The 111,453-nt window shown below is 70.3% G+C and carries 104 protein-coding genes and 1 tRNA gene (2 of these 105 only partly in view); 38 read left to right on the top strand and 67 right to left on the bottom strand.

The window, feature by feature from the left end; genetic code table 11:
• A protein-coding gene (locus WDZ95_RS18435) for an ABC transporter transmembrane domain-containing protein (protein ID WP_166224496.1) crosses the window boundary here: on the top strand, positions 1 to 11 show its final stretch. Its footprint begins 1,771 nt before the window's first position; the window shows 11 of its 1,782 coding nt (coding positions 1,772–1,782); its start codon lies off the left edge, out of view; its stop codon occupies positions 9 to 11.
• On the opposite strand, the gene WDZ95_RS18430 is transcribed toward WDZ95_RS18435, so the two are convergent.
• On the bottom strand, positions 1 to 1,053 hold the full coding sequence (locus tag WDZ95_RS18430; protein WP_425780587.1) for a M48 family metallopeptidase: 1,053 nt from the start codon (positions 1,051 to 1,053) through the stop codon (positions 1 to 3). The two genes, WDZ95_RS18435 and WDZ95_RS18430, sit on opposite strands and share 11 nt — an antisense overlap.
• The gene (locus tag WDZ95_RS18425; protein ID WP_425780585.1) at positions 1,053 to 2,234 is read right to left on the bottom strand and encodes a YjgN family protein; all 1,182 of its coding nucleotides are present in this window, start codon (positions 2,232 to 2,234) and stop codon (positions 1,053 to 1,055) included. The genes WDZ95_RS18430 and WDZ95_RS18425 overlap by 1 nt, the downstream gene beginning before the upstream one ends.
• Before the next feature lie 207 nt (positions 2,235 to 2,441).
• On the opposite strand from WDZ95_RS18425, the gene WDZ95_RS18420 reads away from it, so the two are divergent.
• Entirely contained in the window at positions 2,442 to 3,746 is a 1,305-nt protein-coding gene (locus tag WDZ95_RS18420) for a Glu/Leu/Phe/Val family dehydrogenase (protein WP_425780583.1), read from the top strand.
• A 91-nt stretch (positions 3,747 to 3,837) separates the two neighbouring features.
• On the opposite strand, the gene WDZ95_RS18415 is transcribed toward WDZ95_RS18420, so the two are convergent.
• From WDZ95_RS18415 to tsaD, 26 genes are all read right to left on the bottom strand, one after another.
• Positions 3,838 to 4,305 carry a DUF1178 family protein gene (locus WDZ95_RS18415; protein WP_166224484.1) on the bottom strand — a complete coding sequence of 156 codons (468 nt, stop codon included), beginning with the start codon at positions 4,303 to 4,305 and terminating at the stop codon, positions 3,838 to 3,840.
• Positions 4,302 to 4,883 (bottom strand): NUDIX domain-containing protein, encoded by a 582-nt coding sequence (locus WDZ95_RS18410; RefSeq protein ID WP_166224481.1) that lies wholly within the window; start codon positions 4,881 to 4,883, stop codon positions 4,302 to 4,304. The genes WDZ95_RS18415 and WDZ95_RS18410 overlap by 4 nt, the downstream gene beginning before the upstream one ends.
• Positions 4,876 to 5,181: a DUF2818 family protein gene (locus tag WDZ95_RS18405; protein WP_425780580.1), complete on the bottom strand. Its 306-nt coding sequence runs from the start codon at positions 5,179 to 5,181 to the stop codon at positions 4,876 to 4,878. Before WDZ95_RS18405 ends, WDZ95_RS18410 begins: the two co-directional genes overlap by 8 nt.
• Positions 5,182 to 5,228: 47 nt before the next feature.
• Positions 5,229 to 6,725: an NADH-quinone oxidoreductase subunit NuoN gene (nuoN, locus tag WDZ95_RS18400; RefSeq protein WP_425780578.1), complete on the bottom strand. Its 1,497-nt coding sequence runs from the start codon at positions 6,723 to 6,725 to the stop codon at positions 5,229 to 5,231.
• Positions 6,726 to 6,738: 13 nt separating this feature from the next.
• Positions 6,739 to 8,220 carry an NADH-quinone oxidoreductase subunit M gene (locus WDZ95_RS18395; RefSeq protein WP_166224472.1) on the bottom strand — a complete coding sequence of 494 codons (1,482 nt, stop codon included), beginning with the start codon at positions 8,218 to 8,220 and terminating at the stop codon, positions 6,739 to 6,741.
• Positions 8,221 to 8,241: 21 nt separating this feature from the next.
• Positions 8,242 to 10,263 (bottom strand): NADH-quinone oxidoreductase subunit L, encoded by a 2,022-nt coding sequence (gene nuoL, locus WDZ95_RS18390; protein WP_425780576.1) that lies wholly within the window; start codon positions 10,261 to 10,263, stop codon positions 8,242 to 8,244.
• A gap of 6 nt (positions 10,264 to 10,269) precedes the next feature.
• A complete protein-coding gene (gene nuoK, locus WDZ95_RS18385; protein ID WP_166230909.1) occupies positions 10,270 to 10,581 on the bottom strand; it encodes an NADH-quinone oxidoreductase subunit NuoK in 312 nt (103 codons plus the stop codon).
• A 5-nt stretch (positions 10,582 to 10,586) separates the two neighbouring features.
• Positions 10,587 to 11,231, bottom strand: a complete 645-nt coding sequence (locus tag WDZ95_RS18380; protein WP_166224466.1) for an NADH-quinone oxidoreductase subunit J — start codon at positions 11,229 to 11,231, stop codon at positions 10,587 to 10,589.
• A gap of 16 nt (positions 11,232 to 11,247) precedes the next feature.
• Positions 11,248 to 11,763 (bottom strand): NADH-quinone oxidoreductase subunit NuoI, encoded by a 516-nt coding sequence (nuoI, locus tag WDZ95_RS18375; protein ID WP_166224463.1) that lies wholly within the window; start codon positions 11,761 to 11,763, stop codon positions 11,248 to 11,250.
• Positions 11,764 to 11,779: 16 nt separating this feature from the next.
• A complete protein-coding gene (gene nuoH, locus WDZ95_RS18370; RefSeq protein WP_166224460.1) occupies positions 11,780 to 12,862 on the bottom strand; it encodes an NADH-quinone oxidoreductase subunit NuoH in 1,083 nt (360 codons plus the stop codon).
• A complete protein-coding gene (nuoG, locus tag WDZ95_RS18365) occupies positions 12,859 to 14,988 on the bottom strand; it encodes an NADH-quinone oxidoreductase subunit NuoG (protein ID WP_425780573.1) in 2,130 nt (709 codons plus the stop codon). The genes nuoH and nuoG overlap by 4 nt, the downstream gene beginning before the upstream one ends.
• A 22-nt stretch (positions 14,989 to 15,010) precedes the next feature.
• Entirely contained in the window at positions 15,011 to 16,369 is a 1,359-nt protein-coding gene (gene nuoF, locus WDZ95_RS18360; protein ID WP_425780571.1) for an NADH-quinone oxidoreductase subunit NuoF, read from the bottom strand.
• Positions 16,369 to 16,887 carry an NADH-quinone oxidoreductase subunit NuoE gene (gene nuoE, locus WDZ95_RS18355; RefSeq protein ID WP_166224451.1) on the bottom strand — a complete coding sequence of 173 codons (519 nt, stop codon included), beginning with the start codon at positions 16,885 to 16,887 and terminating at the stop codon, positions 16,369 to 16,371. The genes nuoF and nuoE overlap by 1 nt, the downstream gene beginning before the upstream one ends.
• Positions 16,884 to 18,137 (bottom strand): NADH-quinone oxidoreductase subunit D, encoded by a 1,254-nt coding sequence (locus WDZ95_RS18350; RefSeq protein ID WP_425780568.1) that lies wholly within the window; start codon positions 18,135 to 18,137, stop codon positions 16,884 to 16,886. The genes nuoE and WDZ95_RS18350 overlap by 4 nt, the downstream gene beginning before the upstream one ends.
• A gap of 19 nt (positions 18,138 to 18,156) precedes the next feature.
• Positions 18,157 to 18,780, bottom strand: a complete 624-nt coding sequence (locus tag WDZ95_RS18345; protein WP_425780566.1) for an NADH-quinone oxidoreductase subunit C — start codon at positions 18,778 to 18,780, stop codon at positions 18,157 to 18,159.
• 28 nt (positions 18,781 to 18,808) lie between these two features.
• The gene (locus WDZ95_RS18340; RefSeq protein ID WP_009520160.1) at positions 18,809 to 19,288 is read right to left on the bottom strand and encodes a NuoB/complex I 20 kDa subunit family protein; all 480 of its coding nucleotides are present in this window, start codon (positions 19,286 to 19,288) and stop codon (positions 18,809 to 18,811) included.
• Positions 19,289 to 19,324: 36 nt separating this feature from the next.
• Positions 19,325 to 19,684, bottom strand: coding sequence for an NADH-quinone oxidoreductase subunit A (locus WDZ95_RS18335; protein WP_166224442.1), 360 nt, complete (start codon positions 19,682 to 19,684; stop codon positions 19,325 to 19,327).
• A 50-nt stretch (positions 19,685 to 19,734) separates the two neighbouring features.
• Positions 19,735 to 19,819: transfer RNA gene (locus WDZ95_RS18330), tRNA-Leu, on the bottom strand.
• Positions 19,820 to 19,944: 125 nt separating this feature from the next.
• Complete coding sequence (gene secG, locus WDZ95_RS18325) at positions 19,945 to 20,367, bottom strand: preprotein translocase subunit SecG (protein ID WP_425780564.1); 423 nt, start codon at positions 20,365 to 20,367, stop codon at positions 19,945 to 19,947.
• Positions 20,368 to 20,425: 58 nt separating this feature from the next.
• Entirely contained in the window at positions 20,426 to 21,166 is a 741-nt protein-coding gene (gene tpiA, locus WDZ95_RS18320; protein WP_425780562.1) for a triose-phosphate isomerase, read from the bottom strand.
• A gap of 91 nt (positions 21,167 to 21,257) precedes the next feature.
• Positions 21,258 to 22,247: an NAD(P)H-quinone oxidoreductase gene (locus WDZ95_RS18315; protein WP_425780757.1), complete on the bottom strand. Its 990-nt coding sequence runs from the start codon at positions 22,245 to 22,247 to the stop codon at positions 21,258 to 21,260.
• A 22-nt stretch (positions 22,248 to 22,269) separates the two neighbouring features.
• Positions 22,270 to 24,444: a polyribonucleotide nucleotidyltransferase gene (pnp, locus tag WDZ95_RS18310; protein ID WP_425780560.1), complete on the bottom strand. Its 2,175-nt coding sequence runs from the start codon at positions 24,442 to 24,444 to the stop codon at positions 22,270 to 22,272.
• Between the two features lie 247 nt (positions 24,445 to 24,691).
• Positions 24,692 to 24,958, bottom strand: a complete 267-nt coding sequence (gene rpsO, locus WDZ95_RS18305; RefSeq protein ID WP_425780558.1) for a 30S ribosomal protein S15 — start codon at positions 24,956 to 24,958, stop codon at positions 24,692 to 24,694.
• Positions 24,959 to 25,091: 133 nt separating this feature from the next.
• Positions 25,092 to 26,273, bottom strand: coding sequence for a pyridoxal phosphate-dependent aminotransferase (locus WDZ95_RS18300; protein WP_425780556.1), 1,182 nt, complete (start codon positions 26,271 to 26,273; stop codon positions 25,092 to 25,094).
• A gap of 22 nt (positions 26,274 to 26,295) precedes the next feature.
• Positions 26,296 to 27,591 (bottom strand): branched-chain amino acid ABC transporter substrate-binding protein, encoded by a 1,296-nt coding sequence (locus WDZ95_RS18295; protein WP_425780554.1) that lies wholly within the window; start codon positions 27,589 to 27,591, stop codon positions 26,296 to 26,298.
• 72 nt (positions 27,592 to 27,663) lie between these two features.
• The gene (tsaD, locus tag WDZ95_RS18290) at positions 27,664 to 28,740 is read right to left on the bottom strand and encodes a tRNA (adenosine(37)-N6)-threonylcarbamoyltransferase complex transferase subunit TsaD (RefSeq protein WP_425780552.1); all 1,077 of its coding nucleotides are present in this window, start codon (positions 28,738 to 28,740) and stop codon (positions 27,664 to 27,666) included.
• A gap of 47 nt (positions 28,741 to 28,787) precedes the next feature.
• On the opposite strand from tsaD, the gene WDZ95_RS18285 reads away from it, so the two are divergent.
• From WDZ95_RS18285 to WDZ95_RS18215, 15 genes are all read left to right on the top strand, one after another.
• Positions 28,788 to 30,044 carry a nitrate- and nitrite sensing domain-containing protein gene (locus WDZ95_RS18285; RefSeq protein ID WP_425780550.1) on the top strand — a complete coding sequence of 419 codons (1,257 nt, stop codon included), beginning with the start codon at positions 28,788 to 28,790 and terminating at the stop codon, positions 30,042 to 30,044.
• A 279-nt stretch (positions 30,045 to 30,323) separates the two neighbouring features.
• Positions 30,324 to 31,601: a CmpA/NrtA family ABC transporter substrate-binding protein gene (locus WDZ95_RS18280; protein WP_425780548.1), complete on the top strand. Its 1,278-nt coding sequence runs from the start codon at positions 30,324 to 30,326 to the stop codon at positions 31,599 to 31,601.
• Positions 31,602 to 31,611: 10 nt separating this feature from the next.
• A complete protein-coding gene (gene ntrB, locus WDZ95_RS18275; protein ID WP_425780546.1) occupies positions 31,612 to 32,532 on the top strand; it encodes a nitrate ABC transporter permease in 921 nt (306 codons plus the stop codon).
• Positions 32,529 to 33,338 (top strand): ABC transporter ATP-binding protein, encoded by an 810-nt coding sequence (locus tag WDZ95_RS18270; protein WP_166224409.1) that lies wholly within the window; start codon positions 32,529 to 32,531, stop codon positions 33,336 to 33,338. Before ntrB ends, WDZ95_RS18270 begins: the two co-directional genes overlap by 4 nt.
• 10 nt (positions 33,339 to 33,348) lie before the next feature.
• Entirely contained in the window at positions 33,349 to 35,838 is a 2,490-nt protein-coding gene (gene nirB, locus WDZ95_RS18265; RefSeq protein WP_425780544.1) for a nitrite reductase large subunit NirB, read from the top strand.
• Entirely contained in the window at positions 35,835 to 36,230 is a 396-nt protein-coding gene (nirD, locus tag WDZ95_RS18260) for a nitrite reductase small subunit NirD (RefSeq protein WP_425780542.1), read from the top strand. The genes nirB and nirD overlap by 4 nt, the downstream gene beginning before the upstream one ends.
• Positions 36,227 to 39,007 carry a molybdopterin-dependent oxidoreductase gene (locus tag WDZ95_RS18255; protein WP_425780540.1) on the top strand — a complete coding sequence of 927 codons (2,781 nt, stop codon included), beginning with the start codon at positions 36,227 to 36,229 and terminating at the stop codon, positions 39,005 to 39,007. The genes nirD and WDZ95_RS18255 overlap by 4 nt, the downstream gene beginning before the upstream one ends.
• 66 nt (positions 39,008 to 39,073) lie before the next feature.
• The gene (ybiB, locus tag WDZ95_RS18250; protein WP_425780755.1) at positions 39,074 to 40,003 is read left to right on the top strand and encodes a DNA-binding protein YbiB; all 930 of its coding nucleotides are present in this window, start codon (positions 39,074 to 39,076) and stop codon (positions 40,001 to 40,003) included.
• Positions 39,984 to 40,787, top strand: coding sequence for a uroporphyrinogen-III C-methyltransferase (gene cobA, locus WDZ95_RS18245; RefSeq protein ID WP_425780538.1), 804 nt, complete (start codon positions 39,984 to 39,986; stop codon positions 40,785 to 40,787). The genes ybiB and cobA overlap by 20 nt, the downstream gene beginning before the upstream one ends.
• A 99-nt stretch (positions 40,788 to 40,886) precedes the next feature.
• Entirely contained in the window at positions 40,887 to 41,570 is a 684-nt protein-coding gene (locus WDZ95_RS18240; RefSeq protein ID WP_166224390.1) for a methyl-accepting chemotaxis protein, read from the top strand.
• A 31-nt stretch (positions 41,571 to 41,601) separates the two neighbouring features.
• Positions 41,602 to 42,804 carry an NAD(P)/FAD-dependent oxidoreductase gene (locus WDZ95_RS18235; protein ID WP_425780535.1) on the top strand — a complete coding sequence of 401 codons (1,203 nt, stop codon included), beginning with the start codon at positions 41,602 to 41,604 and terminating at the stop codon, positions 42,802 to 42,804.
• 157 nt (positions 42,805 to 42,961) lie between these two features.
• Complete coding sequence (gene rpsU, locus WDZ95_RS18230) at positions 42,962 to 43,174, top strand: 30S ribosomal protein S21 (protein ID WP_009520186.1); 213 nt, start codon at positions 42,962 to 42,964, stop codon at positions 43,172 to 43,174.
• Between the two features lie 117 nt (positions 43,175 to 43,291).
• A complete protein-coding gene (locus WDZ95_RS18225) occupies positions 43,292 to 43,738 on the top strand; it encodes a GatB/YqeY domain-containing protein (protein ID WP_166224384.1) in 447 nt (148 codons plus the stop codon).
• Positions 43,739 to 43,840: 102 nt separating this feature from the next.
• Entirely contained in the window at positions 43,841 to 44,425 is a 585-nt protein-coding gene (locus WDZ95_RS18220; protein WP_425780532.1) for a hypothetical protein, read from the top strand.
• 142 nt (positions 44,426 to 44,567) lie between these two features.
• Entirely contained in the window at positions 44,568 to 45,806 is a 1,239-nt protein-coding gene (locus tag WDZ95_RS18215) for an ABC transporter substrate-binding protein (RefSeq protein WP_425780530.1), read from the top strand.
• 16 nt (positions 45,807 to 45,822) lie between these two features.
• On the opposite strand, the gene WDZ95_RS18210 is transcribed toward WDZ95_RS18215, so the two are convergent.
• Positions 45,823 to 46,716, bottom strand: coding sequence for a DMT family transporter (locus tag WDZ95_RS18210; RefSeq protein ID WP_425780528.1), 894 nt, complete (start codon positions 46,714 to 46,716; stop codon positions 45,823 to 45,825).
• A 4-nt stretch (positions 46,717 to 46,720) separates the two neighbouring features.
• Complete coding sequence (pmbA, locus tag WDZ95_RS18205) at positions 46,721 to 48,118, bottom strand: metalloprotease PmbA (protein ID WP_425780526.1); 1,398 nt, start codon at positions 48,116 to 48,118, stop codon at positions 46,721 to 46,723.
• 76 nt (positions 48,119 to 48,194) lie between these two features.
• On the opposite strand from pmbA, the gene yjgA reads away from it, so the two are divergent.
• From yjgA to WDZ95_RS18190, 3 genes are read left to right on the top strand one after another with little or no spacing between them, the layout of a single operon-like run.
• On the top strand, positions 48,195 to 48,836 hold the full coding sequence (gene yjgA / locus WDZ95_RS18200; protein WP_166224375.1) for a ribosome biogenesis factor YjgA: 642 nt from the start codon (positions 48,195 to 48,197) through the stop codon (positions 48,834 to 48,836).
• Positions 48,833 to 49,438 (top strand): molybdopterin adenylyltransferase, encoded by a 606-nt coding sequence (gene mog / locus WDZ95_RS18195; RefSeq protein ID WP_425780524.1) that lies wholly within the window; start codon positions 48,833 to 48,835, stop codon positions 49,436 to 49,438. The genes yjgA and mog overlap by 4 nt, the downstream gene beginning before the upstream one ends.
• Positions 49,439 to 49,457: 19 nt before the next feature.
• Positions 49,458 to 49,934 (top strand): FKBP-type peptidyl-prolyl cis-trans isomerase, encoded by a 477-nt coding sequence (locus WDZ95_RS18190; protein WP_166224369.1) that lies wholly within the window; start codon positions 49,458 to 49,460, stop codon positions 49,932 to 49,934.
• A gap of 42 nt (positions 49,935 to 49,976) precedes the next feature.
• Here WDZ95_RS18190 and cysE read toward each other — a convergent pair whose 3' ends face one another.
• Together cysE and WDZ95_RS18180 are read right to left on the bottom strand one after the other, a co-directional pair.
• Entirely contained in the window at positions 49,977 to 50,747 is a 771-nt protein-coding gene (cysE, locus tag WDZ95_RS18185; protein ID WP_166224366.1) for a serine O-acetyltransferase, read from the bottom strand.
• 28 nt (positions 50,748 to 50,775) lie between these two features.
• The gene (locus WDZ95_RS18180; RefSeq protein WP_166224363.1) at positions 50,776 to 51,510 is read right to left on the bottom strand and encodes an RNA methyltransferase; all 735 of its coding nucleotides are present in this window, start codon (positions 51,508 to 51,510) and stop codon (positions 50,776 to 50,778) included.
• Positions 51,511 to 51,619: 109 nt separating this feature from the next.
• Between WDZ95_RS18180 and WDZ95_RS18175 the strand changes: the two genes are divergently transcribed.
• A complete protein-coding gene (locus WDZ95_RS18175) occupies positions 51,620 to 52,576 on the top strand; it encodes an inositol monophosphatase family protein (RefSeq protein ID WP_425780521.1) in 957 nt (318 codons plus the stop codon).
• 413 nt (positions 52,577 to 52,989) lie between these two features.
• Here the strand turns inward: WDZ95_RS18175 and WDZ95_RS18170 are convergent, their stop codons facing one another.
• The 10 genes from WDZ95_RS18170 to WDZ95_RS18125 all read right to left on the bottom strand — a co-directional run bounded on the left by WDZ95_RS18170 (position 52,990) and on the right by WDZ95_RS18125 (position 67,547).
• Positions 52,990 to 55,869 carry a PAS domain-containing protein gene (locus tag WDZ95_RS18170; protein ID WP_425780519.1) on the bottom strand — a complete coding sequence of 960 codons (2,880 nt, stop codon included), beginning with the start codon at positions 55,867 to 55,869 and terminating at the stop codon, positions 52,990 to 52,992.
• Positions 55,870 to 55,873: 4 nt separating this feature from the next.
• The gene (locus WDZ95_RS18165; RefSeq protein ID WP_425780517.1) at positions 55,874 to 56,674 is read right to left on the bottom strand and encodes a phosphodiesterase; all 801 of its coding nucleotides are present in this window, start codon (positions 56,672 to 56,674) and stop codon (positions 55,874 to 55,876) included.
• A 188-nt stretch (positions 56,675 to 56,862) separates the two neighbouring features.
• Entirely contained in the window at positions 56,863 to 57,309 is a 447-nt protein-coding gene (locus tag WDZ95_RS18160; protein WP_287467874.1) for a type IV pilin protein, read from the bottom strand.
• Positions 57,310 to 57,335: 26 nt separating this feature from the next.
• Positions 57,336 to 61,901, bottom strand: a complete 4,566-nt coding sequence (locus WDZ95_RS18155) for a pilus assembly protein (protein ID WP_425780515.1) — start codon at positions 61,899 to 61,901, stop codon at positions 57,336 to 57,338.
• Between the two features lie 19 nt (positions 61,902 to 61,920).
• Positions 61,921 to 62,445, bottom strand: coding sequence for a pilus assembly PilX family protein (locus WDZ95_RS18150; protein WP_287467872.1), 525 nt, complete (start codon positions 62,443 to 62,445; stop codon positions 61,921 to 61,923).
• A gap of 2 nt (positions 62,446 to 62,447) precedes the next feature.
• Positions 62,448 to 63,473 (bottom strand): PilW family protein, encoded by a 1,026-nt coding sequence (locus tag WDZ95_RS18145; RefSeq protein ID WP_287467871.1) that lies wholly within the window; start codon positions 63,471 to 63,473, stop codon positions 62,448 to 62,450.
• Positions 63,470 to 63,961, bottom strand: a complete 492-nt coding sequence (gene pilV, locus WDZ95_RS18140; RefSeq protein ID WP_425780512.1) for a type IV pilus modification protein PilV — start codon at positions 63,959 to 63,961, stop codon at positions 63,470 to 63,472. Before pilV ends, WDZ95_RS18145 begins: the two co-directional genes overlap by 4 nt.
• Before the next feature lie 2 nt (positions 63,962 to 63,963).
• On the bottom strand, positions 63,964 to 64,557 hold the full coding sequence (locus tag WDZ95_RS18135; protein WP_425780753.1) for a GspH/FimT family pseudopilin: 594 nt from the start codon (positions 64,555 to 64,557) through the stop codon (positions 63,964 to 63,966).
• Positions 64,558 to 64,860: 303 nt separating this feature from the next.
• On the bottom strand, positions 64,861 to 66,063 hold the full coding sequence (locus WDZ95_RS18130; protein WP_425780751.1) for an NAD(P)/FAD-dependent oxidoreductase: 1,203 nt from the start codon (positions 66,061 to 66,063) through the stop codon (positions 64,861 to 64,863).
• A gap of 29 nt (positions 66,064 to 66,092) precedes the next feature.
• Positions 66,093 to 67,547, bottom strand: a complete 1,455-nt coding sequence (locus WDZ95_RS18125; protein ID WP_425780510.1) for a PLP-dependent aminotransferase family protein — start codon at positions 67,545 to 67,547, stop codon at positions 66,093 to 66,095.
• A gap of 76 nt (positions 67,548 to 67,623) precedes the next feature.
• Between WDZ95_RS18125 and WDZ95_RS18120 the strand changes: the two genes are divergently transcribed.
• The 3 genes from WDZ95_RS18120 to WDZ95_RS18110 are packed head-to-tail and all read left to right on the top strand — an operon-like array spanning position 67,624 to position 69,824.
• Complete coding sequence (locus WDZ95_RS18120; RefSeq protein ID WP_425780508.1) at positions 67,624 to 68,361, top strand: c-type cytochrome; 738 nt, start codon at positions 67,624 to 67,626, stop codon at positions 68,359 to 68,361.
• Positions 68,358 to 69,635, top strand: coding sequence for a c-type cytochrome (locus WDZ95_RS18115; RefSeq protein ID WP_425780506.1), 1,278 nt, complete (start codon positions 68,358 to 68,360; stop codon positions 69,633 to 69,635). Before WDZ95_RS18120 ends, WDZ95_RS18115 begins: the two co-directional genes overlap by 4 nt.
• Positions 69,636 to 69,644: 9 nt before the next feature.
• Positions 69,645 to 69,824 carry a DUF2970 domain-containing protein gene (locus WDZ95_RS18110; RefSeq protein ID WP_425780504.1) on the top strand — a complete coding sequence of 60 codons (180 nt, stop codon included), beginning with the start codon at positions 69,645 to 69,647 and terminating at the stop codon, positions 69,822 to 69,824.
• Here the strand turns inward: WDZ95_RS18110 and WDZ95_RS18105 are convergent.
• From WDZ95_RS18105 to WDZ95_RS18065, 9 genes are read right to left on the bottom strand one after another with little or no spacing between them, the layout of a single operon-like run.
• The gene (locus WDZ95_RS18105) at positions 69,775 to 71,478 is read right to left on the bottom strand and encodes an AMP-binding protein (protein ID WP_425780502.1); all 1,704 of its coding nucleotides are present in this window, start codon (positions 71,476 to 71,478) and stop codon (positions 69,775 to 69,777) included. The genes WDZ95_RS18110 and WDZ95_RS18105 overlap by 50 nt on opposite strands.
• Entirely contained in the window at positions 71,475 to 72,179 is a 705-nt protein-coding gene (locus WDZ95_RS18100; RefSeq protein ID WP_425780501.1) for an ABC transporter ATP-binding protein, read from the bottom strand. Before WDZ95_RS18100 ends, WDZ95_RS18105 begins: the two co-directional genes overlap by 4 nt.
• The gene (locus tag WDZ95_RS18095) at positions 72,172 to 72,936 is read right to left on the bottom strand and encodes an ABC transporter ATP-binding protein (RefSeq protein WP_166224336.1); all 765 of its coding nucleotides are present in this window, start codon (positions 72,934 to 72,936) and stop codon (positions 72,172 to 72,174) included. Before WDZ95_RS18095 ends, WDZ95_RS18100 begins: the two co-directional genes overlap by 8 nt.
• On the bottom strand, positions 72,933 to 73,943 hold the full coding sequence (locus WDZ95_RS18090) for a branched-chain amino acid ABC transporter permease (RefSeq protein ID WP_425780498.1): 1,011 nt from the start codon (positions 73,941 to 73,943) through the stop codon (positions 72,933 to 72,935). The genes WDZ95_RS18095 and WDZ95_RS18090 overlap by 4 nt, the downstream gene beginning before the upstream one ends.
• Positions 73,940 to 74,821, bottom strand: a complete 882-nt coding sequence (locus WDZ95_RS18085) for a branched-chain amino acid ABC transporter permease (RefSeq protein WP_166224330.1) — start codon at positions 74,819 to 74,821, stop codon at positions 73,940 to 73,942. Before WDZ95_RS18085 ends, WDZ95_RS18090 begins: the two co-directional genes overlap by 4 nt.
• A gap of 7 nt (positions 74,822 to 74,828) precedes the next feature.
• On the bottom strand, positions 74,829 to 76,082 hold the full coding sequence (locus WDZ95_RS18080; protein WP_166224327.1) for an ABC transporter substrate-binding protein: 1,254 nt from the start codon (positions 76,080 to 76,082) through the stop codon (positions 74,829 to 74,831).
• Between the two features lie 45 nt (positions 76,083 to 76,127).
• Positions 76,128 to 76,922, bottom strand: a complete 795-nt coding sequence (locus WDZ95_RS18075; protein ID WP_425780495.1) for an enoyl-CoA hydratase/isomerase family protein — start codon at positions 76,920 to 76,922, stop codon at positions 76,128 to 76,130.
• A 4-nt stretch (positions 76,923 to 76,926) separates the two neighbouring features.
• Entirely contained in the window at positions 76,927 to 77,976 is a 1,050-nt protein-coding gene (locus tag WDZ95_RS18070) for an acyl-CoA dehydrogenase family protein (protein WP_425780493.1), read from the bottom strand.
• On the bottom strand, positions 77,973 to 79,190 hold the full coding sequence (locus tag WDZ95_RS18065; protein ID WP_425780491.1) for an acyl-CoA dehydrogenase family protein: 1,218 nt from the start codon (positions 79,188 to 79,190) through the stop codon (positions 77,973 to 77,975). The genes WDZ95_RS18070 and WDZ95_RS18065 overlap by 4 nt, the downstream gene beginning before the upstream one ends.
• A 124-nt stretch (positions 79,191 to 79,314) precedes the next feature.
• On the opposite strand from WDZ95_RS18065, the gene WDZ95_RS18060 reads away from it, so the two are divergent.
• On the top strand, positions 79,315 to 80,016 hold the full coding sequence (locus tag WDZ95_RS18060) for a TetR/AcrR family transcriptional regulator (protein WP_425780489.1): 702 nt from the start codon (positions 79,315 to 79,317) through the stop codon (positions 80,014 to 80,016).
• An 83-nt stretch (positions 80,017 to 80,099) separates the two neighbouring features.
• Here the strand turns inward: WDZ95_RS18060 and WDZ95_RS18055 are convergent, their stop codons facing one another.
• Positions 80,100 to 80,444 carry a KGG domain-containing protein gene (locus WDZ95_RS18055; protein ID WP_425780487.1) on the bottom strand — a complete coding sequence of 115 codons (345 nt, stop codon included), beginning with the start codon at positions 80,442 to 80,444 and terminating at the stop codon, positions 80,100 to 80,102.
• A gap of 135 nt (positions 80,445 to 80,579) precedes the next feature.
• On the opposite strand from WDZ95_RS18055, the gene WDZ95_RS18050 reads away from it, so the two are divergent.
• Positions 80,580 to 81,452: a YihY/virulence factor BrkB family protein gene (locus tag WDZ95_RS18050; protein ID WP_425780485.1), complete on the top strand. Its 873-nt coding sequence runs from the start codon at positions 80,580 to 80,582 to the stop codon at positions 81,450 to 81,452.
• A gap of 9 nt (positions 81,453 to 81,461) precedes the next feature.
• Here WDZ95_RS18050 and WDZ95_RS18045 read toward each other — a convergent pair whose 3' ends face one another.
• On the bottom strand, positions 81,462 to 82,451 hold the full coding sequence (locus WDZ95_RS18045; RefSeq protein ID WP_425780483.1) for a response regulator transcription factor: 990 nt from the start codon (positions 82,449 to 82,451) through the stop codon (positions 81,462 to 81,464).
• Between the two features lie 173 nt (positions 82,452 to 82,624).
• Here WDZ95_RS18045 and WDZ95_RS18040 point away from each other — a divergent pair, with 173 nt between their 5' ends.
• A complete protein-coding gene (locus tag WDZ95_RS18040; protein ID WP_425780481.1) occupies positions 82,625 to 83,386 on the top strand; it encodes a sensor histidine kinase in 762 nt (253 codons plus the stop codon).
• Between the two features lie 12 nt (positions 83,387 to 83,398).
• Here WDZ95_RS18040 and WDZ95_RS18035 read toward each other — a convergent pair whose 3' ends face one another.
• The 5 genes from WDZ95_RS18035 to WDZ95_RS18015 are packed head-to-tail and all read right to left on the bottom strand — an operon-like array spanning position 83,399 to position 87,553.
• Complete coding sequence (locus WDZ95_RS18035; protein ID WP_425780479.1) at positions 83,399 to 84,088, bottom strand: nucleotidyl transferase AbiEii/AbiGii toxin family protein; 690 nt, start codon at positions 84,086 to 84,088, stop codon at positions 83,399 to 83,401.
• A complete protein-coding gene (locus WDZ95_RS18030; protein WP_425780477.1) occupies positions 84,081 to 84,599 on the bottom strand; it encodes a helix-turn-helix domain-containing protein in 519 nt (172 codons plus the stop codon). The genes WDZ95_RS18035 and WDZ95_RS18030 overlap by 8 nt, the downstream gene beginning before the upstream one ends.
• 10 nt (positions 84,600 to 84,609) lie before the next feature.
• Positions 84,610 to 85,584 (bottom strand): lysylphosphatidylglycerol synthase domain-containing protein, encoded by a 975-nt coding sequence (locus tag WDZ95_RS18025; RefSeq protein WP_425780475.1) that lies wholly within the window; start codon positions 85,582 to 85,584, stop codon positions 84,610 to 84,612.
• Entirely contained in the window at positions 85,581 to 86,786 is a 1,206-nt protein-coding gene (clsB, locus tag WDZ95_RS18020; RefSeq protein ID WP_425780473.1) for a cardiolipin synthase ClsB, read from the bottom strand. Before clsB ends, WDZ95_RS18025 begins: the two co-directional genes overlap by 4 nt.
• Positions 86,783 to 87,553 carry an endonuclease/exonuclease/phosphatase family protein gene (locus WDZ95_RS18015; protein WP_425780471.1) on the bottom strand — a complete coding sequence of 257 codons (771 nt, stop codon included), beginning with the start codon at positions 87,551 to 87,553 and terminating at the stop codon, positions 86,783 to 86,785. Before WDZ95_RS18015 ends, clsB begins: the two co-directional genes overlap by 4 nt.
• A 242-nt stretch (positions 87,554 to 87,795) precedes the next feature.
• Here WDZ95_RS18015 and mutS point away from each other — a divergent pair, with 242 nt between their 5' ends.
• Genes mutS through WDZ95_RS17995 form a run of 4 tightly spaced genes read left to right on the top strand, consistent with a single transcriptional unit; the run spans position 87,796 to position 94,044 of the window.
• Positions 87,796 to 90,396: a DNA mismatch repair protein MutS gene (gene mutS / locus WDZ95_RS18010; protein ID WP_425780749.1), complete on the top strand. Its 2,601-nt coding sequence runs from the start codon at positions 87,796 to 87,798 to the stop codon at positions 90,394 to 90,396.
• Positions 90,393 to 91,220: a proteasome-type protease gene (locus WDZ95_RS18005; protein ID WP_166224285.1), complete on the top strand. Its 828-nt coding sequence runs from the start codon at positions 90,393 to 90,395 to the stop codon at positions 91,218 to 91,220. Before mutS ends, WDZ95_RS18005 begins: the two co-directional genes overlap by 4 nt.
• Before the next feature lie 13 nt (positions 91,221 to 91,233).
• Positions 91,234 to 92,112, top strand: coding sequence for an alpha/beta hydrolase (locus tag WDZ95_RS18000; protein WP_425780468.1), 879 nt, complete (start codon positions 91,234 to 91,236; stop codon positions 92,110 to 92,112).
• Positions 92,113 to 92,121: 9 nt separating this feature from the next.
• The gene (locus WDZ95_RS17995) at positions 92,122 to 94,044 is read left to right on the top strand and encodes a PAS domain S-box protein (protein WP_425780466.1); all 1,923 of its coding nucleotides are present in this window, start codon (positions 92,122 to 92,124) and stop codon (positions 94,042 to 94,044) included.
• Here the strand turns inward: WDZ95_RS17995 and WDZ95_RS17990 are convergent.
• Positions 94,028 to 94,861, bottom strand: a complete 834-nt coding sequence (locus tag WDZ95_RS17990) for an undecaprenyl-diphosphate phosphatase (RefSeq protein WP_425780464.1) — start codon at positions 94,859 to 94,861, stop codon at positions 94,028 to 94,030. The two genes, WDZ95_RS17995 and WDZ95_RS17990, sit on opposite strands and share 17 nt — an antisense overlap.
• 169 nt (positions 94,862 to 95,030) lie before the next feature.
• Here WDZ95_RS17990 and WDZ95_RS17985 point away from each other — a divergent pair, with 169 nt between their 5' ends.
• The 3 genes from WDZ95_RS17985 to WDZ95_RS17975 are packed head-to-tail and all read left to right on the top strand — an operon-like array spanning position 95,031 to position 97,185.
• Positions 95,031 to 95,312, top strand: coding sequence for a 2TM domain-containing protein (locus WDZ95_RS17985; RefSeq protein ID WP_425780462.1), 282 nt, complete (start codon positions 95,031 to 95,033; stop codon positions 95,310 to 95,312).
• Between the two features lie 23 nt (positions 95,313 to 95,335).
• Positions 95,336 to 96,379, top strand: coding sequence for a sensor histidine kinase (locus WDZ95_RS17980; protein WP_425780460.1), 1,044 nt, complete (start codon positions 95,336 to 95,338; stop codon positions 96,377 to 96,379).
• The gene (locus WDZ95_RS17975; protein ID WP_425780458.1) at positions 96,376 to 97,185 is read left to right on the top strand and encodes a LytR/AlgR family response regulator transcription factor; all 810 of its coding nucleotides are present in this window, start codon (positions 96,376 to 96,378) and stop codon (positions 97,183 to 97,185) included. Before WDZ95_RS17980 ends, WDZ95_RS17975 begins: the two co-directional genes overlap by 4 nt.
• A 15-nt stretch (positions 97,186 to 97,200) precedes the next feature.
• Here WDZ95_RS17975 and WDZ95_RS17970 read toward each other — a convergent pair whose 3' ends face one another.
• Complete coding sequence (locus tag WDZ95_RS17970) at positions 97,201 to 97,584, bottom strand: hypothetical protein (protein WP_240936490.1); 384 nt, start codon at positions 97,582 to 97,584, stop codon at positions 97,201 to 97,203.
• Positions 97,585 to 97,696: 112 nt separating this feature from the next.
• Between WDZ95_RS17970 and WDZ95_RS17965 the strand changes: the two genes are divergently transcribed.
• Both WDZ95_RS17965 and WDZ95_RS17960 read left to right on the top strand, forming a co-directional pair.
• On the top strand, positions 97,697 to 98,311 hold the full coding sequence (locus WDZ95_RS17965) for a DUF924 family protein (RefSeq protein ID WP_425780456.1): 615 nt from the start codon (positions 97,697 to 97,699) through the stop codon (positions 98,309 to 98,311).
• Positions 98,312 to 98,435: 124 nt separating this feature from the next.
• Positions 98,436 to 100,319 (top strand): choice-of-anchor I family protein, encoded by a 1,884-nt coding sequence (locus WDZ95_RS17960; protein WP_425780454.1) that lies wholly within the window; start codon positions 98,436 to 98,438, stop codon positions 100,317 to 100,319.
• Between the two features lie 3 nt (positions 100,320 to 100,322).
• Here WDZ95_RS17960 and WDZ95_RS17955 read toward each other — a convergent pair whose 3' ends face one another.
• On the bottom strand, positions 100,323 to 101,420 hold the full coding sequence (locus WDZ95_RS17955; protein WP_425780452.1) for a DUF2157 domain-containing protein: 1,098 nt from the start codon (positions 101,418 to 101,420) through the stop codon (positions 100,323 to 100,325).
• Positions 101,421 to 101,494: 74 nt separating this feature from the next.
• On the opposite strand from WDZ95_RS17955, the gene WDZ95_RS17950 reads away from it, so the two are divergent.
• Positions 101,495 to 103,312 carry a glutamine--tRNA ligase/YqeY domain fusion protein gene (locus tag WDZ95_RS17950; RefSeq protein ID WP_425780450.1) on the top strand — a complete coding sequence of 606 codons (1,818 nt, stop codon included), beginning with the start codon at positions 101,495 to 101,497 and terminating at the stop codon, positions 103,310 to 103,312.
• Positions 103,313 to 103,318: 6 nt separating this feature from the next.
• Here WDZ95_RS17950 and WDZ95_RS17945 read toward each other — a convergent pair whose 3' ends face one another.
• Positions 103,319 to 104,329, bottom strand: coding sequence for a phosphotransferase enzyme family protein (locus WDZ95_RS17945; RefSeq protein WP_425780448.1), 1,011 nt, complete (start codon positions 104,327 to 104,329; stop codon positions 103,319 to 103,321).
• A gap of 75 nt (positions 104,330 to 104,404) precedes the next feature.
• Here WDZ95_RS17945 and WDZ95_RS17940 point away from each other — a divergent pair, with 75 nt between their 5' ends.
• Positions 104,405 to 104,731 (top strand): hypothetical protein, encoded by a 327-nt coding sequence (locus WDZ95_RS17940; protein ID WP_287467848.1) that lies wholly within the window; start codon positions 104,405 to 104,407, stop codon positions 104,729 to 104,731.
• A gap of 9 nt (positions 104,732 to 104,740) precedes the next feature.
• On the opposite strand, the gene pcp is transcribed toward WDZ95_RS17940, so the two are convergent.
• The 5 genes from pcp to WDZ95_RS17915 form a co-directional block, all read right to left on the bottom strand.
• Entirely contained in the window at positions 104,741 to 105,412 is a 672-nt protein-coding gene (gene pcp / locus WDZ95_RS17935) for a pyroglutamyl-peptidase I (RefSeq protein WP_425780446.1), read from the bottom strand.
• 40 nt (positions 105,413 to 105,452) lie between these two features.
• Positions 105,453 to 106,208 (bottom strand): tRNA-uridine aminocarboxypropyltransferase, encoded by a 756-nt coding sequence (locus WDZ95_RS17930; RefSeq protein WP_425780444.1) that lies wholly within the window; start codon positions 106,206 to 106,208, stop codon positions 105,453 to 105,455.
• Between the two features lie 45 nt (positions 106,209 to 106,253).
• Positions 106,254 to 109,235: an Ig-like domain-containing protein gene (locus tag WDZ95_RS17925; protein WP_425780442.1), complete on the bottom strand. Its 2,982-nt coding sequence runs from the start codon at positions 109,233 to 109,235 to the stop codon at positions 106,254 to 106,256.
• Positions 109,232 to 110,698: a hypothetical protein gene (locus WDZ95_RS17920; protein ID WP_425780440.1), complete on the bottom strand. Its 1,467-nt coding sequence runs from the start codon at positions 110,696 to 110,698 to the stop codon at positions 109,232 to 109,234. Before WDZ95_RS17920 ends, WDZ95_RS17925 begins: the two co-directional genes overlap by 4 nt.
• Before the next feature lie 195 nt (positions 110,699 to 110,893).
• Positions 110,894 to 111,453, bottom strand: partial view of an Ig-like domain-containing protein gene (locus WDZ95_RS17915; RefSeq protein WP_425780438.1) — the 3' end only. Its footprint extends 1,558 nt past the window's final position; 560 of the gene's 2,118 nt are visible here — the last part of the coding sequence; the start codon falls outside the window, past its right edge — the gene reads right to left on this strand; it ends in the stop codon at positions 110,894 to 110,896.

Raw genomic sequence — 111,453 nt, 5'->3', positions numbered from 1 at the left:
TCAACGGCTAGGGTTGGCGGCCCACTCGCGGAAGAAGCGCACGCGCTCGGCGTCGGCCGGGTGGCTCGCGATGGCGATGGGCAGCGCCTCGTCCTCGCCGGCCTGGTGCTGCGCGCGCAGGCGCTCGAACAGCGTGGCCATGACCGCGGGCGACACGCCGTTGGCGTGCAGCAGTTCGGCCGCGCGCTGGTCGGCGCGGCGTTCGGCGTCGCGCGAGTACGACTGCGTGAGCAGCGCCGCAGGCACGGCCGCGACGAAACCGCCCATGTCGCCGAACACCACGCCCACGAGCGCACTGATGAAGGTCGAGCGCACCAGCATGTCCATGCCGTCGCGGTGCTGCACGTGGCCGAGTTCGTGGCCGAGCACGCCCATGAGCACGTCGGGCTGGTCGTGCAGCAGCCGCACCAGCTCGTCGGTGACCACGATCTGCCCGCCCGGCAGGGCCAAGGCGTTGGGCCCGAGGCGTGGCGAGGCGCGAAACGCCAGGGTGTGCGGGGGCGCTTCGCCGGCCGTGTGGGCGCGCTGCACCATGGCCTGCCAGCGCGCCTGCAGCGCCTGCTGCTGCGCCGCGGGCAGGGCACTGGGTTGGAAGAACACCCGCTCGAGCTGTTCCATGCTCTCGCGGCCGATGCGCGCCTCGAGCGCGGGCGGCACGTGTTGCGCCATCCGCGCGCTGGCCCAGGGCACGCCCCAGACCCAGGTGAGGCCCAGGACCGCCACCGTGGTGAGCAGCGCGACGAGCACGCCGCGCCAGCTCTGCTGCCAGCCCACCACGAAGGACTCGCCGATCGATTGATCGGCACACCAGGCGTCCCACTCGCGCGCGTCTGCGTGCTGCAGCAGGCCGCCATCGGGCAGCTCGGTCTGGCGCTGGCCATGGGTGCGGCGCTCGGGCCAGCGCACGCCGCGCAAGGGGTGGCGCTGTGGCGCCAGGCCCGGCTCGCGCGGCTCGATCACGAGCGTGTCGCCGTCGAGCCGCACGAACACCGCATGCGCGCGCGGGCTGGTGCCGTCGTACCAGCGCGTGAGCAGGGGCGCGCCGCGCGGCATCACAGGCCCACGTCGATGCCGAAGAAATCGCCCGCGGCGTCGCCGAGCACGCCGCCCTGGCGCGCCTGCGCGCGGGCCATCCAGCTGTCCACGTCGCCCTTGACCTGCAGCGCCATGCACTCGAGCCGCGCGCGCGCCGTGCGCACCTGCGCGAACGGCCAGTACAGGCCCAGCGTGCACACGATCAGCAGCCAGTTGACCAGCGTGAGCCGAAACAGCGTGCCGAAGCGCAGTTCGCTGCGAAAGCGCGTGTGGCGCGTGCGGGTGTTCGCCCAGACCAGGTTCTGCAGCGCCACCGTGGCATAGGGCACCACGATCAGCGGCATCAGCAGGTACAACACGCCGATGGCGGCGAAGAAGCCCAGCATGCGCGCGCCCGGCCCGCCGCTGTAGGCGATCAGGGCCACCACGCCGATGACCAGCGCCACCACCAGCAGCAGCAGCCCGATCACGCGCGCGAGCAGGCCGTAGAAGCGGCCGTTGCCGGCCCGCAGCTCGGTGCGTTCGCCCGCGAACAGGTAGCTGCCGTGCTGGTAGCGCTTGAGGCGCGCGAAACACCAGGGCAGCACCGCGAGCGTGTACACCGCCACCGCACCCAGCACCCACAGCACGCGGCGCGAGGCCTCGGGCGAGGGCTTTTCGTCGCTGGCCACGTCGGGCAGGAACAGCACCAGCACCAGCGCAGGCACGAAGAACGGCAGCAGCGCGCCGTAGGCGCCCTTGAGGTCGCCCACGAAGGCCATGCGCACGCCGCGCCAGCTGGTGTTGCGCAGGCGGAACTGCAGCGAGGCGCGCCACAGCGCGGGCCACACCAGCGCGAACAGCAAGAGCAGCACCGCGGCCACGGCGGGCACGGTCTCCGACAAGGCGCCGTAGGCGATGGCCAGCACCATCACCACGATGTAGCCACGGAACATCTTCCAGGGGTCGCCGTGAAAACCCAGCGGGTCGTCGCCCACCAGCGTGTTGTTCTGGAAGTAGGCAATGCGCCGCGCGCGGGCGAAAGGCCAGTACAGCGAGAAGGTCACCAGCGTGAGCAGCAGGTTGACGATCCAGATGCGGAAGTACTCGCTGCCCGAGCCGGTGAAGCGGATCGGCAGTGTCTGCACGCGCGGCGGTGTGTCCTGCTGCGGCGCAACAGGCGCGGGGCCGGGCACGGTGGCGGCCTCGATCGGTGTCATGGTTTCTCCTCCCTCGTGGGAGCGGGTCTGTGCGCCCGCCCGCGCGCGATGCTAGCAGCGGCGCGGCCATGTCCCATGCAGGGCCGGCATGGAACCATCGAGACCCGGCCTTGGACACAGCGCAGGCGCCTGCTTACAGTGCCCTGCAGACCGGTCACCGCACCCCACAAGACCGCACCAGACCGCCCGATCCCGGAGTCCACCACCATGTCACCTGCCCACGCCCCGGCCGCCTTCACCCAGGCCCTGCCCTCCTACCTCGACCCCCACCACCTCGGCCCCTGGGGCATCTACCTGCAACAGGTCGACCGCGTCACGCCCTACCTGGGCCGGCTCGCGCGCTGGGTCGAAACGCTCAAGCGCCCCAAGCGCACGCTGATCGTCGACGTGCCCATTCAACTCGACAACGGCACCGTCGCGCACTTCGAAGGCTACCGCGTGCAGCACAACACCAGCCGCGGCCCAGGCAAGGGCGGCGTGCGCTTCCACCAGGACGTCACGCTGTCCGAAGTGATGGCGCTGGCGGCCTGGATGTCGATCAAGAACGCCGCGGTGAACGTGCCCTATGGCGGCGCCAAGGGCGGCATCCGGGTCGACCCGCGCCAGCTCTCGCGCGGCGAGCTCGAGCGCGTGACGCGCCGCTACACGAGCGAGATCGGCATCATCATCGGCCCGAGCAAGGACATCCCCGCGCCCGACGTCAACACCAACGAGCAGGTGATGGCCTGGATGATGGACACCTACTCGATGAACGAAGGCGCCACGGCCACGGGCGTGGTCACGGGCAAGCCGGTCGACCTCGGCGGTTCGCTGGGCCGGCGCGAGGCCACGGGCCGCGGCGTGTTCACGGTGGGGGCCGAGGCCGCGCGCCGCACCGGGCTCGACGTGGCCGCGGCGCGCGTGGCCGTGCAGGGTTTCGGCAACGTGGGCGGCGTGGCCGCCAAGCTGTTCGCCGAGGCCGGCGCGCGCATCGTCGCGGTGCAGGACCACGGCGGCACGCTCTACCGCGACAGCGGCATCGATGTGCCCGCGCTGCTCGACCACGTGGGCCGTCACGGTTCGGTGGCCGGCTTCGCGGGGGCCGACACCGTGGCCAGCGAAGACTTCTGGGGCCTGCCCTGCGACATCCTGATCCCCGCGGCGCTCGAAGGCCAGATCACCGAGAAGAACGCGGGCCGCATCCAGGCGCGCATGGTGATCGAAGGCGCGAACGGCCCCACCACGCCGCAGGCCGACGACATCCTGCACGACCGCGGCGTGCTGGTGCTGCCCGACGTGATCGCCAACGCGGGCGGCGTCACCGTGAGCTACTTCGAGTGGGTGCAGGATTTCTCGAGCTTCTTCTGGACCGAAGACGAAATCAACGCGCGGCTCGTGAAGATCATGAAAGACGCGTTCGCCTCCGTGTGGCAGGTGGCCGAAGACCACCAGGTGAGCCTGCGCACGGCCACCTTCATCATCGCGTGCCAGCGCATCCTGCACGCGCGGGATCTGCGTGGGTTGTACCCCTGATTTCTTCTTGCAAACCTTGCCTCAGGGCCGCTGGAGCGGGCGCCCGTGCTCCGGCCCCGCGAGGTGGTCGTACGAAACCCCGAAGAACCAGCTACTGCAGCGTTTCCTTCGCCGGCGGCAGCAAGGGCAGCGGCATCACGTCCACGCCCTCTTCGATGAGTTCGAGCGCCACCTCGGGGGTGGCGCTGCCGCGGATGTTGCGGCGCTCGATCTCGCCGTGGTGCATGGCGCGCGCCTGTTCGGCGAAGCGCTCGCCCACGTCTTCGGTGTTGGCCACGATCTCGCGCATGGCGCGCAGCATGCGGGCCTGCAGCTCGGCCAGTTCGGCGTGCGCGGGGTGGTTGCTCATGGCCACGCCGGACGCGGGGGCCGGCGTCGCGTCCTGCTTGCCGGCGCGCAGGTTCAGCCGCGGCGCCGACAGCTTCTTCTCGATGTGCTGATCACCGCACAGCGGGCAACTCACCAGCCCGCGCGCGAGCTGGCTGTTGAAATCGTCTTCGGACGCGAACCAGCCTTCGAACACGTGCTGGTGCGCGCATTGCAGATCGAGGACCTTCATGGCCCCGGATTCTCCTGCCAATCGAGAACCCAGGCGCCGCTCAGGACGTTTTGCAGCCAGAGGGCGCCCACCAGGGTCTTGCAGTCGATGACGCGGCCGTCGCGGCACATGGCCTGCAACTCGGCGGGCGTGGCGGCGAACACGTCGAGCGCCTCGCCGTCGTCGAGCGCGCGCTCGCCCAGGCGCAGGCCGCGAGCGAACCAGATGTCGATGACCTCGTCGGAGTACGCGATGGTGGGTGCGAGCCGGCCCGCGAAGGCCCATTCGCGCGCGGTGTAGCCGGTTTCCTCGCGCAGCTCGCGCCGGCCGCAGGCCAGGCTGCCCTCGCCCGGGTCGAGCTTGCCGGCGGGGAATTCCACCATCACGGCCTGCATGGGGTGGCGGTACTGGCGCTCGAGCACCACGCGGCCGTCGTCGAGCAGGCCGATCACCATCACCGCGCCCGGGTGCAGGACAAATTCGCGCGTGGCCTCGGCGCCCGTGGGCAGGCGCACGGTGTCGCGCACCACGTGCAGGAAGTGGCCGCGCAGCAGCTCGGTGCGCGCCAGCGGCACTTCCTTCAGGTGGGCGTCAGGCATGCCGCTTTTTGTAGAGGTAGCGGTAGACGAAGCCGGGGAAGGCCAGGGTTACGAACAGCGAGGCCGTGGTGGCGTAGAACTCCCAGCCCTGGGGGTAGATCTGGCCCGCGTGCTGTTCGAGCCCGAGGCCGATCGCGCCGACCACGAAGTACAGCACCACGAGTTCGAGCAGGCGAAAGCCCAACGACTTGGGCGCCCGGGCCGGTCCCGCCACGAACAGGCGGTCGTTCACGAACGGCAGGTTGGCGGCGACGAGGGCGGCGGTGAGCACCAGCCAGACGGCAGCGGTTTGGTCCATGGGGCGTCAGAGCACGGCGCGGGCCACGGGTTCCGTGGCCCTTCCGATCACGCGAACAGCGCCGCGATGGATTGCGCGCACAGGGCCATGAGCCCGCCCGGCACGATGCCCAGCACCAGCACCAGCAGGCCGTTGAGCGACAGCACCGAGCGCACCTCGAGGCCGGCCTCGATCGGCGCGGTCTGCACCGGCGCGTCGAAGTACATGACCTTGACCAGACGCAGGTAATAGAACGCGCCCACCAGCGACATGACCACGGCGAACACCGCGAGGCCCACGTGGAAGGCCGAGGGCGAGGCCAGCAGGGCTTGCAGCACCGAGAGCTTGGCGTAGAAACCCACCAGCGGGGGGATGCCCGCGAGCGAGAACATGCAGGTGGCCATCACGCCGGCGTACAGCGGACTGCGCTGGTTCAGGCCCGCGAGGTCCTCGATGTTCTCGGACTCGAAGCCGCTGCGCGAGAGCAGCAGGATCACGCCGAAGGTGCCCAGGGTGGTGAGCACGTAGGTGATCACGTAGAACATGGACGAGCTGTAGGCGTTGGCCATGTTGGCCGTGCTGCCGCCCGACACGCCGGCCAGCAGGCCCAGCAGCAGGAAGCCCATTTGCGCGATGGTGGAGAAGGCCAGCATGCGCTTGAGGTTGGTCTGCGCGATGGCGGCCAGGTTGCCCACCAGCAGCGACACCACCGCGAGCACGCCCAGCATCTGCTGCCAGTCGACCGCGAGCGGGGCCATGCCTTCGACGAGCAGGCGGATCACGATGGCGAAGGCCGCGAGCTTGGGCGCACCGCCGATCAGCAGCGTGACGGCCGTGGGCGCGCCGTGATAGACGTCGGGCACCCACATGTGGAACGGGGCCACACCGAGCTTGAAGGCCAGGCCGGCCACCACGAACACCAGACCCAGCGTGAGCACCTGGGGCGAGCCCTTGAGCGTGGCCGCACCGCCGGAGATGGCAGCCAGCACCTGGGCCAGGTCGAGCGAGCCGGTGGCGCCGTAGACCATGGACAGGCCATAGAGCAGGAAGCCGCTGGCCAGCGCGCCGAGCACGAAGTACTTCATGGCGGCTTCGGTGGCGGCGATGTTGTCGCGGCGCAGGGCCACCAGGGCATAGCTCGAGAGCGTGAGCAGCTCCAGGCCCAGGTAGATCACCAGGAAGTTGTGGCCCGAGATCATCACGAACATGCCCAGCAGCGCGAGCAGGCTCATGGAGAAGAGCTCACCGCCGCGCAGCATGTCGCGCTGGCTGGCGTAGCCGCGGCCGTAGACCAGCGTGACCATGAGCGCGAGTGCACCAAAGCACTTGAGCCAGTTGCCCATGGGGTCGCTCACGATCATGCCGCCGAAGCCGACGATGGTCTGACCGCCGGATGCGGCCACGCCCAGCAGCAGCGCCACCACGGCGAGCGTGAGCAGGGTGAGCACGTGGGTGGCGCCGCGCTTGGGCGACTTGACGCCGAGGTCGACCAGCGCGATCACGCAGGCCATCACCGCGAGCAGGATTTCCGGGTAAGCCGCGACCCAGCTGAGTTTGTCGATCATGGGAGGGCTCTCTTCAGTTCAGCGGGAGCTTGGATTGGGCCACGTGGCGCAGCAGCTCGGCCACCGAGGGGTCCATCACATCGGTGAAGGGCTTGGGGTACACGCCCATGGCGAGCACCGCGATCGCGAGCAGCGCCATCACGAGGAATTCGCGGGCGTTGATGTCGGTGAGCGCGCGCACGTCGTCGTTGCCCGGCTCACCGAGGTAGACGCGCTTGAACATCCACAGCGAGTAGGCGGCGCCGAAGATCAGGGCCGAGGCCGCCAGCAGGCCGATCCAGAAGTTGGCCTTGACCGCCGCGATGATCACCATCCACTCGCCCACGAAGCCCGCGGTGCCGGGCAGGCCGGCGTTGGCCATGGTGAACAGCAGCGCAAAGGCGGCAAAGCGCGGCATGGTGTTGACCACACCGCCGTAGGACGCGATCTCGCGCGAATGCACGCGGTCGTAGAGCACGCCGATGGCCAGGAACATGGCGGCCGACACGAAGCCGTGAGACACCATCTGCACCAGGGCGCCGCTGACGCCGAGGTCGCTGAAGACGAAGAAGCCCAGCGTGACGAAGCCCATGTGCGCGACCGACGAATAGGCCACGAGCTTCTTCATGTCCTGCTGCACCATGGCCACCAGGCCCACGTAGATCACCGCCACCAGCGACAGGCCGATCATGAGGCCGGCCCACTGGTGCGAGGCGTCGGGCAGGATGGGCAGCGAAAAGCGCAGGAAGCCGTAGGCGCCGAGCTTGAGCATGATGGCCGCCAGCACGGCAGAGCCGCCTGTGGGCGCTTCCACGTGCACGTCGGGCAGCCAGGTGTGCACCGGCCACATCGGCACCTTCACCGCGAAGGCCGCGAAGAAGGCGAAGAACAGCAGGGTCTGCGCGGTCTTGCCCAGCGGCAGCGCGTACCAGTCGGTGAGCGCGAAGCTGCCCTTGGACTGCACGTAGAGGTAGATCAGCGCGATCAGCAGCAGCAGCGAACCCAGCAGCGTGTAGAGGAAGAACTTGAACGCGGCGTAGATCTTGTTCGGGCCGCCCCAGATGCCGATGATCAGGTACATCGGGATCAGCGTGGCCTCGAAGAACACGTAGAACAGCATGCCGTCCTGCGCGGCGAACACGCCGATCATCAGGCCCGACAGGATCAGGAACGCGCCCATGTACTGGTTCACGCGCTCGGTGATCACCTCCCAGCCCGCGATCACCACGATCACGGTGATGAAGGCCGTGAGCAGCACCAGCCACAGCGAAATGCCGTCCACACCCAGGTGGTAGTGGATGTTGAAGCGCTCGATCCAGAGCATCTTCTCGGTGAACTGCATGGCCGCGCTGCCGACCTCGAAGCCGGTGTAGAGCGGCAGGGTGACGACCAGACCGGCGATGGCGCCGATCAGCGCGACCCAGCGGACCATGCCCGCGTGCTCGTCACGGCCCAGCGCCAGCAGCACGATGCCGAAGGCGATGGGCGTCCAGATGGCAAGGCTCAGCAAACCCATGGTGGCTTTCTTTCTGTTGTCTTATTTCGCGAGCCAGACGAAGTACGTCATGAACAGCATGATCCCCACCAGCATCATGAGCGCGTAGTGGTAGAGGTAGCCGGTCTGGAAGCGACGCACCACGGACGAGATCAGGCCCACGAGCTTCCAGCTCGCGTTGACCACGCCGCCTTCGATGACGCCCCGATCGCCGCCCTTCCACAGGCCCACGCCGAGGGCGCGCGCGCCCCGGGCGAGCACGTTCTCGTTGAACCAGTCGAGGTAGTACTTGTTCTCGAGGATGGTGATGAGGGGCTTGAGCGCGCGGCCGATGGCGGCCGGCACCGCGGGGTTCACGAGGTAGCAGTACCAGGCGCTCACCGCACCGGCCAGGGCCAGGTACAGCGGCGGCGTGCTCAGCGCGTGCGCGGCCATGGCCAGCGGACCGTGGAAGATCTTGGCGAACTCGGTGAGCGCGGGGTGGGCCGCGGCGTTCACCGTGATGGCGTCGCGGAAGAAGTCGCCGAACACCAGCGGGGTGATGGTGAAGAAGCCGATGAACACCGAGGGCACGGCCAGCAGCACCAGCGGCAGCGTCACGACCCAGGGCGACTCGTGCGGCTTGCCGTCGCCATGGCCGTGGTCGTCGTGGTGGTGGTCATCGTGGTGCGCGTCGGGGTTCTGGTCGTAGCGCTCCTGGCCATGGAAGACCAGGAAGTACAGGCGGAACGAGTAGAACGAGGTCACGAACACACCGGCGAGCACCGCGAAGTGCGCGAAGCCGGCGCCGGGGAGGTTGCTGAAGTGCACCGCCTCGATGATCGAGTCCTTCGAGTAGAAGCCCGAGAACAGCGGCGTGCCGATCAGCGCGAGCGTGCCCAGCAGCGAGGTGATCCAGGTGATGGGCATGTACTTGCGCACGCCACCCATCCAGCGGATGTCCTGGTTGTGGTGCAGGCCCATGATCACAGAGCCCGCGGCCAGGAACAGCAGCGCCTTGAAGAAGGCGTGCGTCATCAGGTGGAACACCGCGACCGAGTAGGCCGACGCGCCGAGCGCCACGGTCATGTAGCCCAGCTGCGAGAGCGTGGAATACGCGACCACGCGCTTGATGTCGTTCTGGATGATGCCCAGGAAGCCCATGAACAGCGCGGTGATGGCGCCGATCACCATGACGAAGTTGAGCGCGGTGTCCGAGAGCTCGAACAGCGGACTCATGCGCGCGACCATGAAGATGCCGGCCGTCACCATGGTGGCGGCGTGGATCAGCGCCGAGATGGGGGTCGGGCCTTCCATGGAGTCGGGCAGCCACACGTGCAGCGGGAACTGCGCGCTCTTGCCCATGGCGCCGATGAACAGGCAGATGCAGATCACGGTGACCAGCATCCAGCTGGTACCGGGGAAGCCCAGGGCGCCGAGTTCGCCGGCCTTGGCGAAGATCTCGGTGTAGTTCATGGTGCCGGCGTAGGCCACGATCAGGCCGATGCCGAGGATGAAGCCGAAGTCGCCCACGCGGTTGACCAGGAAGGCCTTCATGTTGGCGAAGATGGCCGAGGGCTTGTTGAACCAGAAGCCGATCAGCAGGTACGACACCAGACCCACCGCTTCCCAGCCGAAGAACAGCTGCAGCAGGTTGTTGCTCATGACCAGCATGAGCATGGAGAAGGTGAACAGCGAGATGTAGGCGAAGAAGCGGTTGTAGCCCTCGTCCTCTGCCATGTAGCCGATGGTGTAGAGGTGCACCATGAGCGACACGAAGGTGACCACCACCATCATCATCGCGGTGAGCCCGTCGACCAGGAAGCCGATCTCCATCTTGAGACCGCCGATCACCATCCACTCGTAGATGGTCTGGTTGAAGCGCGCGCCGCCGATCACGTCGGACAGCGTCATGGCCGACAGGATGAAGGCCACGAGCACACCGAGGATGGTGGCCCCGTGCGAGGCGCGGCGGCCGATGACGTTACCGCCGAAGGCCGTGCCCAGGATGCCGGCCACGGCCGAGCCCACCAGGGGCGCGAGCGGCACGGCCAGCAGCGTGGAAGCGGAAAGCGTGTTGCTCATGTCCGGTCAGCCCTTGAGCGTATTGAGTTCTTCGACGCTGATCGACGACTTGTTGCGGAACAGCAGCACGAGGATGGCGAGGCCGATGGCCGATTCGGCCGCTGCCACGGTGAGGATGAAGAACACGAACACCTGGCCGTGCAGATCGCCCAGGAAGTGGGAGAAGGCCACGAAGTTCATGTTGACCGCGAGCAGCATGAGCTCGATGGCCATGAGCAGCACGATCAGGTTCTTGCGGTTGAGGAAGATGCCGACGACGGAGATCGCGAACAGGATCGCGCCGACCGCGAGGAAGTGGCCCAGGCCCAGGTGGTTCATGGCGTTCATGCCTTCTTGCCCTCTTCGGCGGTGGCGGCGGGAGCGGTCGGGGCGGCGGTTTTCACGGCCGCCATGGGCACCACCACCAGGCGGTCGCTGGCGCGCACGTGCACCTGGTCACCCGGGTTGATGGCCTTGCTGTCCTTGCGCTGGCGCAGGGTGAGCGCAATGGCCGCGACCATGGCCACGAGCAGGATGAAGCCCGCGACCTGGATGGGATAGAGGTAGGCGCTGTAGAGCAGCTTGCCGAGCTCGCGCGTGTTGGACACCGTGGGCGAGACCGCGGGCGCGTTGTTCGCGATGCTCGGGAAGCCCACCCACAGCACGGCGATGAGTTCGCCCGCCACCACGGCGCCGATCAGGGCCGCCAGCGGGAAGTGGCTCCAGAAGCCGCGGCGCAGCGCGTCGATGTTGATGTCGAGCATCATCACGACGAACAGGAACAGCACCATGACCGCGCCCAGGTACACGAGCACCAGGGTGATGCCCAGGAACTCGGCCTTGAGCAGCAGCCAGAGCGCCGCGGCCTGCGAGAACGCGAGCATGAGGTAGAGCACGGCGTGCACCGCGTTGCGCGCGGTGACCACGCGAAAGCCCGCGAACAGCAAGGCCGCCGCGAACAGGTAGAAGAAACCGGTCGTGAAGTCCATGGGATCTCTGATGGGCTCAGCGGTACGGGGCGTCGGCCGCCTTCGCCGCGGCGATCTGCGGTTCGTAGCGGTCACCCACGGCCAGCAGCATCTCTTTGGTGAAGTAGAGATCGCCGCGCTTTTCGCCGTGGTATTCGAAGATGTGCGTCTCCACGATGGAGTCGACCGGGCAGCTCTCCTCGCAGAAGCCGCAGAAGATGCACTTGGTGAGGTCGATGTCGTAGCGCGTGGTGCGGCGCGTGCCGTCGTCGCGCACATCGCTCTCGATGGTGATGGCCATGGCCGGGCACACGGCTTCGCAGAGCTTGCAGGCGATGCAGCGCTCTTCGCCGTTGTCGTAGCGGCGCAGCGCGTGCAGGCCGCGGAAGCGCGGCGACAGCGGCGTCTTCTCTTCGGGGAACTGCACGGTGACCTTGCGGCGCAGCGCGTAGCGGCCCGTCAGGGCCATGCCCTTGAAGAGCTCGACGAGCATGAAGCTCTTGAAAAAGTCGCGGAAGCTGAACGGCGCGACGGCGGTCGTGGAGGTGGACATGTTGGTTCCCCTGTCCTCAGTGCCAGATGTTCCAGGGCGACTTCATGAGCGCACCCACGAGCAGCAGCCACACCAGCGTGACGGGAATGAAGATCTTCCAGCCCAGACGCATGATCTGGTCGTAGCGGAAGCGCGGGAAGGTGGCGCGGATCCAGATGAACAGCGAGACCACGAAGAAGGTCTTGATGCCGAGCCAGATCCAGCCCGGGATCCAGTTGAAGAGATCGCTGTCGAGCGGGGGCAGCCAGCCACCCAGGAACATCAGCACGGCCAGGATGGACACCAGCCACATGCTCGCGTACTCGGCGAGGAAGAAGATGGCGAAGCCCATGCCCGAGTACTCGACCATGTGACCGGCCACGATCTCGGCCTCGCCTTCGACCACGTCAAAGGGGTGGCGGTTGGTTTCGGCCACGCCCGAGATCAGGTAGACGATGAAGATGGGCAGCAGCGGCAGCCAGTTCCACGACAGGAAGTTCAGGCCCATGCCCGCGCCCGTGCCGCGGTTCTGCGAGGCCACGATCTCGGCCAGGTTCAGGCTGCCCGCGGTCATCACGACCACCAGGAAGCAGAAGCCGATGGCGATCTCGTAGCTCACCATCTGCGCCGAGGCGCGCAGCGCGCCCAGGAAGGCGTACTTCGAGTTCGAGGCCCAGCCCGCGATGATCACGCCGTAGACCTCGATCGAGGTGATGGCGAGGATGACGAGCAGGCCCGCGTTGACGTTGGCGAGCACGGCCTCGGGGCCGAAGGGAATCGCCACCCAGGCGGCCAGCGCCGGCATGATGGCCATGATGGGCCCGAGGCGGAACAGGCCATTGGCGGCCGCGCTCGGGCGGATCAGTTCCTTGGTGAGCAGCTTGAGCGCATCGGCGATGGGCTGCAGCAGGCCGAAGGGGCCCACGCGGTTGGGACCGTGGCGCACCTGCATCCAGCCGAGCAGCTTGCGCTCCCACAGCGTGAGGTAGGCCACCGCGCCCATGAGCGGCGCGAGCACGGCCACGATCTTGATCAGGGCCCAGAGAACGGGCCAGGCGGCGCCTGTCCACCAGGGCGCATTGATCAGGCCCAGGCCACCGTTGTACATGGCGTCGATCACGCTGCGGCTCCTTCTTCGGCACGCGCCCGACGGGCATCGGCCGTGAGCTGCAGCGCAGGCGCGCGGCGCACGAGCGCGTCGAGCTGGTAGATGCTGGCCACGACCGGCTCGGTTTGCGCGGGCGTGGTGTCGATGGCGCCCTGGCTGCGGTTGTCCAGGCGCGCGGCGGGCACCAGGGCGCCCTGCTCCACGCCCGGCAGCGCCTTGGCGAGCACGGCCTGCGAGGAATCGGCGTCGAAGCCGGGCAGGCGCATGAGGTTGCCCAGCACGCGCAGCACCTTCCAGCCCGGCCGGGTGTCGCCGAGCGGGCGCACAACGGCGTGGAAGCTCTGCAGACGGCCTTCGGCGTTGACGAAGCTGCCCGAGGTTTCGGTGAAGGGCGCGATCGGCAGCAGCACGTCGCTCACCTCGAGGTTGGTCTTGAACGGGCTCAGCGTGACGACCATCTCGGCCTTCTGCAGGCCGTCGAGGCCCAGCGCGGTGTCTTGCGCTTCGACGTTGAGCAGCAGCGCGCCCTTGACGGCGCCACCGAGCATCTGCGCGGCGTTGAGGCCACCCTCACCGGGCAGCGCACCCGCGAGCTGCGCGCCGACGGTGTTGGCGGCCTCGCCGAGGTAGCCCACGGTGGCACCGGTGTGTTCGGCGATGAAGTTCGCGAGCGCGAGCAGGCTGGAAGCCTTCTCGTGGTGTGCGGCGGCGTTGCCCAGCAGCACCGCCTTGCGCTCGCCGCCCAGCAGCGAGGCCGCGATGGCGCGGTGCGTGTCGTTCACCTCGGCGGCCACGGGCGCGCTCACACCCTTCTCGGCGGCCACGGCGGCGGCGATGCCGGCCAGCGCGCCCACCCATTGGCGGCTGTCGGCCAGCAGGGTGTGGCGGCGCTTGATGGCCCAGTCGGCCTCGGCGGCGATCAGTGCGCTCAGTTGCGCGCCATGGCGCACGGCCTGGCGCAGGCGCTGTGCGAACAGCGGGTGGTCCTTGCGCAGGTTGGAGCCGACCACGAGCACACGCTGCAGCGTGGACAGTTCGGCAATGGGCAGACCCAGCCAGCGCGCGCTGTGGGCGGGCGCGGCGTTGCCGAAGTCGGCCGCGCGCAGGCGGCTGTCGATGTTGGCACTGCCCAGGCCGCGCACCAGGGCGCCGGCCAGGGCCAGTTCCTCGAGCGTGCTGTGCGGGCTGGCCAGCAGGCCGATGGCGTTCGCGCCGTGCTCGGCCTGGATCTGGCGCAGGCCTTCGCCCACGTACTCGAGCGCGGTCTGCCAGTCGACGGTCTTCCATTCACCACCCTGCTTGAGCATGGGCTGGGTGAGGCGGTCGGGGCCGTTGAGCGCTTCGTACGAGAAACGGTCGCGGTCGGCGATCCAGCATTCGTTGACTGCTTCGTTCTCGAGCGGCACCACGCGCATGACCTGGTGGTTCTTGACCTGCACCACGAGATTGGCGCCGGTGGAGTCGTGCGGGCTCACGCTCTTGCGGCGCGAGAGCTCCCAGGTGCGGGCCTGGTAGCGGAAGGGCTTGCTGGTGAGCGCGCCCACCGGGCAGATGTCGATCATGTTGCCCGAGAGTTCGGAGTCGACCGACTGGCCCACGAAGGTCTCGATCTCGGCGTGCTCGCCGCGATGGCTCATGCCGAGCTCCATCACGCCGGCGATTTCCTGGCCGAAGCGCACGCAGCGCGTGCAGTGGATGCAGCGGCTCATCTCCTGCATGGAGATCAGCGGGCCCACGTTCTTGTGGAAGACGACGCGCTTTTCTTCCTGGTAGCGCGAGCCCGAGCCGCCGTAGCCCACGGCCAGGTCCTGCAGCTGGCATTCGCCGCCCTGGTCGCAGATCGGGCAGTCGAGCGGGTGGTTGATGAGCAGGAACTCCATCACCGACTTCTGGGCCTTGACGGCCTTGTCGCTCTGCGTGCGCACGATCATGCCCTGCGTCACCGGCGTGGCGCAGGCGGGCATGGGCTTGGGCGCCTTCTCCACCTCGACCAGGCACATGCGGCAGTTGGCCGCGATCGAGAGCTTCTTGTGGTAGCAGAAGTGGGGGATGTAGGTGCCCGCCTTCTCGGCCGCATGCATGACCATGCTGCCCGGGGGCACTTCGACCTTCTGGCCGTCGAGTTCGATTTCAACCATGGGGATGTCCGTGTTCCTCGGTTCAGGCCGTGGCCGCGTTGTTGCCTGCGGCTTGCGCGGCGGCGATCTTGGCCTCGAACTCGTGGCGGAAGTGCTTGATCATGGCGCGCACCGGCATGGCCGCCGCGTCGCCGAGCGCGCAGATGGTGCGGCCCATGATGTTCTCGGCCACGTTGTCGAGCAGCACCATGTCTTCGGGCTTGCCGAGGCCGCGGTCGATGCGGTCGACCATGCGCCAGAGCCAGCCCGTGCCTTCGCGGCAGGGCGTGCACTGGCCGCAGCTCTCGTGCATGTAGAAGTACGACAGGCGCTTGAGCGAAGCCACCATGTCGCGCGAGTCGTCCATCACGATGACGGCGCCCGAGCCCAGCATGGAGCCGGCCTTGGCGATGGAGTCGTAGTCCATCGTGCACTCCATCATGATGTGCGCGGGCAGCACCGGCGCGGACGAGCCGCCGGGGATCACGGCCTTGAGCTGGCGGCCCTTGCGCACGCCGCCCGCGAGTTCGAGCAGTTTGCTGAACGGGGTGCCGAGCGGGATCTCGAAGTTGCCGGGCATCTCGACGTCGCCGCTGACCGAGAAGATCTTGGTGCCGCCGTTGTTGGGCTTGCCGATCTCGAGGTAGGCCTGGCCGCCGTTGCGGATGATCCAGGGCACGGCCGCGAAGGTCTCGGTGTTGTTGATCGTGGTGGGCTTGCCGTAGAGGCCGAAGCTGGCCGGGAACGGCGGCTTGAAGCGCGGCTGGCCCTTCTTGCCCTCGAGTGATTCGAGCAGTGCGGTTTCCTCGCCACAGATGTAGGCGCCGAAGCCGTGGTGGGCATGCAGCTGGAACGAGAAGCCCGAACCCAGGATGTTGTCGCCCAGCAGGCCGGCCGCCCTCGCCTCTTCGAGCGCGGCCTCGAAGCGCTCGTACACCTCGAAGATCTCGCCGTGGATGTAGTTGTAGCCCACGGTGATGCCCATGGCGTACGCCGCGATCGCCATGCCTTCGATGACGATGTGCGGGTTGTACATGAGGATGTCGCGGTCCTTGCAGGTGCCCGGTTCGCCCTCGTCGGAGTTGCACACCAGGTACTTCTGCCCCGGGAACTGGCGCGGCATGAAGCTCCATTTGAGGCCGCTCGGGAAGCCCGCGCCGCCACGCCCGCGCAGGGCCGATTCCTTCACGGTGGCGATCACCTGGTCCTGCGTGAGGCCTTCACCGCCGTCCTTGCCCAGGATCTTGCGCAGCGCCTGGTAGCCGCCGCGCGCTTCGTAGTCCTTGAGCGACCAGTTCTTGCCGTTCAGATCGGCGTAGATCTGCGGGCTGATGTGGCGGCCATGGAAGCAGGTCTGCACGCCGGTGGCGGCGAACTGGCCAATGATCTGTTCGGCATTCATCAGGCTTTGCCCTCCGCGGCACGCAGGCCGTCGACCAGCTGGTCGAGCTTGTCGTGGCTCATGAAGCTGCACATGTGGCGGTCGTTGACCAGCATCACGGGCGCGTCGGCACATGCGCCCAGGCACTCGCTCTGCTGCAGCGTGAACAGGCCGTCCGGCGTGGTCTCGCCCATCGCGATGCCCAGCTTGTGCTCGAGGTGGTGCAGCGCCTTCTGGCCATCGCGCAGCTGGCACGGCAGGTTGGTGCAGACGTTGAGCTTGAACTTGCCCACCGGCCGCTGGTTGTACATGTTGTAGAAGGTCGTGACCTCGTGCACCGCGATCGGCTCGACGCCGATGTAGGCGGCCAGCGCGGCCTCGGCCTCGGTGCTCACCCAGCCCTGCTCCTGCTGGATGATGGACAGGCAGGCCATCACCGCGGAGATGCGTTGCTCGGGCGGGTACTTGGCCACCTCGCGGTCGAAACGCGCGATGGTGGCGGCAGAGAATTGCACAGGAGCGCTCACGGCGGCATTCATCGGTCGATCTCTCCGAAAACGATGTCCATGGTGCCGATGATGGCGACCGCGTCGGCCAGCATGTGGCCACGCGCCATCTCGTCGAGCGTGGCCAGGTGCGCGAAGCCGGGGGCGCGGATCTTCAAGCGGTAGGGCTTGTTGGCGCCATCGCTCACGAGGTAGATGCCGAACTCGCCCTTGGGGTGCTCGACGGCGGCATAGGCCTCGCCCTCGGGCACGTGGAAGCCTTCGGTGAAGAGCTTGAAGTGGTGGATCAGCTCTTCCATGTTGGTCTTCATCGCCTCACGGGAAGGCGGCGCGACCTTGTGGTTGTCGGTGATGACCGGGCCGGGGTTGGCGCGCAGCCAGTCCACGCACTGCTTGATGATGCGGTTGGACTGCTTGAGCTCCTCCATGCGCACCAGGTAGCGGTCGTAGGTGTCGCCGGTCTTGCCCACGGGGATGTCGAAATCGAGGCGGTCGTAGACCTCGTAGGGCTGCTTCTTGCGCAGGTCCCAGGCGATGCCGGAGCCGCGCAGCATGGGGCCGGTCATGCCGAGGTTGAGCGCGCGCTCGGGCGGCACCACGCCGATGCCCACGGTGCGCTGCTTCCAGATGCGGTTGTCGGTGAGCAGCGTGTGGTACTCGTCGAGGTAGGTCGGGAAGCGCTGGGTGAAGTCGTCGATGAAATCGAGCAAGGAACCCTGGCGGTTCTGGTTCATCTCGTCGATCACGCGCTGGTTGCGCACCTTGCTCGCCTGGTACTGCGGCATGCTGTCGGGCAGGTCGCGGTAGACGCCGCCGGGGCGGAAGTAGGCCGCGTGCATGCGCGCGCCCGACACCGCCTCGTACATGTCGAACAGGTCTTCGCGCTCACGGAACGCGTAGATCAGGATGGTGGAGCTGCCGCAGTCGTTGCCGTGCGAGCCCAGCCACATCAGGTGGTTGAGCATGCGGGTGATCTCGCTGAACATCACGCGGATGTACTGCGCGCGGATCGGCACCTCGATGCCGAGCAGCTTCTCGATCGCCAGGCAGTAGGCGTGCTCGTTGCTCATCATGGACACGTAGTCGAGACGGTCCATGTAGGGCAGCGACTGGATGAAGGTCTTGTGCTCGGCGAGCTTTTCGGTCGCGCGGTGCAGCAGGCCGATGTGCGGGTCGGCGCGTTGCACGACCTCGCCGTCGAGTTCGAGCACCAGGCGCAGCACGCCGTGCGCGGCCGGGTGCTGCGGGCCGAAGTTCAGGGTGTAGTTCTTGATCTCTGCCATGTCGGTGTGCCTCGCGCCTTCAGTGCAGGCCGCCGTAGTTGTCTTCGCGGATCACGCGCGGCGTGATCTCGCGCGGCTCGATCGTCACGGGCTCGTAGATCACGCGCTGGCGCTCGGCGTCGTAGCGCATCTCGACGTGGCCCGAGAGCGGGAAGTCCTTGCGGAAGGGGTGGCCAATGAAACCGTAGTCGGTGAGGATGCGACGCAGGTCGGTGTGGCCTTCGAAGACGATGCCGTACAGGTCGAAGGCCTCGCGCTCGTACCAGTTGGCGCTGTTCCAGATGGCTGTGACCGAGGGCAGCACGGGGAAGTCGTCTTCGGGGCAGAACACGCGCACGCGCACGCGCTGGTTCAGGCTCACCGACAGCAGGTGCGACACGGCCGCGAAGCGCGCGCCTTCCCAGCGTCCATCGCCGTAGGTGGAGTAGTCGATGCCGCAGAGATCGATCAGTTGCTCGAAGCGCGCCTCGGGCGCGTCGCGCAGCGCGAGCATCACGCCCAGGTAGTCGGCAGCGGCCACGGTGACCGTGACCTCACCGCGGGACAGCTCGACCGAGCGCACACGCCCGTCGAGCAAGGCCGCGAGACGCTCGCGCAGGTCTTCGGGCGCGATGGCGTGGGAAGGGGTGGCGTGATCGGTCATGGCGTGGGGCCGTCGGCTGTGCGGCGCCTCAGGCGCGCGCGATCGTTTGGGTGCGGCGGATCTTCTGCTGCAGCTGGATGATTCCGTACAGCAGGGCTTCGGCCGTGGGCGGGCAGCCGGGCACGTAGACGTCGACCGGCACGATGCGGTCGCAGCCGCGCACGACGGAGTAGCTGTAGTGGTAGTAGCCGCCGCCGTTGGCGCACGAGCCCATGGAGAGCACCCAGCGCGGCTCGGCCATCTGGTCGTAGACCTTGCGCAGGGCGGGCGCCATCTTGTTGCACAGCGTGCCGGCCACGATCATCAGATCGGACTGGCGCGGGCTGGCGCGGAAGACCTCGGAGCCGAAACGGCCGATGTCGTAGCGCGCGGCCGCGGCATGCATCATCTCAACCGCGCAGCAGGCCAGACCGAAGGTCATGGGCCAGAGCGAGCCGGTCTTGGCCCAGTTCACCACCGCGTCGTAGCTGGTGGTGACGAAACCTTCCTTGAAGACACCTTCAATCATGCGAAGCTCCGGTATGCCCGCGGCGCGGGCACGGGTTCATTCCCAGTCGAGCGCGCCCTTTTTCCACTCGTAGGCGAAGCCCACGGTGAGGATGGCCAGGAACACCACACCGGCCACGAAACCCGTGAGCCCGATGTCGGTGAAGGCCACCGCCCAGGGAATGAGGAAGGCGATCTCGAGATCGAACAGGATGAAGAGGATGGCCACCAGGTAGTAGCGCACATCGAACTTCATGCGGGCGTCTTCGAAGGCCTCGAAGCCGCATTCGTAGGGGGAGTTCTTTTCGGCGTCCGGCAGGTTGGGGCCGAGGATGTACCCGAGCACCTGGGGGATGACGCCTACCGCAATACCCACGAGGATGAACAGAAGCACGGGAAGGTACTGATCTAGGCTCATCGTGGGTCGGGTTCCATAAGCCGGGCCTGCTGGCCGGGCTTTCAACGATCTGGTGCCGACGGCGAGACTCGAACTCGCACAGCTTTCGCCACTACCCCCTCAAGATAGCGTGTCTACCAATTTCACCACGTCGGCTGGGTCTGCGTTGCCTGGCTCACGAGGGATGGGTGAGCCATCGCGACAACTCATAGAGTTTACCCTGAAACGACCCCTGTTTCAGGAGGGGCGCACCCTTTTTTGAAGCGCGCGCCCTTATCGCATCACTTGGCCGGGATCTGGCCCGCGCCCGTGGGGGCGGGCGCCGGCGCGGGCGCGCTCGATGCGGGCGCGCTCTGTGCGGGCGCACTGCCCGCGGGCGGCGTGGTGCTGCCCGGAATCTGCTGCACCGGCGTGACGGGCACCGACTCGAGCACGCTGCCCGACGAGGCCGGCGCCTGGCGCAGGTTGCCGAAGTACGCGAGGCCCAGCGTGCACGCGAGGAACACGCCCGCGAGCACGGCCGTGGTGCGCGACAGGAAGTTCGCGCCGCCCGAGGCGCCGAACAGGCTCGCGGAGCCCGCGCCGCCGCCGCCGAACGCGGCGCCGGCATCGGCGCCTTTGCCGTGCTGCATGAGGATCAGGCCGATCATGCCCAGGGCCGCGAGGATCTGCACCACGAGCAGAAGGGTCAGCAAAACGTTCATGGAATTCTCCGGGGTTCTCTCAGTCGGGTCGGATCACACGATCGACCCGGGGTTCATCTCATCGGGCCGCGGCCACGATCTGCAGGAAATCGGGCGCCTTGAGCGACGCACCACCGATGAGCCCGCCATCGATGTCGGGCTGCGCCAGCAGGCTCGCGGCATTGGCCGCGTTCATGCTGCCGCCGTAGAGGATGCGCACGCGCTCGGGGTGCGTGGTGGCCGCGGCGAGCTGGGCGCGCAGCACGGCATGCACCTGCTGGGCCTGCTCGGGCGTGGCGGTCTTGCCGGTGCCGATGGCCCACACGGGCTCATAGGCCACGACGATCTCACTCGTGCAATGGGCCACGGCGTGGATCACGGCCGCGAGCTGGCGCTTGACCACGGCCTCGGTCTGGCCGGCTTCGCGCTCGGCCAGCGTTTCGCCCACGCACACGATGGGCGTGACACCACCGGCCAGCGCGCGCTGGGCCTTGGCGGCCACCACGGCGTCGGTCTCGCCTTGGTACTGGCGGCGCTCGGAGTGACCCACGATGGCGTAGCGGCAGCCGAAGTCGTGCAGCATGGCCACCGAGATCTCGCCCGTGTAGGCGCCCTGCTCGTGCGCCGACACGTCTTGCGAACCCCAGGCGATCGGGCTGCCGTTGAGCAGCGACTGCAGTTGCGCGAGGTAAGGCGCAGGCGCGCACACGGCCACTTCGGCCGCGGGCGTGCCGATCTGCGCGAGCAGCGCGCGCAGCAGCGCTTCGTTGGCGGCCAGGCCGCCGTTCATCTTCCAGTTGCCGGCAATCAGTTTTTTCATGCTTGTGCTTCCCGCCGGGCCGCCCCAAGGGAGGCACGCGCCCCCTCGGGGGGCAGCGACGACACGAAGTGCGGAGCGTGGGGGTTCATGTTCAGGACCAGCGCAACACCAGCTTGCCGATGTGGCGATTCGATTCCATGAGCGTGTGGGCGTCGCGGGCTTGCGCGGGCTCGAACACCTGGTGGATCACGGGCTTGATGGCACCCGACGCGAGCAGCGGCCAGACGTGCTCGCGCAACGAACGCGCGATCGCGGCCTTGAACGCCACGGGGCGCGGACGCAGCGTGGAGCCCGTGACCGTGAGGCGGCGGCGCAGCACCAGGCCGGCATTGATCTCGGCCTTGATGCCGCCCTGCACCGCGATGATCACGAGCCGGCCGTCTTCGGCCAGGCAGTCGATCTCGCGCGCGACGTAGGCGCCCGCGACCATGTCGAGGATCACGTCGACCCCGCGGCCGCCGGTGATGTCGGCCACCGCGGCCACGAAGTCCTGCGTGCGGTAGTTGATGGCGTGGTCGGCGCCGAGCGCCTTGCAGGCGGTGCACTTCTCGTCGCTGCCCGCGGTGGCGATCACCACGGCGCCGCGCGCCTTGGCCATCTGGATCGCGGTGACGCCGATGCCGCTGGTGCCGCCCTGCACGAGCAGGGTTTCACCGGCCTGCAGGCGGCCGCGATCGAAGACGTTGCTCCAGACCGTGAAGAAGGTTTCGGGCAGCGCGGCCGCGGCCACGTCGTCCAGGCCCTCGGGCACGGGCAGGCACTGGCCCACGGGCGCCACGCACCACTGCGCGTAGCCGCCACCGGCCACGAGCGCGCACACGCGATCGCCGATCTTCAGGCCGGCCTCGGCCAGCGCCGCGGCATCGCCCGACTCGATCACACCGGCCACTTCGAGGCCGGGGATGTCGGACGCGCCGGGCGGCACGGGGTAGTTGCCGGTGCGCTGCAGCACGTCGGGGCGGTTCACGCCCGACGCGGTGACGCGGATCAGCAGCTCGCCCGCGCCCGCCACGGGGCGCTCGCGTTCGGCCAGGCGCAGCACCTCGGGTGCACCGAAGGCGCTGATCTCGACGACCTGCATGCTCGGCATGGCTGCGCCCGCCTTACTGCTGTTGCTGCTGCTGTTGCTGGGCAGCGGCCTCGGCGCTCGCGCGATCGCCACGATCGCCGCGTTCGCCGCCGCCGTTGCGCTCGAGCAGCGCCTTCATGGACAGCTTGATGCGGCCCTTCTCGTCGGTCTCGAGCACCTTGACCTTCACGATCTGGCCTTCCTGCAGGTAGTCGGTGACCTTCTCGACGCGCTCGTGCGCGATCTGGCTGATGTGCAGCAGGCCGTCCTTGCCGGGCAGCAGGTTCACCAGGGCGCCGAAGTCGAGGATCTTGGTGACCGGGCCTTCGTAGACCTTGCCCACTTCCACCTCGGCCGTGATCTCGGCGATGCGGCGCTTGGCCTCTTCGGCCTTGGCGCTGTCGTTGGACGCGATGGTGATGGTGCCGTCTTCGCCGATGTCGATCTGGGTGCCGGTTTCTTCGGTCAGCGCGCGGATGGTGGCGCCGCCCTTGCCGATCACGTCGCGGATCTTCTCGGGGTTGATCTTCATGGTGTAGAGGCGCGGCGCGAAATCGCTGATCTCGGTCTTGGCCTCGCCCATGGCTTCCTGCATCTTGCCCAGGATGTGCATGCGCGCTTCTTTGGCCTGGGCCAGCGCGACCTGCATGATTTCCTTGGTGATGCCCTGGATCTTGATGTCCATCTGCAGGGCGGTGATGCCGTTGGTGGTGCCGGCCACCTTGAAGTCCATGTCGCCGAGGTGGTCCTCGTCACCGAGGATGTCGGTCAGCACGGCGAAGCGGTTGCCGTCCTTGATCAGGCCCATGGCGATGCCGGCCACGTGCGCCTTCATCGGCACACCGGCGTCCATCAGCGCGAGGCAGCCGCCGCACACCGAGGCCATCGACGACGAACCGTTCGACTCGGTGATCTCGGAGACCACGCGGATGGTGTAGGGGAACTCTTCCTTGCTCGGCAGGCAGGCCACCAGGGCGCGCTTGGCGAGGCGGCCGTGGCCGATCTCGCGGCGCTTGGGGCTGCCCACGCGGCCGGTTTCGCCGGTGGCGAAGGGCGGCATGTTGTAGTGCAGCATGAAGCGGTCTTCGAACTCGCCGGCCAGCGCGTCGATCTTCTGCGCGTCGCGGTCGGTGCCGAGCGTGGAGACCACCAGGGCCTGGGTTTCACCGCGGGTGAACAGCGCCGAGCCGTGGGTGCGGGGCAGCACGCCGGTGCGGATCTCGATGCCGCGCACGGTGCGCGTGTCGCGGCCGTCGATGCGGGGCTCGCCGGCCAGGATCTGGCCGCGCACGATGCGCGCTTCGATGTCGAACAGCAGGCCTTCGACCTTCACGCTGTCGAACTCGATGCCGGCTTCCTTGAGGCCGCTCATGACGGCGGCATAGGCCTCGCGGCAGGCCTGGGTGCGGGCCTGCTTGTTGCGGATCTGGTAAGCCGCGCGCAGCGCGCCTTCGCCCAGCTCGCTCACCTTGGCGATCAGCGCTTCGTCGCGCGCCGGCGCTTCCCACTGCCACTCGGGTTTGCCGGCGTCGCGCACCAGCTCGTTGATGGCGTTGATCGCGATGTTGCCCTGCTCGTGGCCGAACACCACGGCGCCCAGCATGATCTCTTCAGAGAGCTGCTCGGCTTCGGACTCGACCATCAGCACGGCGGCCTGCGTGCCGGCGACCACCAGGTCCATCTGCGAGTTCTGGCGCTCGGTCTGGCCCGGGTTGAGCACGTACTGGCCGTTGATGTAGCCCACGCGGGCGGCGCCGATCGGGCCGTTGAACGGGATGCCCGAGACGGACAGCGCGGCCGAGGTCGCGATCATGGCGGCGATGTCGGCGTCGACCTCGGGGTTGAGCGACAGCGTGTGGATCACCACCTGCACTTCGTTGAAGAAGCCTTCGGGGAACAGGGGGCGGATCGGGCGGTCGATCAGGCGGCTGGTGAGCGTCTCGAGTTCGCTCGGACGGCCTTCGCGCTTGAAGAAGCTACCGGGGATCTTGCCGGCGGCGTAGGTTTTCTCGATGTAGTCGACGGTCAGCGGGAAGAAGTCCTGGCCGGCCTTGGCTTCCTTGCGGGCCACGACGGTGGCCAGCACCACGGTGCCGTCCATGTCGAGCAGCACGGCGCCGGTGGACTGGCGGGCGATCTCGCCGGTTTCCATGGTGACCGTGTGCTGGCCCCACTGGAAGGTCTTGGTGACTTTGTTGAACATGCTCATGGGTTCATCTCCTGTGCGCCGCCCTTTCCTGCGGACGGCATGGCGTGCAGCGGACTGCACCTTCCCGGAGAACGCACCCAGAACACGATGCCATTCCAGAGCGGCTGCGCGGGGGCGCAACGGCGTTGGAATGACACAGCTTCGGACGGTGTGTGAACTCCGGACTCAAGAAGCCGGTGTGCAGAACGCAAAAAGCCCGAGCCAGCGAACCAACTCAGGCTTTCCGTGTGGGCACACCCGGCTCAAATTACTTGCGCAGGCCCAGTTTCTGGATCAGGGCCAGGTAGCGGTCGGCGTCCTTGGCCTTGAGGTAGTCGAGCAGCTTGCGGCGGCGGCTCACCATGCGCAGCAGACCGCGACGGCCGTGGTGGTCCTTGGCGTGGGTCTTGAAGTGGGGGGTGAGCTCGTTGATGCGAGCGGTCAGCAGAGCGACCTGAACTTCGGGGCTGCCGGTGTCGGCAGCGGCGCGGGCGTTGGCGGCAATCACCTCGGCCTTGGCTTGATGGCTGATCATGTGGAGTACTTCCTGTTGACGTGCGTCCCGCTGCAGCACGGGCCTCGATGGCCGGGCCGCGGCGGGCGTGAAATGCCATTCCGACCGGAACGGCAACCGCGCATTCTAGCTGAAACCGCGCGGACGGCGCTTTTTACCCCAGACCAGCGCTGTCCAGCCAGCCGCGCAGCCGCTGCACACCGGCTTGCAGGCGGGCGGTGTCGCGGCTGGCGAAGCACCAGCGCAGCCAGCCCGTGGCCTCGGGCGCGAAGGCGCTGCCCGGGGCCAGGCCCAGGCCGGCCTCGCGCACCAGGCGCTTGGCCACGTCCAGGCAGTCGGCCTGGCCGGGCAGGCGGAAGAAGGCGTACATGCCGCCGCGCGGCGTGGCCAGTTCCAGGCCGGGCACGGCCTGCAGCAGCGGCACCAGGGTGTCGCGGCAATGCCGCAGGTGGGCCACCAGGGCCGGGGTCACGGCGTCGCCGTGGGCGATGGCGGCCACCGCGCCGCGCTGCACGAACACCGGTGCGCACGAGGTGTTGAACTCGATGAGCTTGCCCACGGGCTCGGTGAGCGCGGGCGGCAGCACCAGCCAGCCCAGGCGCCAGCCGGTCATGAGGAAGCTCTTGGAGAAGCTGTGCGCCACGATCAGGCGGTCGTCGGGCTCGGCCACGTCGAGGAAGCTGGGCGCGGCGCCGTTGGCGGTGTCGTCGCCGTAGTACAGGCGCTCGTAGACCTCGTCGGCCACGATCCAGGTGCCGGTGGCGCGGCAGTGCGCGAGGATGGCGCGCTGCTCGTCGGCCGTGAGCGTGAAGCCCGTGGGGTTGGCGGGCGCGTTCACGATCAGCAGCCGCGTGGCCGGCGTGACCGCCGCGCGCAGCGCGTCGAGGTCCAGCGTCCAGGCGCCGGCCTGCGGGCGCAGCGACACGGTCTTCACGCGCGCGCCCAGGATCGCGGGCTGCGCCGCGAGGTTGGGCCAGGCCGGCGTGAGCACGGCCACCTCGTCGCCCGCGTCCACCAGGGTCTGGGCTGCGAGCATGAGGCCGTTGACCCCGCCCGAGGTGACGGCGATGCGCCCGAACCAGTGCGCCGCGCCGCGGCCAGGGTGCAGGCGGTCGGTGTAGCCCGCAATGGCCTCGCGCAGCTCGGGCAGGCCGAGGTTGTGGGCGTAGAAGGTTTCGCCGGCCTGCAGCGAGGCGACGGCGGCCGCGCGGATGGGCTCGGGCGTGACCTCGTCGCTCTCGCCGAACCAGAAGGCCAGCACGCCCTCGCGCCCCAGGCCTTCGTTGGCCACTTCCCGAATGCGCGAGCCCTGCAGGCCCGCCACCACGTCACGCATCGCGATCACTCCATTGCCTTGTTCAAGGGCGTTGCATGGTACAGGTGTGGGGCATCTCGGCCTGCTGCGGCGTGAGGTTGCGGATCACGCGGAAACCATAGCCCGAGCCTTCGACGTCGAACTTCACACCGGGCACGCCCTGGCGGTCCATGACGGCCACGGCCAGGTTCTGCTGGAACTGGTGATCGCCCTCGCGCATGCGGCCGCGCTGGCCGGCCAGACCCACGTCGGCGTGTTCCAGCGCCGCAGCGATGGCGCCGGCCTCGACCTTGCCCGCGCGTTCGATGGCCTGCGCGAGCGCCTCGATCATGAGCTGCTGGCGCATGTGCACGTAGTCGTCCTCGGGCTTGGGGAAGCGCTCGCGGAAGCGGCGGTAGAAGGCTTCGCTCTCGGGCGTGGGCGTGTTGGGGAACCAGTCGGCCACGGCCACCACCTTGCCGATGCCCGCGTCGCCGATGGCCGCGGGCGCGCCCAGGGCGTTGCCATAGAAGGTGTAGAAGCGGCCGTCGAAACCGACCTCGCGGGCGGCCTTCACCAGCAGCGTGAGGTCGTTGCCCCAGTTGCCCGTGAGCACCGCCTGCGCGCCGCTGGCCTTGATCTTGTTGGCGTAGGGCAGGAAGTCCTTGATGCGCGCCATCGGGTGCAGCTCGTCGCCCACGATCTGCACGTCGGGCCGCTGCGCGCCGAGCTGGCGCCGCGCCTCGCGCAGCACCGACTGGCCGAAGCTGTAGTCCTGGCCGATCAGGTAGACGCGCTTCAAGTCCTTGTCCTCGCGCAGCACGCCCATGAGCGCTGTCATGCGCATGTCGGCATGGGCGTCGAAGCGGAAGTGCCAGAAGCTGCACTTCTCGTTGGTGAGCACCGGGTCGACGGCCGAGTAGTTGAGGAAGACCTGGCGGCGCTGCGGCTCGCGCTCGTTGTGCTTGTTGATGGCCTCGATGATGGCCGCGGCGGCCGACGAGGAATTGCCCTGCGTCACGATGACGATGCCGCGGTCCACCGACAGGCGCAGCGACGACAGCGCCTCTTCGGTCTGGCCCTTGCTGTCGAAGCGCTCGATCAGCAGCGGGCGCGCGCCGCCGGGCAGCTTCACGCCGCCGCGCGCGTTCACGCGCTCGGTGGCCCACACCAGGTTGCGAAACACCGCTTCGCCGGTGTTGGCAAACGGGCCCGACAGGGTTTCGATCATGGCGATGCGGATCGGCTCGCCCCGCGGGGCGGCGGGCGCGGCTTGGGCCAGGGCCAGGGGCGCGGCGGGCAGACACAGACAGGCAGCGGCCATCGCGGCCAGGCCGCGGCGGCGGGAGATCGGGTTCATGGGGTTCAACTCCGTGGTGAAACTGCGGGCCGGCGGGGCCGGCCCGTGCACTGTCGCTTGCGCGACAGCGCGCTACTCTACTAGCGCCAGCGGCCAGCGCGGGGCGACGTCGAAGCGCCCGGTGGCCTCGGCCCCGTCGAGCAGGCCGGCCTGGGCGCGCAGCCCGGCGGCCAGCGCGATCATGGCGCCGTTGTCGGTGCACAGCGCAAGCTCGGGGTAGTGCACGCGCAGGCCCTGGCGCGCGGCCTGCGCGTTCAGTTGCTCGCGCAGCCGCGCGTTCGCGCCCACGCCGCCGGCCACCACCAGGCGGCGCAGGCCGGTGGCCTGCAGGGCCGCGAGCGATTTCTTCACCAGCACGTCCACGATCGCGGCCTGCGCGCCCGCGGCGACGTCGGCCTTTTCCTGCGGGCTCAGCGGGTCGGCCAGGTGGCTCGTGGCCGGGCCTTCGGGCGCGGCGCGCGCCAGCCGTTTCACCTGGGTGAGCACCGCGGTCTTGAGGCCGGCGAAGGAAAAGTCGAGGTCGCCGCTGTGCAGCAGCGGGCGCGGAAACTTGTAGGCCGCCGGGTCGCCGTGCTCGGCCAGGCGCGACAGCGCGGGCCCGCCCGGGTAACCGAGGCCGAGCAGCTTGGCCGATTTGTCGAAGGCCTCGCCGGCCGCGTCGTCGATGGTCTCGCCGAGCAGGGCGTAGCGCCCCACGCCGTCCACCCGCATGAGCTGGGTGTGACCGCCCGACACCAGCAGCGCCACGAAGGGAAAGCTCGGCGGATCGGCGCTCAGGAAGGGCGACAGCAAATGCCCTTCGAGGTGGTGCACGCCGTGCACCGGCCGGCCCAGCGCCACGCCCAGCGCGTGCGCCACGCCCGTGCCCACCAGCAGCGCGCCGGCCAGGCCCGGGCCGCGCGTGCAGGCGATGGCGTCGATGGCGTCCAGCCCCAGGCCGGCCTGGGCCAGCACCGCGTCGGTCAGCGGCAGCACGCGGCGGATGTGGTCGCGGCTCGCGAGCTCGGGCACCACGCCGCCGTAGGCCTGGTGCATCTCGATCTGGCTGTGCAGCGCGTGGCCGAGCAGGCGCGGCACGCCGCTGCCGCTGGCGTCCACCAGGGCCACGCCGGTTTCGTCGCAGGAAGATTCGATGCCGAGGATGCGCATGAGGGGCGCGAGTTTACGTGCGGCACGCTTGTTGCTGGTCCGCCCCCATGAAAACCAGCCTCGACTTCCTGCTGGCCGCCAAGCGCTGCGAGATCGACGGCCTGCAGCGCCTGGCGTTCACCGCCCACCTGGTGGACGTGACCGCGCGCCTGGTGCATGGCCTGCAGCGCGAGCGCGGGCTCACCAACCTCTACCTGGGCTCGCAGGGCAAGCGCTTCGCCGAGGCGCGGCTGGAGCAGCTCGTGGCCTCGCGCCAGGTCGAGGCCGAGTGGCGCGCCCAGTTCGAGCGGCTCGACGCCGGCGCCGCCCAGGCCGGTCACGGCGCGCGCCTGTTCAGCCGCATCGCCTGCGTGCTGCAGGGTCTGGACGGCCTGGAGCCGCTGCGCCGCCAGCTTTGCGAAGGCGGCTGGGACACCGCGCGCGCCACCGAGGCCTACGTGCGCCTGATCGCCGCGCTGCTGGCCGTGGTGTTCGAAGCGGCCGACAGCGCCACCGACCCCGAGGTCTCGCGCCAGCTCGTGGCGCTGTTCAACCTGATGCAGGGCAAGGAGTTCGCGGGCCAGGAACGCGCCGCGGGCGCGGCGCTGTTCGCGCGCGGCCAGGCCGATGCGGGCGAGCAGCAGCGGCTGCTGCACCTGATCGAGTCGCAGGAGCGCTGCCTCGAGGTGTTCGACGCCTTCGCACCCCCCGAAACGCGCGCCCTGCTGAGCGCGCCCCACGCGAGCAACACCCTGGCCGAGCTCGAGCGCCTGCGCCGCGTGGTCTGCACCGCCGCGCACGGCGCGCCGCTGCAGCCCGAGCGCAGCCAGACCTGGTTCGACGTCTGCAGCGCGCGCATGGACGCCATGAAGACCGTGGAGGACCGCCTCACGGCCGATCTGCGCGGCACCTGCGAGCACAAGATCGAACACGCCCAGGCCGAGCTCGAACGCTTCGGCGCCTTCGCGGAACAGGCCACGCCCGATCCGCTGGTGTTCTACCTCGCGCCCTCGCACGCGCCCGCCAGTGCGCCGCCGGGCGCGGCGCAGGGCTTCGGCCTGCCCATCGAGCGCTCGGTGCTCGAACTCGTGCACGACCAGGCGCGCCGCCTGCAGGCCATGGGCGACGAGCTCGAGGCCGCGCGCGCCAGCCTCAACGAGCGCCGACTGATCGAGCGCGCCAAGGGCCTGCTGATGGCGCACCGCCAGCTCAGCGAGGCCGAGGCGCACAAGACGCTGCGGCAGATGGCCATGAACCAGAACCGGCGCATCGTCGACGTGGCCGAGGCCCTGCTTGCCATGGCCGCGGTGCTGCCGCCGCGCTGAGCGCACTGCTGCGGTGCACAAAGCCGGGGCCGGCGCACCAACAGCGCACCGCGCGCGGGGGCGTGCCACGGCAAATCAAGCACTTGCAGCGCCGCTTGGGCCTGGCACGGTCCCTGCATGAGGGCCATGAACGGGGACCGGCCAACGGCGGTCGGCACCCGGCACGTCTTCCCGGACACAGGACAACGGCGTCCATTTCCGCCCGCGCTTTGCGTGGGCCTGGAAATGGGCGCCGTTGTGCTTTGGGACCTTCGATTTCTTCATCACCGGAGCTGGACCATGACCGCCGCGCACCAGAAGCCCACGATCCCCGCCCCCACCGACGCCGCTGCCCCGACCCGGCGCCAGCTGATCCAGCGAGGCGCCGCGGGCGCCGCGCTGTTCGCCGGCCTCGGCCACCTGCCCGTGTGGGCCGCGGGCTCGGACGCGCCCGAGAAAAAGGAAGTGAAGATCGGCTTCATCCCGCTGACCGACTGCGCGAGCGTGGTCATGGCCTCGGTGCTCGGCATCGACCAGAAGTACGGCGTGAAGATCATCCCCACCAAGGAGGCGAGCTGGCCCGGCGTACGCGACAAGCTGGTCAACGGCGAGCTCGACATGGCGCACGTGCTCTGGGGCCTGATCTACGGCGTGCACCTGGGCACGGCCGGCCCCAAGAAGGACATGGCCGTGCTCATGAACCTCAACCACAACGGCCAGGCCATCACGCTGTCGAAGAAGGTGGCCGACAAGGGCGCGGTGGACGCGGCCAGCCTGGCCAAACTAATGGCCAGCGACAAGCGCGAATACACCTTCGCGCAGACCTTCCCCACCGGCACCCACGCCATGTGGCTCTACTACTGGCTGGCCTCGGTGGGCGTGCAGCCGCTCAAGGACACCAAGGTCATCACCGTGCCGCCGCCGCAGATGGTGGCCAACATGCGCGTGGGCAACATGGACGGCTACTGCGTGGGCGAGCCCTGGGGCCACCGCGCCATCGCCGACGGCATCGGCATCACGGCCGCCACCACGCAGGACATCTGGAAGGACCACCCCGAGAAGGCGCTGGGCACCTCGGCCGAGTTCGCGCAGAAGTACCCCAATACCTGCCGCGCGGTGATCGCGGCCATTCTCGAGGCCAGCAAGTGGATCGACGCCGGCCTGCAGAACAAGCTCAAGATGGCCGAGACCGTGGCCGACCGGGCCTACGTGAACACCAGCGTGGACGTGATCAACCAGCGCATCCTGGGCCGCTACCAGAACGGCCTGGGCAAGACCTGGGACGACCCCAACCACATGAAGTTCTTCAACGACGGCTACGTGAACATGCCCTACCTGTCCGACGGCATGTGGTTCCTCACGCAGCACAAGCGCTGGGGCCTCATCAAGGACCACCCCGACTACCTCGCGGTCGCGCAGCAGATCAACAAGATCGACCTCTACAGGCAGGGCGCGGCCGCCGCCAAGGTGAACGTGCCCAAGGACGTGATGCGCAGCAGCAAGCTCATCGACGGCGTGGTGTGGGACGGCAAGAACCCCAAGGCCTACGCCGAGGGCTTCAAGGTCCAGGCGGCCTGAGGAGCACGACATGGTCAGCGCCGTTTTCCATGCCCCCAACGCCGCCGCCAGCGCGCTCACGGCCGAGCCCGCGGCCGCGCCGCGCAAGCCGGCGGTCCAGCCCGCGGCCGCCGCGGCGCCGGCCCCTGCGCCCCGGCGCCTGCCCTTCGACTGGCGCGGCCTCTGGCTGCGCGTGATCCCGCCCGTGCTGGGCCTGGGCCTGCTCGTGCTGCTCTGGGAAGTCATCGCCAAGACCGCCAACAGCGGCATCCCTTCGCCCGCCCTCACCTGGGACGCGGCGGTCAAGCTGTTCAGCGACCCGTTCTACGCCAACGGCCCGAACGACCAGGGCATCGGCTGGAACGTGCTGTCCTCGCTCCAGCGCGTGGGCATGGGCTTCGGCATGGCCGCGCTGGTGGGCATCCCGGTGGGCTTCGCCATCGGCCGCTTCAACTTCCTCTCGCGCATGTTCAATCCCCTCATCAGCCTGCTGCGCCCGGTCTCGCCGCTGGCCTGGCTGCCCATCGGCCTGCTGGTGTTCAAGGGCGCCAACCCGGCCGCCATCTGGACCATCTTCATCTGCTCCATCTGGCCCATGATCATCAACACCGCGGTGGGCGTGCAGCGCGTTCCGCAGGACTACATGAACGTGGCGCGCGTGCTCAACCTGAGCGAGTGGAAGATCGTCACGAAGATCCTGCTGCCGGCCGTGCTGCCCTACATGCTCACCGGCGTGCGCCTGGCCGTCGGCACCGCCTGGCTGGTGATCGTGGCGGCCGAGATGCTCACCGGCGGCGTGGGCATCGGCTTCTGGGTGTGGGACGAGTGGAACAACCTCAACGTCGCCCACATCATCATCGCGATCTTCACCATCGGCCTCGTGGGCCTGTTGCTGGAGTTCGCGCTCATCCGGCTGGCCACCGCCTTCACCTACGAGGACGTGAAATCATGAGCAGCGATCCCGGCAAGTACATCGAGATCCAGGGCGTCGCCCAGACCTTCAAGACCGCCAAGGGCCTGTTCCCCGCGCTGCGCGACGTGAACCTCACGGTGGGCATGGGCGAGTTCGTGGCGCTCATCGGGCACTCGGGCTGCGGCAAGTCCACGCTGCTCAACCTGATCGCGGGCCTCACCACGCCCACGGCCGGCACGCTGCTGTGCGCCAACCGCGAGATCGCCGGCCCCGGGCCCGAGCGCGCGGTGGTGTTCCAGAACCACTCGCTGCTGCCCTGGCTCACCTGCTTCGAGAACGTGTACCTGGCCGTCGAGCGGGTGTTCGGCGGCCACGAGAAGCGCGCCCAGCTCAAGGCCCGCACCGACGCCGCGCTGGCCCTGGTGGGCCTGTCGCACGCGGCGCAGAAGCGGCCCGGCGAGATCTCGGGCGGCATGAAGCAGCGCGTGGGCATCGCGCGCGCGCTGTCCATGGAGCCCAAGGTGCTGCTCATGGACGAGCCCTTCGGCGCGCTCGACGCGCTCACGCGCGCCAAGCTGCAGGACGAGCTGCTCGACATCGTGGCCACCACCCAGGCCACGGTGGTGATGGTGACGCACGACGTGGACGAGGCCGTGCTGCTGTCCGACCGCATCGTGATGATGACCAACGGCCCCGCCGCCACCATCGGCGAGGTGCTGCGTGTCGACCTGCCGCGCCCGCGCAGCCGCGTGGCCCTGGCCGACGACCCGCGCTACCAGCAGTGCCGCAAGGCGGTGATCGACTTCCTGTACACGCGCCAGGCGCACGTGGAAAAAGCGGCCTGAGGAGACTGCCATGGACATGCGCGTCAAGCCCCCGCAGAAGATGAAGCTCGTGATGATCGGCAACGGCATGGCCGGGGTGCGCACGCTCGAAGAGCTGCTCAGGATCGCCCCCGACCTCTACGACATCACGGTGTTCGGCGCCGAGCCGCACCCCAACTACAACCGCATCCTGCTGTCGCCGGTGCTCGCGGGCGAACAGACGCTCGAGGAGATCGTGCTCAACGACTGGGCCTGGTACACCGACCACGGCATCGCGCTGCACGCGGGCTTCACGGTGCACACGGTGGACCGCGTGAAGCGCACGGTGCACGCCACCAACGCCGCGGGCGAGGCCATCAGCGCGCCCTACGACCGGCTCATCATGGCCACGGGCTCCACGCCCTTCATGCTGCCCATCCCGGGCAAGGACCTGCAGGGTGTGCTGGCCTACCGCGACATCGCCGACACGCAGGCCATGATCGACGCCGCGGCCCGGTACACCCACGCGGTCGTCATCGGCGGCGGCCTGCTGGGCCTGGAAGCGGCCAACGGCCTCATGAAGCGCGGCATGCAGGTGAGCGTGGTGCACGTCGCGCCCTGGCTCATGGAGCGCCAGCTCGACGACGTGGCAGGCCGGCTGCTGCAGCGCTCGCTCGAGGCGCGCGGCATGCGCTTTCTCGTGGGCGCGCAGACCAAGGAACTGGTCGGCGGCGAGCATGGGCGGGTGACGTCCGTGCGCTTCCAGGACGGCACCGAAGTGCCCGCCGACCTCGTGGTGATGGCCGTGGGCATCCGCCCCAACACCGCGCTCGCCGAAGCCATGAAGCTGCACGTGAACCGCGGCATCGTGGTCAGCGACACGCTGCAGACGGTGACCGATCCGCGCATCTATGCCGTGGGCGAATGCGCGGCCCACCGCGGCATCGCGTACGGCCTGGTGGCGCCGCTGTTCGAGCAGGGCAAGGTGCTGGCCACGCACCTGGCCGAATTCGGCATCGGCCGCTACAGCGGCTCGCTCACCTCGACCAAGCTCAAGGTCACGGGCATCGACCTGTTTTCGGCCGGCGACTTCATGGGCGGCGAGCACACCGAAGAGATCGTGATGAGCGATCCCGCGGGCGGGGTCTACAAGAAGCTCGTGATCCGCGACGACAAGCTCGTGGGCGCCTGCCTCTACGGCGACACCGTGGACGGCAGCTGGTACTTCAAGCTGCTGCGCGAAGGCCGCAGCGTGGCCGACATCCGCGACCGGCTGATGTTCGGCGAATCCAACATCGGCGACACCGGCCACGAAGGCCACAGCAAGGCCGCCGCCATGCCCGACGAGGCCGAGGTCTGCGGCTGCAACGGCGTGAGCAAGGGTAGCATCTGCAAGGCCATCAAGGACAAAGGCCTGTTCACGCTCGACGAGGTGCGCAGGCACACCAAGGCCAGCGCCTCGTGCGGCTCGTGCACCGGCCTGGTGGAACAGATCCTGATGTTCACCGCGGGCGGCGACTACTCGGCCACGCCCAAGCTCAAACCCGTCTGCGGCTGCACCGAGCACGGTCACCAGGCGGTGCGCGACGCGATCCGCGAGCGCCACTACCTGAGCACCGCCGAGGTGTTCGCGGGCCTGGGCTGGCGCACGCCCAACGGCTGCGCCACCTGCCGCCCCGCGGTCAACTACTACCTCATCAGCACCTGGCCCAAAGAGGCGAAGGACGACCCGCAGAGCCGCTTCATCAACGAGCGCAGCCACGCCAACATCCAGAAGGACGGCACCTACAGCGTGATCCCGCGCATGTGGGGCGGTGAGACCACCGCGGCCGAGCTGCGCCGCATCGCCGACGTGGTCGACAAGTACCGCATCCCCACGGTCAAGGTCACGGGCGGCCAGCGCATCGACCTGCTGGGCGTGAAGAAGGAAGACCTGCAGGCGGTGTGGAACGACCTGGCCATGCCCAGCGGCCACGCCTACGCCAAGGCGCTGCGCACGGTGAAGACCTGCGTGGGCAGCGAGTGGTGCCGCATGGGCACGCAGGACAGCACGCAGATGGGCAAAGACCTGGAGCGCGCGATGTGGCGCATGTACGCGCCGCACAAGGTGAAGTTCGCGGTGAGCGGCTGCCCGCGCAACTGCGCCGAGGCCGGCATCAAGGACGTGGGCATCATCGGCGTGGACTCGGGCTGGGAGATGTACATCGCGGGCAATGGCGGCATCAAGACCGAGGTGGCCGAGTTCCTCGTGAAGCTCAAGACCGCCGAAGAGGTACTCGAACACACCGGCGCCTTCATGCAGCTCTACCGCCTCGAAGGCTGGTACCTGGAGCGCACGGTGCACTACGTGGCGCGCGTGGGCCTGGACCACGTGAAGCGGCGCATCGTCGACGACGCCGAGGGCCGCAAGGCCTTGTGGGCGCAGTTGCAGGCCGCGCTCGACGGCGAGCCCGACCCCTGGTTCGAGCACCAGAAGGCCGCGCTCGACACGCGCCAGTTCATCCCCATCCAGCCTGCTGCCCTGGAAAGGAGCCCGGCATGAGCGCCGCCCATCGAGCCTGGACGCCGATCTGCCGCGTCGACGACATCCCCGTGCTGGGCGCGCGCACCGTGCGCCGCCCCGCGGGTCTGGACGTGGCGGTGTTCCGCAACGCCGACGGCGGCGTGTTCGCGCTGCTCGACCGCTGCCCGCACAAGGGCGGCCCGCTGAGCCAGGGCATCGTGTTCGACAACCGCGTCGCCTGCCCGCTGCACAACTGGACCATCGGCCTCGACAGCGGCTGCGCGCAGGCGCCCGACGAAGGCTGCACGCCGCGCTTCGCGGTGCAGGTGGTCGACGGCGTGGTGCACCTGGACGCGCACGAACTCGCCAGCCTGGCCACCGACCTCACGCGCCCGCTGGCCGGCCCGCAGACGCGGCGCGTCGCGGCATGACCGAGACCCGCTCCACCTGCCCCTACTGCGGCGTGGGCTGCGGGGTGGTCATCGAAGCCGAGGGCGCGCGCATCACCGGCGTGCGCGGCGACCCCGAGCACCCCGCGAACTTCGGCCGCCTGTGCAGCAAGGGCCAGACGCTGCACCTCACGGCCGCGCCGCTGGTGCAGCAGCAGACCCGCCTGCTGCACCCCATGCGCCGCGCCACGCGCGGTGCCGCGCCCGAACGCACCGACTGGGACAGCGCGCTCGGCCTCGCGGCGCAGCGCTTCAGCGACACCATCGCCGCGCACGGCCCCGACGCCGTGGGCTTCTACGTGAGCGGCCAGCTGCTCACCGAGGACTACTACGTCTTCAACAAGCTCGCCAAGGGCCTGATCGGCACCAACAACATCGACACCAACTCGCGCCTGTGCATGAGCAGCGCGGTGGCCGGCTACAAGCTCACGCTGGGCGCCGACGCACCGCCCGCCTGCTACGACGACGTGAACCACGCCGACTGCCTGTTCATCGTGGGCAGCAACGCGGCCTGGGCCCACCCGGTGCTGTTCCGCCGCATCGAAGACGCGCGCCGCGCGCGCCCGGGCATGAAGCTGATCGTGGCCGACCCGCGCCGCACCGACACCGCCGACCTCGCCGACCTCTACCTGCCGCTGCAGCCCGGCACCGACGTGATGCTGTTCCACGGCCTGCTGCACATCATGCTGCGGGAAGGCTGGACCGACGCCGGCTACATCGAACGCCACACCACGGGCTTCGATGCGCTCGAGGCCCTGGTGCGCGAGCACACGCCCGACCGTGTCGCGCAGGTCTGCGGCCTCAAGCCCGAAGACCTCGTGACCGCCGCGCGCTGGTTCGCGCACGGCGCCAGCGGCGACCCGGGGGAACGCGCCGCCACGCTCAGCCTGTACTGCCAGGGCCTGAACCAGAGCAGCAGCGGCACCGCCAAGAATGCGGGCCTCATCAACCTGCACCTGGCCACGGGCCAGATCGGCAAACCCGGCGCGGGCCCGTTCAGCCTTACGGGCCAGCCCAACGCCATGGGCGGGCGCGAGGTGGGCGGCCTGGCCAACCTGCTCTCGGCCCACCGCGACCTCGCCAACCCGCAGCACCGCGCCGAGGTGGCCGCGCTCTGGGGCCTGCCCTCGGTGCCCGACAAGCCCGGTCTCACCGCGGTGGAGCTGTTCGAGGCCGCGGCCGACGGCGCCGTGAAGGCGCTGTGGATCGCCTGCACCAACCCCGCGCAGTCCATGCCCGACCAACGCACCGTGCGCCGCGCGCTGCAACGCGCGGAATTCGTGGTGGTGCAGGAAGCCTTTGCCACGCCCGCCACCTGCGACTTCGCCGACCTGCTGCTGCCCGCCACCACCTGGGGCGAGAAAGAAGGCACGGTCACCAACAGCGAGCGCCGCATCAGCCGCGTGCGCGCGGCCGTGCCCGCGCCGGGCGAGGCGCGGCACGACTGGCGCATCGCGGTCGACTTCGCGAACCGCCTGCGACCCGGCAACGCGCTGTTCCCCTACACCACGCCCGAGGCGGTCTGGCTCGAACACCGCGCCAGCACACGCGGGCGCGACCTGGACATCAGCGGCCTGAGCTACGCGCTGCTCGAGCAACAAGGTCCACAACAATGGCCCCTGCCCGCGGGCGAAGCCACAGGGCGCGCGCGGCTCTACGAAGACGGCCGCTTCCCCACGCCCGATGGCCGGGCCCGCTTCGCGGCCCTGCCCCACCGCCCGCCCGCCGAGCCGCGCGAATCGCGCTTCCCGTTCGCGCTCACCACCGGCCGCCTGCGCGACCAGTGGCACGGCATGAGCCGCACCGGCACGCTGGGCCGCCTGTTCGGCCACGTGGCCGAACCCGCGGTGCAGCTGCACCCGCAGGACATGACGCGCCTGGCGCTCGCCGACGGCGAGCTGGTGCACGTGACCAGCAAGCGCGGCAGCATCGTGCTGCCCGCGCAGGCCAGCGAACAGATCGCGCCCGCGCAGGCCTTCATCGCCATGCACTGGGGCGCCGAGGTCCTGAGCGGGCGCAGCAGCAGCGGCGAGCCGCTGGCCGGCGTGAACGCGCTCACCACCTCCGCCTTCTGCCCGGGCTCCAAACAGCCCGAACTCAAGCACGCGGCGGTGCAGGTGCTCAAGGCGGAGCTGCCCTGGTCGCTGCTGGCCCTGGCCTGGTTGCCCGACGGGCACGCGCTCGCGGTGCAGCGCGAACTGCGCGCGCTCATGGCCGACTTCCCGTTCGCCAGCTGCGTGCCCTTCGGCCGCGAGCGCACCGGCGTGCTGTTTCGCGCCGCGGCGCACGGGCCGCCCGATCCCGCCCTGCTCGACCGCCTCGAGGCCCTGATGGGGCTGGACACGCCCGACACCCAGCGCTACGCCGACCGCCGCCAGGGCCAGCGCCGCGCCGCACGCCTGCAACGCACGCCCGGCCAGGCCGCGCGGCTCGACGCCCTGCTGCTCGCGGGCGACACGCGCGCGCAAGCCTGGCTCAAGCCCCTGCTGCAGGACGGCCTGCCTGCCGAGGCCTACGCCCGGCGCCTCTTCATGCCCGGCGCGCGCGCGCCGGTGGACGAAGCCCCGCGCGGCAAACAGGTGTGCACCTGCCTCAACGTGAGCGACACCGCCATCCGCGAATGCCTCGCGCGCTGCGAGGGCAGCGACGAACAGCGGCTGGCGCAGTTGCAGGGCGCGTTGCGCTGCGGCACCCAGTGCGGCTCCTGCGTGCCCGAGCTGCGCCGCCTGCTGCGCGAGGCCGCGCCGGTGCCGGCCTGAGGCGGCCGCGGGCGCGCGTTTGCATATAACAACAAGTCATCAAGCTTGCCGGACAATCCGCCGACCATGGGCATCAGCAGCTACATCAAGGAGATCGGCCGCGGCAAGGACGGCGCACGCGCCCTCACGCGCGCGCAGGCGGCCGATCTGATGGGCCAGGTGCTCGACGGCGCGGTGAGCGAGCTCGAACTCGGCGCCTTCTGCCTGGCCATGCGCATCAAGGGCGAAACGCCCGAGGAGATGGCGGGCTTTCTCGACGCCACCCACGCGCGGCTGCAGCGCGTGCCCGCCAACCCCGCGCCCATCGTGGTGCTGCCCAGCTACAACGGCGCGCGCAAGTTGCCCCTGCTCACGCCGCTGCTGGCGCTGTGGCTGGCGCGCCAGGGCGCGGCCGTGCTGGTGCACGGCACGGCCACCGAAGACAAGCGCGTCACCGCCGAGGCGGTGTTCGGCGCGCTCGGCACCGCGCCCGCCGCGCGCGTGGCGGCCATCGCCCCGGGCGAATGCGCCTTCGTGCCCACCGAGGCGCTGCTGCCCGGCCTCAAGCGCCTGCTCGACGTGCGCCGCGTGGTGGGCCTGCGCAACCCGGGCCACAGCCTGGTCAAGCTCATGAACCCGGTGGCCGGCCCCGCGCTCATCGTGGGCAGCTACACCCACCCCGAATACGCGGTGAGCATGGCCAACACCTTTGCGCTCACCGGCGCGCACGCGCTGCTGCTGCGCGGCACCGAGGGCGAAGCGGTGGCCGATGCGCGCCGCCTGCCGCGCATCGAGGCCTTCCGCGACGGCCAGCGCATCGAGCGCGTGCCCGCCCAGGACGGCCCGCTCACCCAGTTGCCCGATCTGCCCGGCCCCGATGCCGCGGCCACCGCCGCCTACACCCGCGCCGTGCTCGACGGCCGCCAGCCCCTGCCCGCGCCGCTCGCGCGCCAGGCGCAGACCATCCTCGACGAACTCCGATTGCCGCTGCCCCGCCATGAACACCTCGCTGCCTGATTTCCGTCCCGGCACCGTCACGCTCGTGGGCGCCGGCCCCGGCGACCCGGAGCTGCTCACGCTCAAGGCGGTGCGCGCCATCGGCGCGGCCACGGTGCTGCTGGTCGACGACCTCGTGAACGACGCCGTGCTCGCGCACGCGAACCCGGCCGCGCGCGTGGTGCACGTGGGCAAGCGCGGCGGCTGCAAGAGCACGCCCCAGGCCTTCATCGACAAGCTCATGGTCATGGCCGCACGCGAAGGCGAGGTGGTGGTGCGCGTGAAAGGCGGCGACCCTTTCATCTTCGGCCGCGGCGGCGAAGAGGTGGAACACCTGCGCGCCGAGGGCATCGCCGTGCAGGTGGTCAACGGCATCACCGCGGGCCTGGCGGGCCTGAGCACGCTGGGCGTGCCGCTCACGCACCGCGACCACGCGCACGGCGTGGTCTTCGTCACCGGCCATGCCAAGCCCGGCGACGCCGGCACCGACTGGCCCGCGCTCGCGGCCAGCGCGCGCCGCGCCAAGCTCACGCTCGTGATCTACATGGGCGTGAGCGGCGCCGCGCAGATCGAGCAAGGTCTGCTCGAAGGCCTGCCGGCCGAGACGCCGCTGGCCGTGATCCAGCACGCCACGCTGCCGCAGCAGCGCCATTGCCTGAGCACCCTGGGTGACCTGAGCGGCTGCATCGCGCGCGAAGGCCTGGGCAGCCCGGCCGTGATCGTGGTGGGCGACGTGCTGCAGGGCCTGCAGGTGCTGAGCGGCAGCGCGCCACAGGGCCTGCCCGGCCTGGCCCACGCGGCCTGAACGCGGTCTGAACGCGGCCCGGGCGCCGGCATGGCGCGTTGATTGCTAGCGCGGGTGGGCAGGGGCCGCACCGGCCCGCCATGCACCAACCCCGCGCCCATGAGCACCCTCACCGCCCCGAGCCCCGTCACCGCACCCCGCCACACGCCGGCCCACATCCAGGGCCTGTCGCTCGTGAACCTGGCCGCGCGCCAGCGCATGCTGTCGCAGCGCATGATCCTGCAGACCGTGCTCGCGGCCCAGGGCGACGCCGAGCGCCTGGCCGCGGCGCAGCGCAGCCTGGCCATGTTCAGCGAGAGCCAGCAGCACCTGCAGAACACCGGGGCGCAGCTCGAGCCCGCGGGCGCGCGCAAGATCCGCGACACCTACGAAGGCCCGCAGGGCGTGGGCCCGGTGGTGCAGGCCTTCATGGGCCTGATGCAGACCGCGCTGCGCCAGATCGAGAGCGGCAGCGCGCGCATGGCCGATACCCTGGCCGAGCTCGTGGCCCACACCGACCGCATCCTCGAAGCCCTGAACACCGCCACCACCGCCTTCGACGAGGTGGCCCGCGCGCGCGGCGACGCGATGATGAAGGAGCTCACCGGCATCGTGGGCGATATCCAGAACGTGGCCAAGGAGGCCAAGGTGGTGAGCTTCAACGCCCAGGTCGTGGCCGCGCGGGCCGGCACGCACGGGCGCGAGTTCGCGGTGGTGGCCAACGTGCTGTCGGACATCACGGGCGAGATCGACGCGCTCACGCGCAAGGCGGCCGTGCTGGCCGACCGCAGCCGCGCTACCTGAACGCCCCGGCGCGCTCGCTACACTGCGCGCCGTGCAAAGTTTTGATGCCGTCATCGTGGGCGCCGGTGCCGCCGGCCTGTTTTGTGCCGGCATCGCGGGCCAGCGCGGCCGGCGCGTGCTGCTGATCGACCACAGCGCCAAGGTGGCCGAGAAGATCCGCATCTCGGGCGGCGGCCGCGCCAACTTCACCAACCGCGACCTCGATCCGCGCGCGCCGCAAAAGCACTTCGTGGGCGAGAACCCGCACTTCTGCCGCTCGGCGCTGTCGCGCTACACCCCGGCCGATTTCATCGCCCTCGTCGACCGCCACCGCATCGCCTGGCACGAGAAGCACAAGGGCCAGCTGTTCTGCGACCGCTCGGCCGACGACCTGATCCAGATGCTGCTGCGCGAATGCGAGGCCGGCGGCGTGACCCGCTGGCAGCCCTGCGCGGTGCAGGCGCTGCGCCAGGGCGGCGACGGCGGCTACGAGCTCGACACCGTTCGCGGCACCGTGCGCGCGCCGCGCGTGGTGATCGCCACCGGCGGCCTGCCCGTGTCGCAGATCGGCGCCAGCGATTTCGGCCTGCGCATCGCCGCGCAGTTCGGCCTCAAGGTGGTCGAGCCGCGCCCCGCGCTGGTGCCGCTCACCTTCGACGCTGGCCAGTGGGCCCCGTTCGCCGAGCTCGCGGGGCTGGCGCTGCCGGTGCGCATCGAGACCGGCGACAAGAAGCACCGCATGGCCTTCGACGAAGACCTGCTGTTCACCCATCGCGGCCTGTCGGGCCCGGCGGTGCTGCAGATCTCGAGCTACTGGCACGGCGGCACGCCGCTGCAGGTGGACCTGGCCCCGGGCGCGGCACTGGCCGACGCCCTGGCCGAGGCCAAGCGCCGCTCGCGCCGGCTGCTGGCCAACGAACTCGCGGCCTGGGTGCCCGCGCGCCTGGCCGCCACCTGGACCGCGCGCGACCCCGACTGGCAGCGCCCGGTCATGGAAACCGCCGACAAGGCCCTGGCGCGCCTGGCCCATGGCCTGCACCGCTGGTCGCTGGTGCCCACCGGCACCGAAGGCTGGCGCAAGGCCGAGGTGATGCGCGGCGGCGTGGACACGCGCGAGCTGTCGCAGCAGACGCTGGAATCGCGCCAGCCCGGGCTGCACTTCATCGGCGAGGTGGTGGACGTGACCGGCTGGCTCGGCGGCTACAACTTCCAGTGGGCCTGGGCCTCGGCCCACGCCTGCGCCCAGGCGCTCTGACGGGTAGCCAACCGCCCCGAAATGGCTATAATCGCGGGCTTTGCTGGCAAACTCCCGTCGGCCAATACTAGTTTTTGACGGGACATACCGCAGTCAAGAAGCCCGGGCCTGATCTACCCGTCTTCCTCTGGCCGCACATTCAGGAATCGACCGATACATGACCACCATCCGTGTCAAGGACAACGAGCCGTTCGACGTGGCTCTGCGTCGCTTCAAGCGCACCATTGAAAAACTCGGCCTGCTGACCGACCTCCGCGCCCGCGAGTTCTACGAAAAGCCCACCGCCGAGCGCAAGCGCAAGAAGGCCGCCGCCGTCAAGCGCCACTTCAAGCGTGTGCGCTCGATGCAGCTGCCCAAGAAGCTGTACTGAACGCCGACGGCCCCACCGGCCGCCGCAAAGCCCGCCCAAGGACGCTTGCGCGGGCTTTTTCTTTGCCGCCGGTTTTCGTCGCCCCTTCCTTCTGCCCCTCCCGTCCGGAGACCTCCCATGAGCCTCAAAGCCCGCATCACCGACGACATGAAGAACGCCATGCGCGCCAAGGAAACCGAGCGCCTGGCCACCATCCGCCTGCTCACGGCCGCGATCAAGCAGAAGGAGGTCGACGAGCGCATCGAGCTCGACGACGCCGCCGTGGTGGGTGTGATTGACAAGATGGTCAAGCAGCGCAAGGACTCGATCGCCGCCTTCGAGCAGGGCGGCCGCGCCGACCTGGCCGCCAAGGAAGCCGCCGAAATGGCCGTGCTGCAGGCCTATCTGCCCGAGCGGCTGTCGGCCGAGGCGGTGGCCGCCGAGGTGAAGGCCATCGTGGCCGAGCTCGGCGCCAGCGGCCCCGGCGACATGGGCAAGGTCATGGGTGCGGCCAAGGCCCGCCTGGCCGGCAAGGCGGACATGGGCCAGGTGTCGGCGGCCGTCAAGTCTGCATTGGCGGGTTGACGCAACACCCGAGGCCAAATGGCTTAGGCCATTGCTACCATCGCGCCCATACACAGGGGGTGGGGTATGCGCTTCGGATCGGCGCTCTTGGGCGCTTCGTGGATGGCGACCGTGTTCTGCGGGCTGGTGGGGGCACCGGCCCCGGCCGCGGCCCAGGTCACCTACAACTGCCTGAATGCCTCGGGCCAACGCTATCTGTCGTACTCGCCCTGCCCGGCAAGCCGGCCGCCGGGGCTGATCTACTACGGTCCGCAGGCACCCGCCCCACGCCCTTCGGTGCCCGTGCCCGTGGCGCGCGCCGATGAAGAGCTGACCTACATGAGCCCACGCTGCGCCTCCATGCGCGAGGGCATCCGCACCGCGCCAGCGCGCGGCGTCGACCACCGCACACAGAGCGAGTTGCTGCGCAACTACCAGGCGGAGTGCGCCCAGGAACAGGCCGAGGCCCGTTCGCAGCTCCGTGCGGAACAGCAGGCCAAGCGGCGCGAGCAACAGGATGCGAAGCGCCAGGCGAATGCCGACAAGCAGCTGGCCGCCGCCGACCAAGAGAAGCTCATGAGCCAGTGCGCGGAGATGCGCGGCGCGATCCGGCAGCGTCGGGCGCGCACCGGCATGACGGAAGGCGAACTGCGCGACCTGGTGCTGTTCGAGCAGCGCTACGAGGCGCGCTGCAACGCGCCGCGCTGACCGGCCCCCCACAGCTCTACTGCTTCGGCATCAGTTCGCAGCCTCCGGGTGCGGTTTCGATGACTGCCATCGGCGCGGCATCGCACCCGTGCGCACGGGCGTTCCACTCCGACGCTTTCTGCGACCGGACCGAGGAGCCCCCATGCCCAAGCCCACCCACCTCCCTTCACGGCCGACGCGCCGCCTGGCGCGCGCCGTGCGGGCCGCCCTGCTCGCCGGCATCGCCGGCCTGAGCCTGGCCGCCGCCGCCCAATCCGCCGGCCCGCCCATCAGGCTCGGCGTGATCGGCCCGTTCAGCGGCCCATCGTCGGACTTCGGCACGCCCATGCTCAACGGCGTCCGCCTGGCCGTCGAGGAAATCAACCGCGTGGGCGGCTACCTGGGCCGGCCCATCGAAACGGTGGTCGAGGACGACCGCGCCGACCCCGACACCGGCCTGCAGGGCGCACAGGCGCTGGTGCAGGCCGGCGTGGTGGCCACCATCGGCTTTTGCAACACCGGCGTGGCGCTCAAGGCCCTGCCGGTGTTTCAGCAGGCCCGCTCCCCACTGCTGGTGCCCTGCGCCACGGGCACGCCGGTCACGGCCCAGGTGCCGGCGGCCGAAAGCTACGTCTTCCGCACCTCGGCGCGCGACGCGATCCAGGCGCCTTTCGTGGTCAACGACATCGTGCAGCGCGGCTGGAAGCGCGTGGCGGTGTTCGCCGACACCAGCGGCTACGGCGAGGCCGGACTGGTCGACGTGCAGAAGGCCCTGGCCGCACACGGCCTGGCGCCTGCGTACGTGGCGCGCTTTGCGATCGGCGTGAAAGACCTCAAGGACGAACTGCAGGCGGCCCGCGCCGCGGGCGCCAACGTCATCTTCAGCTACACCGTGGGCCCCGAGAACGCCAAGATCGCCAACGACCGGCGCACGCTCGGCTGGGACGTGCCCATGGTCGGCGGCTGGCCGCTGTCGTTCCCCTTCTTCATCGACGGCGCCGCGCAGGCCGCCGAAGGCGCGCTGATGGCCCAGACCTTCATCGCCGAGCCCAGCAACGAGCGCCGCGCGGCCTTTCTGGCCAACTACGCGCGCGCCTTCAAGACCCGGCTCACCGTGCCCATGGCCGCGGCCCAGGCCTACGACACCACCTACCTTCTGCTCTACGCGATGTTCGGTGTGCCCGGCGGCCGCTTCACGGGGCCCGCGCTCAAGGCCTCGCTCGAGAACCTGCAGCGCACCTACTACGGCGTGGTCGCCACCTACGACCACCCGTTCACGGCCGACGACAAGGACGCCGTGACCGACAACATGCTGGTGATGGGCAAGGTGCACCAGGGCGCGGTGACCTTCGCCTACCCCGAGGACGCGCGGCGCAACCTGTTCGTGCAACGCAAGCGCTGAGGCCGCGCCGGGCCGCTCAGCGGCCCAGGATCAGCGCCGTGCCCGCCACCGCGAGCACCGCGCCGGCCCAGGCGCCCCAGGCCGGGCGGCGCCGGTACACCAGCCACAGCAGCGGCAGCACCACGATCGGCGTCACCGACGACAGGATGGCCACCACACCGGCCTGCCCGAGCTTCATGGCCTGCAGGATCAGCGTCATGCCCACGGCCATGGCGATCACCGCGCTGCCGAACACCTGGGCCGCTTCGCGCCAGCGCAGCGGCTCGCGCGCGCGGGCCATGCGCCAGCCGCTGGCCCACAGCAGCGCGTGCGCCGCGAAGGCCGTGCTCATGCGCATCGCCGAGCCGGCGATGGCGTCGATGCCCGAGGCCATGAGCGGCTTGAGCATGAGCGTGGCCACCGACTGGCACAGCGCCGCCAGCAGGCCCAGCGCCACCCCCACCGCGAGCGTGCCGCGCGTCTGCTCCCAGGCGTGGGATTCGTCTTCGCGCCGGCCGCGCAGGATGGCCAGCATCACGCCGCCCACCAGCAGGCTCGCGCCCACGAGCGCCCAGCCCCAGAGCGTTTCGCCGAGGAACAGCCACGCCAGCACGGCCGAGAACAGCGCGTGGATGGCGAACAGCACGCCCGAGCGGCGCGGCCCGAGGCGGTTCATGCAGGCGAACAGCGCGGTGTCGCCGATGAAGATGCCGATCAGGCCCGAGACCGCGAGCAGGCCGAAGGCCGCGGCGTCGAGGCTGTGCCAGCCGCCGCTGGCGAGCGCGATGCCCCAGAGCAGCAGCGCCGCGAACAGCATGCGCCAGCGGCTGAAGGCGAAGGCCCCCAGGCGTTGCGCCGCGGGCGCCGAAAACAGGGCCGCCACGGCCCAGCAGGCGGCGGCGAGCAGCGCCAGGGCCTCGGGCCGCAACACGAAGTCAGCTCCCGGCGACCTTCATGCGGTTGACCAGCACCGAACCGACCGTCTTCGCGCCGTAGTTGTACGCGTCCGCGCCCACGGCCTCGATGCCCATGAGCATGTCCTTCATGTTGCCGGCGATGGTGATCTCCTGCACCGGGTAGGCGATCACGCCGTTCTCGACCCAGTAGCCCGCCGCGCCGCGCGAGTAGTCGCCCGTGACCGGGTTGACCCCCTGGCCCATGAGCTCGGTGACGAACAGGCCACGGCCGAGTTTTTTCAGCATGGCGTCGAGGTCGTCGCCCGCGCGCGTGCGCCGGCTGGAGAGCGTGAGGTTGTGCGAGCCGCCCGCATTGCCCGTGGTGCGCATGCCGAGCTTGCGCGCCGAGTAGGTCGACAGGAAATAGCCCTGCACCACGCCGCCCTGCACCACGGCGCGCTCGGCCGTGCGCACGCCTTCGTCGTCGAAGGGCGCGCTGCCCTTGCCGCCGCGCAGGTGCGGCTGCTCGACGATGTCGAGGTGGTCGGCCATGGCGGCCTTGCCCAGGCTGTCGGCGAGGAAGCTGGTCTTGCGGTAGAGGGCGCCCCCGCTGGTGGCCTGCACGTAGGCGCCGAGCAGGCCCGCGGCCAGCGGCGACTCGAACAGCACCGGGCATTCGGTGGTCTTGATCTTGCGCGAGCCCAGGCGCGAGAGAGCGCGCTCGGCCGCGTAACGGCCCACGGCCTCGGGCGAGGCGAGATCGCGCTCGGCCCGCATGGAGCTGTACCAGTAGTCGCGCTGCATGGCGTCGCCCTTGCCCGCGATCGGCGCCACCGACAGGCTGTGGCGCGAGCTCGCGTAGCCGCCGCTGAAGATGCCGGGCTTGCCGCGTTCGCCGCCGCGCATGTGGGCCACAAAGAAGTGCGATTGCTGGGCCGACACCCCCGCGCCTTCGCTGTTGCTGATCTTCTTGCTGGTGGCGAAGGCCGCGGCCTCGCAGGCCAGCGCGATCTCGGCCGCGCGCTCGGCGCTCAGATCCCAGGGGTGGAAGAGGTCGAGGTCGGGGTACTCGTTGGCCACGTCCTGCGGGTCGGGCAGGCCGGCCACCGGGTCTTCGGCGGTGAAGCGCGCAATGTCGTAGGCGGCCTGCACCGTCTGGCGAACCGCGGCGGGCGAGAAGTCGGACGTGCTCGCGTTGCCGCGGCGCTGGCCCAGGTACACGGTGACGCCGAGCGATTTGTCGCGGTTGCGCTCGACGTTCTCGAGCTCGCCTTTGCGCACCGACACACTCAGGCCCGAGCCTTCGGAGGCTTCGGCGGCGGCGTCGGAGGCGCCCAGGCGCTTCGCGTGCGAGAGCGCGAGGTCGACCAGTTCCTCGAACTGGTGGCGGCTGTGGTGGAAACCGGGGAGCGGGGTGTTCGAGGCGGTCTTGGACATGGCGGCCGCTATGATACGGGCCCGTTTTCCGCGGCGCTGCGCCCTGCGCAGAAGCCCATCCACCCCTCCCCCTCCCATGGCGCGCAAACCCACCCGAGGCTATTTCGTTCGCGGCCAGTTCGTGGCCGAGGGCAGCGAGCTCGACCAGGAGCTCAAGCGCGAAGCCAAGGGCACCGACGGCCTGAGCCGCACCGACCTCAAGAAGCTCAGCGACAAGCTGCAGGACCTGGGCGAACAGCTGCTCACGCTGCGCGGCGACCTGCTCGCGCGGCTCGAACTGAGCGATGCCCTGCTCGACGCGCTCGACGAACTGCGCCGCATCACCAACTTCGAGGGCCGCCGCCGCCAGAGCCAGTACGTGGGCAAGCTCATGCGCAAGCTGCCCGAGGAAAGCATCGCCGCGATCGAGGCCGCGATCGAGGAGCAGCGCAAGCCCTCGGCCGCCGCCACGCTGCAGCTGCACCTGGCCGAACAGTGGCGCGACCGCCTGATCGCCGACGACGGCGCGCTCACCGAGTGGCTGGCGCTCGACACCGGGGCCGACGTGCAGCACCTGCGCACGCTGATCCGCCAGGCCCGCAAGGACGCGCAGGCCAGCCCCGACAAGCCCGGCGAGGCGCAGCGCCACGGCCGCGCCTACCGCGACATCTTCCAACTCGTGAAGGCCGCGCTGGCCCGCGACAGCGGCGACAGCGAACCCACCGCCGACCCGTCATGACCGCAGCCACCTCCCACCCCCACGACCCGGTGCGCATCGGCATCGTGTCCATCAGCGACCGCGCCAGCAGCGGCGTGTACGAAGACAAGGGCCTGCCCGCGCTGCAGGACTGGCTCACGCGCGCGCTCAAGAACCCCATCACCTTCGAGCCGCGGCTGATTCCCGACGAGCAGGACCGCATCAGCGCCACGCTGATCGAGCTCGTGGACGCGGGCTGCGCCCTGGTGCTCACCACCGGCGGCACCGGCCCCGCCCGACGCGATGTGACGCCCGAGGCCACCCTGGCCGTGGCGCACAAGGAAATGCCGGGCTTCGGCGAGCAGATGCGCCAGATCAGCCTGGCCTTCGTGCCCACGGCCATCCTGTCGCGCCAGGTCGCGGTGATCCGCGACAACAGCCTCATCATCAACCTCCCCGGCCAGCCCAAGGCCATCGCCGAAACGCTCGAAGGCGCGAAGAACGCCGACGGCTCGGTGAAGGTCAACGGCATCTTCGCGGCCGTGCCTTATTGCATCGACCTCATCGGCGGCCCCTACCTCGAAACCAACGACGAGGTGATCAAGGGCTGGCGACCCAAGAACGCGGTGCGCCCCGCGCGCTGACCCCCCCGGAGACCCTGACATGAAGATCGAAAAAGACACCGTCGTCACCGTGAGCGCGCGCATCCTCGATGGCAAGGGCAAGCTGCTCGACGATGGCAAGACCGCGCGCGCCTACCTGCACGGCGGCTACGGCAACACGCTCCAGGGCATCGAGGTGGCGCTGGAAAACCAGGAAAAGGGCTTCAGCACCACCCTCACGCTGCAGCCCTCGCTGGCCTTCGGCGAACGCGACGAGTCGCTGGTCACCAGCATCCCCAAATCGCAGTTTCCGCCCGGTGTGAAGGTGGGTGGCCAGCTCGAAGGCCACGACGACCAGGGCCGCCGCCAGCTCTTCACCGTGGTGAAGATCAAGGGCGACAAAGTGCTGCTCGATGGCAATCACCCGCTCGCGGGCGAAGACCTGAACATCACGCTCAAGGTGCTCGACGTGCGCGCGGCCACGGCCGAAGAGATCCAGCACGGCCACGCGCACGGCGCGCACGGCCACCACCACTGAGCCTGCGGGCTTGGTCTGGCGCGGCCGGGCCGCGCCGCGCGCTCACTTGCCGACGAGCTGGTTGAGCTTGTCGGCCTCGAAGCACTCACGGCGCTGCGCCTCGGCGGGCACGCAGTCGCCCTGGCGCGCCTCGGCGAGTTTTTCGATCGCCTGCCACAGCAGCGCGATCTGGTGCTCCTGACTCGCCGTGCTGTCGATCAGGCCGCGCATGGCCTGCGACAGCGGATCGTCTTCCTGCGTGACGCCGTAGGCCGAGAACTTGCGCGGCCCCTCGGTCACGTCGGCGCTTTCGCCCGACTTGCTCGGGATGATGCGCGCCGGAATGCCCACGGCCGTGGCGCCCGCGGGCACGGGCTTGATCACCACGGCATTGCTGCCGATCTTGGCGCCGTCGCCCACCTCGAAGCCGCCGAGCACCTTGGCGCCCGCGCTCACCACCACGTCGCGCCCCAGCGTGGGGTGGCGCTTGGTGCCCTTGTAGAGCGAGGTGCCGCCCAGCGTCACGCCCTGGTAGATGGTGCAGCCATCGCCGATCACCGCGGTCTCGCCCACCACCGTGCCCATGGCGTGGTCGAAGAACACGCGCTCGCCGATGACCGCGCCGGGGTGGATCTCGATGCCGGTGAGGAAGCGGCCGATGTGCGAGACGAAACGGCCCAGCCACTTGAAGCCGCGCGTCCAGCAGCCGTGCGCCAGGCGGTGCAGCACCACCGCGTGCAGACCCGGGTAACACGTGAGCACCTCGAACGCACTGCGCGCGGCGGGGTCGCGCTCGAGGATGCACTGGATGTCGGAACGGAGGCGCTTGAACATGGAGCGGGGAGGCAAAGGGCTGGGCAGTCTAGCGTTTCGCGCGCTCGGCCGTCTGCAGCATGGCCCGGGCGACACCGCGCAGGATGTGGACTTCTTCCTCGCTCGGTTGCGCGCGGTTGAACAACTGCTGTAGGCGCGGCATGAGCTTCTTCGGCGCGGCCGGGTCGAGGAAGTCCACCGCCACCAGCGCCCGCTGCAGGTGCTCGAGCATGCCCGCCACCGCGGCGGCGTCGGCCACCGGGCGTTCGGCCACGGGCGAGGCCACGGCAAAGCCGCCCAGGGCCTGGCGCCAGTCGTAGGCCACGAGCTGCACCGCGGCCGCGAGGTTGAGCGAGCCGTAGCCGGGCGCCGTGGGAATGGACAGCGCCACGTGGCAGCGGTAGACGTCGTCGTTGGCCATGCCGAAGCGCTCGCTGCCGAACAGAAAGGCCACGCCCGCCGGCCGCTCGGGCGCCGCCAGCAGTTGCGTGAAATGCTCACGCGGGGCGCGCGTGGGCGGGCCGAAGTCGCGCGGGGTCATGGCGGTGGCGCACAGGTGGGTCATGCCGTCCAGGGCCTCGTCGAGCGTGTCCACGATGCGGGCGTTCGCCAGCACGTCGTTGGCGCCGCTCGCGCGCTGGATGGTTTCTTCCTTGCGCAGCACGTTGGGCCAGCGCGGGCGCACCAGCACGAGTTCGTCGAAACCCATGACCTTGAGCGCGCGCGCGGCGCCGCCCACATTGCCGGCGTGGCTGGTTTCGATCAGGACGAATCGGGTTTTCATGGGGGCACGGGTAAAATCGCCGCCATTGTCGCCGCCCCGCATCGCCGGGCCCCGGTGACGCCCCCTCCCCGCTCTTCACCGTTGCGCCGCGGCGCGAAGGTCACAATCCATGTCGTCCAGCTCACACCCCATGCTCAACGTGGCCGTCAAGGCCGCCCGCGCCGCCGGCGCCCTCATCAACCGCGCCGCGCTCGACGTCGAGACCGTGCGGGTGTCGGTCAAGCAGACCAACGACTTCGTGACCGAGGTCGATCACGCGGCCGAAGCCGCGATCATCGAAACCCTCAAGACCGCCTACCCCGACCACGGCATCTGGGCCGAAGAGTCGGGCCGCACGCCCGGCAAGGGCCGTGACAAGAACCACGTGTGGATCATCGATCCGCTGGACGGCACCACCAACTTCATCCACGGCTTCCCCGTCTACTGCGTGAGCATCGCGCTCATGGTCGACGGCCGCATCGAGCAGGCCGTGGTCTACGACCCCACGCGCAACGACCTGTTCTGCGCCACGCGCGGGCGCGGCGCCTACCTCAACGAGCGCCGCATCCGCGTGGCCAAGCGCACCACGCTGCGCGACTGCCTGATTTCCACGGGCTTTCCCTTCCGCCCGGGCGACGCCTTCCAGACCTACATGCAGATGCTCGGCGAGGTGATGCCCAAGGTGGCCGGCGTGCGCCGCCCGGGCTCGGCCGCGCTCGACCTGGCCTACGTGGCCGCGGGTTTCAGCGACGGCTTCTTCGAGATGGGCCTGTCGCCCTGGGACGTGGCCGCGGGTTCGCTGCTGGTCACCGAGGCCGGCGGCCTGATCGGCAATTTCACGGGCGAGCCCGATTTCCTCGAACAGAAGGAATGCCTGGCCGCCAACCCCAAGATCTACGGCCAGCTCGTGGGCCTCACGGGCAAATACAGCAAGTTCGCGAGCGCGGGCGACAAGGCCGCGGTGCGCCAGGCGCGCGCGGCGGCGCGCAAGACGGGGCTTGCTTCCAAGCCTTCGCCGGCTGTGGAAGGGGCCTCTGCTGACGAGGGGCCCGACGTGGCGCCCAAGGACGACAGCGCGCCGTTCTGAGGTGTCTCTACCCTGAGGTTTCGCTCGACTGCTTCGCGGAGTCGGGTGGCGGGGTTCGTGTGCTCCGGCGTGCTCGCGGGCGGCGGCTTCTGGTGTGCTGAGCTTGCTTCGTCAACGACGTTGTTGGGGCGCTGACTCTGTGGCAACCGCGAATGGCTCCTGCGCACACGAACCCCGCCACCCGACCCGAGGAGACCTGTGCGCACCAACGTTGGCGCGCCTGTGTGTCGCTGGGGCCGATGGAGCGGGTGTCCGTGCGCAGGCGCCATTCGCGGTTGCCACAGAAGCCGCGCACCCATCACGGTGTTGACGAAACGGTGCCCGCTCCCCAAACACCGCCGCCCGCGAGCACGCCGGTGCACGGGCACCCGCTCCATCGGCCCTGAAGAAGCGCGACAAAAGGAAACCGATCCTCAAGCCAGCGGCAACCGGAACCAGAACGTGGCGCCCTGCCCCGGCGCGGCCTCGGCCCAGACCCGCCCGCCGTGACGCTCGACGATGCGCTGCACGATCGCCAGCCCCACGCCCATGCCGGGCACGTCGCTGTGGGCCTGCAGCCGCTGGAACAGACCGAACAGCTTGTTCGCGCGCGCCATGTCGAAGCCGATGCCGTTGTCGCGCACGAAATAGGCGCCCTGCACCGCGTCGTGCCCCACCTGCACGCGCGGATCGGCCCGCTGGCGCGAGTACTTGAGCGCGTTGTCCACCAGGTTGCTCAACACCTGGCGCAGCAGCGTGGCGTCGCCCATCGCCAGCGGCAGCTCGCACACCTCGATGCGTGCGGCCGGCGCCTGCGGCCCGAGGGCCTCGGCCACCGCGTGCGCAAGCGCGGCCATGTCCACCGGCCGCGGCTCCAGGTCGACCTGCACCACCCGCAGCAGCTCGAGCATGTCGGTGATCATCTGGCCCATGTTGCGCGCCGAGCGCGAAATGCGCGCGAACATCTCGCGGCCGCTGGCGCTCAGGCGTTGCAGCTCTTCTTCTTCGATCACCTGCGCAAAGCCGTTGACCGAGCGCAGCGGCGCGCGCAGGTCGTGCGCGATGGAGTACGAGATGGCCTCCATGTCGCGCATCGAGCGCTCGAGCTCGGCCGTGCGCTCGCGCACCCGCTGCTCCAGGCCGGCGTTGAGCGCGCGGATCTGCTCCTGCGCGGCCACGCGCTCGCTCACATCGAGGTGCGTGCCCGACATGTACAGCGCCGCGCCCTGCTCGTCGCGCCGGTGCACGCGCCCGCGCGTGTTGATCCACACCCAGTGGCCGTCCTTGTGGCGCATGCGGATGTCGCATTCGTAGAACGGCAGCTCGCCAGCCGCGTGGCGGTTGCGCAGGGCGATCGCGCGCTCGCGGTCTTCGGGGTGCACGCGCGAGTACCAGGTGTCGTAGTTAACAGGCTGCAGCTCGGCGAGCGTGTGGCCCAGCATCTCGGCCCAGCGCTCGTTGACCACCATGCTGCGCTCGCGCAGGTTGGTCTCCCAGATGCCGGGGCGCGTGGCTTCGAGCACCCAGGCCAGACGCTGGCGCTCCGCGCGCAGCGCGTCCTGCGTGGCGATGTAAGAGGTGACGTCGGTGTAGGTGCGCACCAGCCCGCCGTCGGGCAGCTTGAGCGTGCGGATCTCCAGCGTGAGGCCCTGGCGCGTGCGGCGCCAGAAATGTTCGGGCATGTCGGCGCCGGGCCTGAGTTCGAGGTACTCGCGCGCCTGCGGGTCGACCCAGCCCATGCCGGGACCGAAATCGCCGCGCGCGGTCTGGAAGCGGATCACGTCGTCGTGCAAGGGGTGGTCGGCCACCACCGCTTCGGGCAGGTCGAGCAGTTCGAGGAAACGGCGGTTGTAGACCCGCACCCGGCCGTCCACGCCGATCTTCACCAGGCCCTGGCTGATGCTGTCGAGCGTGTCCTGCAGCGCCGCGCTCTTGTCCACGAGCAAGGCGCTGGTGGCTTCGAGCTGCTCGCGCGTGCGCTGGCTGGCCTCGTGCTCGCGCCAGGCCATCACGAGCTGGCGCAGCGCGCCCAGCAGCGGCTGCAAAAACCCCACGTCGTCCGCGGTGTAGCCGCCCGGCTGGTTGGCCAGGCCCACCATGGCCACGAGCCGCTCGCCCACCGCCAGCGGCACCCCCAGGAAGGCCCGCATCGCGCGATGGCCCCCGGGCATGCCGCCGCGGCGTGGGTCGTTCGCGGGGTCGTTCGCGATCACCGGCTCGCCGGTGCGCAGCGCGTGACCGAACAGGGTGCCGAGGTTGCGGAACTCCATGCCGGTCTCGCGGTGCGCCTCGTAGTGCTGGCGCGAGGCCTCGTCCCAGGAAATGTCGGTGACCGCGTTGGTGCGCAGGTAGGGCCGGTCGTCGGCGTCGTACAGCACCTCGCCGACAAAGCCGTACTCGCTGCCCGTGACCGCGAGAAAGGCGTCGAGCAGGCCCTGGAAGGCGTGGCGCCGGTCCTGGCCTTCGATGAACACCGCCTGCGCCTGCGTGACCGCGGCCAGCATGCGCGTGAGCCGCTCGCGGCGCTCGGCGGCCTCGCGCTCGGACGTGATGTCCTGCACCACACCGTAGTCGGTCTGCGGGTTGCCCTTGACCGTGGTCTGACCCATGGTGGTGCGGAACCAGCGCAGCTGGCCGTCGGGCCGCAGCCAGCGGAAAACGATCTCGCTGCCGTCGAGCCGCTCGCGCAGCGCCAGCCAGGCCGGCAGGTCGTCGGGGTGGATGCCGCTGCGCCCCATGGCGCGCGTGAAGCGCCCGCCCGGGTCGCGGGTGAAGCCCGCGATCTCGTAGAGGCCGTCCGACCAGACCACCTCTTGCGCGTTCTCGGCGTTGGTCCAGTGGCCGACGCGCGCCGTGCGCTCGATGACGGTGTGGAGCTCGACGCGCTGCTGCAGCTCGCGGTTGAGCGCCGACAGGGCCTGTTCGCTGCGCTCACGCTCGGTCTCGGCCTGCACTTCGCGCTCGGCGTGGGTGATCTGCACCAGCAGCAGCGGCCCGCCCGCCGAAGCGAGCGTGGACACGTGCATGCGCACCACCAGGGGTTCGCCGGCCGAGTTGCGCAGGCGCGCGGGCGGCAGCGGCCCGGGCATCTGGCGCAGGAAGGCCGCGCGCACCTCGCGGCTCTCCCACAGACCAAGCTCAAGCGTGGTGCGGCCCAGGGCCTGGGCCCGCGCCGTGCCGAACAGCGCTTCCCAGGCGGGGTTGACCTCGATCAGGCGGCCGTCGTGCGCGGACGAGATCGCGCTGGCGATCGACGAGGCCATGAACAAGGCCTCGTAGGGCAAGGACGACGCAGCGGTGCCGGGATCGCGCATGGCTTCAGGCAAACGGTCGGGTGCCGCCGTGGTCACCGACGGGCACCGTGTGGCTCACCAGCCGCTGCGCGTGCCACAGGTGCAATTGAAAGCCCGGCGGCTCCAGCGTGAACCCGTCGTCACCCTGGCCGAGCAGGTTGAGCGCGATCTGGTGGGCCGGGCTTGGGCAGACGCTGGCGACGGCGCCCCCGAAACGGGTCTGGATGCTGCGGTGCACGTGGCCGCAGAGCAAGGCCTGTACCCGGGGATGGCGGCGCACCAGGTCTTCGAGCGCCTCGGCGCCTTCGAGCAGGCCCATGGCGTCCATGTGGGCGATGCCGGTGGCGAACGGCGGGTGGTGCAGCGCGATCAGCACGGGGCGGTCGTCTTCGCGCAGGCGTTCGTCGAGCCAGGCCAGGCGCCGCGCGCACAGCGCGCCGTGCGGCCGCTGCGGCACCACGGTGTCGAGCACGAGCAGGCGCAGCGGGCCGAGGTCGGCGGCGTACTGCAGGAAGTCGGGCATGAGCGCGCTGTGGGGGCCCATGCGGGTACCGAAGGCCTCGCGCAGCGCACCGCGCTCGTCGTGGTTGCCCGCCACGGGGTACAGGGGCCAGGGCAGCGGCTGCAGCAGCCGCTGCAGGTGCGCGTATTCGGCGGGCCCGCCGGCGTCGACCAGATCGCCGCTGAGCAGCAGCGCCTGGGGCGCGGGCCGCAGCGCGAGCAGGGCCTGCACGCAGGCCTCGGCCATGGCCGGGGTGTCGACGCCGCCGCCCAGGGTGCGGCCGGGCGCGCAGACATGCAGGTCAGACACCTGGGCAAGGAGCATGGATCGTCTCGTGGCGGCGGGCCGGTGCGGCCTCTTCGCGGCGGATTGGATCAAGGTTTGCGCGGGCGCGCCAGCCCCCAGGCTGGGGAAGCGGGCGCGGTGTCGTGTGCGCGCTGCACCGGGCGGGCCCCGGAGAGACACATTGCACGCGCCGGGTCGGCCAGGCGCGGATCAGGCCCGGGCGGGCCTCAGTTCCAGCAACCCGAGGTGGCGCTCGCGCCTTTGGCGCCGGCCTGGTCCAGGGTAAGGGTGCCGCAGCGGGTGTCGCTGGCCTGCGCGTTCTGCGGCACGGCACGCAGCGCGTACGCCGACGCCGTGGGCGCGGCCGTGAACGAGAAGGTGTAGGTCGTCGCCAGATCGTTGCGGCAACTGAGGGCCGGCAACTGGGCGCTGTCCATCGCCGTGGCGCAGCCCGCGCCGGTGCGGTTGTAGGCCAGGCAGGTGGTGTAGTTGCGCTCCATCCACTGCGACAGCTCGGTCAGACAGGCCGTGGCGGCCGCCCGGCGGGTCTTCTGGACATGGCTCAGGTAGCTGGGATAGGCCACGGCCGCCAGGATGCCCACGATCGCCACCGTGATCATGAGTTCGATCAGGGTGAAGCCGTGCTGGCGCGCTGCGGGGGTTGCTCGGTGCATGGAAAAGCCTCTCGGGAGTCAGCGGGTCAGTCGCGCACGATTTCGCGCCAGGACAGGCGCCCGCGCAGCGGGGTGGCGCCGGTGTTGATGCGGATGTTGAAGGGCGGCGCGCCGGTCTGGCCGGCCACCAGGCGGTTGCCCACGATGATGGCCTCGCCCGGCAGACCACCGGTGGTCTGCACCGAGCTCGCGTAGGCGCCGCCGCTCAGGGCGTCGTCGTTGAAGCTGCCGCTGTCGTTGAGGTCGAAGAAGGGCTTGGCCAGGCGCGCACAGGTGAAGGGGTTCACCGCGTTCACGTAACCGCGCCCGCCGGGCACGCACTGGTCGACCGACTCGGGAATGATCGAACTCCAGATCAGCGTGGGCTCGGCCAGTCGGAACATGTTGGCCTTGGTCACCGTGCGCTCGCCGGTTTCGGGCATGTCGATGTAGCAGCCGAGCCGGCCCGACATGTCGCTCGGGCTGGTCTGCGCGCTCACCGTGCGCACCGTGCGCGAGATGCGGGGGTTGTTCGGGCCCTCGGGCTGGCTCGGGTCGCGCAGCGCGCTGAAAACGATCTGCGACGACAGCGTGCGCTGCATGAGCGTGCTGCGGTTGCCCAGCGGCGAGGCGGGGTCGTCGATGATGCTGTAGAGCGTCTGGCGGCGCGTGTTGGCCGGGTCGCCGGTCTGGAAGTAGCTGCCGGTGCCGAAGAACACGAAGCGCTTGTTGAAGTTGGGGTCGACGCTCACGCTGTTGACCGCCACCGTCATGGGCGAGGTGATGGGCTGCGTGTTGCCGCTGCCGTCGCGCGCCACGAAGATCGGCGCCGTCGGGGCCACCCAGTCGTCGGTGTTGCTGCTGTTGAGGTCGAAGCGCCACACCTGGCCGTACAGGTCACCCGCGTAGGCCACGTCGACGCGGCCGTCGTTGTTGGCGTCGAACACGCCGGGCATGGCCAGGCCGTTGCCGCCCGTGGTGGCGAGCGAGGTCGTGGGCACCACCAGGCGCTTGATGAGCGCGCCGGTGGCCAGGTTGAACACGTAGAGCGCGGCCGACTCGTTCACGCTGTTGTAGCCGTTGCCCACGATCACCACGTCGACCGCCTGGGTGCCGATGGTGACCTTGGCGATCACCGGGCGGCCCAGCATCTTGCCCAGGTGGGGGTCGGCCGCGTCGGTGGGGAAGTACTCCCATTTGACGTCATTGGCCGAGAAGCTCGCGGGGTTCGTCACGTCCAGGCCGAACAGGCCCTTGCCACCGCGGCCCAGCGAGGCCACGAGGTAGTTGCGCGCCGGGCTGCCCACCAGCGGGGACACCGCCACGTCGCCGTCCACGAAGTACTCGTGGTTGACGTTGTAGCCCACCGCGGTGAGCGTGCGCAGGCGGGGCAGCATCACGCTCGGGATGTAGGCGAACAGCTCGGTGCCAGGCGGCGTCGTGTTGTTGGCGCTCAGGGGCTGCGTGGAGAACGCGTGCAGCATGCCGTCGTTGGAGCCCACGAACACGGCCGTGCTGTCCTTGCTGTAGGCGGGCGACGAATGCGCGATGTCGCCCAGCACGGTGGTGGCCGTGCGGTCGCGGAAGGTGCCGCCCTTGGAGAACTCCCAGGCGTCGGAGCCGCGCACGTAGTCGAGCACGCGCTGCGCGGTGGTCGCGTTGGCGTCGAGCATGGCCTTTTCCGCCGCCGACAGGTTGCTCCACAGGAAGGCCTTGCCTTTGTTCGCGCCCGAGGCATCCGACCAGTAGAAGATGTTGCGTGCGGAGCCGCGGTTCTTGGGCAGGCCCGCGGCCGCGTTCCAGTCGGCGGTCTGGGCCACGCCGCTCGAACTGGCCCGGTAGGCCAGCAGATCGCCCGACCACCGGCTGTTGTTGAAGGTGGCCTGGAACACGTACGACTCTTCGTCCAGGCGCGTGCTGTTGGCAATGATGTTGCCGCCGCTGGCGCTGTTGTTGGCGATGTTCTCGAGCGCGCGGCGCAGCTGCGTCTTGAGGTTCAGCGGGTTCTGCACCAGGAAGTAGTTGTCGGGCACGCCGTCGCCCACGGTGGAGGTGGTCACCGGCAGCGCGTCCCATTCGGACTGGCGCGTGGGGCCCACGCCGGTGCTGGTGTCGTCGTCTTCCTTGTTGTAGCCGCCGTACTTCGCCACGTACCACAGCGGGTCCTTGAGCAACTGCGCGCTGGTGCCCGCGGTGTTCGGGCGGAACACGTAGGTGGTGGGCGTGTCGCCAATGGTCGGCAGGTTGCCGCAGGCCGCGGGCATGTCGGCGGTGTTGGCGTAGTTGCAGTAGCCGGCCCACTGGCCGGGCGGCACGTTCAGGAAGTAGCGCGGCGAGGTGTTCTCGTCGCGCGCGACCAGGTACACGCCGTCGCGCACCGTGCCGCCGGCGTCCGTCACGCCCGAGATCACGAAGCCCATGTTCTGCTGCATGCCGCCGGCCTGATAGGTCGGCACCACGGTCACGCGCAACTGGCCGCCGACCACCTCGACGGTGTAGCGCGCGATCGCGTCCATGTCGTGGTCGCCGCCCTGCTCCACGTCTTCGAAGTTGATCTGGAACACGGCCCGGTAGCCTTCGCCGGTGGTGGCGTTGGTGGGCGGGGTGAACTCCTCGAGGTAGAAGTCGACGATCTGGTTGGTGGGCTGGTAGGCGTTGCGTGCGTTCGAGATGCCGCTGCCACCGACGGATTTGGCGAAGGGCACCAGCGAGATCTTGCGGCCGTTGATGCTGACCTCGATGTTGGGCAGCGGCGAGCTCAGCGCGACCACGTAGCTGTCAACGTTCACGTTGGCCGCGCTGTAGGTCTGCGTGAGGTCGCGGCGGATGTTGTTGGTCTTGGCCCAGTAGGCCACCGCCGCCGAGTAGAAGCTGCCCTGCTTGGTCGGTTCGTCGGGCGCCAGACCGCGCACCGTGCCCAGACCGCTCACGGTCTTGGGGGTGGGCGCGTTGTCGGTCACGGTGGTGCCCGCCTGGCCGATGAAGAAGGAGCGCCCGGTGATGGCCGAGGTCACCACGCGGTCTTCGATGCCGGTGATGGCGTTGGCCACCGTGGTCACGTTCAGCCCCGCGAGGTTGCGGCCCGAGCTGGTCAGGGGATCGGTGTAGGTCGAAAACGAGGAGCCCGGCAGGCTGTCGGAGTCGAACGAGGGATTGATGTTCGACACCACGAGGAAGTTGGGGCGCGCGCAATAAGGGGCATTGGCCGTGCTGCTCGACGAGTAGGGGTCGTCCCAGGTGGCGCTGCTCAGGCCCACCTGGCCGTCGAGGGTGCGCTGGCCGGAGCGGTCGAACTCGGTCGATGGCGCGTTCGCGCCCGCGAAGTAGCGCAAGCCCTCGAACAGCATCTCGCCAATGGGGTTGCCCCAGTCGACGAACTCGCCCTCGGTGGGGGCCTTGGCGGAGTTCGTGTAAGGGTTGGGGTAGGCGTACTCGTTGGTGTTGCCGGTCTGGTTGAAGCCGCGGATGCGCAGGCTGTTGAAGCTGGTGACGATGGGCGCCGAGGTGCCGGTACGGAAGATGCCGGTGTTCGGCACGATCTCGTTCGAGAACGACGACACCACCTTGCGCAGGCGACCACCCGTCATGTGCCGGTCGTAGCTGCCCGTGATGAGGCCGAACAGCATGGCGTCGTTCTCGCCGTACTCGTGCAGCAGACCGATGGGCTTGATGTTGCCGTTCGGGTAGACCCGGCAGTCCTTGTTGAAGGTGGCGGTGCAGACCTGCACGCGCACGGCGTAGTTCTGCTCGGCGCGGATGCCGCTGTTGCTGAAGCTGCCCACCGACAGGCTGCTGTCGAGCACCGGCCGCTCCTTGGAGGCCCATTCCCAGATGCGGCGGTCGGCCACGTCCAGACGCATGCGCAGCAGCGGCGGACGGTCGCTGCAGTTGTTGAGCGTGATGGGGGCGGGACCGCAGGCCACGCCGTTGGTGGCGGTGAGGTTGCCGAAGAAGTGGCGGCGGTTGGTCTCGGTGGGCAGATCCAGCGCGGTGTAGTCGGCGATGTTGTAGCCGTCGGTGGCGACGTTGCGGTATTCCTTGCCCCAGCTGTGCGCGTCCTGCGGGATGTAGGCACGGCGCAGCACGGTGTTGCCGTTGACGTCGATCTCGCGCATGCCGCCGTACAGCACCTTGCGCAGCGCATCGATGCGGCTGGTGGTGATGTAGTTGAGCCAGTTGCCCGACCACTGGCCGGCCGAGGCGCCCCCGGTGCAATTGCGCAGCGTGGCATCGCTCACGGCCGATACCGGTACCCAGAGTTCGCCGTTCTTGGTCGAGCCGTTGTCGTTGTTGCCCGGGTTGCCCGTGTAGTTGTAGCAAACGTCCGAATCGAACAGGCCGTAGTACTGGATCGTGGGCTTGAAGCGGATGTCGAGCAGGCCGTCGCCGTCGATGTCGCTGGCGTCGTTGTAGGCCTCGTAGAACAGGCGGTGGTCGCGGCCGGCGATGAGCATGGTCATCGGCTTGGCGTTGATGGTCGCGGTCAGCGGCACGTTCGGGATCGACAGGGCGGCAGCGGTCGCATCGACCGCATCGGTGAACAACTGCACCGACAGCGCGCCGAGCAGCAGCGTCGCCTTGGCGGTGCTCTTGATCAGACGGAGGGACATCATGGGCGGCTCCCGGACAAACTCAATCGGTGGCGTAGGTGGACTGCAGCATCACGGCCGAACGGTCGGCGCCCGCGTTGCTGCGCGCCGTGATGCGGTAGCGCTTGCAGTCGGCGGTGGTCGAGGGCGAACCGGGCTCGCATTCGAAGGTGTTGCCGAGGTACTCGACGAAATACTGGGGCGTCACGCCGATCGCACCGCTGGTGACGGTGGCGGCGTTCTGCCAGCCCGCGAAGGTGGTGTCGAGCCAGCGGGGCGTGTCGGTGGGCAGGGGCGCAGGGCACAGGCCGGCCGCGCAGGACCCCGTGGGCGTGGGCTTGTTGAGGGCCACGAGCGCTTCGGCCTCGCGCAGCGCCGCTTCGGCGGCCTGGAACGAGAGGCTGCGGTCGTAGCTGTGCCCGGCCATGCGCTCTTCGAGCGAGACCGATCGCATGGCATTGAGCCCCACCAGCGCCATGATGGCCACCAGCACCAGCGCCACGATGAGCACCACGCCGCGCTGGCGGTCACGGTGCGGCAAGCGGGAAATGACGGGGAATCGGCTCATGGTCACTGGGCGCGGTTGCGCAGGGTGATGGCATACACCTGCTCGCGGCGCAGGGGCTGCTGGTCGGTGCCGACGGACTGCAGGGAAACGAGCGAGAGCTGAACGCGCATGGCCACGGGAACGTTGGTGGCCGCGTCGGTCCAGTCACCGATCAGGTTGGCGTCGACCCAGTCGTTGGCGAGCGTGCCCGAGGCCGCGTTGCGCGTGAGGTAGCGCAGCTGCATGTCGACCACCCCGTCGGTGACCTCGACGCGTGCGCCCTGCGTGGCGCGGTAGAGCGAACGGCCGCCGCGCGGGTTGTTGCCGATGTACCAGAAGCCCGGATTGAGGCGGCTCACGATGCTGCCGCCGGCGAAGGTCTTGGGCGTGCCGTTGGTGGTGCACAGCGTGGGGTAGCCCAGGCCTTTCGTGCAGTTGCCCGGCGTGCCCGTGCCGGCGTTGTGCACGATGGTGCTGTTGGTGCCCGGCGAGGCATTCGAGATCTGGGTGATGGCGGCCGATTGCTGGTCGCACACCATCACCACCTCGCCGACGGAGATGCCGTGGTTGACGGTGTTGAGATCGAACGAGGCCGCCGTCGGGTTGTGGGTCACCACGATCGCGCTGTCGGTGGTGTTCGGGCTCATCACGCGGACCGCGTCGGTGTTGACCACGCGCTCGCCCACCGCGGTGCCGGTGGGCACGATGTCGGCCACGTTTTCATTGCCCTCGTAGCCGCGGATGGGACCGGCCGCGAAATCGTAGGCCCAGTTGGACGCGGGGTTGAGCAGCACGTTGGCCACCAGCCGGGCGCCGCACGGGTTGCCCCCGGCCTGCCGCACCTCGCGCGACAGCAACTCGAAGGCGATGCGGCCGCTCTCCTGCAGCCGCGCCAGGCCTTCGTTGGTCCGGGCGGCCTGCTGGTTGGTCACGTAGACGCTGATCACGCCGAGCACGAGCAGCAGCCCGAGCACCATGCCCACCATGAGCTCGATGATGGTCACGCCGCGCTGGGCGCGCCGCGGCGAAGGCTTCGCGTGCAGGGTCACAGGCGGCTCCTCGTGTCGAAGCGCTGCTGGCCCAGACCCCCGGCGCGCTGATCGTCCCAGGTGATCTGGATGGTGCATTCGCCCGTGGCATCGCAGCGGATCGCCCCGCAGGTCTGGGCGTTGTCGCCCAGACCGGCCTTGAGGGCGTTGATCCAGTCCTTGCGGCTGTTGTCGACCAGGGTGTTCTGCGGCACGTCGGTGGCGGCGCAGATCGGCGTCAGCACGGCGCCCGGGGCGGCGTTGGAGTCGGTGTTGTACTGGCCCAGCAGCGCGTTGCCGCGGTCGGCCCGCATCATGTCGAGCATGAAGTAGCTGAGCATCACGGCCTGGCTGCGCGCATAACTGCTCTGGTTGCCCTTGAGCGCGCTGGCCTGCAGGCCGGCCATGCCGAGCAGGCCGATGGCCAGGATGACCACCGCCACGAGAACTTCGATGAGGCTCGCGCCCCGTTGCCGGTGGCCGTTTGGGGATATGAAATGTGTGCGCATGATCAAGCGGGCGCCGCGCAGGCCGCGCCCAGGCTGACAACGGACGTTGCGATGCGTCCGGCGGAACTGACGTCGATTTCGCGCGCGCGGCGCGCGTCGTTGATCGCGGTCGAGGTGGAACACACGCGCAGGCGTCCGGCCAGCGCGGTGCCGGCCATGTTCCTCACGGTGCCATCGGCCGCGAAGGAGAGGTAGTTGGCCACCGCGGCGGTGCCGAGGATGCTGAGCTCGCCGGCCTGCGGGCCCGTGCGCGTGAGGACCACGTCGCCGGCGTTCACGGCGGCGTCGCCGCCCGGCCGGTTCGTGTCCACGAACACGATCCAGCCCTGCTCCCAACCGCCGGCCGCGGCGCAGCCGGTGCCGTTGGTGCTCTTGCACACCGAGATGCGCGTGCCGCGGCGGATGGCTTCGCTGCGGGCCAGGGCCAGGGCACTCACGATTTCGTTGGTGCTGCTCGTGACGCGGCTGGACGCCATCGACCCCCGGAAGCTGGGCACGGCGATCGCGAGCAGGATGGCGAGGATGGTGATGCCCACCATCAACTCGATCAGGGTAAAGCCTCGCTGCGGCAAAAAAGAATGCTTTTCTACTCGCATACGGGGTAGGGATTCGCTCATCCCGACATGCTTCCTTGTGACCACCCCTACGCGCGCGCGACTAGACGGGCGTTCACCTGCCGACGACGAGCGGTTACAAATCGAATCGCAACGCCGCCGGCGCGGCATTGCCATCCGTTGGAAAAAGGGGCTGTACATGCGGCCGATCGTGCCCGCGGGCGCGGGCCGGACCGGGCCACGGGCGGATGAAAGGCGGCTTTGGCGGCATGACCCCGAACTTTGCCGGCCCCCTGCCGCCGAGCGGCGGCGGGCGGGCGAGCGGCGGGCCCGGGGCGGCCGCGCCTAGCCGAACCGCGCCGCCGAGTACGGCGCCACGTCCACCCGCGTCGGTCCGCCCTCGATGAGTTCGGCCATCAGCCGCCCGCTCAACGGGCCCAGCGTGAAGCCCTGGTGCGCGTGGCCGAAGTTGAACCACAGGCCGCGGTGGCGCGGCGCGGGGCCGATCACGGGCAGCATGTCGCCGGTGGCTGGGCGTGCGCCGAGCCAGGGCTCGGGATCGACCGCCTGCGGCAGATCGAGCAGCTCGCTCGCGAGCCGGTGCGCGCGGCCCACCTGCACCGGCGTGGGCGGTGCGTCCAGGCGCGCGAACTCGGCGCCCGTGGTGATGCGCACGCCGCGGCGCATGGGCGCGATCACGAAGCCGCCGTCGGCGTCGAGCAGGGTCAGGCGCGGCGGCTCGCCGCCCGTGTAGTGCTGGTGGTAGCCGCGCTTGGGAAACAGCGGGAAGCGGTAGCCCAGGCCGCGCAGCAGCGGGTCCGACCACGGGCCCAGCGCCACCACCGCCTGGGCGGCCTGCACCTCGCCCTCGGCGGTGCGCACGGCCCAGCCCTGCGCGGTCTGGCGCAGGGTGGCGGCATCGCCCGCGAGCAGGCGCGCGCCCAGGCCGGGCAGCAGCGCGGCATAGCGCGACACGAGCTCGCCCGGATCGCTCACCGACCAGGGATCGGTCCAGTGCACCGCGCCCGCGAGGCGGCGGCGCAGCGCGGGCTCGGCCGCGGCCAGGGCGTCGCTGTCGAGCACGCGGTGGTTCACGCCGCGCTCGGCCAGGCGCTGCGCCTTGGCCACGGTGTCGCGCATGGTGGCGCGTTCGCGGAACACGTGCAGGTAGCCTTCGCGGCGCACCAGGTCGTCGGCGCCGGCCAGGCGGATCAGGGGCTCGTGCTCGCTCAGGCAATGTTCGATGAGCGCGCCGTAGGCCAGCGACAGGCGCGCGTGGCGCGCCGGCTGCGAGTGGTACCAGTAACGCGCCAGCGGCCCCGCGAGCGCGGGCAGCGCGCCCAGGTGGTAGTTGACGTCGGCGCCGCGCTTGAAGGCCACGCGCAGCAGCGTGGACCATTCGCGCGGGAACGGGTAGGGCTCGATGGATTCGCGCTGGATGATGCCCGCGTTGCCGTGCGAGGTTTCGCGGCCGGGCGCGCGCCGGTCCACCAGCGTCACCGCGTGGCCGCGCTGCGCCAGGTGCAGTGCGGTGCACACGCCGACCATGCCGGCCCCCAGGACGAGGATTTCTTGTTTCAAGTGCGGGCTCCTTTCGCCGCGGTGAACGGGATGTGCTGGCCCGGCAGCGCGCTCACCAGCCGCCCCAGCGCCTTGATCGCCGCATCGCTCTGCTCGGGCCGTGGGTGACCCACGTTGAGCCGGATGTGCCGCGTGAAGCGCCGGTCGGCCGAGAACAGGTGCCCGGGCGCGAGGCTGATGTGGCGCGCCAGCGCCGCGTGGTGCAGCGCCATCGCGTCCACGCCCTCAGGCAGCTCCACCCACACGAAGTAGCCGCCCTCGGGCCGCGTCACGCGCGTGCCCGCGGGCAGGTGCTGCGCGATCGCCCGCAGCGCGCGCTCCTGCCGCGCCGCGAGCGCGTCGCGCAGCCGGCGCAGATGCCGATCGTACGCGCCGTGCTTCAGAAAATGCAGCACCGCGAGCTGCGACGGCACCGCCACCGCGAGCGTGCCCATGAGCTTGAGCCGCTCCACCTCGCGCGCGAATCGCCCCGCCGAGACCCAGCCCACGCGGTAACCGGGCGCGAGTGACTTCGAGAACGAGCCGCAGTGCATCACCCAGCCCTCGCGGTCGAAGGCCTTGGCCGGCGGCGGGCGCTGCGCGCCGAAATACAGCTCGGCGTACACGTCGTCCTCGATCAGCGGCACGCGGTGGCGCGCCAGCAGCGCCACCAGCGCCTGTTTGCGGTCCACCGGCATCAGTGCCCCCATGGGGTTCTGGAACGTGGGCATGAACCAGCAGGCCTTCACCGGGTGGTGTTGCAGCACCTGTTCGAGCGAGTCCAGCTGAACGCCCAGGCGCGGGTGTGTGGCCACCTCCACCGCCCGCAGCCGCAAACGCTCGAGCACCTGCAGGCAGCCGTAGAACGCGGGCGACTCGATGGCCACCACATCGCCGGGCTGCGTCACCGCCTGCAGCGACAGCGCCAGCGCCTCCATCGCGCCGCTGGTGATCACGATCTCGTCCACCGCCGAGGGCACGCCCTGCGCCAGGCCGCGCAGCGCGATCTGGTGGCGCAGGTCGGGGTTGCCCGGCGCGAGGTTCTCGAGCAATTGCGACGGGTCGAGCCGGCGCATGGCCGTGCCCATGCCGCGCGCCAGCCGTTCGAGCGGGAACAGCGCGGGGTCGGGGAAGGCCGAGCCCAGCGGCACCACGCGGCGGTCGCGCACCGTGCCGAGCACGGCCATCACCACGTCGTTGATCGCCACCGCCTGCTGGCCCGCGGTGGGGTGCATGGCCTGCGGCTCTTCGCGCCGCTCGGGCCGCGCGTTCACGAAATAGCCCGAGCGCGGCCGCGCGCTCACCAGGCCGCGCGCCTCGAGCAGGTAGTAGGCCTCGAACACGGTGGACGGGCTCAGGCCGCGCGTGGCCACCACCTCGCGCACGGAGGGCAGCCGGTCGCCGGCGCGCAGGGTGCCCTGCTCGATCAGGGCCGCGAAAGACTGCGCCAGGGTTTCGTACTTGGTGGCCATCTCAAGCCGCTGATACGGTCGACCTGGCGCGATCTGCACCTACCGGCCGGGCCCGATCGGGCGCACAGTGAGGGCCGTGAAAAAGACCTTCCCCCTCACCACGCGCGCGCCGCGCGGCCGGGCCCGCCTGGCGGCGCTCGCCGCCGCCCTGTGCCTGGGCGGCGCCGCACACGCCGCACCGCCCGCACCGCCGCAGGACACCATGGCCCAGCGCATGCAGGCCTGCACGGTCTGCCATGGCCAGGACGGCCGGGCCACCAACCAGGGCTACTTTCCGCGCATCGCCGGCAAGCCCGCGGGCTACCTCTACAACCAGTTGATCCATTTCCGGGACGGCCGGCGCAAGAACGCGACCATGAGCTACCTCGTCGATCATATGAGCGAGGCCTACCTGCGCGAGATCGCCGAGCATTTCGCTGCGCTCGACCTGCCCTACCCGCCGCCGCAGACCACGGGCGCGCCGCCCGCGCAGCTGCGGCGCGGCGAGCAGCTGGTGCGCCTGGGCGACCCGGCGCTCGGCATTCCGGCCTGCGCGAGCTGCCATGGCGCGGCCATGACGGGCGTGCAGCCGTCCATGCCCGGCCTGCTGGGCCTGCCGCGCGACTACCTGCTCGCGCAGTTCGGCGCCTGGCGCACCGGCCTGCGCCAGGCCGCGGCGCCCGACTGCATGGGCGAGATCGCGCGCCGCCTCACGCCCGAAGACGTGAGCGCGATGGCGGTGTGGCTGTCGTCGCAGCCGGTCACACAGGGCCCGGCGCCCGCGGGCAGCCTGCCCGCGAAGCGGCCCATGGCCTGCGGGAGCGGTGAACGGTGAAACGCATCATCGCCCTCCCCCTGGCCGGCGCGGCGCTGCTGGCCGCCGCCACCGCGGCCTGGCTGCTCTGGCCCACGGCGCCCGTGGCCGTGGCGCCCGCCGCGCCCGCCGCGTCCGCATTGGCCGTGCCCGCCCCGGCCGCGCTCGTGCAGCGCGGCGCCTACCTGGCGCGCGCGGGCAACTGCGCGGCCTGCCACACCGAGCGCGGCGGCGCCGACTACGCGGGCGGCAAGGGCCTGGCCACGCCCTTCGGCACCGTCTACGCCAGCAACCTCACGCCCGACGCCGACACCGGCATCGGCCGCTGGAGCGCCGACGACTTCTGGCGCGCGATGCACCACGGCCAGTCGCGCGACGGCCGCCTGCTCTACCCCGCGTTCCCCTACACCGAGTACACCCGCGTGCGCCGCGAAGACGCCGACGCGCTGTTCGCCTACCTGCAAAGCCTGCCGCCCGTGGCGCAGGCCAACCGGCCGCATGCGCTCGGCTGGCCCTACCGCACGCAAGCCGCGCTCAAGGTCTGGCGCGCGCTGTTCTTCACGCCCGGCACGTTCGAGGCCGACGCCTCGCGCAGCGCCGAGTGGAACCGCGGCGCCTACCTGGTGCAGGGCCTGGGCCACTGCCAGGCCTGCCACGCGCCGCGCAACGCCTTCGGCGCCACCGCCACATCGCTCGACCTGAGCGGCGGGCTGATCCCGCTGCAGAAGTGGTACGCGCCTTCGCTGGCCGCGGCCGACGAGGCCGGGCTGCAGCGCTGGAGCGAAGACGAGGCCGTGCAGCTGCTGCGCGACGGCCGCAGCGCGCACGGCGCCATGCTGGGCCCCATGGCCGAGGTGGTGGCCGGCAGCACCCGTCACCTGGACGAGAGCGACCTGCGGGCCATGGCCAACTTCCTGCGCGCCCTGCCCGAGCAGCCGGTGCGCCGCGAGCGCGGCGAGCCGGCCACGGCCCAGGTGCTCGAACGCGGCGCCGGCCTCTACGAACAACATTGCGCGCAATGCCATGGCGCGCAAGGCGAAGGCCACGAAGGCCTGTACCTGCCGCTCGCGGGCAACCGCAGCGTCGGCTTGCAGGACCCGACCAACCTGCTGCGCCTGATCGTGAGCGGCGGCTTCACGCCCAGCACCGCGGGCAACCCGCGCCCCTTCGGCATGCCGCCCTTCGGCCAGGACCTGAGCGACGCCGACATTGCCGCGGTCGCGAGCTTCGTGCGCAGCCGCTGGGGCAATGAAGCCGGCCGCGTGCTGCCGCTCGATGTGCAAAAGGTTCGTTAGGAGGACGACATGACCGTGATGCGAGAAGTGCGCACCGTGCTCTGGGGCTTCATCGGCGTGGCGCGCCGCAAGCGCCTGGAAGGGCCGCAGGGCCACCCGCTGGTGATCATCGCGGTGGGGTTCTGCGGCGTGGCGGTGTTCATGGGGCTGCTGGCGCTGCTGGCGCACTGGGCGGTGCGCTCGCTGTGAGCGCCGCCTGCGCGAGCCGTTCGCGCACGTCGGCGCGCAGCAGGTCTTTCTTGACCTTGCCCGATGCCGTGGTGGGAAAGGCATCCACCACCACCAGCTTCTCGGGCATCTTCTGCCTGGCCACGCCCGCGGCCGCGAGCGTGCGCGACACGGCCTCGATCGACACGTCGGACCCGGGCGCCGCGACCAGGTAGGCGCACACGGTTTCGCCCAGGCGCGGGTGCGGCATGGCCACCACCGCGGCCTGCAGCACCCCCGGGTGCTGGTGCAGCAGGTCTTCGACCTCCTTGGCGCTGATCTTCTCGCCGCCGCGGTTGATGAGGTCCTTGATGCGGCCGGTGAACACGATCGCGCCCTCGGGCGTGCGGTAGCCGACGTCGCCGGTGTGGAAGTAGCCCTGCGCGTCGAACACCTGCGCCGTGTCTTCGGGATTGGCGTAGCCCAGGAACAGGCCCGGGCCGCGCGCGCAGATCTCGCCCTCGCGGCCGGGGCCGACCTCGTCGCCGTTCGGGTCCACGAGCTTGACCTCGTAGTCGATCACCTCGCCGTCGGTCTCGGCGGCCAGCCGCTCCTGGCCCGGCAGCACGTAGCCCAGCGTGATCACGGGCGCTTCGCTGCTGCCGTAGACACGGAACGAGCGGCAGTTCGCGAACACGCGCGCGACGCGGTGGATGAGCTCGGGCGGCACGGCCGCGCCGCCGCAGGGGAAGGTGCGCAGGCTGGGCAGCGGGCGCTGCTCGCGCTCCGCCAGCTCGAGCAGCTCCTGCAGGAAGGGTGTGGCGCACAGCGTGAAGACCACCTGCTCGGCCTCGATCAGGTCGGCCGCGGCGGCGGCGTCCCATTTGTCCATGAGCACGGCGCGCACGCGGTCGTGGAACGGCAGCTCCAGGCCGTAGGTGTAGCCCGTGACGTGCGTGATCGGCGAAGGCATGAGCGTGGTGTCGCCCGGGCGCAGGCCCCAGTGCTGCGCGGCGCGGCGCATGCTGCGCGCCAGGCTGTTGTGGCTGTGCAGCACGGCCTTGGGCCGGCCCGTGGTGCCCGAGGTGTAGAGGATGAGCTTGACGGCGTCGGGATCGGTGCGCGGCAGCGCAGGCAGCGGCGCATCGCTCTCGAGCAGCGCGCGCAGGTCGGTCACGCCGGGCGTGGGCGTTTCGCCGCGCACGCTCCACACGTGGCGCAGCGCGGGCAGGCGCGCGCGCAGGCCCTGCACCATGGCCAGGTGGTCGAAGCCGCGGAAGCGCTCGGGCACGAAGATGCCCTTGGCGCCGCAGTCGGCCAGGATCAGCTCGACCTCGCGCTCGCGGTAGATGGGCACGATGGGGCACACCACCAGGCCGAGCCGCGCGGCCGCGAGGTTGATGAGCACGGCCTCGAGCCAGTTCGGGGTCTGGAAGGCGATCACGTCGCCCGCCACGAAGCCTTGAGCGGCCAGCGCGGCCACCAGCCGGCCCGAGCGCGCCCAGGCCTGCGCCGCGGTGAGCGACACGCCCGCCTCCCGGTGGGTGACATGGGTGGGCGCCTGCTGCGCGAGCGCCTGCGCGCGGTCGGCCAGCGTGAGGTCTTCCCAGGCGCCGCTGGCTTTCCAGCGGCGGGCCTGTTCGGGGTCGATGCGCGGCTGCAGCCGCGGCGCGGACATGGGGTGGGCCTGGGTCATACGGCGAGGTATCGGGTCTTGAGATCGGGCTGGGCGTCGAACGCAGCCCAGTCGCCTTCGAACACCAGCCTGCCACTGTCGAGCAGGTAAACGTATTCGGTGCACTGGCGCGCGTAGGCCACGTTCTGCTCGGCCACCAGCAGCGACAGGCCGAGTGTCTCGCGCGCGCGGCGCACCTCGTGCGCGAGGTCCATCGCGAGCTTGGGCGCGAGCCCTTCGGCGGGTTCGTCGAGCAACAGCAGCGCGGGCCCGGCCATGAGGCCGCGCACCACCGCCACGAGCTGCTGCTGCCCGCCCGAGAGCTGGTAGCCCAGGCGGTCGAGCAGCGGCGGCAGCAGGGGAAACAGCCGGCCCATCTCGTCGACCGGGGTGGGCGCACGGCCGCGCGGCAGCGCATGGTGCGCGAGCTCGAGGTTCTGCCGCACCGTGAGGTTGCTGAAGATGCGGCGGTCTTCGGGCACCAGCGTGAGGCCCAGGCGCGCGCGCTGCTCGGTGCCCAGGCCCGCAAGCGGACGGCCGTCGAGCGCCATCTCGCCCTCGCTCGCGGGCCCGGCGTCGAGCAAGGCCTTCATGAGCGTGGACTTGCCCGCGCCGTTGCGCCCGAGCAGCGCCACGCCGGCGCCCTTGGGCACGCGCAGGTTCAGGTCGAACAGCACGCGGCTGTCGCCATAGCGCGCGTTCAGGTGGCGGATCTCAAGCATGTGCGGCCTCGTCGCCCAGGTAGACCTCGCGCACGCGCGGGTTGTCGCGGATCTGTTGCGGTGTGCCCGAGGCGATGAGCTCGCCGTGGTGCAGCACCGAGATGCGGTCGGCCAGGCCGAAGACCACGTCCATGTCGTGCTCGGTGAGCAGCAACGCGAGCCGGCGCTCGCGCCGCACGCGCTGCAACAGCTGCACCGTGGCCTGGCGCTCCGCGGCCGACATGCCCGCCGTGGGCTCGTCGAGGAACAGGATGGCCGGGTCCAGCGCCAGCACCATGGCCAGCTCGAGCCGCTTGCGGTCGCCGTAGGCGAGCGCGCCCGCGATCGCGTCGGCCTGGCGTTCCAGGGCGGTTTCGAGCAGCAGCGCGTCGAGCTGCGCGGCGATGGTGCGCGCCTGCGCGGCCGACAGGCCCGCCAGCGGGTTGGCGCGGCGCTGGCGCGCCTCGCAGGCGAGCTGCAGGTTGTCGCGCACGGTGAGCTTGCCGAACACGCGCGCCACCTGGAAGGTGCGGCCGAAGCCGCGGTGCACGCGCGCGTGTGCGGGCAGCCGGGTGATGTCGTCGCCGCGGAACACGATCTGCCCGGCATCGGCGATCACCTCGCCCGTGAGCACCTTGAACAGCGTGGTCTTGCCCGCGCCGTTGGGGCCGATCACCACGTGGCCTTCTTCGGGCGCGATGGCGATGTCGACCTGGCGCAGCACCGGGATCTTGCCGTAAGCCTTGAACAGGCCGCGGGCGTTCAGCAGCGCGCTCATCGGCCGGCCTCCACCTGGGCGCCGGCCGCGGGCCGGTCCGCGCGCGGCGCGGGCCGCACCCAGCGCGCCAGCAGCCCCAGCACGCCGCCGGGCAGCGCGAGCACCACCGACAGCAGCAGCAGGCCCGTCACGAGGTCGGAGATGCCCACCAGCGTGCGCGTGACGTAGAACACCGCCGACAGCAGCACCGCGCCCAGCACCGGACCCCAGAAGTAGGCGCTGCCGCCCAGCAGGGTGTAGAGGATGGGGTTGGTGGAATTCGACCAGTGCGCGAGCTCGGGCGTGACGATCTGGGCCCACGGCGCCACCAGCGCGCCGGCCATGGCGGTGGTGAAGCCCGCGAACACGAACACGCTCCAGCGGTGCCGGCGCACCGGAATGCCGAGGAACTCGGCGCGCTCGGGCTCCTGCTTCACGGCCTGCAGGGCGCGGCCGAAAGGCGTGGCGACCACCCAGCGCACCAATGCGATCAGCAGCGCGCAGGCGAACACGATGAAGTAGTAGAAGCGGTCGCCCGCGCTGAAGTCGAGCCGCAGCGCGCCCAGTTCGATCAGGGGCCGCGCGAGGCCGCTCAGGCCGTCGTTGCGGCCCAGGAAGCCGGTGTTGATCACGAGCAGGTGCAGCAGTTCGGCGAACGACAGCGTGAGGATGGCGAAGTACACGCCCTCGGTGCGGCGCAGCGCCACGCCGCCCACCGCGGCCGCCAGCAGCGCGCCCACCAGGCCCGCGAGCGGCCAGGCCAGCAGGAACGGCAGGCCCAGCGACTGCGTGAGCACCGCCGCGCCATAGGCCCCGCCCGCGAAGAACATGGCCTGGCCGAAGCTCAGCACGCCCGACAGGCCGAACAGCAGGTTGAAGCTCAGGCCGAACACGGCGTTGATCCACACCAGGCCCGCGATGAACACCAGGCCGCGGTTGAGCACCTGCGGCAGCAGGCAGCCCAGCACCACCAGCGCAAGCAGCACGAGCAGGTCGCGCCGCAGCCCGGCGCCGACAAAAGCGGTCATGTCTTCTTCCCCATCAGCCCTTGCGGGCGCAGCAGCAGGATCAGCGTCATGGCGGCGAAGAACGGCAGACCCGGCAGGCCCGGCAGCACCCACTGGCCCGCGGCGTCGATGAGGCCCAGCAGGATCGAGCCCACGAAGGCCCCCGCGATGCTGCCCATGCCGCCGACGATGATCACGCCGAAGGCGTAGATCACGAAGCCGCTCGCAAGCGAGGGCGACAGCGCCTGGTTGGCCAGCAGCGTGCCGCCCGCCAGACCCGCCAGGCCGAAGCCCAGCGCCACCGTGGCGGTGTAGACGCGCCGCACGTTGATGCCCATGAGCCGCGCCATCCACGGGTCGACCGCGATGGCCTTCACCAGCCGGCCCGCGCGCGTGCGGTTGAGGAAGACCTCGAGCGCGATGAAGCTCAGCACGCCGGCCGCGATGATGAACAGCGACATGCGCGGCACCACGGCGTTGCCCAGCACCCAGGCGCCGTCGAGCGCCTGCGGCGGCATCACGCTGTGGTACTTGAGGCCCCACACGAGCTTGGTCGCGCCTTCGCACACCAGCAGCAGCGCGTAGGTGGCGATCAGGATGTAGGCATCCTCCACGCCCGCGAGGCGGCGCAGCACCAGCCGGTCGACCAGCAGCCCGAGCAGCGCCACCAGCAGGCCCGCGGCCAGCGTGCCCACGAGGTAGACCGCGGTGGAATCGCTCGCGCCCAGCCACTGCGCGATCGAGTAGGCCGCGTAGGCGCCGATCATGAAGAAGCCGCCGTGCGAGAAGTTCAGGATGTGCAGGGTGCCGAACACCAGGGTGAGGCCCGCGGCCACCAGGAAGGTGGCCATGGCCCAGGTGAGGCTGTTGACCAGCAGGGTCAGGAGGTCGGCGGCCATCGCGCGCTCAGGCGGTGCGCAGCTTGAGCTTCTGGCCCGGCGACGGCGGCAGGATCACCGACTTGCCGTCGACCTTGATGTACTGCCCCACCTGGTAGCCCTTGTCGGTGCTCGCGGGTTCGATGAACACCAGCTCCACGTCCTTGACGGCCTGGTTGTCTTCGGCGCGCATGGTGCGCGGGCCGGTCACGGTGTCCCAGGTGAGGCCCTTGAGGCTGGCGATGACCGAGCGCGTTTCGGTGGACTTGCCCTTCTCGGCCGCGCGGGCCAGCGCATAGATCGCCGCGTGGGCCTCGGCCGCCCAGCCCAGCGGCTCGGGGTCGCGCGTCTTGGCGGTGTAGTCGGCCACGAAGCGGTCGCTCATGGCGTTGCCCTTGTTAGCGGCGGCGTAGTAGTGCATGCCGGTCCATTGGGGCGGCAGTTGCTGCTTCATGCCGCGCGCCACCAGGAATTCGTTGGCCGCGTCGCACACCACCTTGTAGCGCTGCATCAGGCCGAAGCCGCGCGCCTGCTGGAACATGGTGATGGCGTCGCCGCCGTAGGTGGCGTTGAAGCAGCCCTCGGCCTGCACGCGCAGCGCCGCGGTGATGCCGTTGCGGTAGTCGGACACGCCGTAGGGCATGAGGATGGGGTCGAGGATCTCGGGTTTTTTCTTCGCGATCGCCGGGTAGAACTCGAGCAGGCCGTCGACGAAGATGCCCCACATGGTGCGGCCGTATTCGTGGTCGGGGATCAGGCCGGTCCAGCGCGTCACGTCGGGGTACTTCTCGGCCATCAGGCGCGCCTGCGCGCGGCCGCGCGCGTCGGGGCTGTCGCCGGGGCGGAACATGTTCTCCGAATAGGCCTCGTGGTTCATCTTCTCGGTGCCCGCGCCGCAGGTCAGGTGCACGCCCTTCTCCTGCGCCATCACGGGCGCGAGCGCCAGCACCACCGCGCTCGAGATGCCGCCCACGTGCAGGTTGATGCCCATGCCCAGCAGCTCGCGCGCCGCGGCCAGCGCAGCCGCGGGGTTGGCCTTGTCGTCGCGGATCTCGAGCGCAACCTGGCGGCCCAGGATGCCGCCGGCCTTGTTGATCTGGTCCACCGCGATCTCGGCGCCGTTCTTCACGTAGGTGCCGATGAACTCCTGCGGACCCGACAGCGGCGTGATCAGGCCGATGCGCAGCGGCCCGGACTGCGCGAGCGCCAGGTGCGGAAAGCTCAGGGCCGTGGCGCCGGCGGCGCCGAGTTGCAGCACGTGCCTGCGGTTGGGGTTGCGCATGGTCTGTCTCCTGGGATGGGTGTTGGGGGGAGAAGGCAGGCCGGTTCAACGGCCGGTGAAGGCCGGCTTTCGCCGGTCGCGGAAGGCCCGCACCGCCTCGGCATGGTCGGCGCTGCGGTTGGAGAGGCATTCGTAGGCCAGGCCGGCGTCGAAGTGCGCGTGGAACAGCGCCTTGAGCGGCAGGTTGGTGGTGATCTTGGTGTAGCGGATGGCGATGGTCGCGCCCGCGGCGATGCGCTGCGCGAGCGCGTCGGTGGCGGCGTCGAGCGCGTCGCGCGGGTGCACCTCGGTGACCAGGCCGATGCGCTCGGCCTCCTGCGCGCTCAGCAGATCGCCGGTGAACAGGTATTTGCGCGCCCGCGCATAGCCCACCACCTGCGGCCAGATCAGCGCGCCGCCGTCGCCGGCCACCAGACCCACGCTCACGTGCGGATCGCCGATCTTCGCGTCGGCCGAAGCCAGCACGATGTCGCTGAGCAGCGCCAGGCTTGCGCCCAGGCCGGTGGCGTGGCCATTGAGCTTGCAGATCAGCGGCTTTTCCAGGTCGAGCTGGGTGAAGACGATGTCCTTGCCCTCGCGCGCCATGCGCTCGAAGGCGCTCGGGTCGTCCACGTGCGACTGCATCCACTCGATGTCGCCGCCCGCGCAGAAGGCCACGCCCTCGCCGGTGAGCACGATCACGTCGGAGTCGGGGTCGTTCTGCAGATCGGTGAACACGCGCGCGAGCTCGCTGTGCAGGCGGCCATTGACCGCGTTGCGCTGCTCGGGCCGGTTCAGCGCGACGGTGAGCACGCGGCCCTGGCGCGAGAAGCGCAGGCACTGGTAGTCGTCGAATCGCATGGGCTTACCTCGTCTCGGACAGGGGTTGGGCAAAACGCTGCAGGTGCTCGGCACTGCGGCCGAACAGCTGCTCGTCCACGAGCACACGGCGCAGGCAGTGGCTCACCGCGTACTCCTCGGTGATGCCGATGCCGCCGTGCAGCTGCACCGCCTCCTGGGCGAGCAGGCGGCCCTGCGGCGGGATGAAGGCCTTGGCCGCGTGCACCTCGGCCGCGCGCGCGGGCTCGCCGCAGGCCAGCGCCTCGACCGCCTGCGCGAGCACGGCCTGCGATTCCATGAGCCGCAGGTACATGTCGACCGTGCGGTGCACCACCACCTGGTGCTGGCCGATGGGGGCGCCGAACTGCTCGCGCGCCTTCACGTACCCGAGGGTGAGTTCGAAGGCGAGTTCCATCGCGCCCAGCGCATCGGCCGCAGCGGCAAGACCCGCGAGTTGCGCGGGCGTGTCGGGGGCCTGAACGGGCAGGGTCTCGGCCGCGCAGGCCTGCAACTGCAGCGTGGCCGCGCCGCGCCCGTCGAGCAAGGGACAGGCCTCGCGCTGCAGGCCCGCGGCGTCGGCGCGCACGGCATGCCAGCGGCCCTGCACCTGCAGCAGCAGCAGGTCGGCGATGTCGGCGTCCGGCACCACCTCGCAGCGGCCCGTGAGGGCGCCGTCCGTGGCACGCGCGTCGGCGCCGAAAGCGCAGGCCACGCGCAGGCCGCCCGCCATCAGGGGTTCGAGCCAGCGCGCGCGCTGCGCGCCGCTGCCGTGCGCACGCAGCACCTCGGCCGCGATCCAGGTCGACAGCAAGGGCTCGTTGATGCCGGCCGCGCCCGCGTGCCGCGCGAGCAGGGCGATCGAGCCGATGCGCCGGCCCAGGCCGCCGTCGGCCTCGTCGCTGGCCACGCTGAGCCAGCCCATCTCGGCCATCTGCGCCCAGGCCCCGGCGTCGAAGCGGCGCGATGCGGCGTCCAGGCGCTGGCGTTGTTCGAAGGCGTAGCGCTCGCGCCGGTAGCGCAGCGCGGCGTCGCCCAGGGCGGCGTCGATCTCGTCGACGAAAGAATCGCGCTTCACAGTCCGAGCTCCGCCTTGGCAATGATGTTGCGCTGGATTTCGTTGGAGCCGCCGTAGATGGTGGCGGCGCGGCCGTGCAGGTACTCGCGCACCAGGCCCGGCCCGGCCAGCGGGCCCACCGCGCTGCGCGGCGTGTCGCCATGCACCAACGCGGGGTCGTACACCGCGGCGTGCGGGCCGAGCCAGTCGATCGTGGCCTCGGCGATCGCCTGCTGCAGCTCGGAGCCGCGGATCTTCATGAGCGAGGCGTCGGCACCCGCGGGCTGGGTCGGGTCCATGTGGCGCGCGGCCTGCAGGCAGTAGGCACGCAGCGCGTGCAGCTTGAGCCGCAGTTGCGCGATGCGCTCGCGGAACGCGCCGGCTTCCGGCCGTGCGGGCTCGGCGTCCACCAGCGCCTGCAGGTGCGCGAGCTGGCGTATCGAGCGGCCGGTCTCGGCGGCGATCACGCGCTCGTTGTTGAGCAGGAACTTGGCGCAGGTCCAGCCCTGCCCTTCTTCGCCCACCAGGTTCTGCACCGGCACGCGCACGCCGTCGAAGAACACCTCGTTCACGTGGTGGCAGCCGTCCATGGTGCGGATGGGCCGCACGGTGATGCCGGGCGTTTTCATGTCGATCAGCAGGAAGGAGATGCCCTGCTGGCGGCGCGTGCCTTCGCTGGTGCGCACCAGGCAGAAGATCCAGTCGGCCCACTGCACGTAGCTGGTCCAGATCTTCTGGCCCGTGACCACGTAGTGGTCGCCGTCGCGCACCGCACGTGTCTTGAGCGCGGCCAGGTCGCTGCCCGCACCGGGCTCGCTGTAACCCTGGGCCCACCACTCGGTGCTCGACAGGATGGGGGGCAGGAAGCGCGCCTTCTGCCACGCCGAACCGAAGGTGAAGATGACCGGCCCCACGTAGCTCACGCCGAAGGGAATCAGCCAGGGCGCACCGCAGGCCGCGCTCTCCTCTTCGAAGATGAAGCGCTGCAGCGGCGTCCAGCCGCGGCCGCCCCACTCGCGTGGCCAGTGCCCCGCGACCCAGCCCCGCGGAATCAGCGCGTGCAGGAAATCGAGGTAGTCCTGCTTTTCCAGGTACAGGTTGGCCTGCACCTTGGCGCGCACGCGCGCCGGCAGCTCGCGTTCGCAAAACGCCCGCACCTCGGCCCGGAAGGCCTCGGGGTCGCTCGGGTCTTCGGCGGCCGGTGTGACAGCGGTGATGGGATTTGGGTTCTGCATCGCGTATAAACTGAACCGTGGTTCATTACTCATTATTTGCAGAACCGGCTGCGGCGCACCTAGGGGAAACGCGAATGCGCATGCGCCACCGCAGCGGGCCGGTGCTGCCCTAGGATCGACACCCATGAGCACATCGCGATCACGCCCGAACGCCGAAACGGACGCGAAGCGGCCCGCGGCGCGCGCGCCGCGCCAGCCGCGCAAACTGTCGGAGGCCTCGCTGCAGGCGCGGGCCGAACGCGCGGCGCGCACGCGCGAAGAGTTCCTGATGGCAGCGGCCAAGGTGGTGGGCGAAACCGGCTACCGCGACGCCTCGATCCAGCGCATCACGGCCGCGTGCGGTGTCGCGCTCGGCACCTTCTACCTGTACTTCCCCTCGCGGCAGGCGCTGTTCGACACGCTGCTGCCGCACTTCGGCCTGCAGATGCTCGACTACGTGCGCGAGCGCATCGGCAACGAGGAGCGCTTCTTCGAAGCCGAAGAGATCGGCTTTCGCGCGGTGTTCGAGTACCTCTCTGACAACCCCTGGTTCTGGCGCCTGCTCAACGAGGCCGAGGTCGAGGCGCCCACCGCCTGGGCGCGCCACCACGCGGCGGTGCACGAGCGCTACATCCACTTCCTCAAGCGCATGAAGGCGCGCGGCGAACTGCGCCAGTACGCCAAGAGCGAACTGCCCACGCTGGCCGACCTGCTCATTGCGGCGCGCGACTACGTCTACCGCACACACCTCACCACCGCGAGCAAGGGCGGGCGAACCGTGCCCAACGCCACCGTGCGCACCTACCGGCGCTTCATCGAATCGGGCCTGGCCAACCCGGCCGCGTGAAGCGCCCATGAAAAATGCCCCGCTGGCGGCGCCAGCGGGGCCCAAGAGCGCGTCGGGCAGTGAACGCGCTCAGCGGTGATCGCTCAACGATCGTTCTTGTGGCTCTGGCGGCCGGCTTCGGCGTGCTGCTCGTTGCTGCCGCCGCGCGGGGACGAGGACGAGCCGCTGCGCACGTTGTCGCTGCCGCTGCGTTGAGCGCCGCTGTTGCCGCTGTCACTGCCTTGGCCGCCATGGCTCTTGGAGCCGGCTTCGCGCGCTTCTTCGCTGGTGAACTCGTGCGCGTTGCCGCTCGCATGGGCCGCGCGCCCGCCTTCGGCGGCGATCTCGCGCTGGCGTTCCGGGTCCATGCCCGCAAAGCCGCGTTGCGAGGACTTGTCCTGGTTGCTCTGATTGCCTTGGTTGCTCTGGTTGCCTGGGTTGGTGGCCATGGGGTCTCTCCTGGTGTCGAGGTGGGAAGGAATCGCATGGGCCGATCGGCCCTTGCCCGGGTCCTGGGCAAGGCGCGTGCCCTGCCCCCCGGTGTAAAAAGGGCGCTCCCTGCCCTGGCCCAACAGGAGATGCCGATGGCTTCGTCCCCCTCCGCCCGGTCGACCCTCAAGGCCCTGCTCATCGACACGGTGCAGGCCTGGATCGACGAACGCGCCTCGAGCATGGGCGCTGCGCTCGCCTACTACACCGTGTTCTCGATCGCGCCGCTGCTGCTCATCGTCACCTCGGTGGTGGGCCTGTTCTTCAGCGAGGCCACGGCGCGCGCCGAGATCGTTGCGCAGCTCTCGGCGCTGGTGGGCGAAGACAGCGCGCGCACCGTGAACCACCTGCTCGAGAGCGTGAACCGCCCCGCCGCGAGCCTGCTCGGCACGGTGATCGGCGTGGGCACGCTGCTCATCGGCGCCACCACCGTGCTGGCCGAGCTGCAGCACGCCCTCGACCGCATCTGGCACGTGCCGCCGCAACGCGCGGGCAGCGGCGTGTGGAGCTTCATGCGCGTGCGCCTGCTCGCGCTCGGGCTCACGCTCGGCGTGGGCTTTCTGCTGATGGTCTCGCTGGTGCTGAGCGCAGGCCTCGCGGCGTTCGGCAAGTGGTGGGCGCCCTGGTTCGGTGGCTGGGCCGCGTTCGTCGACGGCATCAACTTCGTGTTGAGCCTGGGCTTCGTGACCGCGGTGTTCGCGATGATCTACAAGGGCATGCCGCGCGTGCGCGTGGCCTGGCGCGACGTGTGGCTCGGCGCCTTCGTCACGGCCCTGCTCTTCACGGTGGGCAAGGCCCTGATCGGCATCTACATCGGGCGCAGCGGCGTGGCCTCGGTGTTTGGCGCGGCCTCATCGGTGGTGGTGCTGCTGCTGTGGGTCTACTACTCGGCGCAGGTGTTCCTGCTCGGCGCCACCTTCACGCGCGTGTACGCCCAGCGCATGGGCCGCTTCGTGGCGCCGGCCTGAAGCCCGGCCTCAGCGGCCGCGGCCCAGGGTGTCGCCCAGCGACACCTTGTTCGACACCCCCAGGATGCCGTAGGCCTGCTGCAGGTAGGTGCGCACCGTGGTCGCCGACAGCCCGGTCTCTTTCGAGATCTGCTTGCTCGACAGGCCGCGCGCGTACAGCTCGGCCACGCGCAGCAGGCGCTGCGGCAGCACCGCGGCGTTGCGCGCGTCCCCGACTTCGATCCACCAGCCGCCGGGCACGCGCTTGATGCGCCCGGCCAGCCGGCCGCTGCGCCGGTGCATGCCCGCGGGATCGTCGGTGAGCCAGGCGCCCAGACTGGGTGGCCAGCGCATGCCGTCGTGGTCGGTGCAGCCTTCGGCCAGCAACTGCCCGGCCTGCACGCCGCAGAACGACAGCCGCCCCGATGCGTCGACCACCGCGAGCCGGTCCACCGCCATCGAGCGGTCGATGGCCTCGATCTGCGAGCGCACCGAACGCCACAGCAGCACGGCCTGGCGCGTGAGCGCGTCCAGCAGTTCGGCGTCGGCCGCACCGAACGCCGGTGTGGCGGCGCTGCGGTAGGCGGCCAGGAACAGCACCTGGCCTGTGATGGGCTCCAGGCGGCTGGCGATCACGCCCTGCGCCAGCCCGAAGCGCTGCGCCCAGTCGCGCACCGGCTCGGCCAGCGCGTCGCGGTCGGTCCAGACCACGGGCGCGCCGGTGTTTTCCACGATGGTCTGCGCCACACGGTCCTGCAAGGCGCAGTCGTGCCACCAGCGCACGAGTTCGGCCGGCAGGTCCACCGTGTTGGTGAGGAACAGCGAGGGCAGGCCGCCGGCCGGCCAGCTCCCCAAGCCCCACCAGGCGCCATCGAAGGGCAGACAGGGCCGGGCGGCCAGCAGGCTTTCGCCGGGGTTCCAGCGCACGCCCAGGTCCACGCCGGCGTCGAGCGCGAGGGTCAGGGCCTCGACCGTCGGCACAGCGACGGCGGCGGCCGCGGGATCAGGCAGGGTCTTCATTCGCAGACGGTCAGCCGCAGAACTGGGCGGGCGCACAGGCGCTGCCTAGACTGGCCGGTTCGGGTGTGGGAAACGACATCTGTATCCAATTGCAAGCATGCTAGCGGCACACCGGTGCCGCCCTGTGTCACCGGCTTTCTGCCACGCCCAAACCGGCCAAAACGCACACCCCGATGGCGTCCTCTCGCGACTTTGGCAACACCCCATGGACCGGCGATGCGCCCGCAACGGCGCTGCCGGCCGCGCCGGCTGGCACCGGCGGCGCGCCGCCGCGGCACCCCTGGCGCCAGCTCGGCCAGGCCCTGGCGCACGACCTGCGCCCGCCGCTGCGCGCCATCAACGGCTTTGCAGCGCTGATCGCGGCCGACCCCGACAGCCGCCTGAGCCCGGACAGCCGCGAGCGCCTGGACCGCATTGCCAGCGCGGCGACCCAGCTCGGCGACATGATCACGCGCCTGCTCGAACTGGTGCACGCCCAACACGCCGAGCTCGTGTGCGCGCCGGTGGACCTCAATGCCCTGGTGGCCGACGAGCTGCAGCGGCTCGCACCGGCCCATCCCCACCTGCGATGGACCTGCGAGCCGCTGCCGACGCTGCACGCCCAACCGCAGTTGCTCACGCTGGCCGTGCGCGAATTGCTCGCGCACGCGGCCGAGCACGCGCCGGCCGACCGGCCGCACACGCTGCACATCCGCCACGACGCCGACCGCCAGGCCTGGTGCGTACACGACCGCTCGCGCGACCTGCAGGGCGCCGACCCCGACACCCTGCTCGACCCCTTCCCGCGCAGCGCGGCGCGGCCCGCGGGCCACGCACCCGCGCGCGGCCTGGCCGTGGCCGCGCGCGTGGTCGAGCGCCATGGCGGCCGGCTGTGGATCGAGGCGCGCAGCGGCTTCGGCGTGGCGGTGTGGGTTTACCTGCCCACGCCGGATTGAATGCCGGTGGCGCTACGCGCCCAGGTGCAGAGCGGCAATCCGCGTTCGCAGCGTGGCCTCCGGCACCACCATGTGCATGGCCTTCATGCACTTCTGCAGCCGCCCTTCGCGCTCGAGCAAGCCCTGCCGGGCGCGGGTGAAGGCCTTGTCGATCGCGCCCCCATAGGCGCGCCGCGCCTTCTCCACGCCCGGGGCCGGCACGAGACCATCGGGCAGGAACATCGCCAAGTCGATGAGGTCGCGACTCATCACCGCATCATCGGCGTAGCGATCGGCATTGGCCATGAGCTTGGACGCCACCAGATCTTCGGCCGCCATTCGCCAGACCCCACAGACCCGGTCCTCCGGCAGGGGGTCTTTGAAGGCGATGCGGGCCTCGAACACGAGCTCGACCTTCACCGGCACTTCGTCGACGGCCACCGCCATGCGGATGCCGTACTGATCGACGATGGGTTCACGGCGCAGTTGCACCGGCCGCTGGAACAACCAGCCCGGGTCCTTCTCGCGCACCGCTTCACGCAGGCCCCGGTACCCTTCGATGGACGCGCACACGAAGTCGATGTCGACCGACTCGCGGTACTCGCCACACGACAGGGCGATCGCCGTTCCCCCGCCGAAGAAGCAACGGTGCTTGAGCAGAAAGGCCGCGTCGATGGCTTCCAGCAGGGCGGCGATGCGCCGGTGGTGTTCGCGTTCAAACAAGCAACACCCCCTTGCCGATGGTGCTCGTGAGCTTGCGCAACAAGGCCGCTTCCTCGCCCACGATCTTTGCGGGTTCGATGTGGCGCCAATTGCGTTCGTACAGGCTCAGCACTTCCTCGGGGCTGAGCCGGGTGTCCGGATCGGGCAGATGCCATGCGGCCACCGAGCGCAGGTGCGGCAGGCGTTTGAGCGAGATGCGCCTGGGCAGGGCGGGCTTGCGAGGCGCCAGCAAAAGCGCATCGCGCCTGTCGTGCCCGACACGGTCGTCCCGCGCCAGCAGCGCAAGGTCACCGGCCATGCCCAGCGCGCCCATCACCCTCACCAGCGTGCCCAGGCTCGTGGCCGCCGGCTCCCCCACTTCGAGCCGGCTCAGCGTGACGCGCGTGATGCCCGCCCGCTGCGCGAGTGCCTCGGCACTCCAGCCCCGGCGTTTGCGCGCGAGGCGCAGGCGGGCCCCGAGCTCCTTCAGCAGCGAAGCGCTTTCATCGGAAACGGCGGGATAGCTCGGCATGCAATGCATTTTATGCAAATCGCCTGCTTTTTGTATCTTGTTCTTTGCATCTTTTGTTCGTCCCGCGCTTGGCGTCTTTGCCCGCCCATTCGATGAACCCGTACGCCGGCAAGGCCAGCGCCAGCGGCAGCAGGTAGTGCACGGCGCGGAACGCGAGCACCGCGGCGAGCGCCTCGTGCGTGGGCACGGCGCCCGCGATCGCGGTCACCACCACGGTCTCGAACACGCCCACGCTGCCCGGCACGCGCACCAGAATGCCCGCCACCGCAGCGAGCACGATCGCGCCCAGCGCCACCGCAAAGCCCACCCGCCCCTGCAGCAGGTTCCACAGGCTCAAGGCCATGAGCAGCCAGTTGGCCGCGCCCGCCGCCGCCTGCAGCAGGGCCAGCCGCGGGCCCGCACGCTCCAGCGTGTGGCGGCGCCATTGCAGGGTCTTGCGGCGCGAAACGCTGCACACGGCCTGGTAGGCCAGGGCCAGCAGCAGCACACCGGCCCCTGCCGCGCGCAGCGCCTGCGGGCCCGGGGCCCAGCCCGCCGACAAGGACGGCGGCGCCAGCAGCAGCACCAGCCCCGCCACCCAGCACCAGCCAACCCAGTTGGTGAGCACGCATTGGCCCGCGATCTGCGCCACCGTGGCCGGCGGCAGGCCCCAGCGCGTGTAGAGCCGCAGCCGCATGCCCAGGCCGCCGATGAGCGCGCCCAGGTTGAGGTTGAAGGCATAGACGATGGCCGCGATGCCCCAGGTGCGCCAGCGGCCGATGCGCGGCTCGGTGAGCGCGCGGCCCACGAGGTCGAAGGCCGCATAGACCGCGTGCGCGGCGACGGCGATCAGCACCGACAGGCCCACGGTCTGCAGCGGCAGCTGCCGCAATGCGCCACGCACCTGAGGCCAGTCCACCTCGCGCGCCTGCAGCGCGACCAGCCCGAGCACCACCACCGCGACCAGCCAGGGCGCGCTGCGGCGCAGGGCCGACGACCAGCTCATGTCGTCTCCACCCGCAGCGGCACCACGCGCGCTGCCGGGTCCTGCCACCAGCGCGCCCAGCGCGGAAAGCGCCGCAGCGCATGAAACACGAAGAAGCTGCGCACGCCGATCCAGGCCGAGCGCAGCCGGCCCGGCGTGGGCAGGCGCACGGGCTCGCACTGGTGCGCGATCAGCGCGTCGAGCGCCTCGCCCAGCGTGCGCGCAAAGGCCTGGTCGCGCACCACCACGTTGGCCTCGAGGTTCAGGCTCAGGCTCGTGGGGTCGAGGTTGCTCGAGCCCACGGTGGCCCACTGCCCGTCGATCACCGCCACCTTGGCGTGCAGCGGGCGCTCCATGTACTCGTGGATGTGCACGCCGGCGCGCAGCAGGTGTTCGTAGAGCAGCATGCTGGTGCGCCGCACCCAGGGCATGTCGGGCTGGCCCTGCAGGATCAGGTCGACCTGCACGCCGCGGCGCGCAGCGCGGCGCAGGTCGCGCAGCAGCCGCCAGCCCGGAAAGAAGTAGGCGTTGGCGATCACGATGCGCTCGCGCGCGCTGCGGATGGCCGCGCGGTAGTGGCGCTCGATGTCGTTGCGGTGCGCGCGGTTGTCGCGCGTGACGAAGGCCGCCATGGCGCCGTCGTCCACCGGCGCGGCCGCGCGCGCCTGCCGGCGCAGCCGCATCCAGTGGCGCAGCCATTGCGTGCGCGCCGGCTGCGGCCGGTGGATGTTGGTGCGGCAGAAGGCCTGGATCTGCGACACCAGCGGACCTTCGATGGCGACCGTGTAGTCGAGCTTGCCCATGGGGTCGTCGGTGAGGTGGTCGCGCGAGTAGTTGATGCCGCCCACGAAGGCCACGCGCCCGTCCACCACCACCAGCTTGTGGTGCATGCGGCCCAGCATGTTGATGCGCGTGCCGAACAGCCGGCGCGCGGGCTCGAAGGCGCGCAGCTGCACACCGGCGTCGAGCAACGGGCGCGTGAAGGCCTCACCCAGGTCGGGCGAGCCCCAGCCGTCGATCAGCACGTGCACCTGCGCGCCGCGCTCGGCCGCGCGCAGCAGCGCGGCGCGCAGCTGCCGGCCCACGGGGTCATCGAACCAGATGAAGGTCTCCAGCAGCACCTCGTGCTCGGCGGCCTCGATCGCTGCGAACACGCGCGGGTAGTAGGCCTCGCCGCAGCAGAGCAGTTCGAACCGGTTGCCCGGCACCCAACGCGAGTTCATGGCGAGGCCTCCGGGCTGTCGAGCTCGATCTCGGCCGCGAGCGGGGCGTGATCCGACAGGCGCGCCCAGGGATGGCGCGGCAGCGGCAGCGGCCGCACGCCCTTCACGTCGCGCACGTAGATGCGGTCGAGCCGCAGCAGCGGCCAGGCCGCGGGAAAGCTGCGCGCGTGGCGTCCGTGCGCGTGGCGGAACACCTCGGTGAGGCCGATGCGGCGCAAGCGCGCGTCGGCCTTCTGGCGCCAGTCGTTGAAGTCGCCGGCCACGATCAGCGGCTCGCCCGCGGGCACCTCGGCCTGCACCACCGCGCTCAGGGCCTCGAGCTGGTGCTGTCGGTCGGCCTCGAGCAGGCCCAGGTGCACGCACATCAGGTGCACGGGCGGCATCACGTCGCGGTTGACCACGCAGTGCAGCACGCCGCGCTGCGGCACGATGCGCTCCACCGAGAGCCGGTGGTTGCGGCTGTGCACGATGGGAAAGTGCGACAGCACCGCGTTGCCGTAGCTGTCGCGCGGCGCCACGGCGTTGCGGCCGTAGGCGTGGTCTTTCCAGATGCTGTCGGCCAGGAACTCGTACTGCGCGGCCTGCTGCTGCCGCGCGCCCGGCTCGCTGGCGCCGCGCACCTCCTGCAGGAACACCACGTCGCTGCGGATCGCGCGCACCGCCTCGCGCAGCTCGTGCAGCACGAAGCGCTTGTTGAACAGGCTGTAGCCCTTGTGGATGTTGACCGTGAGCACCCGAAGGCTCCGGCCGTCCCGGTGCAGCGGCATGCCGCAACTCCTTCCTGGTTCGACGATGGAAGGATGTTGGCCGCGCCTGCGCGGACATGGGGCAACAGCGGGTAAAAGCGACGCGTTCGCGGCCAACGACGGCGGGCGCGCCGATTGACAGCCGGGGCGCGCGATGCTTGGGCGACAGGGCCGGGCGGGCGCGGCGGATCGGCTAAAGTCGTCGGCTGTTTTTCGCGCCCGAGCCGCCCACCGTGACAGACCCCCTGGCCGCCCACACCCCGATGATGCAGCAGTACCTGGCCCTCAAGGCCGGGCACCCGCACACGCTGCTCTTCTACCGCATGGGGGACTTCTACGAGCTGTTCTACGAAGACGCCGAGAAGGCGGCGCGGCTGCTCGACATCACGCTGACCCAGCGCGGCCAGTCGGCGGGGCGGCCGGTGGTGATGGCGGGCGTGCCCTTCCACTCGGTCGACACCTACCTCGCGCGGCTCATCAAGCTCGGCGAATCGGTGGCCATCTGCGAGCAGGTGGGCGACGTGGCCACGGCCAAGGGCCCGGTGGAACGCAAGGTGGTGCGCGTGGTCACGCCCGGCACGCTGACCGACGCCGAGCTGCTGTCCGACAAGAGCGAGTCGCTGCTGATGGCGGTGCACGCGGGCGCGCGCAGCGGCTGCGGCCTGGCCTGGCTCTCGCTCACGCAGGGCATCGTGTTCCTCGCCGAGTGCGACAGCGACGAACTCGCCGACTGGGTCGCGCGCATCGCGCCCGGTGAGTTGATCTACAGCGCCGACAGCACGCCCGCCTTCGAGCAGCGCGTGCAGGCGCTCGCGGGCCAGCCCACGTCCCAGGGCGGCAGGCTGGTGGCGGTGCTGCGCCCGGCCTGGGCCTTCGACGCCGCGCTGGGCGAGCGCAAGCTGCTCGATCAGCTGCAGGCCGCGAGCCTGGCCGCCTGGGGCGCCGAGGGCCTGGCCCCGGCGCACGCGGCCGCGGGCGCGCTGCTGGCCTATGCCGAACACACGCAGGGGCGTGCGCTGGCGCACGTGCGCAGCCTGCAGGTGGCGCGCGCCGACGAGCGCATCGACCTGCCACCCAACACGCGCCGCAACCTCGAGCTGGTGCAGACGCTGCGCGGCGAGAGCAGCCCCACGCTGTTTTCGCTGCTGGACACCTGCGCCACCGGCATGGGCAGCCGCGCGCTGCGCCAGTGGCTGCTCGAACCCCGGCGCGACCGCAGCGAGGCGCGCGCGCGCCTGGGCGCGATCGCCGCGCTGCGCTCGGGAGCGTGGCAGGCGCTGCGCGCCCGGCTCAAGGGCTGCAGCGACGTCGAGCGCATCACCGCGCGCACCGCGTTGCGCCAGGCCAAGCCGCGCGAGCTCGTGGGCCTGGGGCTCACGCTCGCGCGCGCGGCCGAACTCGCGCAGGCGCTCGCGCCGCTGGGCGCCGACGCCCTGCTCGCGCAGACCGCGCAGCACCTGCAGCCGCCCGCGGGCTGCGCCGAACTGCTGCAGCGCGCACTGCTGCCCGAGCCCGCGGCGCTGGTGCGCGACGGCGGCGTCATCGCCGACGGCTTCGACGCCGAGCTCGACGAGCTGCGCGGCATCCAGAACCACAGCGATGCGTTCCTGATCGAGCTCGAGGCGCGCGAGCGCGCGCGCACCGGCATCGCCAACCTGCGCGTGCAATTCAATCGCGTGCACGGCTTCTACATCGAGGTCACCCAGGGCCAGCTCGACCGCGTGCCCGACGACTACAAGCGCCGCCAGACGCTCAAGAACGCCGAGCGCTTCATCACCCCCGAGCTCAAGGCCTTCGAAGACAAGGCCTTGTCGGCGCAGGAGCGCGCGCTGGCGCGCGAGAAGTGGCTCTACGAGCGGCTGCTCGACGAGCTGCAGCCCTTCATCGATGCGCTCACGCGCCTGGCGCGCGCGCTCGCCACGCTCGATGCGCTGTGCGCCCTCACCGAGCGCGCGCTCACGCTCAACTGGTGCGCGCCCAGCTTCACCAGCGAACCGGGCATCGAAATCCGCGGCGGCCGCCACCCGGTGGTGGAGGCGCGGCTGGCCGAGACCAGCAGCGGCGGCTTCATCGCCAACGACACCGTGCTCACGCCCAAGTCGCGCATGCAGGTCATCACCGGCCCCAACATGGGCGGCAAGAGCACCTACATGCGCCAGGTGGCGGTGATCGTGCTGCTCGCGAGCATGGGCAGCCACGTGCCCGCGAGCGCCTGCCGCCTCGGGCCCATCGACGCCATCCACACCCGCATCGGCGCGGCCGACGACCTCGCCAACGCGCAGTCGACCTTCATGGTCGAGATGACCGAGGCGGCGCAGATCCTGCACGCGGCCACGCCCAACAGCCTGGTGCTGATGGACGAGATCGGCCGCGGCACTTCCACCTTCGACGGCCTGGCGCTGGCGGGCGGCATCGCGGCCCACCTGCACGACAAGGCGCGCTGCTTCACCCTGTTCGCCACGCACTACTTCGAGCTCACCGAATTCCCGGCCACGCATCACGCGGCCGTGAACGTGCACGTGAGCGCCACCGAAGGCGGGAGCAAGGGCATCGTGTTCCTGCACCAGATCGAACCCGGACCTGCCAGCCGCAGCTACGGCATCCAGGTGGCGCGGCTGGCCGGCGTGCCCGCGCCCGTGGTGCAGCACGCGCGCCATGCGCTCGCGGCGCTCGAGGCGCACAGCGCCGAGCAGCAGACGCAGGTCGACCTGTTCGCGCCGCCGCCCGTGGCCGAAGCGCCCGAGGTCCACCCCGCGGTGGCCGCGCTCGCGGCCCTCGACCCCGACACCCTGAGCCCGCGCGACGCGCTGGACCAGCTCTACCAACTCCGCAAGCTCGTCCAGCAGACGGGAGAAATCCAATGACCTATTGCGTCGCCGTGAAGATCAAGGCCGGCATGGTGTTCCTGTCGGACTCGCGCACCAACGCGGGCCTCGACCAGATCAGCAGCTTTCGCAAGATGATCGTCTACGAGAAAGCGGGCGACCGCTTCATGTGCCTGCTCTCGGCAGGCAACCTGAGCATCTCGCAGTCGGTGCGCGAGATCCTGCAGGTCGAGCAGCTCGACGACCACGAGGGCGGCGAGCCCATCACCATCTGGAACGCGCGCAGCATGTTCGACGCCGCGCGCGTGCTGGGTTCGGCGGTGCGCCACGTGTGGCACCGCGACGGCGAGGCGCTGCAGCGCGCGGGCGTCGACTTCAACGTCTCCATGATCCTGGGCGGCCAGATCCGCGGCGAGGGCATGCGCCTGTTCCAGGTGTATTCGGCGGGCAACTTCATCGAGGCCACGGCCGAGACGCCCTTTTTCCAGATCGGCGAGTCGAAGTACGGCAAGCCCGTGCTCGACCGCGTGATCAACCCCGACACCGGGCTCGACGAGGCCGCCAAGTGCGCGCTGGTGTCCATGGACTCCACGCTCAAGTCCAACCTGTCCGTGGGCCTGCCGCTGGACATGGTGGTCTACGAGGCCGACAAGCTCGCCACCGACAAGGTGGTCTGCATCGACGACAACAACCCCTACTTCCGCATGGTGCGCAATTCGTGGGGCCAGCGCCTGCGCGAGGTGTTCGACAGCCTCGAGGACCCGACCTGGGACGACGCCCACACCGAGGTGCCGCTGCTCACGCGCGCCGACCGGCACGGCCCGGTGAAGAAAATCACCAACCCGCGCGAGAAGCTGATCTGAGCCCGCCCGCGCCGTGTCCCTGATCGTCTTCTCGCACGCCAACAGCTTTCCCGCCGGCACCTACCAGCTGCTGTTTCGCAGCCTGCGCGCGCGCGGCCACACGGTGCGCGCGCCCGAACGCTTCGGCCACGACCCGCGCTACCCGGTCACGAGCAACTGGCCGCACCTGGTGCAGCAGCTGGCCGACTTCGCCGGCGCCGAAGCCGAACAGGCGCGCCAGGACCTGTGGCTCGTGGGGCATTCGCTGGGCGGCTTCCTCAGCCTCATGTGCGCGGCGCGCCACCCTCAGCTGGGCGGCCAGCGCGTGCGCGGCGTGGTGCTGATCGACTCGCCCGTGCTCGGCGGCTGGCGCGCGCGCACGCTCGAACTCATCAAGCGCACCCAGCTCGTGGGCGCGGTGTCGCCCGGCCGCGTGAGCCGGCGCCGGCGCCACCAGTGGCCCGATGCCGCCGCGGTGATCGAGCACCTGCGGCACAAGCGCGCCTTCGCGCACTGGCACCCCCAGTGCCTGCAGGACTACGTGGACCACGGCACGCACGAGGCCGACACGCCCCAGGGCCGCCAGCGCGTGCTGAGCTTCACGCGCGAGGTCGAGACCGCCATCTACAACACGCTGCCGCACAACCTCGACCGGCTGCTGCGCCGCCACCCGCTGCAATGCCCGGTGGGTTTCATCGGCGGCACGCGCTCGCTCGAGATGCAGCAGGTGGGCATGGCCATGACGCACCGGCTGGTGGGCGGGCCCGGCTCGCCGCGGCTGCGCATGGTCGAGGGCAGCCACCTGTTCCCCATGGAGCGGCCCATCGAGACCGCGGCCACGCTCGACGAACTGCTGCACACCATGGCCGGCCCTAGGGGATTTCCCACCTGCGGGCCGCAGGCGGCGGTGTAACCTGAGCCCGTGATCCCCACCACCCACCCAGCGCCTGACGAAGCCCTGCCACCGCAAGGCTGGCTTGGCCGCCTCGCCGACTGGCAGCCGCAGCGCCACCCCTGGTGGCTGCGCGCCGCGGTGGCCGTGGTGCTCACGGTGCTCGCCACCTGGATGCGCATGGCGCTGGCGCCCGCGGAATCGGGCGGCCGCTTCGTCACCATCACGCTCGCGGGCGCGGTCTGCGCGCTCTACGGCGGCTTTCGCGTGGGCATGCTGAGCACGGTGCTGGGCATGCTCATGGTCAACTACCTCATGGTCAAGCCCTACTTCAGCCTGGCCATCAGCGACCCGCGCGAAGCCCTGTGGCTCAACTTCTGGTTCCTGTTGACGCAGTCCGTGGTGGTCGGCTCGATCGGCCTGATGCAGCGCCACAACCGGCTGCTGCGCGCCTCCATCGAGCTCGCGCAGCAAAGCCAGCGCCAGATGCTCGACAACTTCGAGCACAGCGCCACCGGCATGGCCCACACCACGCTCGACGGCCGCTGGCTGCGCGTGAACCAGACCTACTGCGACCTGATCGGCTACACCCGCGACGAATTCATGCGCACGCACTGGCGCGAATTCACCCACCCCGACGACCTGGGGCTCGACCAGGCCAACCTGGCGCGCGTGATCAGCGGCGAGATTGACACCTACACGCTCGAGAAACGCTACATCCACCGCGAGGGCCGGGTGGTCTGGGTGCTGCTGAGCATTTCGCTGATGCGAAAGCCCGACGGCTCCCCCGACTACGAGATCGTGGTGGTGCAGGACATCACGCGCCGCAAGGTCGCCGAGCAGGCCTTGCGCACCAGCGAACGGCTGCTGTGGCAGGCCCAGCAGCTCGCGGGCATGGCGAGCTGGGTCTACGACGCGCGCGAGCGCCTGTTCACCGTGCTCGGCGAGTCCGATCGGGCGCTGGGCCTGCCCGGCACCCGCTTCAGCGACATCGAGATGCTCGAGCGCACGCACCCCGACGACCGCGACCGCGTGCGGCAGTGCTGGGCCGCCGCGTTCCGTACCGGCGCGCGTTACGACGTGGAGTACCGGCTGCGATTCGGTGAGGACTGGCACTGGTACCTGGTGCGTGGCGAGTTCGAACGCGACGCACAGGGCCGCGTCACCAACGGCATCGGCACGGTGCTCGACATCACGCAGCGCAAGCTCGCCGAACTGCATATCACCGAACTCAACGCCTCGCTGGAGTCGCGCATCCAGGAACGCACCCAGGCCCTGCGTGCGGCCTACGACGAGCTCGAAAGCTATTCGTACGCGGTGGCGCACGACCTGCGCTCGCCGCTGCGCATCATCAACGGCTTCGCCCAGGCGCTCGACGAAGACAACCCCGCGCTCAGCGACGACAGCCGCAAGCACCTCGAACGCATCCGCGAGGCGAGCAAGAAGATGGGCGAGCTGATCGACGGCCTGCTCAAGCTCGCGCAGATGGCGCGCGGCGAGCTGCAGCGCGAACCGGTCGACTTGTCGGCCGTGGCCACGCGGCAGCTGCGCGAACTCGCGGCCAGCGAGCCCGAGCGCCAGGTCGACTGGCACGTGGAGCCCGGCCTGCTCGCCATGGCCGACCCGCCGCTGGTGGAAGCGCTGCTGCAGAACCTGCTGCACAACGCCTGGAAGTACACCGGCTGCACGCCGCACGCGCGGATCCACGTGGGCCTGCACGCCGCCGACGGCGCGCGCGAGTTCGTGGTGGCCGACAACGGCGCGGGCTTCGACATGGCGCGCGCGGACAAGCTGTTCCAGCCCTTCCAGCGCCTGCACATGCCGAACGAGTTCAAGGGCCTGGGCATCGGCCTGGCGACGGCGCGGCGCATCGTGCTGCGCCACGGCGGCGAGCTGCGCGCCGAGGCCGCACCGGGCCAGGGCGCGCGCTTCTACTTCACGCTGTCCAGTTGATCCAGCCGCCCCAGGCGGTCACGAGGATCAGCACGCCGAACGCGATGCGGTACCACGCGAAGGGCACGAAGGTGTGCGTGGACACGAAGCGCAGCAGCCAGCGCACGCACAGCCACGCCGACAGCCAGGACACGAACAGGCCGGTGGCGAAGAACGGCAGGTCGGCCGCGGTGAGCAGGTCGCGGTGCTTGTACAGATCGAGCACGGCCGCGCCCATGAGCACCGGCAGCGCGAGGAAGAAGCTGAACTCGGTGGCCGCGCGGCGGCTGCAGCCCACCACCATGCCGCCCATGATCGTCGCGCCCGAGCGGCTCACGCCGGGCACCAGCGCCAGGCACTGGATCAGGCCCACCTTGAGCGCGTCGGTCCAGCGCAGGTCGTCGATGGTCTGCACGTGCACCGGCGCGCCGCGCGCGTGGCGCGCCTCCACCCACAACATCACGAAGCCGCCGAGGATGAAGCTCGTGGCCACCACCACCGGGTTGAACAGCACGCTCTTGATCACGCCGATGAAGAGGAAGCCCAGCACCGCCGCGGGCAGGAAGCCGATCAGCACGTTGGCCGTGAAGCGGCGCGCCACCGGCTCGCCCGTGGGCAGGCCGCGCAGCGTGTCGAGGATGCGCTGCGCATAGACCGACAGGATCGCGAAGATCGCGCCCACCTGGATCACCACCTCGAACAGCTTGGCCTTTTCGTCGTGCAGGCCGAGCAGCGTGCCCGCGAGGATGAGGTGGCCCGTGGACGAGACGGGCAGGAACTCGGTGAGGCCTTCGACCACGCCCATGAGGGCGGCCTTGATCAACAGAATCGGGTCCATGCGCTGAGCGGTGAGTGAAAACCCGAGATCGTACGCGCGCGCCAGGGCCCGCATTTCGCGCCGCGCCAGCGCGGTTTCACGGCACCGGATCGCCACCCTGTCGCGGGTGCATGGCGCCCGTTCGGGCGTGCGGCCACAGTGCGGTCCATCACAACCCCCGGAGCCCGCCATGAAGACCCTTGACCACGACCTCGAACGCACCGCACGCCGCCGCGTGGCCGCGCGCCTGGGCTGGACCCTGCACGCCCTGGTCTTCCTCGCCGTCAATGCCGGCCTGGCCTGGCTGTCGTGGCGCAGCGGGCGCGACTGGGCGGTGTTTCCCGCCCTGGGCTGGGGCCTGGGCCTGCTGGTGCACGGCCTGGTGGTGTGGGTGAAGCGGGGCGGCGGCGGCCTGCACGAGCGCTGGCTGGCCCAGGAGCGCGAACGCCTGCAACAGCAACGCCGCGCCTGATCGGCGCCGTGCATACTGCGCCCATGCCCGACCACCGCCCGCGCTCCTGGGTGAACCGCGCGCTCTTCGCGGCGGTGCTCAACACCCTGATCGCCCTGGCCATCACCGCCAGCCACGCGCACCCGTTCGGCGAGAACCTGCTCTACGCCCAGCTCATCGGCATGGGCATCTGGGCCGGCATCGAGGTCGGGCGCCGCCTGCTGCGGGCGCGCGGCTGGCTCGGGCTGGGTTCGATGGCGGTGCTGGTCGTGGTGGCGGTGTTCGCGGGCTACGGGTTCGGCATGGCCAGCGGCAACCTGCTGCTGGGCCGGCCCGCGCTCAATTCGCTCAGCGGCCTGCCGCGCAGCACCGTGGGCTTCCTGCTGATGTCGCTCGCGCTGGGCGTGTTCGGCACCTACTTCTTCACCAGCCGCGAGCTGCTGGCCAAAGCGCGTTTCGATCAGCAGGAAGCCCTGCGCCAGGCCAGCGAAGCGCGGCTGCGCCTGCTCGAATCGCAGCTCGAGCCGCACATGCTGTTCAACACCCTGGCCAACCTGCGCGCGCTGATCGCCGCCGACCCGCCGCGCGCGATCCAGATGCTCGACCGGCTCAACGGCTTCCTGCGCGCCACGCTCGCGGCCTCGCGCACCGAGGCGCGCGGCGGCCGGCACACGCTGCGCGAGGAGTTCGCGCGGCTCGACGACTACCTGGCGCTCATGGCCGTGCGCATGGGGCCGCGCCTGCAGGCGCAGCTCGATCTGCCCGACACGCTGGCCGAGCGCCCGGTGCCGGCCTTGCTGCTGCAGCCGCTGGTGGAAAACGCGATCCGCCATGGCCTGGAGCCCAGCGCGCGTGGCGGCACGCTGCGCGTGGCCGCGCGCGAGGCCGGGGGCGCGCTGCACCTGAGCGTGAGCGACGACGGCGTGGGCAGCGAGGCGGTGCCCGGCGAGGGCTTCGGCCTGGCCCAGGTGCGCGAGCGGCTGCAGACCCTGCACGGCGACGCCGCGCGCTTCGAGTGGCGCAGCGCGCCCGGCCAGGGCACCCGGGCCGAGCTGGTGTTGCCGCTCACCCCCGAGGCCAGGCCATGAACGCCACCGCCCTGATCGCCGAAGACGAGCCGCTGCTGGCCCAGGCCCTGCAGGCCGAGCTCGCGCGCGCCTGGCCCGGGCTGCAGGTGCTGGCCTGCGTGGGCGACGGCGCGAGCGCCGTCGAACAGGCGCTCGCACTGCGGCCGCAGGTGCTGTTCTTCGACATCCGCATGCCCGCGCTGAGCGGGCTGGACGCCGCGGCCGCCATCGCCGACGGGTGGCCGCCCGAGCAGCCGCTGCCGGTGCTGGTGTTCGTGTCCGCGCACGACCACTTCGCGATCCAGGCCTTCGAGGCCCAGGCACTGGACTACGTGCTCAAGCCGGTGCAGGCCGATCGCCTGCAGCGCACCGTGGCGCGCGTGCAGGCCGCGCTTCGGGCCCGTGAGGCCCCTGCCCCGGCGGCGCCGCTCGACGCCGACTGGGCCGGCCTGCGCGCCCTGCTGCAGGCCGCCGCGCCGCGCGAGCCCGCGCGGCTGCGCCACCTCATGGTGGGCGTGGGCGCGGGCGGCACGGCGGCGGTGGAACGCATCGCGATCGACGCGGTGCTGGCCTTCGACGCGGCCGACAAGTACCTGCGCGTGCTCACCGCCGGGCGCGAATACCTGGTGCGCATGCCGCTCAAGGAGCTGCTGCCGCAGCTCGATCCGGAGGTGTTCTGGCAGATCCACCGCGGCACCGTGGTGCGGGCGGACGCCATCCATCGCGTCACCCGCGACGAGGCGGGCAAATGGCGGCTGACGCTGCGCGGCCTGTCGGAGGCCTTCGGCATCAGCCGCCTCTACGCCGACCGCTTCCGCGCGATGTGAAGCGGCGGCGGGGGATCAGTCGTCCCAGCCGCGGTGGCCATGGCGATGGCCGTGGCGGTGCTTGTGCCAGCGGCGGTCGTCGCGGTAACCGTAGTAGGGCGCGGGGTACACCGGGTACGACTGCACGACCACGGGGCGCGGGTGGACCACCACCGGGCGCGGGTACACCACGACCGGGCGCGGCTCGTACACGGGGTAGCCGTAAGAGGGGTAGCTGTAAACCACCGGCGGCGGCGCGTTCGACACGCCCACGGCCACGCCGGGCGAATTGACGCCGATCGACCAGTAGACGTCGCGCGCCTGTGCGCTGCCGGCGAGCGCCCAGCCGCCGGCGGCCAAGGCGATCATGGCCAGGCCTTTGGCCCAGGTGCGCGTTGCGGTGAAGGACGGGGTGTTCATCGTGGGGACTCCGAGGGACGGCGGTGTGCCGTGGGGGGTATTGCACAAGAATCCGGGGCACCACACTCCGCACGCCGCGTCAAAGCTGTTGCAACACGTAAACGCCACGCCCATGAGCCCACTGCCCGCCCCCGCCCGCGCCCTGCTCGACCACTGGTTCGGCGACGGCCTGGCCCGCGACTGGCCCAGCGCGTCGCGCCAGGCGCTGTGGTTCCGCTCGACGCCCGAGCAGGACGACGACCTGCGCGCGCGCTTCGGCGCCGAGGTGGCGCAGGCACTGGCCGGCGGTCTGGCCGATTGGGCCGACACGCCCGAAGGCCGGCTGGCCCTGGTGCTGCTGCTCGACCAACTGCCGCGCAACCTGTTCCGTCGCCAGGCCCGTGCCTTCGAGGGCGACCGCCGCGCCCAGGCCCTGTCGGCCCAGGCGGTCGAGGCCGGCACCGACCGCGCCCTGGCCACCGTGGGCCGCGTCTTCCTCTACATGCCCTTCATGCACGCCGAAGACCTGGCCCTGCAGGATCTGTGCGTGCGCTGCTTCGACCAGTTGCGCGCCGGCGCCGACCCGGCGCTGCACGCCGAGCTCGACCACCACCTGAAGTTCGCCGTGCTGCACCGCGACATCGTGGCGCGCTTCGGGCGCTTCCCGCACCGCAACGCGGTGCTGGGGCGGCAGAACACGGCGGAAGAGGACGAATTCCTGAAAGATGGGCCCCGTTTCGGGCAATGAGCGCGGTGGTGGTCGGCCGTCGGCTTGACCGCCTGTCATCGAAAAGACACCGTTCAGCCGCACGGCGGTCATGCGGGCTTTCTACAACCCTGTGCTGTTTTTCCCCGCACAAGGACCCGACCCGATGACGCCCCGAACCCGCTGGACCTCCGCCGGCACGCTGACCGCCACCCTGATCGCCGCTGCCGTGCTGGCGGCCTGCGGCGGTGGCGGCGGTGGAGCCGCCTCCCCCACCCCGCCCACCGACACCCCGCTGCGCGTGCAGCTCGAAAAAATCGGCGGCTACAGCACCGGCCTGTTCGGCGTGTCGGCCGCCGAGATCCCGGCCTACGACGCCGCGAGCCAGCGCCTGTTCATGGTGAACGCCCAGGCCGGCAAGGTCGACGTGCTCGACCTGCGCGTGCCCGCCAGCCCGGTCAAGATCGGCGAGATCGACGCCACCGCGGTGCTCGCGGGCGCCGAGATCAACAGCGTGGCGGTGCACGACGGCCTGGTGGCCGTGGCGATTCAGGCGCCCGTGAAGACCGACCCCGGCCGCGTGGCCCTGTTCCGCGCCGCCGACCTCGCCCTGCTGGGTTCGGCCACCGTGGGCGCGCAACCCGACATGATCACCTTCACGCCCGATGGCCGCACCGTGCTGCTGGCCAACGAAGGCGAGCCCAGCGACGACTACCAGACCGACCCCGAAGGCAGCATCAGCATCGTGGACGTGAGCACCCCCGCCACGCCCGTGGTGCGCACCGCCGGCTTCAGCGCCTTCAACGCGCAGAAGGCCGCGCTGCAGGCCGCGGGCGTGCGCGTCTACGGCCCCAACGCCACCGTGGCGCAAGACCTCGAGCCTGAGTACATCACCGTCTCGGCCGACGGCCGCACCGCCTGGGCCACGCTGCAGGAGAACAACGCCTTCGCCAAGATCGACATCGCCAGCGCCACGGTCACCGACATCCTGCCCCTGGGCTTCAAGGACCACGGCGCGGCCGGCAACGAGCTCGACGCCTCCGACACCGACGGCGGCACCATCAACATCCGCACCTGGCCCGGCGTGCGCGGCCTGTACCTGCCCGACTCGATCGCCAGCTACAGCGCCGGCGGTCAGACCTACCTGGTCACGGCCAACGAAGGCGACGCGCGCGCCTGGGGCGAAGACAACGCCGCCTACTGGGCCGGCGATGCCAGCAAGGGCTTTGTCGAGGAGTTCCGCGTCAAGCACCTGGTCAACCGCAGCGGCTGGGCCGGCCGCGCCGGCAACGACCTGCCGCCCCAGCTCAATGCGCTGGCCGCGGGCGGCCTGCTCGACCCCGTCACCTTCGGCCACTGCGGCGCGATCGCGGGCAACCCCGGCGCCTGCCGCAACGACGAGAACCTGGGCCGGCTCAACGTCACCTGGACCATGGGCTACCGCACCAACCCCGACGGCTCGCCCATGCTGTTCGACGCCACCGGCGCGGCCAACCCGGCCGGCAACCGCCTGATGTACGACCACCTCTACAGCTACGGCGCGCGCTCGTTCAGCATCTGGAACGCCGACGGCCAGCTGGTGTGGGATTCGGGCGCCGAGTTCGAGCGCTTCCTCGCCAGCGCCGACTGCAAGCTCGGCAGCGCACGCAGCATCCCCTGCGCCGACTTCTTCAACTCGGGCCACGACGAAGGCAGCGCCAAGGACAGCCGCAGCGACGCCAAGGGCCCCGAGCCCGAAGGCATTGCCGTGGGCCAGGTGAACGGCCGCACCCTGGCTTTCATCGGCCTGGAGCGCATGGGCGGCGTGTTGGTGTACGACATCACCGTGCCCACCGCGCCCCGGCGCCTCGACTACCTCAACACGCGTGAAGACTGGACCACGGCCGACCCCGGCACCGTGCTGGCCACCGCGGGCGACCTGGGTCCCGAGGGCCTGGTGTTCATTCCGGCCGCGCGCTCGCCCATCGGCGTGCCGCTGCTGGTGGTGGGCAACGAGGTGAGCGGCACCACTGCGGTCTACCGCATCAACGCCACGGGCGGCGTGCGCTGAGCCTCAGCGCGGTTCGGCCAGCGGCCGCAGCGCCGCGGGCAGCCCGGCCGCGAGGCGCGCATGGATGCGCGCCTCGTGCCGCTGCCACCACACCCCGAGCGCCACGATGCCCAGCCCCAGCAGCGAGAGCGCAAAGGGAAACAGCAGGCTGTCGGCGAACACCTTGTGGCTCAGGTAGCCCAGGTAGCCCGCCACGCCGATGGCCCCGAGCACGGTGAACACGCGCCGGCCGATGGCCGCGCCCAGGAACACCAGCGCCACGTTGATCAGCGCGTACAGCAGCTTGCCCAGCTCGCTGCCGCTGTCGTGCAGGCTGAGCCCACCCCAGGCCATGAGGGCGCCGAACAGGTAGAGCCAGAAGGCGAAGTCCTGGCGGTCGCGTGGGTCGCTGGCCAGCCGGCAGCGCAGGTCGACCCAGACCGCGATCGCGCAGGTGAACAGGCCGAACACCAGCGAGACGTCGCGCGTGAGTTGCCAGTCGAAGCCCGACTGGCGCGTGAGCATGTGGGCCACGTCCATATTCAGGTACCAGAGCGTGACGGCCACCGGCATCACCATGAACGGCAGCCGCAGCCACCACAGGATGACCACCGCCGCCGCCAGCGTGGCGAACTCCAGCGTGAGCCAGCGCCAGTCGATCAGGCGGTGGTAATCGCGGTAGCTCTCGGGCCCGCCCTCGGGCCAAAGGCCCAGCCCGCTCTGCACCGACCAGGCCGCCAACGGCACCAGGCAGACCGCGATGGTGGCCAGGATGCCCGCGGGAATGTGCAGTCCGCGGCGCAGCAGGTGGCGCGCCGCCGCCACCGAACCCACCGCGTAGCCCAGCGAAAGCAGCAGGGTGCCGGCGGCGCCGAACAGCTCCCAGCCCAGGGTCATGAACAGCGTCATGGCACCAATGGCTAGCAGGCCGCCGAAGTAATAGAGCACCTGCACGAAGCTGAAGCGCGGCGGCGCGATCGCCTCGCCCGCCCAGCGCGCCCACAGGCGCTCGGCCTGCGCGGGCGAGATGTCGCCCGCCTCGGCGGCGGCCAGCAGCCGGGCGCGGTCGATGGTGATGCGGTGCTGGCGGTCCGGCGTGTGGCTGGGTGCGGCTTCGCTCATGGCATGTCCCTCCTGCCGCGCACGATAGCGCAGCGCCCCGGCCCCTGCCCCGCGGCGGTCCCTAGAATCCCGGGATGACCTCCCCTGCAGCACCCGCACCCACCGAAGGCGACGCCAAGGCCAGCAACTTCCTGCGCCAGATCATCGAGAACGACCTCGACCGGGGCACCTACGCCAGCCGCCGCTGGGCCGGCAGCCCCGGCGACGCCGCGCACCAGGCCGGCGGCCAGCCCGACCCGGCGAAGATCCGCACCCGCTTTCCGCCCGAGCCCAACGGCTACCTGCACGTGGGCCACGCCAAGAGCATCTGCCTGAACTTCGGGCTGGCACGCGACTACGGCGGCATCTGCCACCTGCGCTTCGACGACACCAACCCCGAGAAGGAAAGCACCGAGTTCGTCAACAGCATCATCGACGCGGTGCAGTGGCTCGGCTTCACGTGGGACGCCAACGGCACGCGCCACCTCTACCAGGCCAGCGACTACTTCGACTTCATGTACCGCGCGGCCGAGGCGCTGATCGAGCGCGGCCACGCCTACGTGGACGAACAGAGCGCCGACGAGATGCGCGCCAACCGCGGCGACTTCACCACCCCCGGCAAGAACAGCCCGTTCCGCGACCGCACGCCGGCCGAGAACCTGGCGCGCTTTCGCGCCATGCGCGACGGCCAGCTCGCCGACGGCGCGGCCGTGCTGCGCGCGAAGATCGACATGGCCTCGCCCAACATCAACCTGCGCGACCCGGCCATCTACCGCATCCGCCGCGCCACGCACCACCACACGGGCGACCGGTGGTGCATCTACCCCATGTACACCTACGCGCACCCGATCGAGGACGCGCTGGAACAGATCACCCACAGCATCTGCACGCTGGAATTCGAAGACCAGCGCCCCTTCTACGACTGGCTGCTCGAGCGCCTCACCGAAGCCGGCCTGCTCGCGAGCCCGCCGCCGCGGCAGTACGAATTCGCGCGCCTGAACCTCACCTACGTGATCACCAGCAAGCGCAAGCTCGCGCAACTGGTGAACGAGCAGCGCGTGAGCGGCTGGGACGACCCGCGCATGCCCACCATCGTGGGCCTGCGCCGGCGCGGCTACACGCCCGAGAGCATCCAGCTCTTCGCCGAGCGCATCGGCGTGACCAAGAGCGACAGCTGGATCGACTACAGCGTGCTTGAAGGCTGCCTGCGCGAAGACCTGGAGAACAAGGCCCACCGCGCCATGGCCGTGCTCGACCCGGTGAAGCTCGTGATGACCAACTGGGCCGAGGTGTTCGGCAGCGACGGCCACACCGAAGACTGCACCCAGCCCGCCCTGCCCCACAGCGCCATCGCCGAAGGCCAGACGCCGCCGCCCGAGCGCGTGTTCAAGATCGGCCGCGAGGTGTGGATCGAGCGCGAGGACTTCGAAGAGGTGCCGCCCAAGGGCTACAAGCGCCTGTTCCCGGGCAACGTCGTGCGGCTCAAGGGCGGCTATGTCATCGAATGCACGGGCTGTGCGAAAGACGCCGACGGCCGCGTGACCGAGGTCCACGCCAAGGTCATTGCCGGCACCAAGAGCGGCACCCCGGGCGCCGACAGCGTGAAGGCCAAGGCCGCGATCACCTGGGTGGGCGTGTCCGACGGCGTGGCCGCCGAAGTGCGCCTGTACGACCGCCTGTTCAGCGACCCGCACCCCGACGCGGGCGGCAAGGATTTCCTGGCCGCGCTGAACCCGAACAGCCTGAAGGTGGTGCAGGCCTGGGTCGAGCCCTCACTGGCGAACGCGCGTCCCGACGACAAGTTCCAGTTCGAACGCCACGGCTACTTCGTGGCCGACCGCGTGGACCACGGCGTGGGCGGCAGGGCGGTGTTCAACCGGGTGACGGGCTTGAAGGATTCGTGGGGGAAGTGAGGCGGCTCAGCCTGCGGGCAGCGCAAGGCCCAGCGTCTCCCACTGCGTGAACACCTTCACCTGCCGCTGCAGGAAGTCGAGCGGCATGGCCTGCGAGCCCCACACGGGCACACGCCCCGCGTATTCGCCCAGCAGCCAGAACTGGCGCACGGCCACGAACAGCGGCAGGGCCGCGCGATCGGCCTCGCTCAAGGGGCGCACGGCCTGGTAGGCCGCGATGAAGTGGTTCCAGCGAGCGAGCGCCTTGTCGCTCCACTGGCCATCGACCGAGCGCGGATGCAGCCACCACGGGTACACGGCGAGTTCGTAGGCCAGGTACCCCGGTCCGGTTTCGTCGAAGTCGAAGAACACGGCCTCGCGCGCGCCATCGCCTTGCACCTGCACGAAGTTGTTGTCGCTATGCGCATCGCCGTGGCACAGCACCTGCGTGAGTTCGCCGAGTGCGCGGATGCGCCCGTGCAGGCGCAGGCCCAGGGCCTCGAACTGCGGCCGCAGTTCGGCCGTCATCGTGGGTGCGCGCAACAGCCGCTGCAACGGCCGCAGCAGCAGGTGGTCGAGATCGAGCGTGTAGTGGGGGGCCGGGCTCTGCATGCCCTCGCCCGCCGCGTGCAGTCGCGCCAGGCCCCGGCCGAAGGCCTCGAGGTTGGCGGGCAGGTCCGACGTGGCCTCGCCTTCCAGGTGCTCGAACAGCATGAGCGCGCGCTCGCCCTCGGGCAACGCCACGCTCAGGGCGACCTCACCGCTCGCCGTGGGCAGGCTCGCCGCCACGGGGCAGCCGCGCGCGCGCAGGTGCTGCAGCACGTCGGCCTCGAAACGCAGGGCGGGTTCGCCGCGCGGGCGCTCGGCACACAGGCGCGCCACCACGTGGCGGCCATCGGCCAGGGTGAGCCGGTACACCTGGTTGAAGCTGCGGCGCAGGAACTCGCCGCTCACCACTTCGCCCAGGGGGTAGCCTGCCTGCACCACGCGGGCAATGGCGGCAGCGGTGGGGGTCGACTGCGCAATCTCCAGGGACATGGGCGGCTCCGCGCAAAAGGGGCGCGATTCTAGGCGCTGCCCCGATACTCGCGGGTGTCGCCAGAAGGTCAGCCCGTGAGCCGCCGCCCCCACCACCACGTGTACGTGATCGAACTGCACCCCGATGTGCTGGGCGAGCGCAAGTTCCGCCAGAACAACCCGGGCTATGTGGCGGGCAAGCCCTGCGTGTACGTGGGCATGACGGGGCTGGACCCGGACCTGCGCTTCGACAAGCACAAGGCCGGCATACAGGCCAACGCCTACGTGTTCCGGTACGGCCTGCGCCTGCTGCCCGATCTGTACGAGGGCTTCAACCCCATGCGCTACGAGGACGCCGTGGCCAAGGAGATCGAAATCGGCATCGACCTGCGCTCGGCGGGCTTCGGTGTGTGGCAGGCCTGAGGAACGGGCTCAATGCGTAGCGCCGGCGGCCGCGCGGTCGTCGTGCCGCACGCTCAGCGCTTGCACCAGGGCCAGGCGAAGGCCGCGCACGATGAGGTCCAGTGGCATGCCGGGCGAGCCCTGCTCGGGCAGCCAGGGCACGTGCACGAAGCCCCCGCGCGCCCCGCGCAGCGCGGGTTCGGTGGCCAGTGCGTGCATGAGGCCGTAGAAGACGTGGTTGCACACGAAGGTGCCTGCGGTCTGCGACACCTCCCCCGGCACGCCGGCCTGCTGCAGCGCGGCCCGCATGGCCTTGATGGGCAGGCCGGTGAAATAGGCGGCGGGCGCGTTCGCGCACACCGGTGTGTCGACCGGGCAGGCGCCGGCGTTGTCGGGAATGGGCGCGTCGTCGAGGTTGATGGCCACACGCTCGAGCGATATCGCGGCGCGCCCGCCGGCCTGACCCACGCACACCACCAGCGCGGGCCGGTGCGCGTGCATCAGCGCCCGCAGCACGTGCAACGATTCCCCGAACACCGTGGGCAATTGGGCGGCCACCACAGCGTGCCCCACGAGCTCCTCGCCGTGCAGCGCCTGCACGGCCTGCCAGCTGGGATTGACCGAGGCGCCGTTGAACGGGTCGAAGCCGGTGAGCAGGACCGGGGGACGCGAGGCGCTGGAGCGTGGGGCGGACGGCGACATCGCGCCGAATCTACCGCAGCCGCCGACCGCGCCGCGGGTGTCAGGCCTTCGCGATCCGGTCTGCGTTCAGGGCGGCAAGGCGCTGGTGGGCATCGCTGGCCGGGTCCACCGGCCGGTTCTGCTTGCCTTTGAGGTAGTGCTCGGTGAACACCCCGAGGTAGGCGTCGAGCGTCTCGGCGGCCAGCGGCTCGCCGGCCAGTTGCAGACACATGGCCGCGACCTCGGCGGTGCAGAAATGGTCGTCGCGCGCGGACCGGCGCAACCGGTAGTTGGAGACGCGATCGGGGTGCAGGCTGAGCACGGGAAACGCGTCGAGGTAGCGGCTCTTGTTGAACATCTTGCGCGCTTCCGACCACGTGCCGTCGAGCAGCACGAACAAGGGCCGCCTTGCGGCCGTCCCGCCGTTGTCGGCGGCGGCGGCAGGCGGCAGCTGGGTGATGACGCGCGAGGGCTCCACGAACTCCCCCGGAAACACCACGCAGGGCTGCCACTGCGGGTCGTTGAGCAGGGCGATCAGCGCGGGGTCGATCACGGTGCGCGACCACGCAAACGCCCAGGTGTCGGGCACGAGGTCGGCGATCAGCCAACCCGTGTTGCTCGGCTTGATGGCCTCGATGTCGCCCATGAGCAGACAAACGCCCACACGCGTGGCCACACGGGGGCGCAGACCGCAGATGCAATACGGGCCATAGAGCCGGCAGCGCTCGCAGCGGCCGGGCGCAGAGCCGCGTGCGTTGAAGGGTTTGGAGGCGGCGGCCAGGCGCGCGGCGCGCAGGCGGGAAACGGCATGGGACATGGAGGCGCGACTGTAGCGCCTGTGCCCCGCGCACGCGCCGCGGCCTCAACCGCCGCAGGTCTGCTGGAAGTCGGCCGGGAAGCCCTTGATGACGATCTCCCCAGGCAAGGAGATGCTGCCCGCCCTGTAGTTGGGCGTTGCCGCCTGGTCGATCTGCAGGGTGAACGGGGTGCCCGGATCACCGCCGTTGTAGCCGCCCGGATAGGCACCCTGGACGTTCGCGACGTCGTAGGAGCCGGCGAACGTCAGCGAACCGGGCGGGGCATTGCGCACCGCATAAACCACGGCGCCGTCGCTCAGCGAACGCAGTTCCGCCGACGAGATCACGGCAGCGCCGGGTATGCCGGCCCGGATGCCCTGGTTGAGCAGCGGGAAGTACACCGGCGCGGTGATCCAGATGCACATGGGCTGCTGCAGCGTGACGGAACCGGTGCTGGTGTAGGTCAGGCGCGGATCGGCCTGGAGCACCGTGATGGTGGTGGCGGCGCTGGCGCTGCCCTGCGACACGGTCAGTTGCGTGGCGCCTGCGTTGAGGAAGCCGATCTGCAGGCGGTTGTTGCCGATCTGCGCCTGCGCGATCGCGCCCAGGGGATTCGACTGGCTGTCGGCAAACGACAGTTGCACGGGGCTCGCGGGGTCGAAGCCGGCGGGCAGGTTGAAGGACAGCGGCGCATCACCGTAGGTGCGTGTGATCTGCGCGGGCAGGGTCGAGGCCACGGGCGTGCCCGCCGCGACGAACACGGGGATGTTGAGCACGCCCGCGGCGTAGTTGCCCGCCGCCGGCTGCGTGACCGTGAGCGTGGTGGGCACATTGGCCGCGGTGGGGACGATGTAGGTGCGACCGTTGTCGGTCTCGAGCCGCGCACCGCCGCTGATGGCGTAGGTGTAGGTGGCGGGACCGGGGCGGCTGGACACGGGCGGGTACACCTCGAGCCGGGCTGTGTCCATGCTCAGGCTGTAGCTCGCGGGACCGGTGAGCACCGTGGCCTTGGGGTTCACGGTCACGGTGGTCTGTACGGGATGGCCGCTGATCCAGCCCTTGAGCGTGTACTGGCCGGCGCCCACGACCACCAGCGCCGGTGCGCCGGGGCCGCTGCCGTCGTAATCGGCCACCGCGCCGTTCACCGATCCCAGATCGACCACGATCTGGCTGGGGATCTGCCGCGAGGCCAGCGGCGCGTTTTCGCCCCAGTTGAACACGTAGGGCGCCCACACGAAGTCCGACGGTACGCTCGACGTCCACGACAGGATGAGGTCGTTCAAGGACACAAAATCGAGATCGAAATTGGGGGCTGTGAAGCCAGGCGCCCCCCAGGGGTCCCTGGGATACAGGCGCGCGAGAAAGGTCTGATCAACGGACGCCGGGTTCGAGAACCTGAGCTGGTACACGTCCACGCCATCGGTCTGTCTCGTGACACCGAGCACCTGGTAGTAGAAGCTGGTGTCCTGCATGGGGTCGGACGAGCGCAGCGCGAAGCTCCAGCTCTGCGGCGCATTGGTGCGCACCTTGAGTTCGTAGGTCTGGTCGTTGAACACCTTGGCCGGCAAGGCCTGCACCACCTCCAGCCACGGTTGGCCACTGCCGATGGTCAGCGTGGCCGTGGCCTGCGCCGCAGCGGAATTGACGCTCTCAGCCTGCGTCGCCTTGATCTGCACCGAGGTGTTGCCCGACGCGATCCAGACCGTCTGGCCGCGGTCGCCCATCAGGCGCACCGCAGTGGTTGTGCCCCCTGTCACTTCGTAGCGGATGGGCGTGGCCGTGTTGGTGGATGTTGCGGCCAGATCGAAGGGCTTGTCGTGAACCGTCTTGGCCGGGATCGCGAACGTGATGACCGGGGTGGCCTTGACCACACGCAAGGTGCCACGCGCCATCTCCACGCCGTTCTGGTAGGCGGTGAAGCCGGTGCTGCCCACGCTCTTGGTGATCACGGTGAATCCGTTGAGATCGGCCACCGGGTTGCCGGCGGTCAGCGCGTAGCCCGTGATGGCGCCGCTGACCCCGCTGACGTTGGTCGGCAACACGAAATCGGGGGTGCCGAACGGCACGTCGAGGGTGCCCATGTCAACCACGGGCGGCAGCACGGTGAGCGTGCGGGTGATGTCGCCGCCCGCGTAGTTGCCGCTGGCCGCCTGGTGGGCGGTGACCGTGGTCACGCCCGCGCTGACGCCGGTCAGGGTGTTGCCCGCCACCGTGGCGAACGCACCCGCCACGCTGTACGTGAACGCGCCGCTCGGGTTGGGCGACAAGGGCGGGCTCAGGCTCAGCGTCTGGCCGACGCGCACCACCTGATCGCTCCAGGTCAGCGCCGCCGGCGCGCCCTGGATCACGAAGGGCGTGGGCCCCGTGCCGCCGGCGTCGAACACGCGCGTGGCCGGCTGCTCGGCCACCAGGCTCGCGGTGCCGGCCTTGAGCACGGTCACCGTGGTGACGTTGCTGGCGTCGGTCGAGACGGTGGCGATGTCGGGCGTGAGGCTGCGGTAGGTGATGCGGGCGTCGCTGTTGGACTGGGCCGGCGGCAGCTGGCCCGGCGCGGTGCCGATGACATAACTGCTCGCGGTGCCGAAGACCTTGGTCGGCAGCACCCAGGGCTGGAACACGACCGGTGTGCCGGTCAGGCGCACGGTGTATTCGGTGGTGACCTGGGGGAACGGTGCCACGGCCTGCTGCGTGGCGCGGATGCGCGTTTCACCCACGCTCACCGGCGTCACCGTTCCGGTCCGCGGATCGACGGTGGCCACGCCCGTGCGCGTGCTGGTGTAGGTGATGGCACCCGTGCTGTACGAAGCGACCGCGACCTGCGTGAAAGGGCCGGCGTCGGCGCGGCGTTCGATGAGCGCCTGATCGAACTTCAGCAGCGGGGTCACCGTGATGGCCAGGCCGCCGATCGTGACCGCCCAGGCCATGGGCGACAGGCAGACCAACAGCCCGAGAGCGCGGCGGAGCAACCAGGGCAGGCGGCGCGATGCGGCCACCCAGGCATGGACACGATGCGCAGACACGCGCAGCTCGGCGATCAAGCGGTTCATTGGCCCACCACGTTGAAGGTCACGACAGAGACCTGGCTGGCCTGCACCACCACCGCCTCGACGGTTTGCGACACGCCGGCCCCCGGGTTGGGAAAGGCGCGCACCTCGATGCGGACACGGCCATCGGGCATCACGCTCACCAGCCGTTCGCCGTTGAGGCCCGTGGCGTTCGGTCCCACGGGTGCGCCGTTGACGGACAAGGCAAACACGGCGAGCGCCGGCCCGCCCGGCAGCTGGATGAGCAGCGCGTCGGGGGTGGCACTGACCTGCCCGCCATTGAGCGCGGACTTGTTGATGGTGGCGAGCGCATAGGGCCTCGCGGTCGGGTCCACACGCGCGAGCACCGTGGTGGGCAACTGCACGGGCCGGCGGAACACCTCGTCGAGGCGGTCGATGCCCCGGGCGGGCGTGGTGGCAGCACCGCCGCAGGCCCTGGCCACACGGCCCCCGAGCGGCAGGTTGACGCCGAGCGTGAGCTGCGTTTGGTCGGGGGTGCTGTCGCGGCCGATCTGGCGGGCCAGCCCCACGGACCAGGGGCCACGGGCCAGCGCCACGCGGTAGCGCTCGCCGGCCACGCCGGTGCTCACGCCGGCGTCGAGCCGCCAGCACCCGCTCAGGCGTTGCTGCAGGTCGGCGCTGGCGCTCGTGCGGGCGTCGCGAAAGCCGGTGCCGTCCTGGTAGGGGTAACGCACCGACTCGCGGCCGATGCCGAGCTTGAGCCGCGTGTAGGCCGTGGCCTGCAGACCCACCGACAGGCCCATACCGCTCAGCCGCCCCGGTGCGATGCGGCGCGGATCGACCATGAAGACGAGCTCGGTGGCGGTCTCCTGGAGCATCACCTTCTCGTTGTTGCCGGGTGCATGGGCCTGGGCGCCATACAGCTGGACGCCGGCGTCGGTGAGCACGCCACCGCCCTCGAATTCGCGCTGCAGGTTCGCGCGCCAGCTGCCCTGGTCGACGGTGGCCTTGTCGGGGCCGGAATAGAAGGGGTAGGTGTCGGTGCGGCGCAGGTAGCCAGCCGACACGCCCAGGTACCAGGGCTTGGCGAGGCTGTACAGACCGTTGACCACCACATCGACCTGTTCCGGGCCGACGGCGGCGTTGAGGCCCCAGGCCCAGCGGTCGTCGAGGATGCGCGCGTAGTCGAAGCCCAGCCCGCCGCCGATCGAGCTGCCGTAGCCCAGGCGCAGGTGCAGGCGCTCGTTCGATGCGTTGCGGCGGTAGCTGGCCTCGCTCGCGTTCAGGCTCAGATCGCCCAGTTGCACCCCGGGGGTGGGTGGGCGTGCCTCGGGGCCTTTGGGGCTGCGGTCGGGAAACGAGGGGCTGCCGTCACCGGACGGCAGCGCTTGTGCAGCGCCTGGCAAGGACTGGGGCGGCATCGGCACCGCTTGCGCCCAGGCACTGCCCGACAGTGCCGCACCGCTGGCCACCAATGTCCAGCACAAGGAGGGGAAGGGTCGCATGAAGGATCGCTTTAGGGCTCTCGGCCAGCACGCGGGCGGGCGCGACAGCTGCACCCGCCCGGACCGGGCAAAGTGCGGCGATGCTCATGCGTTTGCCAAACAAAGGGAATAACGCAAAGGCAGCAAGCTTTGCGTGATTCAGGGACCAACGGCCATCGAACGGCCCCGGGCGATGTTCGCCCGGGGGAGCATCCCTCAGGGGATGAAGTTCAGGCCCTCGGGCAAGGCGCCCTGGATGGGCACCTCGAACAGCGGGCCGGGCCCGTCGGGATCGATCACCAGGGCGCCGTTGCTCGCGAAGAAGGCCGCGATCTGCGACTGCGCCGCCACGGCATAGGGCGCGGCGGCCGGGATCGCGATGTTGGTGAGGAAGGTGTGCGGGTTCTTGGGCACGCCAGGGTTGGCCGCAAAGGCCAGGTCGTTGCGGAACTGGGTCACGCGGTCCTGCAGACCGCCGGCACGCACGATCGCGCTGGTCGTCGGGTTGGGCACGGTCACATCGCCCTTGGCGAACTGCAGGATGACGGGCTTGGCCGCATGGCCCTGGGGCGGGTTCTGGCGGATCAGCGCCGCGTACGACACCGGGTTGCCCGATTGCTGCACCCACTGGTTGCGGTCAAGCAGTTCGGCGATGGCCATCGCACCCGGCACATTGTTCACCAGCGGCGGCTGGTCGCGCAGCGGGATGTTCTCGTTGAAGTTCAGGGGCACCGGCAGTTGCGCGGTGGGCGGCAGGTTCAAGAGCACGGGCTGGC

Source organism: Hydrogenophaga sp. T2, from assembly GCF_049843535.1.
GTDB lineage: Bacteria > Pseudomonadota > Gammaproteobacteria > Burkholderiales > Burkholderiaceae_C > Hydrogenophaga > Hydrogenophaga crocea.
Note: the sequence above shows the minus strand (reverse complement) of the source record. Positions and strands in the feature narration are given on the sequence as shown.

Bases quoted from the DNA above. Each gene is read 5' to 3' on its own strand.
- WDZ95_RS18430 (WP_425780587.1), bottom strand. From the start codon at position 1,053: ATGCCGCGCGGCGCGCCCCTGCTCACGCGCTGGTACGACGGCACCAGC.
- WDZ95_RS18425 (WP_425780585.1), bottom strand. From the start codon at position 2,234: ATGACACCGATCGAGGCCGCCACCGTGCCCGGCCCCGCGCCTGTTGCG.
- WDZ95_RS18420 (WP_425780583.1), top strand. From the start codon at position 2,442: ATGTCACCTGCCCACGCCCCGGCCGCCTTCACCCAGGCCCTGCCCTCC.
- WDZ95_RS18415 (WP_166224484.1), bottom strand. From the start codon at position 4,305: ATGAAGGTCCTCGATCTGCAATGCGCGCACCAGCACGTGTTCGAAGGC.
- WDZ95_RS18410 (WP_166224481.1), bottom strand. From the start codon at position 4,883: ATGCCTGACGCCCACCTGAAGGAAGTGCCGCTGGCGCGCACCGAGCTG.
- WDZ95_RS18405 (WP_425780580.1), bottom strand. From the start codon at position 5,181: ATGGACCAAACCGCTGCCGTCTGGCTGGTGCTCACCGCCGCCCTCGTC.
- nuoN (WP_425780578.1), bottom strand. From the start codon at position 6,725: ATGATCGACAAACTCAGCTGGGTCGCGGCTTACCCGGAAATCCTGCTC.
- WDZ95_RS18395 (WP_166224472.1), bottom strand. From the start codon at position 8,220: ATGGGTTTGCTGAGCCTTGCCATCTGGACGCCCATCGCCTTCGGCATC.
- nuoL (WP_425780576.1), bottom strand. From the start codon at position 10,263: ATGAGCAACACGCTTTCCGCTTCCACGCTGCTGGCCGTGCCGCTCGCG.
- nuoK (WP_166230909.1), bottom strand. From the start codon at position 10,581: ATGAACCACCTGGGCCTGGGCCACTTCCTCGCGGTCGGCGCGATCCTG.
- WDZ95_RS18380 (WP_166224466.1), bottom strand. From the start codon at position 11,231: ATGGACTTCACGACCGGTTTCTTCTACCTGTTCGCGGCGGCCTTGCTG.
- nuoI (WP_166224463.1), bottom strand. From the start codon at position 11,763: ATGTCCACCTCCACGACCGCCGTCGCGCCGTTCAGCTTCCGCGACTTT.
- nuoG (WP_425780573.1), bottom strand. From the start codon at position 14,988: ATGGTTGAAATCGAACTCGACGGCCAGAAGGTCGAAGTGCCCCCGGGC.
- nuoF (WP_425780571.1), bottom strand. From the start codon at position 16,369: ATGAATGCCGAACAGATCATTGGCCAGTTCGCCGCCACCGGCGTGCAG.
- nuoE (WP_166224451.1), bottom strand. From the start codon at position 16,887: ATGAATGCCGCCGTGAGCGCTCCTGTGCAATTCTCTGCCGCCACCATC.
- WDZ95_RS18350 (WP_425780568.1), bottom strand. From the start codon at position 18,137: ATGGCAGAGATCAAGAACTACACCCTGAACTTCGGCCCGCAGCACCCG.
- WDZ95_RS18345 (WP_425780566.1), bottom strand. From the start codon at position 18,780: ATGACCGATCACGCCACCCCTTCCCACGCCATCGCGCCCGAAGACCTG.
- WDZ95_RS18340 (WP_009520160.1), bottom strand. From the start codon at position 19,288: ATGATTGAAGGTGTCTTCAAGGAAGGTTTCGTCACCACCAGCTACGAC.
- WDZ95_RS18335 (WP_166224442.1), bottom strand. From the start codon at position 19,684: ATGAGCCTAGATCAGTACCTTCCCGTGCTTCTGTTCATCCTCGTGGGT.
- secG (WP_425780564.1), bottom strand. From the start codon at position 20,367: ATGAACGTTTTGCTGACCCTTCTGCTCGTGGTGCAGATCCTCGCGGCC.
- tpiA (WP_425780562.1), bottom strand. From the start codon at position 21,166: ATGAAAAAACTGATTGCCGGCAACTGGAAGATGAACGGCGGCCTGGCC.
- WDZ95_RS18315 (WP_425780757.1), bottom strand. From the start codon at position 22,247: ATGCAGGTCGTCGAGATCAGCGCCTTCGGTGCACCCGAGGTGCTGCGC.
- pnp (WP_425780560.1), bottom strand. From the start codon at position 24,444: ATGAGCATGTTCAACAAAGTCACCAAGACCTTCCAGTGGGGCCAGCAC.
- rpsO (WP_425780558.1), bottom strand. From the start codon at position 24,958: ATGATCAGCCATCAAGCCAAGGCCGAGGTGATTGCCGCCAACGCCCGC.
- WDZ95_RS18300 (WP_425780556.1), bottom strand. From the start codon at position 26,273: ATGCGTGACGTGGTGGCGGGCCTGCAGGGCTCGCGCATTCGGGAAGTG.
- WDZ95_RS18295 (WP_425780554.1), bottom strand. From the start codon at position 27,591: ATGAACCCGATCTCCCGCCGCCGCGGCCTGGCCGCGATGGCCGCTGCC.
- tsaD (WP_425780552.1), bottom strand. From the start codon at position 28,740: ATGCGCATCCTCGGCATCGAATCTTCCTGCGACGAAACCGGCGTGGCC.
- WDZ95_RS18285 (WP_425780550.1), top strand. From the start codon at position 28,788: ATGAAAACCAGCCTCGACTTCCTGCTGGCCGCCAAGCGCTGCGAGATC.
- WDZ95_RS18280 (WP_425780548.1), top strand. From the start codon at position 30,324: ATGACCGCCGCGCACCAGAAGCCCACGATCCCCGCCCCCACCGACGCC.
- ntrB (WP_425780546.1), top strand. From the start codon at position 31,612: ATGGTCAGCGCCGTTTTCCATGCCCCCAACGCCGCCGCCAGCGCGCTC.
- WDZ95_RS18270 (WP_166224409.1), top strand. From the start codon at position 32,529: ATGAGCAGCGATCCCGGCAAGTACATCGAGATCCAGGGCGTCGCCCAG.
- nirB (WP_425780544.1), top strand. From the start codon at position 33,349: ATGGACATGCGCGTCAAGCCCCCGCAGAAGATGAAGCTCGTGATGATC.
- nirD (WP_425780542.1), top strand. From the start codon at position 35,835: ATGAGCGCCGCCCATCGAGCCTGGACGCCGATCTGCCGCGTCGACGAC.
- WDZ95_RS18255 (WP_425780540.1), top strand. From the start codon at position 36,227: ATGACCGAGACCCGCTCCACCTGCCCCTACTGCGGCGTGGGCTGCGGG.
- ybiB (WP_425780755.1), top strand. From the start codon at position 39,074: ATGGGCATCAGCAGCTACATCAAGGAGATCGGCCGCGGCAAGGACGGC.
- cobA (WP_425780538.1), top strand. From the start codon at position 39,984: ATGAACACCTCGCTGCCTGATTTCCGTCCCGGCACCGTCACGCTCGTG.
- WDZ95_RS18240 (WP_166224390.1), top strand. From the start codon at position 40,887: ATGAGCACCCTCACCGCCCCGAGCCCCGTCACCGCACCCCGCCACACG.
- rpsU (WP_009520186.1), top strand. From the start codon at position 42,962: ATGACCACCATCCGTGTCAAGGACAACGAGCCGTTCGACGTGGCTCTG.
- WDZ95_RS18225 (WP_166224384.1), top strand. From the start codon at position 43,292: ATGAGCCTCAAAGCCCGCATCACCGACGACATGAAGAACGCCATGCGC.
- WDZ95_RS18220 (WP_425780532.1), top strand. From the start codon at position 43,841: ATGGCGACCGTGTTCTGCGGGCTGGTGGGGGCACCGGCCCCGGCCGCG.
- WDZ95_RS18215 (WP_425780530.1), top strand. From the start codon at position 44,568: ATGCCCAAGCCCACCCACCTCCCTTCACGGCCGACGCGCCGCCTGGCG.
- pmbA (WP_425780526.1), bottom strand. From the start codon at position 48,118: ATGTCCAAGACCGCCTCGAACACCCCGCTCCCCGGTTTCCACCACAGC.
- yjgA (WP_166224375.1), top strand. From the start codon at position 48,195: ATGGCGCGCAAACCCACCCGAGGCTATTTCGTTCGCGGCCAGTTCGTG.
- mog (WP_425780524.1), top strand. From the start codon at position 48,833: ATGACCGCAGCCACCTCCCACCCCCACGACCCGGTGCGCATCGGCATC.
- WDZ95_RS18190 (WP_166224369.1), top strand. From the start codon at position 49,458: ATGAAGATCGAAAAAGACACCGTCGTCACCGTGAGCGCGCGCATCCTC.
- cysE (WP_166224366.1), bottom strand. From the start codon at position 50,747: ATGTTCAAGCGCCTCCGTTCCGACATCCAGTGCATCCTCGAGCGCGAC.
- WDZ95_RS18180 (WP_166224363.1), bottom strand. From the start codon at position 51,510: ATGAAAACCCGATTCGTCCTGATCGAAACCAGCCACGCCGGCAATGTG.
- WDZ95_RS18175 (WP_425780521.1), top strand. From the start codon at position 51,620: ATGTCGTCCAGCTCACACCCCATGCTCAACGTGGCCGTCAAGGCCGCC.
- WDZ95_RS18170 (WP_425780519.1), bottom strand. From the start codon at position 55,869: ATGCGCGATCCCGGCACCGCTGCGTCGTCCTTGCCCTACGAGGCCTTG.
- WDZ95_RS18165 (WP_425780517.1), bottom strand. From the start codon at position 56,674: ATGCTCCTTGCCCAGGTGTCTGACCTGCATGTCTGCGCGCCCGGCCGC.
- WDZ95_RS18160 (WP_287467874.1), bottom strand. From the start codon at position 57,309: ATGCACCGAGCAACCCCCGCAGCGCGCCAGCACGGCTTCACCCTGATC.
- WDZ95_RS18155 (WP_425780515.1), bottom strand. From the start codon at position 61,901: ATGATGTCCCTCCGTCTGATCAAGAGCACCGCCAAGGCGACGCTGCTG.
- WDZ95_RS18150 (WP_287467872.1), bottom strand. From the start codon at position 62,445: ATGAGCCGATTCCCCGTCATTTCCCGCTTGCCGCACCGTGACCGCCAG.
- pilV (WP_425780512.1), bottom strand. From the start codon at position 63,961: ATGCGCACACATTTCATATCCCCAAACGGCCACCGGCAACGGGGCGCG.
- WDZ95_RS18135 (WP_425780753.1), bottom strand. From the start codon at position 64,557: ATGCGAGTAGAAAAGCATTCTTTTTTGCCGCAGCGAGGCTTTACCCTG.
- WDZ95_RS18130 (WP_425780751.1), bottom strand. From the start codon at position 66,063: ATGGTCGGCGTGTGCACCGCACTGCACCTGGCGCAGCGCGGCCACGCG.
- WDZ95_RS18125 (WP_425780510.1), bottom strand. From the start codon at position 67,547: ATGGCCACCAAGTACGAAACCCTGGCGCAGTCTTTCGCGGCCCTGATC.
- WDZ95_RS18110 (WP_425780504.1), top strand. From the start codon at position 69,645: ATGACCGTGATGCGAGAAGTGCGCACCGTGCTCTGGGGCTTCATCGGC.
- WDZ95_RS18105 (WP_425780502.1), bottom strand. From the start codon at position 71,478: ATGACCCAGGCCCACCCCATGTCCGCGCCGCGGCTGCAGCCGCGCATC.
- WDZ95_RS18100 (WP_425780501.1), bottom strand. From the start codon at position 72,179: ATGCTTGAGATCCGCCACCTGAACGCGCGCTATGGCGACAGCCGCGTG.
- WDZ95_RS18095 (WP_166224336.1), bottom strand. From the start codon at position 72,936: ATGAGCGCGCTGCTGAACGCCCGCGGCCTGTTCAAGGCTTACGGCAAG.
- WDZ95_RS18090 (WP_425780498.1), bottom strand. From the start codon at position 73,943: ATGACCGCTTTTGTCGGCGCCGGGCTGCGGCGCGACCTGCTCGTGCTG.
- WDZ95_RS18085 (WP_166224330.1), bottom strand. From the start codon at position 74,821: ATGGCCGCCGACCTCCTGACCCTGCTGGTCAACAGCCTCACCTGGGCC.
- WDZ95_RS18080 (WP_166224327.1), bottom strand. From the start codon at position 76,082: ATGCGCAACCCCAACCGCAGGCACGTGCTGCAACTCGGCGCCGCCGGC.
- WDZ95_RS18075 (WP_425780495.1), bottom strand. From the start codon at position 76,922: ATGCGATTCGACGACTACCAGTGCCTGCGCTTCTCGCGCCAGGGCCGC.
- WDZ95_RS18065 (WP_425780491.1), bottom strand. From the start codon at position 79,190: ATGCAGAACCCAAATCCCATCACCGCTGTCACACCGGCCGCCGAAGAC.
- WDZ95_RS18060 (WP_425780489.1), top strand. From the start codon at position 79,315: ATGAGCACATCGCGATCACGCCCGAACGCCGAAACGGACGCGAAGCGG.
- WDZ95_RS18055 (WP_425780487.1), bottom strand. From the start codon at position 80,444: ATGGCCACCAACCCAGGCAACCAGAGCAACCAAGGCAATCAGAGCAAC.
- WDZ95_RS18050 (WP_425780485.1), top strand. From the start codon at position 80,580: ATGGCTTCGTCCCCCTCCGCCCGGTCGACCCTCAAGGCCCTGCTCATC.
- WDZ95_RS18045 (WP_425780483.1), bottom strand. From the start codon at position 82,451: ATGAAGACCCTGCCTGATCCCGCGGCCGCCGCCGTCGCTGTGCCGACG.
- WDZ95_RS18040 (WP_425780481.1), top strand. From the start codon at position 82,625: ATGGCGTCCTCTCGCGACTTTGGCAACACCCCATGGACCGGCGATGCG.
- WDZ95_RS18030 (WP_425780477.1), bottom strand. From the start codon at position 84,599: ATGCCGAGCTATCCCGCCGTTTCCGATGAAAGCGCTTCGCTGCTGAAG.
- WDZ95_RS18025 (WP_425780475.1), bottom strand. From the start codon at position 85,584: ATGAGCTGGTCGTCGGCCCTGCGCCGCAGCGCGCCCTGGCTGGTCGCG.
- clsB (WP_425780473.1), bottom strand. From the start codon at position 86,786: ATGAACTCGCGTTGGGTGCCGGGCAACCGGTTCGAACTGCTCTGCTGC.
- WDZ95_RS18015 (WP_425780471.1), bottom strand. From the start codon at position 87,553: ATGCCGCTGCACCGGGACGGCCGGAGCCTTCGGGTGCTCACGGTCAAC.
- mutS (WP_425780749.1), top strand. From the start codon at position 87,796: ATGATGCAGCAGTACCTGGCCCTCAAGGCCGGGCACCCGCACACGCTG.
- WDZ95_RS18005 (WP_166224285.1), top strand. From the start codon at position 90,393: ATGACCTATTGCGTCGCCGTGAAGATCAAGGCCGGCATGGTGTTCCTG.
- WDZ95_RS17990 (WP_425780464.1), bottom strand. From the start codon at position 94,861: ATGGACCCGATTCTGTTGATCAAGGCCGCCCTCATGGGCGTGGTCGAA.
- WDZ95_RS17985 (WP_425780462.1), top strand. From the start codon at position 95,031: ATGAAGACCCTTGACCACGACCTCGAACGCACCGCACGCCGCCGCGTG.
- WDZ95_RS17980 (WP_425780460.1), top strand. From the start codon at position 95,336: ATGCCCGACCACCGCCCGCGCTCCTGGGTGAACCGCGCGCTCTTCGCG.
- WDZ95_RS17975 (WP_425780458.1), top strand. From the start codon at position 96,376: ATGAACGCCACCGCCCTGATCGCCGAAGACGAGCCGCTGCTGGCCCAG.
- WDZ95_RS17970 (WP_240936490.1), bottom strand. From the start codon at position 97,584: ATGAACACCCCGTCCTTCACCGCAACGCGCACCTGGGCCAAAGGCCTG.
- WDZ95_RS17965 (WP_425780456.1), top strand. From the start codon at position 97,697: ATGAGCCCACTGCCCGCCCCCGCCCGCGCCCTGCTCGACCACTGGTTC.
- WDZ95_RS17960 (WP_425780454.1), top strand. From the start codon at position 98,436: ATGACGCCCCGAACCCGCTGGACCTCCGCCGGCACGCTGACCGCCACC.
- WDZ95_RS17955 (WP_425780452.1), bottom strand. From the start codon at position 101,420: ATGAGCGAAGCCGCACCCAGCCACACGCCGGACCGCCAGCACCGCATC.
- WDZ95_RS17950 (WP_425780450.1), top strand. From the start codon at position 101,495: ATGACCTCCCCTGCAGCACCCGCACCCACCGAAGGCGACGCCAAGGCC.
- WDZ95_RS17945 (WP_425780448.1), bottom strand. From the start codon at position 104,329: ATGTCCCTGGAGATTGCGCAGTCGACCCCCACCGCTGCCGCCATTGCC.
- pcp (WP_425780446.1), bottom strand. From the start codon at position 105,412: ATGTCGCCGTCCGCCCCACGCTCCAGCGCCTCGCGTCCCCCGGTCCTG.
- WDZ95_RS17930 (WP_425780444.1), bottom strand. From the start codon at position 106,208: ATGTCCCATGCCGTTTCCCGCCTGCGCGCCGCGCGCCTGGCCGCCGCC.
- WDZ95_RS17925 (WP_425780442.1), bottom strand. From the start codon at position 109,235: ATGAACCGCTTGATCGCCGAGCTGCGCGTGTCTGCGCATCGTGTCCAT.
- WDZ95_RS17920 (WP_425780440.1), bottom strand. From the start codon at position 110,698: ATGCGACCCTTCCCCTCCTTGTGCTGGACATTGGTGGCCAGCGGTGCG.